The following is a 115343-nucleotide window of genomic DNA, read 5'->3' as shown; positions in this document are numbered from 1 at the left end:
CCATTGGTATTGTTGGAGCATTGATTCTCGGCCAAGCTGCAGTAGAAGCTAATATCATTAGCCCGATTATTGTTATTGTATCTGCTTTATCTGGACTAACTTCTTTTGCTATCTCTGATGTAAGTCTTAACTATACGGTACGAATTACACGTTTTATGTTTATCATAGCAGCTGGTTTTATGGGAATGTTGACACTAATGGGGGCACTTCTATTGTGGATCATGTATGCTGCTTCATTAAAATCCTTTGGGGTGCCTTATCTATCGCCCGTGGCACCAACCTTTAGATCTCCTAAAGACACAATTTTTCGCAAAGCCATTCGGAATGAACACTTCCGTCCTGGTCAGCTACGGCCAAAAGATATGAGAAAGAAATAAAGTAGGTGTAAGGAATGAAACAAACAGATACATTAAAAACTGGAGAAATGTTTGCGATTCTGTCTATTCTGATTGCTACAAGAGCATCAGATTCAACGGCTAGTCTATTTACGCAAAAAACCCAAAATGCTTTTTGGTATGTACCATTTATTTCTCTGCTTGTTATTCTACCATCACTTTTCTTATTATTTTATTTATTAAAAAAATACCAGGATAAACATTTAATTGAAATGATGGAAACAGTTCTCGGGGGCTGGGGAAGTAAAATTATTGGCTTACTTATTTTTATTAGTGCTTTTTTATTAATGGGATTAGGTAATGAGAGTTATGTCTCTCAAATCAAAATATTATATTTTCCTGAAGCGCCTGGAATAACAATAGCGTTAATCTTTTTCATCGTAGTTTATTTTTCTGCTAAAAAAGGGTGGAAAGTTATTGGGTTCGTATCAAAAGTATTACTCCCATTTTTCTTACTCTCTTCGGTTGTTTTAATTGCTTTAATTTCTAATGATATCGTTGTTGATCGGATATTCCCATTTTTCGGAACTGGAATGCAAGATGTATTGTGGGAGGGTGTACGAAAAGGGTCGCTTTTTTACGAAGTTTTCCTTGTTACCATTGCCTATACTTCTTTTGAGAAAACAACTTATTTTCGTAAAGGTGTTATTATCGGATTGCTATTTTCCATTACTCAATTGATTACTTTCTTTTTTATTTATGCTACTACATATGATTATAACTCAATTGAAAAAATGTCTTTTCCATTTCATGATCTTACCCAATATGTAAACATCGGTAGTTTTATAACGAATATTGAAACATTCTTTATGGTTTTTTGGATTCTAGCGAGTTTTATTCGCTTCACCATTTACCTTTACATCATTACCTGGATATTTGCTAGTCTTTTTCATATTAAATATATCGAAAGTTTGCTGTTACCTATTGGTTTCTTCAATTTAATTATTAGTATTATACCAGAGAACGTAATTATGAATGAACTGGTATTTCGAGATGCTTTATTAAATTATACTACGCCATTACTCATTAGCTTTCCGGTTCTGTTATGGATCGTTGCTCTAGCGAAAGGAGATTTGAAGAAACAATGACATACAAGAAATTGATGGTTCTTTTCCTTTTCACCTTACCTTTGTTAACCAGTTGTTATGACAAAATAGAGCTAGAACAACAATCCTATGTTGTTGCACTTGGTATTGATAAAGGAGAGGATAAGGGGAGTTATACGTTTTCCTTTCAAATTGCTAACCCTGAAGTTGGGTCAACGATGGCTACTGCTGGTTCTAGTGAAGAACCGAAAGAGACAGTTAGTATTTTAGGCAGCGATATTATTACGGCAACCAGTTTAGCTAACTCATTTGTTACCAAAAAAATTATGTTAGACCATATGAAAATCATTGTCGTATCCGAAGAAGTAGCTAGATCAGAAGGTTTTATCCGCGTAATTCAATCTGCATCACGTATCCCACAAATCAGAGGAAGCGTTCAGATTGTTGTTAGTAAAGAACGCGCTTCCCAATTTTTAAAAAAAAACAAGCCAACCATGGAAACTCGACCACATAAGTATTTTCAATATATGTTACAACGAGCACAACAAACCGGGATAATACCTGACGCGGATATCCACCGTTTTTTTCAAATTACGGAAGGGGATGCTGATTTATTTTTAGCCATTTATGCCACCACAATGAAGGAAGAAAATAAAACAAACACAAAAAAAGACCACGATTATCTAGCGGGGGAAATCCCAAAACAAGGAGGAAATCCCACGCAATTCATGGGCTCTGCCGTTTTTAAAGAGGGCATGATGATCGACACACTTACCGGCGAAGATACGAGGTTATGCAATATATTGGACAAAACGGTCGACATGGATGAGTTGTTCGTAAGTTTTCCAGATCCTATTAAACCAACCTACCAAGTCGGCTTTAATTATGCTCAATCTTCCGAGCCAAAGGTGAATATTAATTATGATAATAAAGCTAATCACGCTTCCATTGATGTTGTCGTTCCATTTGAATTGGAAATAATCGCTATTCCTAGTATGGTTGATTATGCTTTAAACCAAGATGAACAAAATCAACTTATTCAGAAATTTGAACAAACCATTGAGGCTAAAACCAATCAATTAATTACCAAGTCCCAAGAAACCTATGGATCTGACCCATTCTACTGGTCCTTATATATTAGAAAGTTTTTTAAAGATGTACCAGCTTATGAAAAAGGGGATTGGAATAAAAAAATTTTTCCCAATGCTGCTATACATGTTGATTATCAATTAAAACGATTAACATTTGGGAAAATGATCAACGACTCTAAGATTGAAGAGGTGAGGGACTAGTATGTACTTATCGATCATCATTCTTTTATCACTTTATGTGGCTGGGCACTGTTATTTGTACGGGCGACATGAATGGAGAGCAAACGAAAACAAACAAGGGGGGATTGCGATAATGTGCTTGATCCCTTTTATCCTTCTCTCTCCATTTATCTATTATTTTTTTGGTTAGCAGGAGAAAATATCGTGTTACAATGCGATAAGCACATGCTTCAGATGCCTTGATTTATCAGGAAAAAAATACTCCAAACAAGGGCACCACATCCTAATAGTAATAATCAAAGCTCACTAATAATAGATTTCTTCTTTCTTGTTTTTATGGGTTTTTAGCAAAGTTAAAGCTATTACTACTTAAATTACATACCTTCTTACACTGTTAAAAGGGTTTAAGAGATAAAAAAAGTCTAATTCCCGAACGTTAGCAAGGAATTAGACAAGTGATTATCACCCAATTACACTGATTACTGAAACATTCTTTTCATGAATCGTATCTTTGTATCATAAAATAAAAAGCCGTTATGCTTGAAAAGTAATTAACTTACTAAACAAGGCTATGTGGAAGAATGTCGTATTCGATTGACTAAACCATCTCTAGCTCTTATGCGACATTATAACCGTAACAAATTGTTTCCAAATGGATAGAAGTTCGTCTTCATCTTCATGCAGAACACAATGTACGAGAAAACCTATAATTATGATGTCACACATATAAAGCCATTCTATATCGACTTGAAACATTTTCTGCAGTTCCCTTGAAACAGTATTTTCTTCAATAATTTGCTTTCGCATTGCTTGAAACTGCTTTTTATAGTTTTCATCTTGGAAGCATTTTGATATCCATAAAAACATGATTGCATGTGCTGATGACTTTTTCTTTGATGTTTTAATTAGATAATGTCCAAATTGATTGATATTTTCTTCAAATGACTGTTCCTTACAGTAAGAAAACTCTACAAGGCTATGATTTAAGGTATATAAAAATGTTTCTTTCATCAAGTCGTCAATATTGGAAAAGTAGTAATAAAAGGAGCCTTTACTACTTTGCGCCTGTTTAATCACCTTATTAATCGTTAGTTTTTCCAGGCCGTAATCCATAATTAGATCGATGGTTGCTTGTATGAGGTTTCGCTTTGTTTGACTACTCTTCATTCTTTTCCCTCTTGTTCAGTAACACTTTCAAAATAGGACTTTAAATCCATCTTACCATGAGGTTCAGCAACAACATCATGCGTCATCATATAAAAGAAAAATAGGAATAAATTATATTGCTTTTTATTGATCATTCTCAAAAATGGGAAGCTAAATTTAACTAGCCACTCAGGAACTGTAGTGACTTTTTCTTTTTTACTTACTACTTTTAAAGCTAATTCAGCTATCTCATAATAAGTGTAAACATTCGGTCCTCCAACCTTAATGGTGGAATTTTCTTTACCAAATGCAGAAACACATACATTAGCTAGGTCAGCTCCGTGAATGGGGTTCATTTTATTCAAACCTTTCCCAAGTAGAAAAACTCTTCCCTTTCTAGCCATGGCTAAAAATTCAGTCATGTCAGAGTAATACCCTGTTGGATTAATTATAATATGCGGAATAGAACTATGCTTCAGTTCATTGGTAAAGCTCTGCTTTGCTTTAATCAAAGTAGACGGACATCGCTCAGCTCCATGGACATTAATATACATAAAGCGTTGAACTTTACTTCGTTCTGCTTCTCTTAACAAATTAAGATTCCCTTTAAAATCTACATCCATGAAAGTTAAATTATCCTTTTGTTTTGTTATCCCTACTGAAGAAAAAACGAAATCAACATCTGAGCATACATCTTGAATTGTTTCTGGTCTAGTAACCTCTCCGACCACAACTTCATCAACAAAATCATAGACAGAAGGAGAAGCATAGGGGCCTTCTTGATTTAACTTATTTTTTGATCTCACCAACACTTTTACATAATATCCTTTTTGTTTTAATGCTTTTACAACATATCGTCCTAGATAACCAGTAGCACCCGCAACTAATACTCTTTCCATTACTTATCCACTCCATTCTACAGACTATTTGGTCTAATATTATTGTAGACCAAATAGTCTAAAAAAACAATCATAAATCTTATTTTTATTATGTATTGTGGAAACTAAGAGGCAACTTCCCTTTGCATTGCTCCTTTTTTATAAGTTGGCGTAGTTAGCAAGTGTTTTGTCGCCATTTGCTAGTTACAAAGCATTGTTGAAACGTTACTATTAAATTATGTAGTTAGCAAAGAAAGATGCGCTTAAACCACTAATGTAAATAGATAAAGGAGGACGATTGGTATGGCGTTCTATACCTCTAATCGTATAAAAGTTCCTGCAGGATTTTGGACAGGATTACGTCAATTGGGAATATTTCCTCACGAGGTAGTTCGAAAAGCAAAATTGCCTATTTCTATTGTTTCTGATCCCGTTGTCACCACATCTCAATATTTTGCAATCTGGCAAGCTTATTCGGAGCTCATGGATGACACTGCCAAGGGAATTATCAAGCTTGCGACATCTTTTGAAACAGACCACTTCCCTCCGACTGTCTTAGCTACTTACCACGCTCGTGACTATCGTGATGCTTTAAATCGAATGGTCAAGTACAAAAAACTATGTCCACCTGAAAGCTTACATATTACTGAGGAAGATGAACATTGTACAATTGAAATAAAAACAGTACATAGCGATCAACCCGGTCTGTCCATATTAATTGGCATTACGTTGGCATTTCTTCTTGAATTGGGACGTCGAGGGACAGGCCAACCTTTGACAGCAGAGTTAGTTGAATTTTCTTCCCATTCCTTTGGGGATCTGGAGATACTTGAAGATTACTTCGGCTGTCGAATTCAAGCCGGTACAAACTGTAATAGATTAACGTTACACCGAGCAGATCTGGATCGTCCCTTTTTCTCGTATAATGCAGAATTACTAGAGATACTGACTCCCCTACTGGAACAGTCATTGAATGAGCAACCACGCAGCTCTTCCCTTACGGAAACGGTCAAGTGCATTATGAAACTTAACTTAGCAGGAGGTCGGCCTGACATTCATACTATAGCAAGCGAGTTAGGGGTAAGCGATCGTACCTTACAGCGGAGACTTACTGAAGAGGAAACAAGCTTCAAGCATTTATTAGGAAAAGTTCGACATGAGCAGGCAAGAGAATACCTTGCAGACCCGTCACTACATATTAAAGAGGTCGCCTTTTTGGTTGGATATGAAGACCAAAATTCATTTTTCCGCGCCTTTCACATTTGGGAAGGTGCTACCCCTTTAAAATGGCGTAGGGAACATCTCGGTACAAAATTGATAAATTGACTAGTTCACTTTTCAATCCTGTATGATCAGCAGGATGATGTGAATAGAACTAAAAAAAGGAATATATCTCAAAATAAAAGGAGCAATGTATGATGGATATGGAATTAAAAAATAAAACAGCTTTAGTCACTGGTTCAACAAAAGGGATTGGTAAAGCAATTGCAATGGAACTTGCAAAAGAGGGTGTTCATGTTTTAATTAATGGACGAAATGACGAAAAGGTAGAAAACACCGTAAATGAAATTAAGTTAAAGTTCCCTGATAGTTTTCCTGAAAATGCTACTGCCGATATTGTAAATAGTCAACAAAGGGAAGCATTATTAATAAAACATCCACAAATTGATATTTTAGTTAACAATATGGGGATTTATGAAATGATGAAGTATGAGGACATTGAAGATGAAATATGGGAAAAGTATATTCGTACTAATGTTCTTGCCGCAAATGGACTATCTAAATTTTACTTACCTAAAATGTTAAAAAATAATTTTGGTCGAATTATCTTTATTGCGAGTGAAGAAGCAGTTATGCCATCGGGACAAATGCCTCAATATTGTATGACAAAATCAATGCTATTATCATTGTCAAAAAGCCTATCTAAATTAACAATAGGAAAAGAAGTTACAGTCAATACCGTCTTGCCGGGACCAACACTCTCTGAAAATGTCCATCAAATTATTGAAGGAATGTATCCGAACGAAGATATGACTTTTTCCGCAAAGGAGAAAGACTTTATGATTAAAAATCTACCTCAATCTGAAATTCAACGATTTATCAAGCCAGATGAAATAGGTAGATTAACGACCTTTTTATGTAGCCCTTATGCTTCCGCTTTTAAAGGTTCTCCCATTCGCATGGATGGCGGCATGGTACCAACTATTTTCTAGTACTTTTTCCCTTACTCACCTCACAAGGTGAGTAAGGTTTTTTAATGGTTTTGAATTCAAGGGTTTGCAATCGGTTTGCAGTTTTGGATTTTTAACATAATCACCATTTTTAACCACGTCTATAAACCTTGTTATACCAACGTTTTATTAGATGGCCCCAGCAGGATTCGAACCTGCGACGCATGGTTTAGGAAACCAACGCTCTATCCCCTGAGCTATGGAGCCAGAATAGCAAATTAAGATTCTTTATAATTAAACTATTTTTTATTATACAAGAGGCTGGTGGATTTTTCAAAATAAGAGGCAAAAGACATGGAATTGTCAAATGATAACATTAATTACATACACTAATTCTCTGTCTATTAAGTCAAAATATGATAGAATATGGATTGGCTTCATTTACTTTTACGAAACCAATTACTAGTTAGCTAATCATTAATTAGAGGATACAATTGTTGCCACATGTTTTATTGGAGGGGAATCATATGCAGCATACACCGTTTATCGCCGTAGAAGGGCCTATTGGTGTTGGAAAAACATCGCTATCAAAAAAAATAGCGGCACATTTTGATGTCGATTTGTTACAAGAAATTGTAGAAGAAAATCCATTCTTAGGGAAGTTTTATGATAATATTGAAGAATGGAGTTTCCAAACGGAAATGTTCTTTTTATGCAATCGGTTTAAACAATTAGAAGATATTGAGAAATATTACTTGGCAAAGGGAAAGCCTGTAGTGGCTGATTACCATATTTCAAAGAATATGATTTTTGCAAAGCGTACCTTAAAGCCTGGTCAATTTAAAAAATACGAACAAATTTATCATATATTAACGAACGATATGCCGAAGCCAAATATGATGATTTATTTAGATGCAAGTTTGGATACATTATTGCATCGCATTTCCTTGCGTGGAAGAGATGTAGAAAAAAACATTAAAGCTTCTTATTTGCAGCAATTAAAACAAGACTATCAAACGTTCATGGAACAGTTTGAAGCACAACACCCAGATATACCGGTGATTCGGATTGATGGCGATAACGTAGATTTTATCAAACACCAAGATGATTTAAATACAATTATTACCCTTGTGGAGCAGCAATTACAAAAAGGAGCTATGAAATAATGAATTTACGAGAAAAATACCAGATTCCTCACGATAGTGTCATCACCATTGCTGGTACAGTAGGTGTAGGAAAGTCAACAATGACAAACGCGTTAGCGAATGCTTTGAATTTTCGTACGTCACTAGAAAAAGTCGATACCAACCCTTATTTAGATAAATTTTATGCTGATTTCGAACGATGGAGTTTTCATTTGCAAATCTATTTCTTAGCGGAACGTTTTAAAGAGCAAAAGCGTATTTTTGAATACGGTGGCGGTTTTATTCAAGATCGTTCGATTTATGAAGATACAGGGATTTTTGCTAAAATGCATTACGACAAAGGGAACATGACACCTACAGACTATGACACATATAGCAGTTTATTTGAATCAATGGTCATGACGCCATATTTCCCACACCCTGACTTATTAATCTATTTAGAAGGTTCGTTTGATGATGTGATTAGTCGTATTAAACAACGTGGGCGTCCAATGGAACAGCAAACACCACTAAGTTATTGGAAAGAGATGCATGAACGTTATGAGCACTGGATTAATAGCTTCAATGCCTGTCCAATTTTGCGAATCAATATTGCAGACTATGATATTGTACATGATCAAAGTTCAGTAGAATCGGTGCTAGAAAAAGTAGGCCATTTCATTCAACAGTCTCGTAAATGGCAAGTAAGACAGTAGACAGCAACAAAATTAAACTACCCCTCATTGTGTTAATCAACTGTAACACAATGAGGGGTATTATTATGCTTTCCCTAATTCTTCTGAACGCTTAATTGCTGCTTCAATGGCTGCTTCGATTGTTTCTGGTAAGTGATGATCGTATAACGCTTCGACCGCACGCTGCGTCACGCCATTAGGACTTGTAATATTCTTACGTAATTGCGTTGGGGTCTCTTCTGTTTGCTGAAGCATCTCAGCTACCCCAAGAATCGTCTGGTAAATGAGTTCCTTCGCTTTCGTTGCTTCTAACCCTTTTTTTGCTGCTACTTCTTGCATTGCTTCAACCATATAATAAAAGTAAGCCGGTCCACTCCCAGATAAAGCGGTCACCACGTGCATGTCATCTTCTTCAACAACTGTCACTGTTCCAACCGTTTCAAATAGTTTTTTAGTCTGTTCCAGTTGCTGTTCGGTTACATATTCCCCAACAGTTATCGCAGTTGCACCATAACCAATGGTTGACGATGTATTAGGCATCGTACGGATAATCGGAACATTCATCGTCAATGTATCATGAAAAACGGTAATCGGTGTTCCTGCGAGTACGGAAATCAACACTTGTGATCCGGTTAGATGGGGCCTTACTTCCGCTAAAGCGGTTTGGATATCTTTGGGTTTCATCGCAAAAACAACCGCATCTGCATCCGTTACTGCTTGTTCAATTGATTGCGTTGTTTGCACTTGATAATTGCTTGCTAAAGCTTGTAATCGTGCTTGGTTTGATTTATTCGTCACTACAATTTGTTCAGGTTTTACGATGTTAGCTTTTACAATTCCAGCAATTAATGCCTCTGCCATAGCACCTGCGCCTAGAAAAACTATTTTTTCAAACATGCCGATTCCTCCAAATATACGTTTGTTCTATTATAATAAAAAAATCCTATACTGTCGCCCCCGTTGCACAGATAGGATACTATTTTCTTTAGATTTTATTTAATGTTCCATCATTATAAACATACGTTGCTTTTGCTGGTAAAAACACCGCTTGCTCGGGATTATTTGGGATAACTAGCTCTGGATAATGACTATGCCAAGGAACCAACAATCTTGGTTGTATTGCATCAATAAGTGCTAAGATATCGGATTGAGTTGCATGTCCAGACACATTGACGGATTGATAGATCAAACCAAGCTGTTCTAATAAGCCCAATAGTGCGTGATAATTTAGATCGAAAGCACCCAATGGTATACCATTTGAATGGAAATAGAGTGCCCCTTGCACTTCCAAATCCAATAAATCAGTAATTCGGTCAAAGCTATTTTGTACAAAATACGTCGCAGGTGCTTTGTTTATTTGAGTTGCATTCACAATGGGATAGCGATCCATTAAATCTTGTTCCCATACAGTCAATGTTTCTCGGCTTGGTACAAGAATTGCAAATTGCTTATCACTAGCAAATCGATCTGCTAAATGAGCAGTTGCAAGTTCAAAAACAACGGTTCGTTTCGTACGATTCCCTACATCAATCATGTGCTCAATTCGATCTAAATTTCGGTGATATATATTGAAGACTGCTAAGCGGTCATGTGCGTTTAATTTTTCAGCTATAAAAGACGCGATTTCTTTTTCGGACTGAACTCTTGTTTGATCAGCAGTCGATTCTTCTTCTGTATGCGGACGGAATGATGTACCTTCCAATAGCAGCAAATCAATCGTATAATCTTGCATCGCTTTTATTAATGTTTGATTATATTCTGGATGCTGTCCATGCATGCGAATATCACCAGAATATAAAACCGTTAAGTCAGGTGTTTCTACAAGCATTGCCATGGACCCATATGCATCATGATCGGTTTGAAATGGCGTTACTTTGATGGCACCTATATGTAGCGGTTCTTGATAATTAATCCCCGTGTAGTCTCTTTGTTTCGTTAGTCCTTCTCCGATTTTTTCTAATTGGTGAAAGTAGGCTTTGCTCTCTTTAGATAGATAGACTGGAATTTGTGGAGCAATCGTATCCATGGCACCAATATGATCTAAATGTAGGTGTGAAATAAAAACGGCTGTATTTAGCTCTGTCTCCTCAAAAGCTTTAAGCGGCTCAAATGCATACACTCCTGCTTGAATATCTTCTTGTTGATAAATGCCATCGATCATCGGAATAGCATTTAATTGCAATTGATCACTAACATATTTACTTGCTCGTTGTTTTGTCTGGATAATCGTTGTGCTAGGATCGTATACCAAGCCAAAATCAAAGATCACGCGATCGTTACCATATTTTATTTCAGCTATATTTCCCCCTATCGTACGAAGCCCACCCCAGAATGTTATCGTTGTTTGATTCATTTTTGTCCCTCCTGCTAGTTAAACTATTCTAATAGAAAAAGGCAGGGAGACCCTGCCTCACTCTAATGGCGTTTATTGTTGAAGTTCCTCATTCGCTTGTTCTTGTGCATCGGACAGACCTTCTTCTACTGTCTTTTCATCTAGTAAAATCTTGTCTAACTCTTCCAGTACGATATTACGTACAGCATCTCCACCTTGTACACGAGCAATAAAGAACCCGGTATCAAACTGTTTTGGACCTGCTTCATAAGCTGGATTTTCTTCTACATATGCTTGGTAATCTTCTGTTTCTTGTGCAGAGTAACGAACTGGTAAGTAACCAGATTGCATTGCCCAATCTGCACTTACTTCAGGACTTGTTAGGTATTTCATAAATTGCCAAGCTGCTTCTTGTTCTGCTGTTTCGGCTTGATTGAACATCACAATGTCATTACCAGCAAATGTAGTAGCTGCTTCACCGTCTAATGTTGGCATCGTTGTTGCAGACCATTCAATATTTCCTTCAGCTGCTGAAGCTACGTGCGGAATTCCAGCGGAAGAACCGATGTACATTGCCACATCCCCACGTCCAAATGGATTAGACATATAATTATCTTCTCCAGCAGTGCGTGCAATACCTTCATCAATCATATCTTTAATCATAGTCATTGCTTGCACACCTTCTTTAGAACCAAATTTAGCTTCATGGGTTTCTTTATCAATGTAAGTACCGCCCATTTGTTTTAGGATTGCTTGGAATTCAGATTCATATGAATTCTCAAAGCCCATTCCTACTATCCCGTCACCCGTTACTGTTTCTGCAATATTTCGTACATCTTCCCATGTTTTTGGTGCTTCTAATCCATTCTCTTCTAACATTGTTGTGTTATAAAAAAGGATTCGGGTACTTTTACTAAAAGGTAAGCTATAGTAAGTGCCATCCCATTGGCTTGATTGCTTGAACACATCTACATAATCATTTAATTCCTCATCAGATAGACCAATTTCACTATCTTCAATAAAATCATTTAATGGTGCAACAAAATCATTCGCAATATATTCGGGAATAACATTTGTTACTGCTTGTGATAATGTTGGTAAATTTCCTGCTTTAGCAGCAGCCATCACTTTTTGTTCTAAGTCATCATAACTACCTTGGTTAACTGGTTTTACTGTAATGTTTTCGTGTTCGCTATTGAAATCTTCCACAAACCCGTTGATTGCTTCTTCATGCGGCCCACTCATTGCATGCCAGAATTCAATTTCTACTGGCTCAGCCGTTTCTTCTGATGAAGTATCTTCTGTAGTTGCATCTGATTCAGCATCTGCAGATGTTTCTTTACTATTATCTGTGTTGTTTCCTCCACAAGCTACAAGTAAGAATAAAAAGAATAAACCTGCTAAACTTAGCAATAGATTTTTTTTCATGAAATATTTCCCCCTCGGTTAAATGATTAATTTGGATTTGGAATAACAATTGGCTAGCAAACGACCTACCTTTTGTTTCGCACCACCTCCTAAAATAGCTGATTACTAACCTTTCAATCCAGACCTTGCGACACCAGCAATAATATATTTCTGCATAATAAAGAACAGTATTAACATTGGTACAACGACCATTGTCGAAGCTGCCATCAGTAATTCATATTTAATACCAGCTTCTGTTGTAAAGGCAGATAACCCAACAGGTAATGTTCGTAGTTCTTGTGAATTGGTGACAATTAATGGCCACAAGAATGCATTCCAACTATTAATAATTTTTAATAATGCAACTGTTATTAATGCTGGTTTAGCTAAGGGGACCATAACATACCACAAGAAACGAAACTCACTACAGCCATCCACTTTAGCTGCAAAGGATAGTTCTTTTGGGACCCCTAAGAAAAATTGACGCAATAAGAAAATGGCAAATACGCTTGCTGTCCAAGGAACGATTAATGCTTGATAGGTATCAATCCATCCTAAATTGGACAAAGTAACAAAGTTTGGAATCAACAATACTTCTCCAGGGACCATCATTGTTCCTAATAACACAGCGAAAATAATATTTTTTCCAAAAAAATTAATTCGAGAAAAAGCATACGCTGCTAAAATCGTTGTAACTAATTCTCCAATTGTACTGATAACAGTAACAATTAAACTATTCACAAAGTAACGATCAAATGGTGCTACAGCTAAAGCTTCGGTAAAATTATCCCAATTCAGTTCAGAAGGAATCCAAACGGGCGGCATTGCCATTACTTCGTTTGGTGCTTTTAAGGATGTACTAAGCATCCAAACAAAAGGCAATAACATAAATACTGCACCAATAGCGAGTAAGATATAAATAGTTGATTTAGATAGTGCGGAACGCATCGAATTCCTCCTTATTGATAGTGAACAAATTTTCTCCCGATAATTAATTGAATGATCGTAAATAAGAAGACGATGATAAATAACACAAAGGCAGCTGCAGATGCTAACCCAAATTCCCACTCTTCATAGAATTTTTGATAAACATAATACACAACGGTTAATGCACTGTTGGCCGGACCTGGTTTCCCGTTAAATAAGGCAAATATTTCATCAAACACTTTAAAAGCATTAATGATCGAGATAATTGACACGAAAAACATCGTTGGTGATAACAATGGCAATGTCACACTCTTGAAGCGATGCCAAGCGGAAGCTCCATCAACCTTTGCAGCTAAATAATATTGTTCATTCACACTTTGTAAACCCGCTAAGAAAATGATGATGTTAAAGCCTAACCCTTTCCAGATGCTCAAAATGATTAAAGCGGGCATTGCAAATGTCGGATCAGTAAGCCAATCAATTGGATCAACTCCAAACCAACCGAGGAAATAATTCAATAAACCATAGTCAGAATGGAAGATCCAACTCCAAACAATCGCTACGGCAACGACCGATGTTACAAAAGGTAAAAAATAAATGGTACGAAACAAACCAGAAAATTTTATTTTACTATTAAGTAATATCGCAATTGCTAAGGATAAGATGATAGATATTGGAACAACACCAATCACAAAGATCACGGTATTTTGTAGAGCTTGAATAAAATTGGGATCTTGGAATAGCTCAATAAAATTACTAAATCCACGTTCATTGATAATGTTCTTAAAAAAATCATAATTCGTGTAGAAGCTCATTAAGAAAGACTTAACAATCGGATAGATATTAAACGTAACAAGGATTAACAGCGCTGGTAACAAGTATAGAAGAGCTTTAAGCGTGCTTTTCCAAGTTGGCTTGAGCATCATTGTCATTTCCTCCTCTGAGTCGTTCACCTGTTTTCGGATCAAAATAATGTACCTCTTGTGGTTCAATCGCTAAGCTGCATCGATCTCCCACTCGAAGTCGACTTTTTGGATCGACTAATGCTCGAACAGTCACGTCACCTAGTTGCAAGCGAATCAACGTATCTCTTCCGATGGTCTCCATATGAATGATTTCGCCAGAGAATAACCCCTCTTCTTCAGGTACAGTGTATAAATCTTCTGGTCGTAAGCCCATTTGGAACGCTTCATGGGTTTGCCATTTCATACTTGGTAATTCCAATGTCTGACTAGAACCTTGAATCACATAGGTATTGTTTTCAGTTTTATGTAATGTTAAGAAATTAATTGGAGGATTACCAAGAAAGCTGGCAGCAAAAATGTTTTCTGGTTTTCGATACATTTGCTGTGGTGCATTCTCTTGTTGTAACACCCCATTATTCATAAGCATGACACGATCAGAAATACTTAATGCTTCTTCTTGGTCATGCGTCACAAATACGGCGGTGATACCAACCTCTTGTTGTATCCTTCTAATTTCTTCGCGCATTTCGAGACGTAATCTTGCATCTAAATTAGACAAAGGTTCATCTAGTAATAATAGTTTTGGTTTTTTGACGAGTGCACGAGCAATTGCCACTCGTTGTTGCTGCCCACCTGATAGCTGGGCAGGCTTACGATCAAGCAAGTGATCAATTTGAACAAGTTTCGCCATTTCCATCACTTGTTGGATTGCTTCTTTTTTTGGTACCTTTTGCATTTTTAGTGGGAACATAATATTTTTTAATACGGAAAGATGCGGATATAAAGCATAGTTTTGAAAAACCATGCCAATTCCTCTTTTTTCAGCATCCATTGTTGTTACCTTTTCATCACCAAAATATATATCACCAGCTGTTGGTTTATATAAGCCAGACAAAAGCATTAAAGTCGTACTTTTACCACAACCGCTAGGTCCCAATAAAGAAACGAGTTCTCCGTCCTTAATTGTTGTTGTAATGCTATCAACAGCAGTAGTATCGTTAAACTGCATGGTTAATTGATCTAAATGTACATCCATCTTGTTTCCTCCCCATCACACTGCTTGTCTTACAAATGCTATGCTAACAAATGAATGTAAAAAGAGAATGAAAGTACTGTAAATATTTAGTTTACAATATTTACTTTTTGTAAATGACATGGTATGTTATAATCTTGCGTAAATTACGGAAATTGATAGGTACAGATGAGGAAATGCGTGGGTTTTCTAAACAAAAAAACAGGAATCACTACCAATAGGTAATGATTCCTGTTGTTTCATTTATTATTTCATCATTTTTTATGTATAAGAATGGCGGAGGAGGAGGGATTCGAACCCCCGCGGGCCGTGAAGCCCCTGTCGGTTTTCAAGACCGATCCCTTCAGCCGGACTTGGGTACTCCTCCAAAACTGACGACAAAATTTATAATATCAGCTATTCTTATATATGTCAATAATATTTACGAATTTATTTAATTTCTGTTTTCCCACCCATGTATGGCTGTAATACTTCAGGAATTTGAATACTACCATCCGCTTGTTGATAGTTCTCCATGATCGCAGCAACGGTACGCCCAATCGCTAACCCAGATCCGTTCAATGTATGAACAAATTCTGGTTTTGCTTTTTCTTCACGACGGAAACGAATACCTGCTCGACGTGCTTGAAAGTCTTCAAAATTAGAACAAGAAGAGATCTCACGATACGTATCATTGCTTGGCATCCAAACTTCAATATCGTATTTTTTCGCTGCGGTAAAGCCTAAGTCAGCCGTACACATACTCATCACACGATAAGGTAATTTCAATAATTGTAATACTTTTTCTGCATGTCCTGTTAGTTCTTCTAATACCTCGTAAGAATCTTCTGGTTTAACAAATTGCACTAACTCTACTTTATTAAATTGGTGTTGGCGAATTAATCCACGTGTATCACGACCAGCAGATCCTGCCTCAGAACGGAAAGATGCACTAAATGCAACAAATTTTTGTGGTAGATTATTAGCTGTTAAAATATCATCACGATAATAATTCGTTACTGGTACTTCAGCTGTTGGAACTAAGAAATACTCCCAATCTTGAATCTTAAACGCATCTTCTTCAAATTTAGGTAATTGACCAGTTCCTGTCATACTTGTGCGATTCACCATATATGGTGGTAGTAATTCTTGATAGTCGTGTTCATCGGCATGAAGATCCATCATAAAGTTAAGTAAAGCGCGTTCTAATCTTGCTCCTAAACCTTTATAAAATACAAAACGGCTTCCTGTTACTTTTGCTGCTCGTTCAAAATCCAAAATATCTAAATTCGTCGCTAGATCCCAATGTGCTTGCTGCGCAAATGCAGGCGCTGTTACTTCTCCCCAGCTACGAACCTCTACATTGTCCTCCTCCGTTTCACCAATTGGAGTAGATTCATGTGGAATGTTTGGGATAGAGAGAAGTAGTGTTTCTAATCTTTCCTCTACTTCTTTTAATTCGGTATCAATGGTTTTAATTTGATCACCGACTTCTCGCATTTCACGAATCATATCATCGGCATCTTTCTTTTCTTTTTTCAAGGCAGCTATTTCTTTTGACACTTCATTTCGTTTCGCTTTTAATTCTTCCGTTTCAGCGATTAATTGACGTCTGCGTTGGTCAAGTTCACCAAACGCATCTAAATCAGATAGGTCTTCGCCTCGATACTTTAACTTTTCTTTTACTTCGTCAAAATTATTACGTAAACGTTTGATATCTAACATAAGTTTATGCCTCCATTTTTTTCTGGTTCTCTGTCAAATGTGGTGGTGCAATTTTTACTCCATCATCTCTTTTATTACACTTACATTATTCATCATACTTGTACCTGAACCGCAGGGGAAATATACGCGCTTTCCTCGGGCACGGCACTTGGTAAAGAAAATCACTTAACCAAGTGGATCTTCGGACGCGTGGGACTGCGATTACTCGTCCCATCGAAAACATTTGCTATTCCCGTAGGAGTCTCGCATATGTCCTCTGCTAAGGTACTTTTATAATAAGATGTTTCTTATCTCTTGACACCCCAGTATCTTCTTTTTCAATCGCTCAAAACGCTTAATGCCCTAAGATATGCATTTCGTCACTTTTATTGTGTTGTTCACACCCTCAATATATCCATTATTAAAGAGAGGGGTTGCGTGTATTTTTTTCTTCGAGGGAAGCTTTGAGAAATCAAGGGATACCACCACATTTAGTATAGAGCCTTTTTTCTTTTCACGTGAAACAAACAAAAAACCCCCGCCCCTAAACAACATTAGGGACGAGAGTTTTTCCCGCGATACCACCCTGATTGAAAAAAGGCACAGCCTTTCTTCCAGCTTCATTATTCGATAACGGCTTATGACGGTAAACCGGGTATGTTTTCAGCCACATACCACTCCAGGATGGATTCACAGTGTTCTTTCACTGATTCGCACCGACCATCAGCTCTCTTCGGAAAGAAATATCTGTTACTAGTTCCCTTCAATGCTTTATTTGTTCATCTCACAACTTATTTTGTACTATCATAACGAAAACTATCTTAAGATGCAAGATGTTTTTGTGATTCTTCAACCATTTTAACAAAATATGCTGTTAACCTGTAATCATCGGTTAACTCAGGATGAAACGCACTACATAAGTAATGTCCTTCCCGAGCTGCAACGATTCTGTCTTGATCGGTTGCTAATACTTCTACATTCGGACCTACTTCTACAATATAGGGAGCTCGAATAAATACTGCTTCAAAGTCATCGGCAATGTCTTTGATTGGTAATATAGCCTCGAACGATTCACGTTGTCTACCAAATGCATTTCGTTCGACTTTGATATCCATTAGCCCTAAATGTGCAGCTGGCTGGCCAACGATTTCTTTCGCTAACAAGATCAAACCAGCGCAAGTCCCAAAAATCGGTTTTCCTGCTTGACCAAATTGTTGTAAAGGTTCTAAGAAGCCATATTGATTGATTAAACGACGCATAGTGGTACTTTCACCACCCGGTAAGATAAGCCCGTCTATTTCTGCTAACTGCTCTTTCTTTTTCACAACGATAGCTTCTCCTTGTGCTGCTTCAATCGAGCGAACATGCTCCCTTACTGCACCTTGTAAGCCTAACACGCCTATTTTCACCATAACATATCCCTTCCTTACTTCAGCTTACCAACCACGGTCTTGCATGCGTTGTTCAGGTGCAATTGTACTAATTTCGATTCCTTTCATTGCTGTACCAATTCCTTTGGATACTTTCGCAATTAATTCATAATCGTCATAATGTGTTGTTGCTTCCACGATCGCTTTTGCAAATTTAGCTGGTTCATCTGATTTAAAAATACCTGAACCAACAAAAACCCCATCTGCACCTAGTTGCATCATTAAGGCGGCATCAGCTGGTGTTGCTACACCCCCAGCAGCAAAGTTAACGACAGGTAAACGACCGTTTTCTTTAATAGCTACGAGCACGTGATAAGGTGCGCCTAATTCTTTTGCGTACGTCATGATCTCATCCTCTGACATGCCTATCAATTTACGCACCTGTCCGTTTACTTCACGCATATGTCGTACTGCTTCGACTATATTACCTGTTCCAGGCTCTCCTTTGGTACGCAACATAGACGCACCTTCGCCAATCCGACGAGCCGCTTCGCCTAAATCACGGCAACCACAAACAAACGGAATCGTGTAGTCTTTTTTATTTAAATGATATACTTCATCGGCCGGAGTTAATACCTCACTTTCATCAATATAATCAACACCCATTGATTCTAATACACGAGCTTCTACTATATGTCCAATCCGCGCTTTTGCCATCACTGGAATCGATACCGCGTTCATTACTTCTTCCACGATGGTCGGATCTGCCATTCGAGCTACGCCACCAGCGGCACGAATATCAGAAGGTACACGCTCTAAAGCCATAACAGCTACGGCTCCCGCTTCTTCGGCAATCTTGGCCTGTTCTGCGTTAACGACGTCCATAATGACGCCACCTTTTTGCATCTCTGCCATGCCCCGTTTAACTCTATCTGTCCCTACATTTGCCATGAAATTCATCCCCCTATTTATGTTTAACACGTTTATTATGCAACATTGTATACCATTCGTGTGCCAACGTGCAAGTTAATCGCTACCAAACTGGTCGGAATAAGCGATTTTTAAAAAAAGGAATTGCCCAGAAGACAATTCCTTTTACGTTATGATATTAAGAGAACCAGCCGACCACGGTATCTTTTACACTTGTAAAGATATTACCAAAAAAGTCGCCAATCGCTCCAAGTGCTAGCATAAACCAATTTGATTTTTCTACTGCAGTAGTAGCGACTAAGTCAACCGATTGTTTTTGACCATCTCCAGTAATGTAACCATTAGCTTTGGAGCCAGTATAAATCAATTCCATTGTTCCAACAACTTGTCCTTTTTCAACTGGAGCAATAAGATTACCATCTTCATCTAATAAATCTTCGTTCAAACGGTAGTTCACACTGTATGCTTCTTCTTCTCCATTTTTCACTGTAGCAGTAATCGCATTTTTACTTTCTACTTCGACAGTATCTTCTTTTCCTTTGGATACATTTAACGTTGATTCATCTTCTATTTGATAGCCAGCTGGATACAGTTCTTGTTTAGAGAACTGATTAAAACCGTAATCCATTAATTTCTTTGTTTGTTCAAAACGTGCACCGATGCTATCTGTTTTCATTACAACAGAAATTAACCGACGACCATCTCGTTCAGCTGTTCCGGTAAAGGTATAGCCCGCTGCATCCGTATGTCCTGTTTTCAGTCCGTCAATGCCCTCGTAATAGTACTGTGCGAAGTTATCGTTGTTCCAAGGTAACATCCAATTCCAGTTTTGGGTCGTGCGTCCATCTAGTTCGTCTGTTAGCTGACTAGAATATTCCAATGATTCTGGATAATCATTTACTAAATGATATGCTAATAATGCTGCAGCACGTGCAGAAAGTAAATTGTCTGCATTCGGATCTGTTCCTGCAGGATGATCTTCACCTAAGTCACTATTTGATAAACCTGTCGTATTAACAAATTCATATTCTTTCATACCTAGCTCTTCGGCTTTTTGATTCATCATTTTAACGAATTCGCCTTCGCTACCAGCAATTAATTCTGCTAAAGCAATACTTGCTGCATTATCAGAGTTTATTGCCATCGCTTCATACAAATCTTTGACTGTATATTGCTTGTCCTGACGCAATCCAATTCCAGATGATGAACTATCACCAGAAATACGGTAAGCATAATTACTAATACCTGTTTCGGTTTCCCAAGTAATCGTTTCATTTTTAATTGCTTCCATCGTAAGGTATTCCGTCATCATTTTAGTCATACTTGCAGGTGGCAATTTTATATCAGCATTTTTAGCAAAAAGAATTTGCCCTGTTTCTCCATCAATTAATATCGCTGATTCAGCCTTTAAATCAAGATCAGCTGCTGCAACTTGCAAAGGCGAGAAACCGATGGAAGTCAGGAAAATGACAAAAGCAAATACAAAATACACGGATGTCTTTATTCTACGTTTCAACCTTCTATACCTCCAAATTTTTAATACATACAAAATATTTTATCATATCCTATCGAAAAGTGGAATGTACTTTTGTACCAGAATGGCATGAGAAGATTATGTGAAGTTTAAAACGATTAAATCCTTGCATTTCATTATTTTACACAAAAAAATCCGGGCCATCTTGAAGGGAGGGCCGGATCATTTTTTAATATACTAATTAGATGATTATAACGAATAATTGGGTGATTCTTTGGTAATTTGAACATCATGTGGGTGTGATTCTCTTAAACCAGCACCTGTCATACGAATAAATTTAGCGTCATTGCGCAATGCTTCTAAATCTTGGGTACCGCAGTAACCCATACCAGAACGAAGTCCACCAAGTAGTTGATGTACAGTATCAGCTAATGGTCCTTTGTATGCAACTCTACCTTCTATTCCTTCGGGCACTAATTTTTTTGCATCCTCAGTATCTTGGAAATATCGGTCTTTGGAACCTGATTTCATTGAAGCTACTGATCCCATACCACGATAAACTTTATAACGACGACCTTGGAAGATTTCAGTTTCCCCTGGACTTTCCGTTACCCCTGCAAATAAGCTTCCCAACATCACGACATGAGCGCCTGCTGCTAGTGCTTTAGCAATGTCTCCAGAGTATTTAATTCCACCATCTGCAATAATAGGAATATTGTACTTGTTTGCTTCTGTTGCACAGTCATTAATTGCTGTAATTTGTGGAACACCTACTCCTGCCACAACACGTGTCGTACAGATAGAACCAGGTCCAATTCCAACTTTAATGATAGTTGCTCCCGCTTCAATTAATTCCTTGGTAGCTTCTGGTGTCGCTACATTACCGGCAATAATATCTAAATCAGGATAGGTTTCACGTACTCTTTTCACTGATTCAATTACACCTTGCGAATGACCATGTGCCGTATCGATTACAAGTACATCCACACCAGCTTCCACTAGTTTTTCAATTCGAGTCATGGCATCAGCTGTCACCCCAACGGCTGCGCCAGCTAGTAAACGGCCATGCTTATCTTTTGCAGCATTCGGGAACTCAATGACTTTCTCAATATCCTTAATAGTGATTAAACCTTTTAGTACACCATTATCATCAATTAATGGTAATTTTTCAATACGATGTTTTTGTAAAATATGACTTGCTTCATTCAACGTTGTTCCAACAGGCGCTGTAACTAAATTCTCTGTGGTCATCACATCAGAAATTTTAATGGAATAATCCTCAATAAAACGAAGATCACGATTGGTCAATATTCCCACCAACACTTGATCTTCTTGGTTATTGACGATAGGAACACCAGAAATTCTAAATTTACCCATTAGATGTTCCGCATCAAACACTTGATTATCAGGTAATAAAAAGAATGGATTGGTAATAACACCACTTTCGGAACGTTTAACCCGATCTACTTGCTCAGCTTGGTCTTCAATGGACATATTTTTATGAATGATCCCAATACCGCCTTGGCGCGCCATAGCAATGGCCATTTCAGCTTCTGTGACCGTATCCATTCCGGCGCTAAGTAATGGAATATTTAATGTAATTTTTTCAGATAATTTTACTTTTGTTGACACATCACGTGGTAAAACTTCTGACTTGGCTGGCATTAATAATACATCATCAAATGTTAAGCCTTCCTTCGCAAACTTGTCCTCTCTCATTTTACACAATTCCCTCCCTAAGTTATTTATGATTTCATAATGTTTGCTTTGCTGGATAAACTATTACAAGTTGAAAGCAAGCTATTTTTTCTTATTGTTATTTACAATAAGCCATAGCCACATGATTTTCAACCTTTTTATATATTCTATTTATTAATTTCTATTATCCTTACTAATAAATGAGGAAGACACATGATGCATCATTCACATCTACTATTTAGTTATTTACAATCACAAGATCATGCGCGTGGTTTTTTGCAAAAATGTTACCAAAACCAACAAATTATAGATGATAAACGATGGAGTTATCAAAATAGTGAACGATTTTTTTATTATATAAAACACGGATTACTTTATTATGAAACAGGTAATCAATCACCAATGGTAATCAAGCCCTTGCTTTATTATTATGGGATGATTCATCTAATCAAAGCTTGTCTGTTAACCAAAATACCAACGTATCCATCTAGTACGGCTTTGTTAGCTCATGGTTTATCCACACGCAAACAAAAGAAACAACAATATCAATTACTTCAAGATGAAGTGAAGATTCAACAAAAAGGGCTATTTCCCTATTTTTCTGCCAAGTTATTTACTAGCACACCGTTCACTAATAATAAAATAACAATTGACCGCTTGTTAAAATCTATTCCAGAACTTGATCATTTATTTATTTTTTCTGGAAAACAGCCTAATTTTATTTTTGTTAGCGAGCTAGCTAATTCTAAGTTGGTATTCCCTAATGATATTCTGGATAGCTACCATATCACACAACAACAGTTCATCAAAAAATTAGCTTCCTATGTACAGGTAGTAGAAGTAACTAATCACGATGATCAATTCACTTGTGCGTTAAAACAACCTATTTCTGCTGTCGAGTCTAATCCATTTTATTTTGATGAGCAATTAGATAAAGTTTATTTTCCTTTGAAGCGAGAGATCCCGTTTCATACCCATGAGATAATGCATCACTTTATGTTGCTTTATCATTTCAGTATGCTTGCACGCTATGAATCTGAATGGTGGGGGGACTTGATGCATACCCAGCAATCTGGCGACTATGCGATTGTAAAGGAGTTTTTAACCATCACAGCAACAAAAGTACCTAGCTATCTTGAATATTATTTAAACATGGTTCAACAAACGTTAAGGATAGGGGATTAATAAGAAATGAACATAAAAAAAACATAGTCAAAATACGATCTTCTCTGCTATACAAAGTGAACAACGTATTTTGATTATGCTGTTGATTTGTTAAGACAGCACGTCTTCAATAGATATATCTTTGGTTATTTTTAATGATAACAGTTCGTTACTCGTTTCCATACGAATAATCGGCCGTGTTGGAGCGGTTAGTTCGATATGAACAATTTCACCAATAGCTTGATTAGAAAGCCTTACTTTTGTGCCTAGAGGTAGGGCAGCCATGGACCGAATGAATTTTTTCAATATTTGTTGATCAAACTTTTGAAACTTATCTTGTTCCATTTGTTCCAATGTAGCAAATGGAGATAATCGCTTACGATAATCTCGTACAGAAGTCATCGCATGATAGGTGTCACATATGGCAATTATTTTAGCATACTTATGAATTTTATCATCTTTTACCCCTAACGGATATCCAGTCCCGTCTAATCGTTCATGATGTTGTAGGATAGCTAATTTTGCACCATGTGATAAGGAAGGAGTCTTTTCAATATAACGATAAGAGTAAGTTGGATGTTTCTTAATTTCGTTAAAATCTGCTTCTGTTAACATACCTTCTTTATAAATAATAGAAGGGTGAACTTTTGCCATGCCGCTTTCTGCAAGGAATGCGGCAATTCCTATCTGAAGCCATTCTTTTTTTATACCCATTTTTTTTGCTAACATCGTCGATAGAATACTTGTTGCTACACTATGATGGTAGAAGTAGTCTTCTTGATCAACATGCTTATATAAAGCTAACAAAGCAAGACCAAATTCATCAATTCGCTCCAATAAAGGAACAATTAATGTTCGAACCTCCTGCATGTCAACAGGTGAACCACTTTGCCAACGTTGAAACATATGCTTATAATTTGAAACAGTTTCTTCATAATGATCCCATAAGGATAATGACTCTACACGACTGGTGTTAGCTTGCTTACCATTATAGTCTTGTCTTACCTTCGGGTGATATGGTTCGCCAGTAGCTAATTTTTCAGCTACTTCCACTTTGTCAACGAAAAATTTCTGCAAAAATTCAATATGTAATTCATTGAGCACGGTATCTTTTTGTATAATCGCTCGATTTGTTCTACCCATTACATCATCAACTATTATACATTGAGGAATAAGCTGTGTAGGATGAACTTCCACTTCGTATCACTACCTTTCTATCGATGCATTATAGCTTAATCAAACATCAGTCATTTTTAGTAATAAGAATGGTTCCTTTCATTACGTAAGGAACCATTCGTTTGTCTGCTGTTATCTATTCTTCTGGTTGATCGGTTTCTTCAAGTTGCTCTGCTTCTAATATTTCTTCTTCTTGCTCGGTTTCAATTCTAGCTACAGTGGCTACTTTTTCATTTTCTTGCAAGCGAATGAGTCGTACACCTTGCGTATTTCTTCCCGTAACTGAAATTCCTTCCACAGGCATTCGTATTAAGACACCTGCTTCGGTAATAATCATCACATCTTCTTCACCAGTGACTGCTTTAACTGCGACAACATTACCTGTTTTATCAGTTATATTACATGTCGAAATCCCTTTACCACCACGATTAGTAATTCGGTATTCTGTTGCTGGAGTTTGCTTACCATAACCATTTTCCGTTACATTCAAGACGTGCACACCATCATCGATTATTTCCATTGAAACAACCTCATCATCTTCACGTAAAGAGATTCCTTTCACACCAGCTGCGGTTCTCCCCATCGAGCGAATTTGTTCCTCTTCAAACCGAATTAAAGAACCTTTCTTCGTACCGATCATGATATGCTTCGTTCCATCCGTTAGACGAACAGATATTAGTTCATCATCTTCTCTTAGATTGAGCGCGATTAAACCGCCTTTTCGGATATTAGCAAATTGAGAAAGTGAGGTTCGTTTAGAGACACCATCTTTTGTGGTAAAGAATAAGTACCAATCTTCCTCAAATTCATGTACTGTAATCACAGCATTGATCCATTCATCTTTATCAATCTCTAATAAATTAATAATCGGTATACCCTTTGCTGTTCGGCCAAACTCAGGAACTTCATAACCTTTGGCACGATAGACTTTCCCTTTATTACTGAAAAATAGTACCGTATCATGGGTAGAAGTGGACACGAGATGTTCAACAAAGTCATCTTCATTGGTATCCATTCCTTGAATGCCTCGACCACCTCGGCGTTGGGTACGATACGTCGAAGAAGGCAATCGTTTAATATATCCTTGATGCGTTAAGGTGATAACAATATTCTCTTCTGGAATTAAATCTTCATCTTCAAAGAAGTCTGTACCACCAACAACAATCTCTGTTCGACGAGTATCGTTAAACTTTTCTTTGATTTGCAGCAGCTCTTCACGAATAATCTCAAGTAATTTTTCATCATCCGCTAAAATTGCTTTTAACTCTGCAATTAATTTAATAAGTTCTTGATATTCCTCTTCAATCTTATCGCGTTCTAGACCAGTTAGACGTTGCAAACGCATATCTAAAATGGCTTGAGCTTGTTTTTCTGATAACTCATAGTTTTCCATTAAACCATTTCGTGCAATATCTGCTGTGGCTGATTCACGGATAAGCGTTATAATTTCATCGATATGATCAAGGGCAATACGAAGCCCTTCTAAAATATGCGCGCGCGCTTCTGCTTTACGTAACTCATATTCCGTACGGCGTTTAATAATTTCTTTTTGGTGCTCTAAATAGTGAGATAGTGCTTGTTTTAAATTAAGTACTTTCGGTTGACCATCTACTAGAGCAAGCATATTAATACCAAAAGATGTTTGTAAGGCAGTCAATTTATACAAGTTATTCAATAAGACGTTTGGATTTACGTCACGTCTTAATTCAATTACCATACGCATACCGTTACGGTCTGATTCATCTCTTAAGTCAGTAATTCCCTCAATCTTCTTATCTCGGGCAAGCTCAGCGATTTTTTCAATTAACTTGGCTTTATTCACTTGATAAGGTAATTCTGAAACAATAATAGTCGATTTTCCATTTGCTTTTTCTTCAATTTCCGCTTTTGCTCGAATGGTAATCGAACCTTTTCCTGTTTCGTAAGCTTTTCTTATACCACTTCGTCCTAAAATCATACCCCCAGTTGGAAAGTCAGGGCCATGTACGTAATTTTCCATTAATTCTTCAATCGAAATATCAGGATCTTTACTTACGGCTAATACCGCATCAATAGTCTCACCTAATTGATGCGGGGGGATATTCGTTGCCATACCAACAGCAATACCAGATGCACCATTTACCAATAAATTTGGAAAACGTGATGGTAACACGCTTGGTTCGCGTTCTGAACCATCATAATTATCCATATAATCAATGGTATCTTTATTAATATCACGAAGTATTTCCATTGATATCTTGGACATACGAGCTTCGGTATAACGCATGGCTGCTGCTGGGTCACCGTCTACTGAACCAAAGTTTCCGTGCCCATCAACAAGCATATAACGATAGCTGAAATCTTGCGCCATTCTTACCATCGCTTCATAAACAGCAGAATCACCGTGTGGGTGATACTTACCAATTACATCACCGACAATACGAGCCGATTTTTTGTATGCTTTATCTGCGTGCATGCCCAAATCATTCATAGCATAAAGGATACGACGATGTACCGGCTTCATACCATCTCTAACATCTGGTAATGCTCGTGAAACAATTACACTCATTGCGTAGTCTAAAAATGACGTACGCATTTCTTTTCCTATATTTACTTCTTGTACCTGTGGACGTTGATTATCCACCATATGACTACCTCCTATCCTACTGAGGACATTGCTTCCATGCTTTCATCATCTATTGCTTTATCTTTCTCAGACGCTAAGAATTTGGAGAATGATTAGCAGAGGTCAAACCTCCACTATCAAATTCTCATTTTATACATCAAGGTTTTTAACATAAATCGCGTTATCTTGGATAAAGTTACGACGTGGCTCGACCTTATCCCCCATTAACATGTCAAATACTTGATCCGCTTCAATCGCATCTTCTAAGTTTACTTGTAATAGTGTTCGATTTTCTGGATCCATTGTGGTTTCCCAAAGTTGGGTAGCATTCATTTCACCAAGCCCTTTATAACGTTGCAAGCCTGGTTTTGGTTGTTTTGGCAACTCACTAATAATTCGTTCCATTTCTTTATCATTGTATGCATAGTAAGCTGCTTTTCCTTGCTGTACTTTATAAAGTGGTGGTTGTGCAATGTAAATGTAACCATAATCAATTAATGGACGCATATACCGGTAGAAAAAGGTTAATAATAATGTCCGAATATGAGCGCCATCAACGTCCGCATCGGTCATAATTACTACTTTATGATAGCGTGCTTTGGATATATCAAAGTCTTCGCCAATCCCAGTACCTAGTGCTGTAATAATTGAACGAATTTCATTGTTTGATAGAATTTTATCTAAACGCGCTTTCTCTACATTAAGAATTTTACCTCGCAATGGTAAAATTGCTTGAAAATGTCGACTTCGTCCTTGTTTTGCTGAACCACCTGCAGAGTCACCCTCCACAATATAAAGCTCACTTTTGGAAGCATCACGAGAAGAACAATCTGCTAATTTACCTGGTAGATTCGAAACTTCCAATGCACCTTTACGTCTCGTCAATTCACGTGCTTTTTTCGCTGCCATTCGTGCCCGAGAAGCCATCAATCCTTTTTCGACAACAATTCGAGCCGTATCAGGATTTTCAAATAAGAATTTAGAAAAAAGCTCACTAAATGCGGCGTCTGTAATCGTTCGTGCTTCGCTATTTCCTAGTTTTGTTTTCGTTTGTCCTTCAAACTGTGGATCAGGATGTTTGATTGAAATAATTGCTGTTAGTCCTTCACGTACATCATCACCGGTTAGGTTTGGATCATTTTCTTTGAATAGATTATTCTTTCTTGCGTAATCATTAATAACACGCGTTAACCCAGTTTTAAATCCTGATTCATGGGTACCACCTTCATACGTGTGAATATTGTTAGCAAAGGAATAGATGTTACTAGCAAAGCCATCATTATATTGTAGCGCTACTTCAACATTAATGCCTGCTTCTTCTTTTTCTGCATAGAATGGTTCATGGAGTACCTCTCTAGAACGATTAAGATGCTCTACATAAGAACTAATTCCACCTTCGTAGTGAAAGGTTTCTTGCTCGCCACCTTCGCGTTTATCCTCAATCGAGATAGATAATCCTTTGTTTAAGAATGCTAGTTCACGTATACGTTGAGACAAGATATCATAACTATACGTTGTTGTTTCAGAAAAAATCTCTGGATCTGGTGTGAAATGCGTTCTTGTTCCGGTTATGTCCGTTGTACCAATGACTTGTATTTCCTCTTTTAGCTTTCCTCGTTCAAACGTTAAATAATATATGTTGCCGTCGCGATGTACATATACCTCTAAAGAAGTAGATAAAGCATTTACCACCGACGCTCCTACGCCATGAAGACCACCTGATACTTTGTAACCTCCACCACCGAATTTACCCCCAGCATGCAGTACAGTCATAATTACCTCAACAGCAGGACGTCCTGTTTTTTCTTGTATCCCAACAGGAATCCCTCTACCATTATCTGTTACTGAGATACTATTGTCTTCTTCTATAACAACTTGGATGTGATCACAGTAACCTGCTAATGCTTCATCAATACTGTTATCAACGATCTCCCAGACTAAGTGGTGTAACCCTTTTTCATTGGTTGAGCCAATGTACATGCCAGGACGTTTTCGAACCGCTTCTAATCCTTCTAATACCTGTATCTGATTTTCATCATAAACTTGTTCCATTGATGCCTTTTCTTCCATTGTCAATTCGATCACCTACACTTCTATCTGAAAATAAACCTATCGTTTATTTTCTTGATTTTCATTCTTTGGATTCATTTATGCATGATCATAGCGTTGCTTATTTACTTACGTATCTTCAAACGTTTCTTCACTACTATAGTCATCTAGTTTACTAATCGTAGCGATCATATTTGCACGTTTTTTTAACGTCAAAACAGCTAAGGGGCTATAATAGATTCTATCAGTTGTAATAACAACAGATTTCGTTTCTTCTTGATGGAGATCTAATACATTATTAGCTTGACGTTGGTTGGCTATCATCTCATCATTAATGGTTGATGAAGATACAAAAGCATAATCAATAATACTAACGACTTCTTCCGAACGAATAACATTGTCTCCTCCAATATGAATAAACAATCTTTATCCCCCTCATAATACAGTTGGTTAATAAAATTTCAAGACTGAATGATAGAACCATTATCTACATGAAAAAGCTCAGCCTGACGAATGGTATCATGCTGAATATCACTAATACTTGTTGTTGAAACAAAGGTTTGTACCTTACCTTGGATCGTATGTAATAAATGAGATTGACGATAATGGTCTAGTTCACTTAAGACGTCATCTAATAAAAGGACGGGGTACTCATTTACTTCACTATGAATCAACTCAATTTCAGCTAATTTCAACGATAAGGCTGTTGTACGTTGTTGTCCTTGTGAACCATAAATTTGGACATCTTTATTGTTAACATAAAACGTAAGATCATCACGATGCGGACCGATCAATGTGCTCCCTCGATCAACTTCTTTTTCTATGATTTCCCGAAAACTATTGTGATACTTATCTTTTATTTTCTCCTTATCTTCCGTATCTGATACCTCAGCTGTTGCTGAATAACGAATTTCCAAGGTTTCTTTATCTCTGCTGATGCCATGATGAATGGGACGTGCCCACTGTCGTAAGAGATCTAGAAATAAAAAGCGCTTTTCCACAATGAAACTAGCATGTTCAACAAGTTGCTCGGTTAATACTTCTAGCATCGTTCGATCGGTTGTTTTTCGTCGTTGTAAATCTTTTAAAAGATGATTACGTTGTTTTAATATTTTTTGATATTGACCTAAATGATAAATATAAATGGGTTGGATTTGGCCAATTTCCATATCGATAAAACGTCTTCTTACCTGAGGACTTCCTTTTACTAAATTTAAATCCTCAGGGGCAAACATGACGACATTTAAAGCTCCAATATAATCGCTTAAACGTCGTTGCTCTAAATGATTTAACTTTGCCTTTTTTCCTTTATTGGAGAATTGGATTTCTAATGGAAAGCTTTGTTTACGTTTATAGAGCTTCCCTTCTATTTTAGCATAGTTTTCGTTCCATTGGATAAGTTCTTTGTCACGAGGCGTGCGATACGATTTGGAGAAAGCTAATACATAGATGGCTTCCATTAAATTTGTCTTCCCTTGGGCGTTTTCACCAATAATTACATTTACTTTATCGTCAAACGAGACAGATAAATCTTGATAATTGCGATAATTCGTAAGCGATAATTTCTGAATATGCATCATTAATCCCTTTCTAACCGATCACAGTAATTACTTTGTTTCTTGCGCAATTTCAAATATGCCGACTTCTGGAATTTCAACCACATCGCCTGTATATAATTTTCTACCTCGGCGTTGATCTTGTTCTCCGTTAATAAAAACATCACAGTCCGCTAAAAAAGGTTTAACCATTCCACCGCTTTCTACGATATTCGCAAGTTTGAGCAATTGCCCAAGTTGAATATAATCTGATTGTATAAAAATGGTTTCTTTATTCACGTAATTCCTCCTGACTAAAGCTAATAGTTACTTATCCAACTATAACTGGAAATATATTTTTTTGGTAAGCAAACCGTTCATTAGGATGACTTTCTTTTATTTTACTAAAAATTTTATAAGAAGTAAAAGCTTCGAGAATAATCCTTGTGGATATGTTGGGTGTTAGGTTGAAAAAAGGAGTTGTTTTACGACAACTCCTTTTTCCTAGGGGCATAAATGACTTAATACGTTCGAACCGGTAAGATTAACTGTAAAATATAATTATTGTCCATCGGGCGAATAATAAATGGTCGCATAGCGCCTGTGAATTCAATTTTTACTTGCTCTTCTTCAATAATTCGTAAAGCATCAATCATGTATTTAGCACTAAAAGAGATTTTTAAATCTTCTCCTTCTTTTCCAACAGTGGATAATCCTTCAACTACTTCACCAACTTCAGGTGTGTTACTTGTTATTTCTAATTGATTATTTTCTTTTGTTTGCAATTTCACCACATTGTTTCGATTTTCTTTTGCTAATAAAGAAGCACGATCAATCGCTTGTAACAATTCTTTTGTTTTCGCATACACAATCGTTTTACTTTGATCAGGAATTAATCTGGATGTTTCTGGATAATTCCCATCTAATAATCGTGATAGAAAATACAGATGATTGGTTTGGAAAAGAATTTGATTCTCAGTAACACTAATCGATATTTTTTCTTCAGAGTCTTCTAGGATTTTGTTTAATTCACTTAAACTCTTTCCGGGTATAACAACACTTGTGAAGTTAATTTGGTCACTAGTCGCTTCCATTGGTAATTTTCTTGATGCAAGACGGTGACTATCTGTAGCAACGAAATGTAAAAAATCATCTTCCAGTTTCATATTAACACCAGTTAATATGGGTCTTGTTTCTACTGTGGATACAGCAAAGACAGTTTGCTTGATTAAATCTTTTAACACATCACTTTTAATTTCGAAACTATTTTCTGTGTGTAATACTGGTAATTGTGGATACTCTACGGTATCTTGTCCATTTAAATGAAATTCTGCTCCACCAGACCGAATGGTTACTTGATCATTTTCATCTGTCATAATTTCAACCGTTTTTAACGGTAGTTTACGGATAATATCAGGAAAATATTTTGCTTGAACTACTACACTACCTGCTTCGATTTCCTCGACATGTACTATGCCATCTTCTTCTTTGGGTATAAAGGATTCAATTGAGATATCTGAATCACTACCAGTTAATTTAATGCCAGCTGTTGTAGCTTCAATTTTAATTCCAGAAAGAATTGGAATGGTAACTCGAGCTGAAATAGCGCGCATCACATGTTGGATACTCTCCATTAATTGATCACGTTGAATAATAAAACGCATAAATAAAATCCTCCTAAAGGAAGTAATATATATTAATTATTTTTAATAAAATTCGTAGTAATAGTAATAGGGCCTGTGATTATGTGGATAAGTGAAGTGAAAGACACAGAGCCCCACTTATACACATGTGCATAACGTGTTGACAAACCTGCACCCTTTATCCACGTTATACACATGTGTACCAACCGTGCTTACAATATTTTTAATTTCGATTAAGACATAATTGCAAAAAAATATGCTTACACTGATTTCAATTTTTCTTTAATCTCATCAATATCTTGTGTAAGTAATTCATCTTGAGTGAGCATTTTAGAAATTTTCTCATGTGCATGGATTACGGTTGTATGATCTCTGCCGCCAAATTCTTCTCCAATTTTGGGTAAGGAATAATCGGTTAATTCTCTAGATAAATACATAGCAATTTGGCGTGGAAAAGCTACCGATTTAGTACGTTTTTTGGCAGCAAATTCTTCGAGTTTAATATTGTATTTCTCCGCAATCACTTCTTGGATTGAGGCAATTGTAATCACTTTAGGTCGTGAATTAGGAATAATATCTTTTAATGCCTCAGCTGCTAGAGAAGCATCAATATCTTTGTTTATTAAAGAGGAGTAAGCAACGACACGAATAAGTGCACCCTCAAGCTCCCGTATATTGGTGTCAATTTGATTGGCAATATAAAGCATAACTTCGTTCGGAATATCTAAGCCTTCCGCTTTTGCTTTTTTACGTAAAATCGCAATCCGTGTTTCTAAATCAGGAGGGGTTATGTCAGTAATTAATCCCCACTCGAATCTAGAACGCAAGCGATCTTCTAAGGTGGGTATTTCTTTAGGCGGTCGATCACTTGAAATAATAATTTGTTTGCTTTCTTCATGCAATGTATTAAATGTGTGAAAAAATTCTTCTTGCGTTTGTTCTTTTCCAGCTAAGAATTGAATATCATCAATCAGTAAGACATCGATACTTCGATACTTGTTACGGAAATTCTCTGCTGTATTATCACGAATCGAATTAATAAATTCATTTGTGAATTTTTCAGAAGTCAAATAAACAACTTTAGCAGCAGGATTGTGATCCAACACATAATGGCCAATCGCATGCATTAAATGGGTCTTTCCGAGTCCAACCCCACCATAAATGAACAACGGATTATAAGCCTTTGCAGGGGCTTCAGCAACTGCTAATGAGGCCGCATGTGCAAACCGGTTACCGGAACCAATAACAAATGTATTAAATGTATATTTATCATTCAACATTGTTTTTGTTGATCCATTTGTGTCCGTCGGTTTTATTGCCGGTATCTTTTTTGTGGGTGGATTCTCTTCTAATGGGTTTTCGGTTTCTGGAATCACAAATTTAGTTTGTAATTTTGCGCCGGTTACCTCAAATAAAGCATCAGAAATCAACTGTGTGTATCTACTTTCCAGCCAATCTCTGGCAAATTCATTTGGAGCCGATACAATTAATGTGTCTTCTGTAATACTTTCTGCGCTTGTGTTTTTAAGCCATGTGTCATAACTAGGTTTACTTACTTTCTCTTTAATTTTAGTTAGTGTACTTGTCCAAAGTTCTTCGATGTTTTCCATATGTGATTCACCCCTTTCTAGCCACAACATAGCTTGAATGAATTAGCGAGGATAAAGTTCATTCGTTCGTAATTATAGAAATAAAAAACCTCTCGCAATCTGCTCATTTTAGTAAGAGATCGAAAGGTAACGATAATAACAACCTTGTGGATAGTTATTATGCACAAGGACGAGGGTATAAACAAGTTATGAAAATTACCCACAACATTGTGTATAAATGAATAAACAACCGTGTGAACAAATGTCCACACGTTATCCACAGACTGTGGATACTTTGTTTTCCGACTACTTTTTTTCACATGTAAAAACATAAATATGATATCAAATAAATGCGGATAAAGCAAGGGTATTTCGACAGTTATCCACACAACCTACACCTTGTAGATATTTTTTATCCACAACACTAGATTTTGTGTGTAATTTGTAGATAATTGTTGTGGATTGATTAAATAACGAAAAAAATGTTGCACAAGGGTTGTGGATAAGAGAAAAAGCACGTGTTTAGGCGAATGAAATCAAATAATAGAGAAGGAGAGAAGCATTCAATGAAAAAATGAATGTGTATAAAATCGAAGTCGCAAAAAACAATTACGAAATGATTTTTATAGATAGAGAAGAAAGTGTAGAAGGAAAAATGGATGAGAAGAAAAAAAAAGAGCCCAAAAGGCTCAATTATGTAGAAGTGATTCATTGGATAAAAATAAATGTCAATATTGAATGATAAAGAAAATTTCGTCTATGCAAGAACAACAGCTGTAACGATAGAAGCTAAACTCGTCAACACCAATAATCCATGTACAATCTTGTTACTAGAGTCTTTTTTATAAAATAAATAGACAACGCCAAAAAATAACAGGGTAGATACCACAACAAATGAAGCACCTGTAAGTAAGTATTTTGAGTCATAGTAGCCTAGATGGGTTAGAAAATGAAATAGCCAAGATCCTAGATAAATGAAACCAAAGAGATAAAAGATTTTTTTTAATGACAAAACGGTTCACCCCTATGTATAATTTCAGTAATTTACTATACTATAACATATGATAGTATAATATATGTATCTATTTTATTGTTGTCTCTTTTAGGGTTGGCTGTTGACAGAAGATAGCATTGTTCCGTATAATGTGTTAGACTGTCTTTTTATGATAAAAATTAGATAAATTCCTCAGGGAGGTGTTGTATAAATGAAACGCACATTTCAACCAAATACACGTAAACGTAAAAAAGTACACGGTTTCCGTTCTCGTATGAGTACGAAAAATGGACGTAAAGTAATTGCTCGTCGTCGTAAAAAAGGAAGAAAAGTATTATCTGCATAGGCCACTGAGATGATGTCAGTGGTCTTTTTTCCAATTTGGACAACCTTTGTATCACAAGAATGTATGCATTATACTATTCTTGTGATACTACATTAATGTTTTGATTGGAAAAGGCATGTAAATGGAGGTAACATTCCATGAAAAAAATGTATCGTATAAAAAAAAATGAAGAATTCCAACATGTTTTTAAAAAAGGGAAGTCGTTTGCAAATCGACAACTGGTAATATATTTTGTTAGAAATAATCAATACAATCATTTTCGCATTGGTTTATCAGTAAGTAAAAAAATAGGTAATGCTGTGGTGAGAAATCGTATCAAACGTTACTTGCGTCAGACTTTCTTAGAATTGAAAGAAGAGATTGATCCTGCGTTTGATATGGTAATTATCGCACGTATACCGACTAAAGATATGGAATATCACGGGATCAAAAAGAGTTTAATGCATGTTCTGTCGAAAACAGAATTATTAAAACGCTATCAAAAAACAAAATAACCTTGATCTATTATAGTGATACCTATTTACCTTAGCTTATTTTTTTTGTATGATTATGATGTTTCCGTATAGGATAAATAAACGATTAAAAATAATTTACATATTTGTAATAGTGTGGTGAAGGAGGAAGATCATGCGAAAGAAGGTCTTGTTAGTTGCGACCTTAATTGGCTTATTAGTGCTACTCTCTGCCTGTGGTAACATGGATGTAGATATTACGAGTGAAAGTGAAGGATTTTGGGATTCATATTTTGTCTTTCCGTTATCCTGGGTAATTATTCAAGTAGCAAATTTTTTCAACGGTAGTTTTGGTTTATCGATTGTGGTAGTCACCATTATCATTCGCTTGTTCTTGTTGCCTTTGAATATTAAACAACTAAAAAGTTCAAAAGCAATGCAAGATATTCAACCAGAATTGCAAAAAGTGCGAGAAAAATATAGTTCAAAAGATGCACAAACACAGCAAAAGTTACAACAAGAAACAATGGAATTATTCCAAAAAAATGGCGTAAATCCGATGGCAGGATGTTTGCCAATTTTTGTGCAAATGCCTATTTTAATTGCATTTTACCATGCGATTATGCGGACACCACATTTAGATGATGGTAGCTTCTTGTGGTTCCAATTAAGTGAGCCAGATCCATTCTATATTCTACCGATTGTTGCAGCAGGAGCAACGTTTTTACAACAGAAACTAATGATGAGTGGAACAAATCCAACACAAAATGCGGCAATGCCACAAATGACAATGATGTTGTATATGATGCCAATCATGATTGGTGTGATGGCGATCTTCTTCCCATCAGCACTTGCGTTATACTGGGTAGTAGGTAACGTGTTTATGGTTTTACAAACGTTACTTATTCGTAAGCCGATGATGAATAAGGAATCAACTGCGGGAGGAAATAAATAGTGAAACAACTAACTGCTTCTGGACAAACAGTCGAGGATGCGGTCCAATCAGCACTCAAGCAGTTAAACATCACAGAGGACCAAGTCAATGTAGAAATTATTGATGAGGGTAAAAAAGGACTTTTAGGTTTATTCGGATCAAAACCAGCAGTCGTAAAAGTAACGGTTCAACCGAATCCGATTGAGCAAGCAGAAACTTATTTAAACGAGATAATGACTAATTTTACAGATAAACCGATTTTGGTTGAACACACGATCAACGGAAAAAATGTAATCTTTGATTTAAGTGGAGAAAATATTGCGATGGTCATTGGAAAACGCGGGCAAACGTTAAATGCATTACAATATTTAACCCAACTTTTTATTCATCGAGTGACAACGGAAAGATACCAAGTAACTGTTGATGCAGAAGGTTATCGTAGTCGAAGAGAACAAACTTTAGAGCAACTTGCTGTACGATTAGCTGATAAGGCTTTGAAAACAAACAAACATGTGGCACTAGAGCCGATGCCATCATTTGAACGTAAAATTATTCATAACGTGTTGCAAAGTGAAGCAAATGTGCATACGTATTCCGACGGTGTAGATCCAAATCGTTATGTCGTGATTAAACCAGTAAAAAAATAAACAGTATTAAAAATAAGAGACCTATTCATCGCTGAATGGGTCTCTTATTTTATGTAAATGGTATGTGTGTAGGGTCATAAATTGAAAAATAATCTGTTAAAATAAGCAGAAAGCTATACCGAAACAGCACAGGTTCTGTTAATTTTAGTCTTATTTTCAAAAAAAGTGCGGGTTATACACAAGTGGAAAACCATTACATTTGAGCACTTGTGGATAAGTTTTGGTTCATCGTTAGGATTTAGTTATACACCTGTGGATAATAAAACTGAAATGCTTTTCAAATGATGTTATTATGTGATATTCTAGTAAGTTGATGACAAGTATTATAAATAAACGATCTGGTTATGAATAAATAGGAAGCTAGAAAAGAAAGTGGAGGTGAAGCGGGTGGATAAAGATACAATTGCAGCAATATCGACGCCATTAGGTGAAGGAGCAATTGCCATAGTACGATTAAGTGGAGAAGAAGCGATTGGTTTTGCTAATGGCATCTTTCAAGGAAAAGATTTAGCTACAGTCGATTCCCATACGATTCATTATGGCAAAATTGTTGATCCAAGTTCAGAACAAGTGGTGGAAGAAGTGATGGTAAGTGTCATGCGAGGGCCAAAAACATTTACGAGAGAAGATGTGGTAGAAATAAATTGTCATGGTGGATTAGCCTCAGTAAACCGCCTATTAGAGCTAGCGTTACAAATGGGAGCACGTTTGGCAGAGCCTGGTGAGTTCACCAAACGTGCATTTTTAAATGGACGAATTGATTTATCACAAGCAGAAGCAGTAATGGATCTAATTCGTGCTAAAACAGATAAAGCAATGGATGTAGCAATTAAGCAGTTAGATGGTAAATTATCAAAACTAATTCAGCGATTACGTCAGGAGCTTATTGAAACTGTTGCCCATGTAGAAGTAAATATAGATTATCCAGAGTATGATGATGTAGAAGAGATGTCGCATCACATGATGCTTGAAAAAACGGAACAAGTACATGTTGAGATTGAGCGTCTATTACAAATGGCAAAGCAAGGAAAAATATTACGTGAAGGTATTTCTACGGCAATTATTGGCCGCCCGAATGTCGGGAAATCGTCGCTAATGAATGCTTTAGTCCACGAAAATAAAGCCATTGTTACAGATGTTCCAGGAACGACACGCGATGTAATAGAGGAATATGTCAATGTAAGAGGGGTACCACTTCGTCTTGTAGATACTGCTGGTATTCGAGATACGGAAGATATAGTTGAGAAGATTGGTGTAGAACGTTCCCGACAAGTATTGAAAGAAGCAGATTTAATTTTACTTGTTCTTAATAACAACGAAGAAATAACCAAAGAAGATGAACAGTTATTTACGTTGGTGCAGGATCTTGAATTTATTGTATTAGTTAATAAAACAGATTTACCACAAAAATTAGACTTGGACAAAGTAAAGGCATTGGCAGGTGAACATCCTGTGGTGTCGACAGCGCTAATAGAAGAACAGGGAATTGATCAATTAGAGCAAGCAATTGCAAATACGTTTTTTGCAGGTGAAATAGAAGCTAATGATTTAACGTATGTTTCTAATGTTCGTCATATTCAATTGTTGAAGCAATCATTAATCGCATTAGAAGATGCGATGCAAGGGATGCGAGATGGTATGCCGATTGATTTAGTGCAAATTGATGTCACACGAACATGGCAACTACTTGGAGAAATCGTTGGTGATACAGTGCAAGATAGTTTGATTGATCAGTTGTTCTCCCAGTTCTGTCTAGGAAAATAAAATGACACAGGTAGCTACGAAGGAAAGTAAACAAATAAAGGAGAATGAAAATGACTTATGATGCGGGACATTTTGATGTAATCGTTATTGGTGCCGGTCATGCTGGTGTGGAAGCTGCAAATGCAGCGGCTAAGCGTGGAGCCAAAACATTAATGCTTACCTTAAATTTAGATATGATTGCTTTTATGCCGTGTAACCCATCGATTGGCGGACCAGCGAAAGGTGTGGTTGTCCGCGAGGTTGATGCATTAGGTGGTTTGATGGGGAAAGTGATTGATCAAACGTATATTCAAATGCGGATGCTTAACACAGGGAAAGGTCCTGCTGTTCGCGCTTTACGTGCACAAGCAGATAAACCTTTATATATTCAAGCCATGAAACAATATCTAGAGAATGTTGAAAATTTAACATTACGCCAAGGAATGGTAGAACGATTAATTGTGGAAGATGGTGAGTGTAAAGGTGTTATTACGGAAACAAAAGCGGCTTATTATGCAAAATCCATTATCATTACAACCGGAACTTTTATGCGTGGACGTGTCATTATTGGAGATTTATCCTATGAGAGTGGCCCAAATAATCAACGTGCCTCGGTGAAATTATCCGAGCACCTTGAAGAATTAGGCTTTGACTTAGTACGTTTTAAAACAGGAACACCCCCACGTGTCAATAGCCATACAGTGGACTATTCCAAAACCGAAATTCAGCCAGGGGATGAGAATCCAAGCCACTTTTCTTATGAAACTGTCGATGCAATTGTAGATCAAATACCTTGTTGGTTAACTTATACCAATGAACAGACGCACCAAATCATTGATGATAATTTAGGATTATCAGCTATGTATTCTGGTATGATTAAAGGAACAGGACCTCGTTATTGTCCATCGATTGAAGATAAAGTTGTTCGGTTCCATGATAAACCTCGGCACCAAATTTTCTTAGAACCAGAAGGACGTAACACCGAAGAAGTTTATGTCCAAGGTTTATCAACCTCATTACCTGAATATGTACAACGTGACATGCTTCGCTCCATTCCAGGTTTAGAAGAGGCAGAAATCATGCGTGCGGGTTATGCGATTGAATACGATGCTGTAGTACCAACACAATTATGGCCTACTTTAGAAGTGAAGAACATCCCTGGCTTATTTACAGCTGGTCAACTTAATGGTACTTCTGGTTATGAAGAAGCGGCTGGACAAGGGATTATGGCAGGAATTAACGCAGCTGCTCGAGCACTAGAGAAAGAATCGTTAATTTTAGATCGTTCCCAAGCTTATATTGGTGTATTAATTGATGACCTTGTGACAAAAGGTACGAATGAGCCATATCGCTTGTTGACGTCACGAGCGGAATACCGCTTATTGTTACGCCATGATAATGCCGATATGCGTCTAACAGCAATCGGCTATCAATTAGGATTAATCTCGGAGGAACGTTACGATCGTTTTGTTGAAAAACAAGAACAAGTGGACGTAGAGAAAAAACGGTTAGCTAAAGTAACGATCAAACCTTCAGAAGCTTTAACAACCGCCATGCAAGATATTGGTGCAACACCATTAAAAGAGCCAACGAAAGCACTTGATCTAATGAAACGCCCAGAAATTAATTATGCGTTTATTGAAACATTAGTGGAACCAACCGACTTGTCTGAAGCCGTCAAAGAACAAGTCGAAATACAAATTAAATATCAAGGATATATAGAAAAATCCAATCAACAAGTTGATCGTATGAAAAAAATGGAAAGTAAATTGATTCCTTCAAATATTGATTATGATGCAATTGGTGGGATTGCGACCGAAGCAAAAGAAAAATTGAAAAAAGTGCGTCCGTTGTCAGTAGGGCAGGCTTCACGAATATCAGGCGTAAACCCAGCAGATGTATCTATTTTACTTGTTTATATTGAACAAGGTAATATTGCAAAAGTCGATTAACCCTGCAGTAATTAGAAAGGAATGTTAGTCATGAATGTCGATACGTTTGTAACTGAGTTAAGTAAAAAAGGAATCAATCTATCTGAAAAACAGAAGCAACAGTTTGAAACATATTTTCATACCTTAGTGGAATGGAATAATAAAATGAATCTAACGGCGATCACAGATAAAGAAGAGGTCTATTTAAAACATTTTTATGATTCCATTAGTGCTGCCTTTTATTTTGATTTTTCATCCGACCTGCGGATTTGTGATGTTGGTGCGGGAGCTGGTTTTCCTAGCATTCCTTTAAAAATCTGTTTTCCGCATTTACAAGTGACGATTGTTGATTCCTTGCAAAAAAGAATTACCTTTTTAAATCAATTAGCAACGGATTTACACCTTACTGGAGTGGCTTTTTATCATGATCGCGCGGAATTATTTGGTAAAAACCAGCAATTCAGACATTCCTTTGACGTTGTGATGGCTCGTGCAGTGGCAAGAACGGCTGTGTTAAGCGAGTTATGTCTACCATTGTGTAAAACTGGCGGTTCTTTTATTGCTATGAAAGGACCTAACGCAAAAGCGGAGATAGCAGATGCTACCAATGGTATTGAATTACTAGGGGGAGAAGTTAACGCTATGCACACGTTCGAACTACCAGAAGCTAGTGGTGAAAGAAATATTATTGTCTTTAACAAAGTAAGAAAAACGTCGAAAAAGTATCCAAGAAAACCGGGTGTCCCGAATAGAACTCCTTTACAGTAAGGTGTGATTAACTCATATGGCTAGTTGGTTGGGATACGTTTACTTAGCAATGGTGCAACAGTAGACCAAAAACTCTACTGTTGCAACTTGTGAGTAAATAAAGTCTCTTTTTAACATCCATCTATTTTTTTACTAATTGTTACAGAAGTCATACAATTTTAAAACATTATATGATAAAATAAAACATAGGTTAACGTCGTGGATAAGAAACAACTACTTATCTGATGGAGAAAACTAAAATGTTTCACGTGAAACATTTTAGACCAATTACTTCATTTATAAAATTCTATGAGCCGACTTAAAAGCGTAAAACAAAGGGGTTACATAGGGAAGAGAATAAGGTGGTGTCTATTGTATGTTGCACCCATTTGGCCGTATTTTTGGTATAGGTGACAAGCAAGAATTGGAAGATGAGTATGTTCCAGATGAAGTGATTCAGATTCCAGTGAACGAAATTGCACCGAACCGTTATCAACCACGTTCCATTTTTAAACAAGAAAAAATTGAAGAATTGGCGCAAACGATCCATACCCATGGAATGATTCAACCAATTGTTGTTCGAAAAATGGAGCCTGATGACGAAGGAAGAAAATTTGAGATAATTGCTGGTGAGAGAAGATGGCGTGCTGTAACTTCTTTGGAGTGGGAAACAGTGCCAGTAATTATTCGAGAAATGAATGAGGCTGAAACAGCATCTGTCGCATTGATTGAAAACTTGCAACGAGAAGAATTAACCGTGATTGAAGAAGCGAAGGCGTATGGTCGGTTATTAGAGTTGCATGGTTTAACCCAAGAAGCTTTGGCGCAACGTCTTGGTAAGAGCCAATCAACGATAGCCAATAAAATGCGATTGCTAAAGCTTCCTGAATCTGTACAAATAGCTATTTTAGAAAAGAAAATAACCGAACGCCATGCTCGGGCTTTAATTGTTATTAAAGATCCAGAAAAACAAGAAAAAGTTTTACAGGAAATCATTGATAAGCAATTAAATGTCAAACAAACAGAAGATCGCATTGAAAAATTATTAAACCAAACACCTAAAAAGAAAAAGCCGACATTAAAAGGTGTTAATAAAGATATGCGAATTGCTATGAATACGATAAAACAATCGCTAAATATGGTTAGTGACACAGGTATAGATTTAGAAACAGATGAGCAGGATTACGATGATTATTATCAAATTACAATAAAAATACAGAAGAAAAAATAGTACACTTACAAAGTCCCTTCATCATGATTGGGATTTTCTTTTTGACTTATAGGCTATCTGTTAATAAGAATTTTTGCGAAAAATAGTGTCGGGTTTAGCTCAATTTATCTAACATAACATTTGAATAGTTATACTTCAATTCTAGTAATATAGTGAAATGGCATGATATTTTGCTTAAAACTATTATTTTCAATGTTTATTTGTCAAAAAAATGATAGAATAGAATTTATAGAGTTTGAACTAGGTAGGTGACAGCATGGGAAAAGTAATCGCCGTAGCAAATCAAAAAGGCGGTGTAGGAAAGACGACTTCAGCAGTTAACTTGAGTGCATGTTTAGCATATATGAACCATAAAGTTCTTTTAGTTGATATTGATCCACAAGGTAATGCAACGAGTGGTTCAGGAATTAATAAAGCAGACATGGATCAGTGTGTCTATAATGTATTAGTAGAGGACTTAGAAGCTGAAAAAGTATGTGTTCCTACAAGTGTAGAAAATTTAGATGTAATACCCGCAACGATCCAACTTGCTGGGGCGGAGATTGAACTTGTCCCAACAATTTCAAGAGAGGTGCGGTTGAAGAAAGCATTGGAACCTATCATGGACAGATATGATTATGTGATTATTGATTGCCCGCCATCCTTAGGACTATTAACACTTAATGCCTTAACTGCTTCTGATAGTGTGCTGATTCCAGTACAATGCGAATATTATGCATTAGAAGGGTTAAGTCAATTATTAAACACTATTCGTTTGGTTCAGAAGCATCTCAACAAACAACTGACCATTGAAGGTGTGCTGTTAACCATGCTTGATGCGAGAACAAACTTAGGTTTGCAAGTAATAGATGAAGTGAAGAAATATTTCCAAGATAAAGTGTATCAATCCGTCGTACCAAGAAATGTGCGGTTAGGTGAAGCACCAAGTCATGGGCAACCAATCATTATATATGATCCAAAATCTAGAGGTGCAGAAGTCTATCTTGATTTAGCAAAGGAAGTGATCGCAAATGGCGAGAGGGTTAGGGAAAGGAATTAATGTTTTTTTTCCAGAGATAGAATCGAAGGAAGATGAGGCCATTCAACAATTACCTGTCCAATCATGTCGGCCAAATCCATATCAACCTCGTAAAACATTTCAAGCAGATGCGATTGAGGAATTAAAAGAATCCATACTTGAACACGGAATTCTCCAACCAATCATTGTACGCGAGAGCATTAAAGGATATGAAATTGTTGCTGGTGAGCGACGGTTTAGGGCTGCAAAAGAAGCAGGGTTAGAAAAAATACCAGCCATTGTGAAAGAGTTAACCGATCAAAAAATGATGGAACTAGCATTGCTAGAAAATTTACAACGCGAAAACTTGACCCCTGTTGAAGAAGCACAAGCCTATGCCAATCTAATGAAAGAATTCAATATTACCCAAGGTGAACTTTCTGAACGATTAGGGAAAAGTAGACCACATATTGCGAATTTAGTTCGATTGTTGGGATTACCGGCGCCAGTGATTGCATTGATTAATAATGGTGAGCTGTCTATGGGGCATGGTAGAGCGTTGTTAGGTTTGAAGGACCAAGATAAAGTACCAGCAGTCGTCGATAAAATAAAAAAAGAAAAACTTAATGTTCGTCAGCTTGAACAGTTGATTACACGATTAAATGAGAAGACACCGATACAAAAGAAAAAGCAACCAAAGAAAGATGTTTTTCTTGCAGAGCGAGAGAATTTGTTGCGTGATCATTTAGGAACTGGAGTAAAAATTCACAAAGGTAAACGAAAAGGAAAAATAGAAATTGAATTCTTTTCTGATGATGACCTTGATCGAATACTTGAATTATTTCAGTAATACGCTAGTCTGACAGCTAGGTAAACCAGCTGTCAGACTTTTTTCTATCTAATTAGATGTTTCACGTGAAACATTGATTAAAACAGGGGGGAGCAAAGGTGGTATTAACAGGAACATTGGTCAATGGTTTAGCTATTATACTTGGAACGACAATAGGGTTATTTTTCACAAACATTCCTGATAGGTTTAAAGAAACAATTTTAAAGGGGATCGGAATTTCAATCATAATTATTGGTCTACAAATGGCCTTACAGGTTAATCATGTCGTTATTCTTTTATTAAGTATTATCGTTGGTGCTGTTATTGGTGAAATGCTTAAAATTGAACATTACTTAAATAAATTAGGTGAATGGGTCGGTACGTTTATAAGTACTAACAAATCTGATTCTAGAATATCTCAAGGGTTTATCACAGCAACGCTGATCTTTGTTGTTGGTGCAATGGCTATCGTTGGTGCATTAGACGGTGGTCTTCGCGGTGATCATCAAGTGTTGTTCACTAAATCGATTCTCGACGGTTTTACTGCAATGGTGTTAGCAACCACATTGGGATTTGGTGTTATGCTTTCTGTCATTCCTGTAGTTATTTATCAAGGAAGTATTGCTTTATTAGCTACTACAATACAGCGAATTATTCCAGATGCTTTTCTAGAAGTATTTATTACGGAAATGACTGCTGTAGGTGGTGTTTTAATTGTTGCTATTGGCTTAAAAATGCTAGATATTATCCAAATAAGGTTGGCCAATTTATTACCATCTTTAGTGGTGGTTGGATGCTTATTAGCCATATATCAACAATTTAGTTAAGCTTTTATTCGCTTATTAGAAGGATATATCAGTCTGCGATGCAAGTAATGCAACGCCTGAGCTAACGTCTCAGCCATTCCCATTACTATATGTAAACGAGTGCTTTGCAACACCATATAATCCATATAACCACTAATATTGACAACACCATTCAAGCACACATTACCAATCGGTGGAAGATCTTTTTTTAATGCAGCACCAGGTTGTAATGAACCTTTCTTTGCAATAATCGACCCTATAGAGGTCTGTCTTCCTAAACAGGCATCAACTGCAATGATGAACGGATCAGCAAAATGTGTTTGAATGGTTTCTACTGTTGCAACTAAATTCTTAGCATGAACCGGATTTTCTAATGTGCCATAAACATGAAAGTGTTCATGTCGCCGCTTATGTAACAAGCTACCCGTCAATGGCCCCAGTGAATCGCCAGTTGATCGATCCGTTCCGATACACACAACGACAAATTCTTTCGGCTCATTAGGCAACCAATCATATAGTGTATCAGCTATTTTTTTAGTAACAAATGTAGCGTCATAGTCAAATCGCTGTTCGTTTGTTTGAGGAGTTAGTGTTTTTAGATTCATAGCTTCGCCTCCAATAACATATTTTTATTAGTATACGAGAAAAAACAAAAATCTATACATTGTTAATAAAAATGGGAGTGGCAAGCCATGATAAAATCAAGTTTTAAATGGATGTTCTTAATTGTTGGTACAATGATCGGTGCAGGATATGCCTCCGGGAGGGAATTGTGGCAATTTTTTGGTCCAGAAAGTGGACTAGCTATTGTGCTATTTGCAATTCTATTTTCTATTTGTTGTTATACGATTTTGCTAATTAGCTATCAGTATAAAACAACGGATTATTTTCCGGTGCTAAAGATTTTAGTAGGAAAACGAATTGCACCGTTGTATGACATCATGATAATCGTCTATTTATTTACCACTACGATTATCATGTTAGCGGGAAGTGGAGTAACCATGGAGGCATTTCAACTGCCATATTGGTGGGGGGTTGTTTTTATTGCCATACCTGTTGTGGTGGTATTTATTTGGGATATTGATGGTGTATTATCAATAAATAGTATTATTTTACCGTTGTTAATTGTCGGGCTGCTTAGTGTACTTATATCATTTATTGTACAGCAAGATTTATCATTAATAGGTGATATACAAAAGCAAAGCAATTGGATCGCGGCTTTTCCATTTACCGCATTAAATATTCTACCTTTAGTAGCAATACTAGGTGCAGTTGGGGAGCAGATTGAATCGAGAAAAGAAGTATTAGTTGCTAGTATTGGAAGTGGCTTGATTTTAGGCGGTATATCACTTCTTTATAACAATAGCTTAGTTCAAATTGCAAATGATATTATAGTCTATGAAATCCCGCTTTTTGCAATTTTAAAGCACTATCCTTATAGTATGTTCCTTTTTATTTCCGTATTATTGTGGTTTGCCATTTTCACGACGGCAGTGTCTGGAACATTAGGCTTAATTACGCGTGTGAAGCATAGAATTAATTTGCCATTTTGGATGATTGCACTTATGTTAATTGGCTGTATGATCCCATTAACCACATTTGGTTTTTCTGCACTAATTGAATACTTATATCCGCTGTATGGATTTTTAAATCTGTATATTTTATCAAGTTTGCTATTATACCCATTCTTAAATCGATACAAATCTAAATGAACATGGTAAAATATAAACAGATGATAGACTAGGTATCGACAGCTTTATCATAAGGAGGGAGCAAAGCATGGACAAGCAATATCAATTGAATGACATTGTACAAATGAAAAAACCCCATCCTTGCGGCGAAAATCGTTGGAAAATCATACGGATGGGCATGGATATACGAATTAAATGTGAAGGCTGTGGCCACAGTGTTCTGATCCCACGTAAAAAATTTCAAAGTAAACTAAAGAAAATTTTAGTGAAAGCAGAAGAACATGAAATAGATTAAAAGTGGCGTGTTTCACGTGAAACAATAGATATTTATTTTTATTTTTTATAGAGTTTAAGTGAGAATAAAAATACTTTTTGGCAGTATAACAAGCAAAAATAGATTAAAGAATTAGTATGATTTCATACATTTGGGCACTTGCCAAGTAAATTAACGATAACTATAATTGGAATGACTGAAACGTTCATATGAGCGGTATATCCTTAAGGAGTGGAAGTTTTTATGGCTTTAACAGCAGGAATCGTTGGCTTACCCAACGTCGGAAAATCAACATTATTTAATGCAATTACACAAGCAGGAGCGGAATCAGCAAATTATCCATTTTGTACAATTGACCCAAACGTTGGCATTGTTGAAGTACCAGATACACGTTTAGAAAAACTAACGGAATTAGTAAGACCGAAAAAAACAATTCCAACTGCATTTGAATTCACTGATATTGCAGGGATTGTAAAAGGCGCTAGTAAAGGGGAAGGACTAGGTAATCAATTTCTCTCTCACATTCGTCAAGTAGATGCGATTTGTCATGTGGTACGTTGTTTTGAGGATGAAAATATCACACATGTTTCCGGTACAGTTGACCCCATTGACGATATTGAAGTAATCAATTTAGAGCTTATTCTAGCAGACCTAGAAACAGTAATAAAACGAATTCAACGCGTCGAAAAAATGGCTAGACAAAAAGATAAAGAAGCGGTAGCTGAATTTGATGTATTATCTAAGTTAAAAGATGCACTGGAAGCTGACAAACCAGCACGATCGGTAGAATTTACAGATGATCAACAAAAGATTGTAAAAGGCCTTCATTTATTAACAAGTAAACCAGTTCTTTATGTTGCAAATGTAGGTGAAGATGAGTTACTTGAAGCGGATAATAATCAAAATGTACAAAAAGTAAGAGAGTTCGCGAAAACAGAAGGTGCAGAGGTTATTGTTATTAGTGCGAAAGTAGAATCTGAAATTGCTGAACTAGAAGGTGAAGAAAAAGCAGAATTCTTAGAAGAGCTAGGTATTGAAGAGTCAGGTTTAGATCAATTGATTAAAGCTACTTATCAATTACTTGGACTAGCTACTTACTTCACTGCAGGTGAGCAGGAAGTTCGTGCATGGACGTTTACCAAAGGTATTAAAGCACCACAGGCAGCTGGGATTATTCATACTGATTTTGAACGAGGATTTATTCGTGCAGAAACGGTTTCTTATGATGACCTTGTTGAAGCAGGTTCCATGAATGGAGCAAAAGAAAAAGGTAATGTTCGATTAGAAGGAAAAGAATATTTGGTGAAAGACGGCGATGTAATGCATTTCCGATTTAACGTATAAGCGTAAGCCTGGATCATTATAAAGTAAATAAGCATGTGCAATAATATATTTTTGATTCGACCTTGCATGATTACGCATTATTTGGTATAATACTTGATTGTGAGTAATGAATAATTATTACTCCTTGCTTATTTCAAAAAGAAATAGGCCGTGAGACCAAAAGGAGGTGCAAACGGATGAGAAAATATGAAATCATGTACATCATCCGCCCAAACATGGAGGAAGAAGCGCAAAATGCAGTAATTGAGCGTTTCAACAATATCCTTACTGACAATGGTGCGGAAATTGAAAAAGTTGAAGAAAAAGGCAAGAAACGTCTTGCTTATGAAATCAATGATTTTCGTGATGGTTACTATGTAGTGATTAATTTCAAAGGCGATGAAAACGCAATTAATGAATTTGATCGTTTAGCGAAGTTCTCTGACGATATTATTCGTCATATGGCAGTTCGTGAAGACGACCAATAAGGAGGGATTCAGATGTTAAATCGTGTCGTACTTGTCGGCAGGTTAACGAAGGATCCAGACTTACGCTATACTGCAAATGGTACTGCAGTAGCTAATTTCACCTTAGCCGTTAATCGACCGTTTTCCAATCAGCAAGGCGATCGGGAAGCAGACTTTATTAACTGTGTTGTTTGGCGTCGTCCCGCAGAAAACTTAGCAAACTTTATGAATAAAGGTAGCTTAGTCGGTGTGGATGGTCGCATTCAAACACGAAATTTCGAAGGGCAAGATGGAAAGCGTGTCTTTGTAACAGAAGTTGTTGCAGACTCTGTACAATTCCTAGAAACAAAAGGTGGCTCAGGTTCCGGTTCATCAAGAGGTGGACAAGGATCAAATGATTATAATTCAAATTATAATCAAAACCAGTCATCGAATCAGAACCAATCTAATGAATCGAATCCATTTGAAAACAATGGAGAACCGATTGATATATCAGATGATGATTTACCATTCTAAATAAAAATAAAGGAGGACTTTCAAATGGCAGCTCGTCGTGGACGTTCAAAGCGTCGTAAGGTGTGTTATTTCACAGCGAACGGTATTACACACATCGACTACAAAGATGTTGATTTGTTAAGAAAATTTGTTTCAGAACGTGGAAAAATTCTTCCTCGTCGTGTAACAGGTACTTCTGCAAAATGGCAACGTAAATTAACAAGAGCAATTAAACGCGCTCGTCAAATGGCTTTATTGCCATATGTTAGTGAGTAATTTATGTAGTAAAAGTTCCGACCATCACTAAGATGGTCGGAACTTTTTTTGTATGCCGGGCATGTGCACAGACTTTAGGGTTAGAGTCCCGAACTGAGAAGCCAATGGCTGTCCCCCACCTTATTTCCGCAAAAATAATCCATCATTATTCATATACCAATCTAATAGAATTAAGGAAAAAGTAGTTAGAAAGTAAATTTCTTGATGTGGTAAAATATAAACTAGACTAAAAAACGAGGGGAGACACATGAAAAAGAATATATTGTTAATCATTGTCCTACTTATCTCCGCTTTATTTATAGGGGCATGCCAGCAGGATTCTAATACACAAGAAAACGTTAAAAATGATGGAAAGGTAAACAGTTCTGTAAAAGAAGATGAAGGAATTGAAGAAACAGAAGAAGAACGGTTAAAAAGACAGGAAAGCGGATTGAATCTCTACGGAGAAGGGGTAAAAGATAAAGATTATGGAATAACCCTCCAAACTGCATATTCGGAAACAAACATTTTTCGGGAATCAAAGACAGATAAACCTTTTGCTGTTAATGCTGTTGTAAAGGTAGCCAATGCAACAGATCAACAGGTGAATGCATCGAATATAGGTTTTACATTAACTAGTGAAAATAGTTCTAATTCGTACACTGGAGAACTTTTCTCTTCTATGAATCCTTCAGATTTAGAGCTGAATCCAGAAGAAAGTGTATATCTTCAAGTAACCTTTGAAGTAGATGCAATAGAACCAGCTTATATGTTTTCTGTAGGCGTTTTTAATAATCCAAATTGGGAAGAGGTAAAATGGAAAGTGGAGGATTTAGAAGAACCTAATTAAAGAAGCCTCATAATTAAAAAGCACTCTCTAGATGCCCTCAATCTGGCTCTTTTTTGGGGTACTACATTCAAAACGATCAAAACAGAATTCATCAGAGAGGCTCATTTTACTGACCAACAAGCACTTGACCTAGCCCTTCTTGATTATATTTATTGGTTCAATCACATTCGAATTCACGGATCATTAGACTATTTAACACTGACTGAATGCAAGTTAAGCAACCTTTAAAAATTTGTCCGATTTAGTGTTGACATACCATCTATTTACGCATTGTTATTCATTAATAATAGATCAGGCGTGGGGAGCTATTTACATGATTTTAACACTTATACTTTGCGTTTAATTGAAATTTAGATAAACAGACACTACACATAGAAGTAAGTAAATCTATTGGTAATATGTTAAAAGTCTAATATATTATGTTTTTTTAGTGAAAATATTATAAACTTCTTAAAAATTAAGTATATGTTAACTATTCTTATGCTCGTATTGTAAGAGGTGGTTAAAATTATTAAACTTTATATAAAGGAATTGAAACCAATCATAAGGGTAACCGTAATTGTTACAGCAATATATCTAGCAACCTGTGGATTGTCATTTTTAATTGCAGTTGAACAGCTTTGTTAAATCCTATATACAATTGGTTCTGATTTTGGTGCTTTTCTACATAATTTTTATAGCTAATAATTTTGATTTTGGAGTAGGGCTTACAGGGTACATGTTATTCGCATCGATTATGGGGATAGCTTCCGTAGTACTGTACAAATTAATAAAATCGTTTAATTTGTACCTATTCTGTCTCACACTCTATGGAACATGTATGCAATAATTGGTTTATTGCTTTACTTATCTTAATGACACTGAATAACATTGACAAAAACATTGCAAGTAGCAAACGCAAGGTGAAGTCCTAGATATATCCAGGGTATTCAGGTCACAAATCGTGTATAATTATTGGTACGCAAATCTATGATTAGCACCATTCTATATAATTAGTTTTATTAATAAAGAATTCGCTGGAGCTGGTGATTACAAATGTTAAGGAAATTGCATTATGTTACAATACTATTATTTATTATCTTTGGACTGATAAGTTTATATTTTTGGATACCATGGTGGCAGCATGTTGATAAAGCGATTGGATTATTTGTTTATTGTTTTATGTCAGTGCCTGTTTTGAAATTCAATCTGCGGGACAAATCAGCCTTGAAAGAAAAGATTGCTGTTTTAGTTTTGGTTTGGGTTAGTTTATTATGTATTACTGCTGGTGCAGCTATTTGGTTATAAGTTTACTAGATACTTATCTTGTTTTATTAAAAACTCCTTGATAATTCAATTATTAAGGAGTTTTTTGTATAGGTAATTTATTCGGTGCACCAATAGAAATAAAGATAATCTAATGTTGAAAAATTCACACATTTTCGGAATAAAGTATTGACATATTTTTAAATCGTGCTATGATATATGAAAATTCAAAATTATTTGTCAATAAAAATACTGAGAAGAAGATATGTTGATTAATTGTTATTCTTAAGAGAGCTGATGGGTGGTGTGAATCAGCGAATAAACGAATCAATTCCACTTCAGAGTAGGTAGGTTGAACTGCATTTGCACAGTAGGTCTACACGTGATGCACGTTACGCATCATCCAATGAAGGCTGTGTACGCACAGTGAAATTAGGGTGGTACCGCGGATGTTCCAACTTTTCGCCCCTTACGTAATCGTAGAGGGTGGAAAGTTTTTTAATGCATTCTTTTAAGTTGCAATGCAATTAAAATAGAGATACATGTATTCGGGAAGTCGTATCTATAATAAGTAAAAAACAGGGGGAAAGAGCATGACCTATCGTGTATTGATTAGTGATCCATTAAGTGAAGATGGTATTTATCCATTACGAGAAGCAGAAAAAATCGAAGTAGATATGATAACAGATTTAACAGCAGCGCAATTACAAGAAAAAATAGTAGACTATGATGCATTACTTGTACGTAGTCAAACAAAAGTAACACGAGAAATTATTGCAAATGGAAAAAGGCTGAAAATTATTGGTCGAGCAGGTGTTGGGGTTGATAACATTGATCTAGACGCTGCTACAGCGCATGGTGTCATTGTCGTCAATGCCCCTGATGGGAACACCAATTCAGCCGCAGAACATACCATGGCAATGCTGATGGCGTTAGCACGGAAGATTCCCCAAGCATATCATGCGTTATTACAAAAGAAATGGGATAGAAAGTCACATGTGGGTGTGGAATTAAAAGGGAAAACGTTAGGAGTGATTGGGATGGGGCGTATTGGCCGCGAGGTGGCCTTAAGAGCAAAAGGGCAACGTATGAAGGTCATGGCTTATGATCCATTTTTAACAGACGATAAAGCTGAACAATTAGGTGTTTCACGTGGAACAGTAGAAGAAGTTGTTCAAGTTGCAGATTTTATAACGGTTCATACGCCATTACTGAAAGAAACGAAGCACTTAATTAATACAGAAGCATTTACCAAAATGAAAGACGGCGTCCAGCTTATCAATTGTGCACGAGGTGGTATTATTGATGAAGAGGCATTGTATGAAGCAATTGTTTCTGGAAAAGTTGCAGGAGCTGCACTAGATGTTTTTGAGGAGGAACCGGCAACAGATCATAAACTGTTAGAATTGCCTCAAGTAATTGCTACACCTCACCTTGGTGCAAGTACGGTAGAAGCACAAGAAAATGTCGCGATAGATGTTAGTCATGATGTTGTGCGTTTATTGACTGGTGATTTGGTTAAAAACCCAGTAAATATGCCGTCCGTACCGAAAGATCTAATGAATAAAATTGAACCTTATTTTTATTTAGCCGAGAAGCTTGGGTTATTTTTAACCAATGTAACGGATGATGTGATTGAAGAAATAACTATTTACTATGCTGGTGAATTATATGAGGTAGAAGTAGCGCCACTGACAAGAAACACGATTAAAGGGATGCTGAAGCGTCATTTTGGTGACCATATTAATGACGTCAATGCGGCTTATTTAGCGGAGCAACGTGGGATTGTCATTAATGAACAAAAAACAAGTACGACAAGAGGTTTTACGAATTTAATTACGGTCGAAGTAAAGACCAAATCAGGTAGCAAAACCGTGGCAGGTACATTACTTAATGGCCTAGGCGCACGAGTGGTAAGAGTAAATAATTATAGTGTTGATTTTAAACCCCAAGGGAATGTGTTATTTATTCATCATAAAGACCAACCTGGCGCAATCGGAAAAGTCGGTAGCGTATTAGCGGAACAGGCGATTAACATTGCAACCATGCAAGTAGGTCGTGCGGATGTTGGTGGAGATGCCATTATGTTATTACGAGTGGATAAAGCAGTAAATGAAGCGGATGTTGCTGTGCTGACAGCTCTACCGGATATTTATGGTGTGACAGCGATGAATTTGTAGGGGGAGTGTCAAAAAGAAGAATATAATATAAAACAGTTTTGACTTGAAAAAGAAGCTGGGACAAAAGTGAATGAAGAGCCCTGATAAACGAACGATGGATAACTTTTTTATCTATCGTTCGTTTTTAGTTAGAAAACATAACTAAGTAACTGGAAATATACGAGACTCTAGTGTGAGAAGCACGAGTGTATTTCCAGTTGCGATGGTTAAGTTCTCATCAATCATTCGTGTACTGTAGTTAAAAATTAGCTTTGTTCCAGCCTCTTTATTTATGTTTAAACAAAATCGGTTAAGTATCATATATAGGTTATCTAATGTAATGTGTCATGTATAATGTACATAAGGATGTTAGAAGGGTAGGTTTACCATGCATCAAGTCAAGGCATTTTATTCGGGTAAAGGATAAGCGAGGTGCATATCAATTACAAGAAGTTTAGAGAATGAGCCTTTTTTGGAGTACTATTAGGGTATTCGCTTTTAATCGTTATCTTTGCTACAGGGAAGCTTATAACACATTTGTGAGCCATTTTTCTTCTAAATACAATCTATATTAATGCAAAAAACTATTAAGGGGTAAGGGATATGATGATAAGAATATGTAAAGATGAAGATATTGATAACTTAATTGATATTTGGTACAACGGTTCATTACAAGCGCACCATTTTATTAATTCGAGTTATTGGAAATCTAAAATAACAGAAATGAAAGAAATTTACATTCCAATGTCAGAAACCCACGTTATAATTAGTCAAAACAAAATTATTGGCTTTATTTCGATGGTAGACAATTATTTAGCGGCGCTTTTTATTGACAAAGCTAATCAAAAAAAGGGGGCTGGGCAAGCATTATTAAACTATGAAAAAAAACGGAGAGATATAATGGAGTTGAAAGTTTATAAGGATAATGCACCTGCAGTACGTTTTTATAAAAAAAACGGTTTTGTCATAACACAAGTAGTAACAGACGAAGAAACGAATAAACAAGAATACGTAATGGAATGGACTAAAAATTAAATGCAATAAATTGGTGCAACCGAGACATAGAACGAAGTAAAAGGTGAGGCTGGTATTTATTAAAGTAGACTTAACAAATAGCAACCTCATCTCAATATTTTATCAATATACTTCGTTTATTAAGTAACTTGTGACTTCTCACTTAATTTTGCTCTCTCTTGCCGATAAATTATCTGTAAACGCATAAAGAATCCAATGGCAGCACCGGTTAAACCTAACGAGATGCCGATCCAAAACCCTGCTGGACCGAGTGAAGAGAATTTTGCTAATAAATAACCAGATGGGATGCCGATAATCCAATAAGAGACAAACGCAATATAAAATGGTAATGTCACATCTTTATATCCACGCAATACGCCTTGTAAACTCGCTTGTGCAGCATCTGAAAGTTGATATAATATAGCAATAATAAACAATTGTCCAGCCACTTGAACAACAGCAGGGTCATTGGTATACAAGTAAGCGATCGGCTCTTTAAAAAAGAACATAAATACAGATCCCAGTGCAAGGAAGCCAATGGCACTTAATACCCCAATCAGTGAATAGTGTTTCGCATTGTCCAGACGTTTTCCACCGACAGAAAAGCCAACAACAATCGTAATCGCCATTGATAGACTAAGCGGAACCATAAATAATAATGTAGTAAAACTAATTACGATTTGGTTCGCTGCAATAACACTAGTGGTAAACATAATACCTATGAGTAATGTCACCACAGAAAAAATACTTGCTTCAAAGAAAATCGATAAGCCAATTGGAATCCCAATCGATAATTGCTCTTTCCATGCTTTAAAAGATGGTTTCACCCAGGCCACAAATAGGTGATAATCTCTTACAATTTGAACTTTAAAGGTTAGAATAGTACTAGCAATTAAAATAATCCAAAACGTCATTCCAGTTGCATAGCCCGCACCGATTCCACCTAGTTTTGGGAGACCGAAATGACCAAAGATTAAAGTATAATTTAACAGGACATTAAATGGAACCGCTAGAACCGTAATAATCATTGACACTCTAGTATAGCCCTGCCCATCAAAGAAATTACGAATAACATTAGATAAAAATAAAGGAATAATGCCAAGTGATAAACCGATTAAATAATGAAAAGCAATGTGTTGTACACTAGGGTCTAAATCCATGATGGCTAAGATTGGACGAAGCACGATGGCACCAATTGCAATAATGGCAATACCGAGCACGATAGCCAAATAAAAAGCTTGTGTTACTTTGTAATGAATTTTGTGCCGCTCATTGGCACCAACTAATTGAGCAATAATCGGCGTAATGGCTAGCATGATACCATTCATTCCAGTGAAAATCGGTGCCCATAAACTAGAACCAATGGAAACGCCGGCTAGATCATCTGTCCCGACCCTTCCAGACATCATTGTATCGACAAAATTCATGGCAGATAAACTAATTTGAGTAATCATAATCGGCCATAATATTTTTAGGAATAAGCGAATTTTTTCTTGAAGTGTGTCTGCATGAAACATGCCATTCCCCCCCTCTATCTCTAAGGTTGTTGCGTTTGATTGGTGATGCCTAGCCAGAATACTTGCCAAGCAGCATGTAGCTTACGATTGGTGCGCGCTTCGCCCCCATAAACTAGCTCCACACTAATCGAATCTAACAAAGATGAAAAAGCAAGCGTAGCTATCTTTGGATCTTGTGTTATTTCTTGCTGATCATAGGCATGTATAAAACGTTGTAGATAATACGTGTCGACTTGATCAATGTAATCTAATTGGTAACGAACCACTTCTTCATACAAATGACTCGGTGGAAAAAAAGTCGTACGCAACCAGAATTTCAAGCGATATTCATGGTGAAACCGATAAATAAAATCCTCTAACGCATGCCATAGATAACGCGCTAGCGGTTGATGGAAATGTTCAGTTAAATAGGCTTGATCAAGTTCTAATTCACGATCAAAGGTTTCTTTTAAGACTTGGAGAAAAATATCATCTTTCCCTTTAAAATGTGCATAGATTGATTGTTTTTTAATCCCTACTTGATCAGCAAGCATGGCAAGCGATGTGCCCTCATAGCCATGGGTCGCAAATAAGTCAAGCGCTGCATCTTTAATCATTTGATAGGACATGCTTTCCCTCCCTTACGAACGTTCGTTCATTTATCCATCATAGCAAAGCGGATTTTTGATGGCAACTATTTTTATTTAAATTTGTCCTAAACAAAAAAGTATCTATTTTGTTGTTCATGCAATCAAAACAGATACGAGGTGATATTATTTTTATAATGGTGAGCAAACTTAACCATGGTGGAAGATACGTACAATTTCTTCAAAGGTCGTCAGATACACAATGTTACCCTCTTTCGCTTGCAGTAGTTATATTTTATATGATTAATTAAACATACAGTACACCACGAAAGCCTCTAGAAGCGTAATACGATTCAGCGCCATTATGATAAACAAATACTTGCTCAAAGCGATAATCGCAAAAGAGCGCACCACCAAGCCCGCGGATAGCGGATGGTGTTTTAATCCAGCTTGACGTTTTGGTATCAAATGATTCTAAAATTTGCAAATAGCGATACTGCTCTTCTGTTAAGATGTCAATGTCCATGGCATTAGCCATATCAATGGCGCTAGTTGCAGGCTTATGTTTTTTTCTTGATTCTAACGCAGCATGATCATAGCAAACACTTCTTCGACCTTTAGGACTTTCTTTGGAACAGTCACAAAAAATGTAAGCTGATGTTCCGTTATCATAACCGATAACATCAGGCTCTCCTGCCGTTCGTTCCATTTCATATAACGACCATAACTTCTCCATATTATTAGTTAATTTTGCTTGTATCGCGTTCCAGTCCATTCCTTCATGGCGATGCATATTCTTATAAAAGCGTTCTTCTAATTGGCTGATTAATATTTCCATTTGTTCTGAGGATAATGCTTTTTCCGTCATCGTTCTACCTCCTATATTGCTTAATAATTGTCTTGTTGTGTTAAGGAAGCAGCTAATGGTTCTAGTTGACTTAGATGTTGAATTTGATACGTTGGTTTAACAGTTGTTTGCTCCTTGTTCTCTCGATTAATCCAAACATTTTTAATCCCTGCTTGATTGGCCCCTAAAATATCTGTCATAAGATTATCTCCTACCATCAATGCTTCCTCTTTTTTTACATCAGCTAGCATCAGTGCATGGGCAAAAATGCTTGGATCGGGTTTCCCTTTGCCAAATGCCCCAGAAATAATAATATGATCAAAGTAATTGCGCAGTTCCGGTGTTAAGGTTAATTTTTGTTCTTGTAGAGATGGAGCGCCATTGGTCAACAATAATAGCTGATAGTTTGGTTGTAATGCTGCTAAAACTGCAAATGTCTCCTCGTAAACAAACGGATTCTCCACTCTTTCTTGTACAAAGCGATCAGCTAGCGCATTTGCAAAATGAACATCATTGATTCCAGCTTTTTTAAGTCCTTGTTCCCAAGCTTGTTTTCGGTATGTCGGCACCAGCTGATACATTTTCTTAAAATCGTCTGTGTCATCATCAAATGTGCCCCATAAACCTTCAAACGGGTTAATACCGATCATTTTGGTGAAACCGTATGTTTCATAAGAAGCGTATAGCTCGCGAGCGGCGTCACGTACATATTTTTCTAATTGTTCGGCATAAATACCGTATTTTTCTTCTGCAAGCTTGCATGTCTGTAAGAAGGCAGTAGCTATACTTTTCTTATCCCAAAGTAATGTATCATCTAAATCAAAAATTATTGTTTTAATCAACCCGTCCACTCCCTTTACGTTATTTTTAACTATTTTAACAGGACGTAACGGGTTGCGCTAATACAATTTGATACTAAACAGAAGCAAATTACTTCTGTTTGTCTTACAATAGAGATAGCATTGTATAAAAAGGAGTGCGCACAATGAACAAGTGGATAGGAAAAAATATATACATACGAGCCTTACAAAAAGAAGATGCCCAAGCTTTATTAGAGATCAATATAGAAAACAGAGAGATCTTTGATCGTTATTCCCCTGTTAATCGAAGCGATGATGATTTCACATTAGAAAATCATGAAAAACAGATCCAAGAAGGAGAAGACAGCTGGGATGGAGATAAAGGATATAACTTTGGTATTTTTATAAACGAAAGTAACAAACTAGTAGGAACGGTATCGCTGTTCCTTATCGAACGAGGAACCGCAGAGAAATGTATGGTTGGTTATGGGTTGGATCATCGTTATAGTGGAAATGGCTATATGACTGAAGCAGTTAAACTTGTGACAGCCTTTGCTTTTGAGGATAAAGCTTTTCACCGTATTGAGGCTGGAGTGATGCCAAGAAATACAGCTTCCATTCGAGTGCTCGAGAGTTGTGGCTTTTATCGAGAAGGTACGTTAAGAGACCAATTGAAAATTAATGGGAAATTTGAGGATCATCACATTTATTCGCTGCTAGCAACAGATTGATCGTGTTGTATGTAAGCGAATATCATTTGTCATTTATTTGACTTATCGTTTATACTTAAAGGTGAAAAATAAAATATATCGTCCCAAAAAAGAAGAGGAAAAGCTAGTAATTACGCACAGCACATAGTAGCTGTGCTTTTTCTAAGCTAGAAAGCAGTAGAGGTGTCAATGTATGCAGGATAAGCAAAAATTAAAAGCAGCAATAACTACTGGGTTAATTTATGTTTTATTACTAGCGGTTACCATTTTGATTCCAGCCAGCGAATGGATTACGTTATTTTTATTACCTATTCCATTTGTTTCTTATACGAGTCGATATGGGTTGCGAGATTCTCTGTCCTTGGGTGGACTAGTACTAGTCATAGCTGTATTACTTACTTTATTTGTGTTTGTTGTAACGCTTCCTTTCACGTTGTTGGCCGTTCTAACAGGCACGCTAATTGGCTATTCGATCCATCATAAGCGTCATGCCTATGAAACGTGGGCGTTAGGAACAGTGGGGGTAAGTATCGGACTAGTTACATTGTTTGTACTCATTCAGGGAATTAGTCAAGTAGATTTGATTGCTGAATATGAAACGATGGTGGAAGAATCGATTAAAACAAGCCAAGCGATTATGGGATCAACAGGAGTATCAGTATCCCAAGAAGATTTGAATACGCTTAGAGATCAGTTTCTTCAATTTATTAAACTGTTACCTACTTTATTAATTGCAGCGGCTATCGGAATTGCTTTTGTCACGCAATGGTTAAGTTATAAATGGCTGAATTGGCGGGGTAATCGAAACTTAGCTTTTCCGCCTTTTCGTACGTTTAAACTACCAAAAAGTGTAATTTGGATTTTTCTTATAGCCATTGTATGTAGCTGGTTTTCTGATCCAACAAGTGCATTTGCTACTGGGGTATTGAATGTAACAAATATCATCGGAATACTACTAACGTTACAAGGGGTTTCTTTTCTTTTCTTCTATTTTTATCAAAAAAGGATCTCTAAAGCTGTACCAATTTTAATTGTTATATTTGGTATTATTTTTCTGCCAGTAGGTCTTTATATGACAAGAATCTTAGGTATAATTGATGTAGGAATGGATTTGAGAGAAAGAATGAAACAAACAAAGTGAGCTCATATCTGGGCGTAGGAGCTGAAAAATGATGCCAGATTTATTTAAGAAGCCAACTTTAAGTGTTCATTTATGGATTATTTACGCTATATCTTTTCTGTTATTAGGGTTTATTTGGTTCTTCCAATGGATGCTAGGGCTCGTTATGACGATTGCAATAGTGGCTTCGCTATATTATAGTGTTCGATCAGAAAAATACATTATTAATGAAACTGAAGAATATATTACGACGCTTTCCCATCGCGTAAAAAAAGTTGGTGAGGAAGCCTTACTAGAGATGCCAATCGGTATTGTCTTATTCAGTGAAGACTATCAGATTGAATGGACGAATCCTTATATGAATAAATACACAGATGATGAGGATACCTTTGTTGGTAAATCATTAAATAACCTTTCGCCAGACTTAATTAATCGAGTCAAAGAAGCGAAAGAAGATATTTGGATGCAGTTAGGTGAAGTCGAATTTCAAGTTATGGTCAAAAAAGACGAGCGATTGTTGTACTTTTTTGATCGTACAAAACAAACCGAAATTCAGAACCTGTATCATAACGAACAAACCGTATTGGGTATTATCTTTTTAGACAATTATGAAGAGATTACACAGGCAATGGATGATGCGTCTCGGAGTCAGATCAATTCAAAAGTAACATCAACTTTAAATGATTGGTCAAATCAGTATGGAATTTATTTAAAACGAATCTCACAAGAGCGCTTTCTTGCTGTCATGAACCAACAAATTTTAGATCAGTTAGAAAAAGCTAAGTTTGAGATTTTAGATGAAGTAAGAGAATTAATTTCAGATAATAAAAATGTACCATTAACGTTAAGTATTGGTGTCGGTTTAGGTGGATTGTCACTTCCTGACCTTGGAGGGTTAGCACAATCAAGTGTGGACCTTGCCCTAGGACGAGGTGGTGACCAAGTAGTTATTAAAGATGAAGCAGGTAAAGTGCGTTTTTATGGTGGTAAAACGAATCCGATGGAAAAACGTACAAGAGTAAGAGCACGTGTGATTTCCCACGCATTAAAAGAATTAGTACAAGAAAGCGATCAAGTATTAGTTATGGGACACAAATCACCAGATATGGATTCGGTAGGAGCTGCTATTGGGATACAAAAAATTGCTCAGGCAAATGGTGTAGAAGGTTTCATTGTACTGGATGAAGATGATATTGACACTGGGGTGCAACGTTTAATGGATGAAATTAAAGACGATGAGGTATTGTGGTCAAACTTTATTTCACCAACTGAAGCGCATGATTTAGTAACGAAGAACACCTTGTTAGTCGTAGTCGATACGCATAAACCATCACTTGTTGCAGATGAAAAATTATTAAGCAAAACCGAATATGTAGTTGTAATTGATCATCACCGCCGTGGGGAGGAATTTATTGATCATCCAACGTTAGTTTACATGGAGCCATACGCTTCATCTACCGCAGAACTAGTAACCGAATTATTAGAATATCAACCCAACAACTTGCGCTTAAGCATGTTAGAATCTACAGCATTGTTAGCAGGTATAATTGTTGATACAAAAAGCTTCACCCTCAGAACGGGTTCAAGAACATTTGATGCAGCTTCTTATTTACGCTCGAAAGGGGCAGACACGATTCTTGTCCAGCGCTTTATGAAAGAAGATTTGGATGTCTATATAAAACGAAGTCATCTCATTGAGAATACAACAGTGTATCGTGATCGTATCGCCATTGCGATTGGTGATGAGGGGCAAACATTTGGACCAGTAATTATTGCCCAAGCAGCAGACACGCTGTTAACGATGAGCGGTATTGTTGCATCCTTTGTCATTTCGGAACGGAATGATGGGCGTATCGGAATTAGTGCTCGCTCCTTAGGTGATGTAAATGTCCAGTTAATTATGGAAAGTATGAATGGCGGCGGTCATTTAACGAACGCTGCAACGCAATTGGATGATGCCTCGCTCGAGGATGCGGCTGAGCAGCTGAAAGCAATCATAGATGAGCAAATTGAAGGAGGAGAATAGGGCATGAAAGTAATTTTTCAAAAAGATGTTAAAGGTAAAGGCAAAAAAGGCGAAGTTAAAAATGTATCTGATGGTTATGCAAGAAACTATTTATTAAAAAATAATTTGGCGGTTGAAGCAACTGCTGGAAATATGAAAGCACTAGAAGCAAAGAAAAATAAAGAACAAGAACTAGAGCAAGAAGAGATTGATGAAGCAAAACAATTAAAAGAACAACTAGCTAATATGGAAGTACAATTGAAAACGAAGTCAGGTAAAGGTGGCAAGTTATTTGGCTCTATCACCAGCAAGCAAATTGCTGACGAGTTGAAAAAAAGTCACAATATTAAAATGGATAAACGTAAGATTGAATTAGATAATCCAATCCGTTCGCTAGGATATACCAATGTTCCTGTGAAACTTCATCCTGAGGTAACAGGTACAATTAAAGTACATGTAACAGAAGAATAAAAAGAAACTATAGGGTGGTAAGAGCTACCTTTAACGAGAACTACATGTTATAGGAAATAATTAGGCAGGAAGATAAACCTGCCTCCTTTTTCGTTAACAAAGAAAAATGCATAAGGGGAGATACGTATGAGTGAAGCCTGGGAAGAACAACGAACACCGCCACATAACATTGAAGCCGAGCAAGCTGTACTAGGTGCGATCTTTTTAGAACCAGATGCAATGTCTACTGCTTCTGAATTCTTGCTACCAGCTGATTTTTATCGTGCAAGTCATCAACGTATTTTCCAAGTTATGATGCAATTAAATGATAAAGGCGAGCCGATCGACTTAGTAACAGTAACAACGACATTATCGAATGTAAAACAATTAGATGATGTCGGTGGAGTTTCGTACTTAAGTGACTTAGCTAATGCCGTACCAACAGCTGCTAATATTAGTTATTATACAAAAATTGTAGAAGAAAAAGCGTTATTGCGTCGCTTAATTCGAACAGCAACGGATATTGTTTCCGAGAGTTTTTCCAAAGAAGATGACGTAGAAGAAGTATTAAGCGAAGCTGAAAAAAATATTCTTGAAGTGTCCAACCGTCAAAATAGCGGTGCGTTTAAAAATATTAAAGACGTTCTAATTGAAGTATACGATAATATTGAACAGCTCCATCAAAATGATGCTGAAGTAACGGGCATTCCAACTGGCTTTCGTGATTTAGATCAAATTACTTCAGGGTTTCAACGCAATGATTTAATTATTGTTGCAGCTCGTCCTTCCGTTGGTAAGACAGCTTTTGCCTTAAATATTGCGCAAAATGTTGCAATAAAAACGGATGAGAATGTGGCGATATTTAGTTTAGAGATGGGGGCTGAACAGCTCGTTAATCGTATGCTTTGTGCGGAAGGAAATATTGATGCACAGCGCTTGCGAACGGGTCATTTAGAAGCAGAAGACTGGGGTAAGTTAACCATGGCAATGGGTAGCTTGTCTAATGCTGGTATTTATATTGATGATACACCGGGAATCCGGGTTAATGAAATTCGCTCAAAATGTCGACGTTTGAAACAAGAGCATGGCTTAGGCATGATTTTAATTGACTATTTGCAATTAATCCAAGGTAGTGCCAATTCACGTGAAAACCGCCAGCAAGAGGTATCTGAAATCTCACGTTCTTTAAAAGGACTCGCACGAGAATTAAACGTACCGCTAATTGCGTTATCACAGCTATCTCGTGGGGTAGAATCAAGACAAGATAAACGTCCAATGATGTCCGATTTGCGTGAATCAGGAAGTATTGAGCAGGATGCCGATATTGTTGGATTTTTGTATCGAGATGACTATTATGACCAAGAATCTGAGAAACAAAATATTATAGAAATTATCTTAGCTAAGCAGCGTAATGGTCCTGTAGGTACAGTTGAACTGGCTTTTGTGAAAGAGTACAATAAATTTGTTGATTTGGATCACCGTTACCAAGAATCTGATATTCCACCAGTTGGAGTTGGTGGATGACGTAATTTTCAATCCAACGCAGATAAATTATTTGTCTTAAACCAAGTGTATGTCACTTAAAGGAGTGATGCATTTGGTTTATTTTTTGTTTTAGTCATGGAATAATACCAATACAATGCTTTTATACGAAAGAAAGTGGTTCCTTTGTTCAAGCAACCTCGTGTATAGACTATGGGAGTCAATTACACGGCAAAAATACACGCACGGGGCATAGAATGATAGAAAAAAATAGTAGAAAATCAAATTTGCGCTTTAAAATAAACAAAATTTTATGCAAGAGAACGCTCGTATCAGAGAAAGTAAAGCTAAGGTGTCAGCTACTAGTGTAGTAGTTGAATCGAACAGCAGTAACGACTTCCAGAAAAAAATATTGGTGTCATATTAATCTTAAGTGTTGTTATCATTGCAGTCGCAACTTACTTCATATTTTTAAGAAGAAAAAGAATATAGTATAAAATGAAAATTGGTAATAGTCTACCTTATATACTACTACCGATTTTTTATTTTTAAATAAAGATAGAAACGTATATGTCTTTTATAAAACAGCGATTAAAAGCGAACAAAAATAATAAAAAAACGAAAAACGTTCGTGTTGTTAATTGACACTGTTCTGACTAATTGGTACACTTATCTTTGGTATTTCATGTGAAAAAACGTATAAAATAAGCTGAATAAATCAGAATTGATTAAGTTAAGCGGAGGTAACTAATATGTCATCAGTAGTAGTGGTAGGAACGCAATGGGGCGATGAAGGAAAAGGCAAGATTACCGATTTCTTATCGCAAAATGCAGAAGTAGTGGCGCGATATCAAGGTGGAAATAACGCTGGTCATACGATTAAATTTGATGGTGTAACGTATAAGCTACATTTAATTCCATCAGGGATCTTTTTTCAAGAAAAAACGAGTGTATTAGGAAATGGAATGGTGATTGATCCAAAAGCAATGGTTGAGGAATTACAATACTTACATGACAAAGGTGTAACGACGGAAAATCTTCGTATTAGTAATCGCGCGCATGTCATTTTACCATACCATATTAAATTAGATTTGTTGCAAGAAGAAGATAAAGGGATTCACAAGATTGGTACGACGAAAAAAGGAATTGGACCTGCATACATGGATAAAGCCGCTAGAACCGGTATCCGTATTGCCGATCTATTGGATAAAGAAGTATTTCGTGAAAAATTAGTACAAAACTTGGCTGAAAAGAATCGTTTGTTTACCAAAGTGTACGAAACCGAAGAAATTCAAGTCGAAGATATTTTAAAAGACTATTATGAATATGGTCGACAAATTGCTAAGTATGTAACAGATACTTCCGTTGTGTTAAATGATGCGTTGGATCAAGGCCGTCGCGTGCTATTCGAAGGGGCGCAAGGAGTCATGCTTGATATTGACCAAGGAACTTATCCGTTTGTGACATCTTCAAACCCAATTGCTGGTGGTGTAACCATTGGGTCTGGTGTTGGGCCATCCAAGATTGATCATGTTGTCGGTGTATCTAAGGCATATACGACCCGGGTTGGGGATGGGCCGTTCCCTACCGAATTACAGGATGAAATTGGTGATAAAATTCGAGACGTCGGCAATGAATACGGCACCACAACTGGTCGTCCGCGACGTGTTGGTTGGTTTGACAGTGTTGTCGTACGCCATGCTCGCCGTGTCAGCGGAATTACGGATTTGTCACTCAACTCAATTGATGTTTTAACTGGAATTGAAACATTAAAAATTTGCGTAGCTTATAAGTACAAAGGTGAAATCATGGAAGAATTTCCAGCTAGCCTTAAAGTACTTGCTGAATGTGAGCCTGTTTATGAGGAATTACCTGGATGGACAGAAGATATTACTGCTGTTAAAACCTTACATGAACTTCCGGAAAATGCGAGGCATTATATCGAACGAATTTCCCAGTTAACACAGATTCCGTTATCGGTTTTCTCGGTAGGACCAGATCGTACGCAAACGAATCAAGTACGTAGTGTTTATAGCTAATTTATTTGTTGGTACTATTAAGGAAAAAAGTTAATTAAATAAAAACTATTTCTGTAAAGGAAGCAAGATGATCGTACAGAAATAGTTTTTTTATATGCAATGATGGGATAAAAATAACTAAATTTTTGCGATTAGAGGAGTTATATGGCAAAAATAATACAGTTTTATTACATTCTTTTTAAAAAGGTTTAAATCATATGTCGTTCTATGGTAGCCTATAGAAGGCTTAAAATTACTAGACTTACTAGAAATAGATAGTTGTAGGAGGAACTGGAACGATGACAGGGAAAGAGTCAAGGAATAACTACGAGAAAGCTAGAAAGATAGATTTATTGAAAAAGACGGCGATTACATCACTAATTGGTATTGGTTTAACTTTTAATGTTGCCTATGCTAATGAAGATGCTTCATTAGAAACCGTTTATCATGTATATGTAGATGGAGAGCATATTGGCACGATTGATAACAAAGAACCTATAACATCTTACATTGATGAGCAAATCGCAGCAAAAGAAAAGGAAAACGACGCATACTCCTATGCAGCTAAACAAGATATTTCATATGTTCCAGAACGTGTCTTTCATCCAAATACGAAAAACAAAGAAGTATTACAAACATTAGAAGATGAACTAACGCTTGAGGTAGAAGCCTACCAAATGAAAATTGGTGATAATGCAGTTGGTTCATTTAAAGATAAAGCAACAGCTGAACAAGCGCTTCGTCAGTATAAAGCAAAATATGTAGATGAAGAAGTGCTTGAGCAATTAGAACAGCTATCATCTGAAGAACAAGACAATGAAAATGATTCCAATAAAAAAGATTTACAAGTTGGTGATTCTGCAACGTTAGATGTAACTCTATCTAAAGAGGTTACTTACCATGAGAACAAGGTACCAGAAGATAAAGTATTAACTGCAGATGAAGGCGAAGAAGTATTAGAAAAAGGCGCATTAGAAGATAAAGTACATGAGGTACAAGAAGGCGAAGTATTGGGTTCTATTGCATCAAAGTACAATTTAGACATGGCCCAATTACTAGAACTAAATCCTTCAATTGAAGAGGATACCGTGTTACAAATTGGCCAAGAACTTCATGTAACTGCTTATGCACCATTCGTTAATGTAATTGTTAAAAAGGAAGAGGTTGTGGAAGAAGAAATCGCTTATGAAAAAGAAGTACAAGAGTCAGAGGACATGTATAAGGGCGATTCAAAAGTAACGCAAGAAGGAGCAGATGGTACAAAAGAAGTACACTATTCCTTAGAGCTTGTGAATGGACAAGTGAAAGAAAAAGAAGTCTTATCAGAAAAAGTAACGAAAGAACCAGTTAAAGAAATCGTTGTTAAAGGTACGAAAGTTGTTCCTTCCAGAGGTTCTGGTGATATGGCTTGGCCTGCTGTAGGTGGTTATATCTCTAGTGACATGGGATCTCGGTGGGGTTCTTATCATAAAGGAATTGATATTGCTGGTCCAAGTAATCGTGCAATTCTTGCAGCAGATAATGGAACAGTCGTATCTGCAGGATATACGAACGGCGGATATGGTAATAAAATTGTCATTAACCACAATAATGGCTACCAAACCACTTATGCCCACTTAGCATCAATTAGTGTCAGTGTTGGTCAAACGGTTACCAAGGGTTCAGAAATCGGCGTGATGGGAGACACAGGTCGTTCTACAGGCATACATTTACACTTTGAAGTGCACAAAAATGGTGAACTAGTTAACCCAGAAGATTTACTATAACTTAACGAAACAGTTATATAGAAAGACCCTTGCTGCTAACGATGCAACAAGGGTCTTACGCATATATTGGATAATAGGATAAGACAATTTTAGTAAAGTACGATAAAATGTAGATAATGTATGCTAAAGGAGGCTACAACCAATGAGTCAAAAAATATTAGTTGTCGATGATGAAAAGCCAATTGCAGATATATTGAAATTTAATTTAGAAAAAGAAGGATACGAAGTGGTATGTGCCTATGATGGGGATGAAGCCATTCGGTTAACAGATCAAGAAAATCCAGACTTACTTTTATTAGATATTATGTTGCCGAACCGTGATGGAAATGAAGTGTGTCGGGAAGTGCGAAAAAATCACAATATGCCGATTATTATGTTAACAGCAAAAGATTCCGAAATCGATAAAGTATTAGGTTTAGAATTGGGTGCTGATGATTATGTTACTAAACCATTTAGTAATCGAGAAGTGATTGCTCGGGTGAAAGCTAACTTGCGAAGGCAAGTACATATGCCTGCGGATACCAAAGCGAATAAAGATATACAGATTGGATCACTGGTCATTCATCCAGATGCCTATACCGTAACGCGGGAAGGTAATTATGTTGAATTAACACACCGAGAATTTGAATTGTTACATTATCTAGCTCGCCATATTGGGCAAGTAATGACTCGAGAGCATTTATTAGAGACGGTTTGGGGTTACGATTATTATGGCGATGTCCGTACCGTAGACGTAACCGTAAGACGTTTACGAGAGAAAATTGAAGATAATCCTAGTAGCCCACTTTGGATCGTGACAAGAAGAGGTGTAGGGTATTATTTACGTAATCCTGAACAGGAGTAGTAAGCATGAAAAAGTTTAAGTTCACACAGTCGATTCAATTTAAATTGATTTTAATTATGATTCTATTATTGATGCTAGCCATTCAAATGATTGGTGGTTATTTTGCAGGTCGATTACAAGACGATTTGGAATCTAATTTTAGTTCCAGTGTCAATGAGCGATTGAAAGTTTTACGCTATAACTTAAAGGAAGCACTGATGGAAGAACGACCAGAAGATGAAGATGGTAACGAGCTTCGGCAGGAAGTACAAGACATTGTAAATATTTATGGAAGAAGTGACTCGTATTCAAAATTACAAGTAATTGATCGCCAGTATCGGATTATTGGTGCAGATACAGAAAGAGATAGAGGAAAAATCATTACCGAAGCAAGTAAATTTATTCGTAATGCTATTTTGTATGAGGAAGATACGGAAACGATACAAAGAGATAGTCGTACAGGTGAAAGACGCTTAATACGAGTGGTGCCGATTTCGAATAATGATGAGCGGTTAGGCGTGATTCGATTAGAAGCATCGATGGAAGAAGTGTATGATCAACTGAACCGAATTAGTAATATTTTCATTAATAGTACTTTAATCACGATTCTTGCTTCTGCTGTTATAGGTATTCTGGTGGCACGTTCGATCACTAAGCCAATTACCGAAATGCGAAGACAAGCCATGATTATGGCTCAAGGGGATTTTTCTCAAAAGGTAAATGTCTATGGCAATGACGAAATTGGTCAGCTAGCTACTACTTTTAACGACATGAGTGATAAAATCAGGCAAGCGAATCATACAACCGAAGAAGAACGACGAAAATTAAGTTCGGTTTTATCCAATATGTCAGATGGGGTGATCGCGACGAATGATCGAAGTGAAGTAACATTGATGAACGAACCAGCATCTTATTTGATTGGAAAATCATTTGAAGAAGTAAAAGGTCAATTGATCGTAGATGTTTTACAATTAGAGGAGAGAACGGTTGATTTATTAGAGTTTCAAGACGGTGGTTCGATTACCATTGATTTTAGTGATGAGGAACAATTTTTCTTAATTAAAGCTAATTTTTCTTTAGTACAAGATGAAAATGAACAGTTCTCTGGGTTAATCACCGTAATTAGTGACGTAACCGAACAAGAAAAAGTTGAAAAAGAACGTCGTGAATTTGTATCCAATGTGTCTCATGAGCTTCGAACACCACTCACCACCATGCGCAGTTATTTAGAAGCATTAACGGAAGGTGCTTGGGAAGATAAGGATATTGCGCCGCAATTTTTAGATGTGACCCAAAAAGAGACTGAACGAATGATTCGTCTAGTCAATGATTTGTTACAATTATCGAAAATGGATCATAAAGAACAATCCATGCAAAAAGAACGTGTCAATGCTATTCCGTTTTTCCATAATATTTTAGACCGATATGAAATAAATAAGGAAAATTCGATCATGATTGAGCGTTACATTCCAAAAGATAGCATTTTTGTTTGGATGGATAAGGATAAAATCATTCAAGTCATTGATAATATCATATCAAATGCGATTAAGTATTCACCAAATAATGGTGCTATCACATTTCGGATCTTAAAAGAAAAACAACGAATTAAAATAACGGTTACCGATCAAGGTCCTGGTATTGCTCGTGAAAAACTAGAAAAAGTATTTGATCGATTCTACCGAGCAGATAAAGCACGCTCCAGAGAACTTGGTGGTACCGGCTTAGGCTTAGCGATTGCTAAAGAAATCATTACAGCGCATCATGGCCAGATATGGGCAGATAGTGAAGAAGGAAAAGGGACAACCATTCTCTTTACCTTGCCATTGGTTAACCGAAAGCGGGGTGGTAATCGATGAGTTTTGAAAAATGGAAGACGCTGATACTATCCATTCTTGTTAGTTTAAGCTTATTATTGACGCTAGCGATTTGGAACTACCAACCAAACTTCGCACCTGCAAATAGTGATCAGGCAATCGAGGCACAGTTGAATGGACAAACCCAGACCAAAAAACAAACCATCTTTCCCACGCAGATCATCTATCACTTAAATAATGGTGATCCATTAGGTCTAGTCGATAAACAAGAGGAAAAATCGTTGTATGAACAGATGCAAAACTGGTCGATTTTTGATTTTACTACAACTGATATCGATTATGAGGAACATTTGGAAAATAATCAAAATAAATTAGAAGTTATTTTTCCAACCGAGTTACCCAACAATCTGCTTACAGACTTGTTTACGGTAGAAGATGAATTTATCCCTGAGGGGAACTTTAATCGGATGCTAATTAGTTTAGAAGAAAACAATAGTCAAGAAGAGAATATTCAGATATTATTTGCTAAGGGTCAAACAGGAACGGCAATTCAAGCTAATATCCAAAATTATGGTGAAGTCGTAACCTTTTTACAAAATTACGAGGAGCAACATGAGATGGTTAGCTATGAGATGATGAAGAATAGTGAAGATATGAACATGTATCTTCCGAGAGAAGTCAATCTATCTTCGTATTTGTACTCCTATCAGGAATTAGAAGTACAGCGTTTTATTGACTTTCTATTTAAAAATCCTTCTGCAGTTAAGCGATTTTACATTGATGATGGTTCATTGACCTATAGCGATGGTATTAGGGAATTGAAAACCACAGGAAACCGTGTCAATTTTGCCAATCCGGTTAATGCCTCCAGTGATGAAGGCAAAACATTGAATGATTACGATTTGTTAGATCAAGTGCACAATGATTTCATGAATTCGCACTTAGGTTTTACTGCAACCGACCCATTTCATTATGTTTTAACTGATTTATCGAATACACCAACGATGAACATGGTGCGGTACACGTTGAAATTTCAAGGTTATCCTGTTTATGAAAATCAAACACTTACAACAATATCAGTAGAGTGGCATAATCAAGCAGTGTATAAATACACACATCCACAAATTAAACTATCTGATAGTCGTGGTCCAAAACAATCTGCTACTGATTTGTTCAAAACTTCTACAGTAGTGTCTGCTTTAAAGAATGGTAGCAACTATGAAAATAATTTAATCTACGACGTAGCAATTGGATATAAAGTAGAAGAACAGAGCGGAGACCAGGTGTTTAAACTCACGCCGACATGGTATGTAAAAGGAAGCAATGGCTGGTCAGAGTTTCGTTTACCAGAAGAGATGGCAGGAGGAGATAATAATGCAATGGGGACAAATTAAATTATTATTTATTGTCTGCTTTCTTATCCTTGATATTTTTTTGGTGCAACAACTTTTTGCTAAACAAAATGAAAATCTTACGGAACAAGTAAATACATCAAAAGAAGAAGAATTGACTTCTAATGTACAGGGATTAGAAGAGAATGTAACAAACGAAACGGTAGAAGCTCCACTGATTAATGCAAAGAACAAGCTCTTTGTTGAAAATGAGATTGATAGTCTTGAAAAATTACCGAATCAACAAGGGATGATTGTCGATGATTATTTAGTCCTTGGCCGATTTGATAACCCGATAGCGATTAATATGGAAGATGCAGAATCTTACCAAGAAACATTAGGTAGTCTGGTTTTAAACAGTCAATCATACGTTTATTGGGGGGAAGATGCAGAGACGAATACATTGATCTTTTTTCAAACCATGGAAAATCCAATCTTCTATAATAAAAACGCCTTATTGCTTATCCAATTAAACAATAAAGGTGAAATGATCCAATATGCGCAGACAATGCTGCAACGAGAAGAAGATGAGCAAGAAGAACCTAAAACATTGAATACACAAATGAATGCCGTATCTTCTCTATATCACAAAGAAGATCTCATTCTACCTGGAGATGAAGTGACCAATGTGCAGTTAGGTTATTACAACCTAATTTCATTATCAAACGGCGAACAAATATTAAATCCAACGTGGAACGTAGAAGTAAATGATTCTACTGATTATTTTGTCAATGCAATAGAAGGCCATAACTATCCACAAAATGACGACTTTATAGCGACCACTTATCAAGCATTTTTGCAAGATCTACAAACGACTGAGAACAAGGTTGAATTTTTTCAAGCGGAAGAAAATGATGAGCAAACAACGTTATTTGAAACAATTAAACAGCGGTTGATAAACACCGTGGAGGCAACAATTGGAGTGGAGGAAAAATGACAGTGCGTTTTTCAGTATTAGCATCAGGTAGTACAGGCAATGCCTTTTATATAGGAACAGAAAAAGAGAATATTTTAGTAGACGCTGGTTTAAGCGGCAAACAAATTGATCGATTATTAACAGAAGCGCAAATTGATCCAAATAGTCTTTCAAGAATATTGGTTACACACGAACATAGTGATCACATTAAAGGATTAGGGATCGTTGCCAGGAAGTATAATTTACCAATATATGCGAATGAAAAGACATGGAAGGCAATGCAACACGCGCTTGGCAAACTAAGCCTTGATCAAAAATTTGTATTTAACATGGAAGAAACGAAAACATTTCACGATATAGATGTGACATCTTTTGGGGTATCCCATGACGCTGCCGAGCCAATGTTCTATACTTTTCAACATAATAATAAAAAGGTTGCTTTAGTCACCGATTTAGGTTATGTTTCGGAACGAATTAAGAAAACAGTAGAGAATGCAGATGCGCTAATTTTTGAGGCTAATCATGATGTGTCCATGTTGCAGATGGGGCGTTACCCATGGAATGTCAAACGTCGTATTCTTGGCGATACGGGCCACGTGTCCAATGATGATTGTGCCTTAGCCTTAACGGATATTATTGGAGACAAGACGAAACGGATTTATCTAGCCCATTTAAGCAAAGACAATAACATGAAAGCATTAGCGAGAATGTCGGTGGCCAATCATCTAAGTGAGCAAGGTTTTCCACTTGGTCAAGGCCTTGATTTATATGATACTGACCCAAATAACCCAACTTCAATGTATGAATTGGTTTAAAAAATAACTTATTGAGACACACTAACGTTAACGAAGTACATGTAGAGAGGAAGCGTTAGTGTGTCTTTTGATGTTCAGGACGAAAATAATCGCACCAAAACTACCGAACGTCATAAACGAGCTTGGCTTGTCCCAACGATGCTCGGTATTATGCTCGGTGCAGTTGTGGTTGCGGCTATTTTACCTAGTTTAATTCGTAATGGAATATTACCTTATCAGATTGTCTTACCAGAAGCTGCTTATCAAGGGAACAAGGCAGGCGATACGAATATGTCGTCTTTATTGCAGCCGATTAGTGTAGATATCTCTACCCAACTTACTGATATTATTGATGATGTCGCACCTGCAGTGGTAGGTGTAGAAAATGTACCAGCTACGTCGATCTTTTCAGATGAAACGCCGAATCAATCAGCAACAGGCTCAGGCGTTATCTATAAAGTGAATAATGAGAAAGCATATATTGTAACCAATCATCATGTCGTAGATGGGGCTGCAGATATTGAAGTTATCTTAGCTGATGATCGCAGACTTACAGCAACGTTATTGGGAAGTGATCTGTTTATGGACTTAGCTGTGTTAGAGGTGGAGGCATCCAACATTGACCATGTTATGACCTTAGGTGATTCTGAACAGGTTAAAGTTGGTGAACCGGCGATAGCCATTGGTAATCCCCTAGGCTTAGACTTGTCCGGTTCTGTTACACAAGGGATTATTAGTGGGAAACAACGCGCGATTCCGCAAGACTTTAATCAAGACGGCAGAGCTGATTGGCAAGCAGAAGTCATTCAGACAGATGCAGCCATTAATCCTGGCAACAGTGGTGGGGCATTAGTTAATATGCAAGGTCAATTAATTGGTATTAATTCAATGAAAATAGCTCAATCTGCGGTAGAGGGGATTGGCTTTGCCATACCAATTGATGTAGCGATGCCAGTTGTGGATCAATTAGAGAAGCATGGCAGTGTGTCACGTGCCTTTTTAGGGGTGGAAGCTTATTCGCTTGAAGATGTAGCACAAGCAGAGTGGGAACGCAGTCTACACTTGCCCCAAGAAGTAACTGGTGGTATTTATCTACAAAGCGTTGAACCAATGTCACCAGCTTCGAGTGCTGGTTTGGAAGTATATGATGTTATTACAGCGTTAGATGGTAAGCCAATTATGAATATTATTGATTTGCGCAAGCACTTGTATCAGCAAAAACAACCAGGAGATAAAATGGTATTAACACTTTATCGTGACGGGAAAAAGCAAGAAGTAACAGTAGAATTAAGTGAACAGCAACCATAAAAAACGAGTGGATTATCCCGCTCGTTTTTCACTATATTTTTTGTGATGAGAAAACATAAACTTATCAACATGTGCATAGATTTGAAATAACGGATAAAAACAGTTGTATATAGTGAATCAGTGGATAAGTAGGTTTAGTTATACACAGCCTGTGTATAAACTTGAGGATAACTCTCTATATTTAGTAGGGAACAACTGGTCGGATACAAAATAGCAAAAACAAGAATGTAAGTTCGTATGTTATTCGTGGAAAACTTGTGTATAACCTGTTAAAACATGTGAATAAGGTAGGTTTTTATTAAAATGTGCATAACTATGTGGATATCTGATTGTTGTTGAATAGTATCAAATCTTCGTATATTTTCTATTCAATGCTATGATAAGATAGAGGAAAAAGGATAGAGGAGTTTATTAACATGTACCAACAACCAATTTTTTTGCAACCAGTTTTCCAAGAACGAATTTGGGGTGGACAAAAACTTCAAACAGAATTTCATTATGACATACCATATCAACATACTGGTGAGGCATGGGTGATTTCCGCTCACCCAAATGGTCCTAGTGTCATCAAAAATGGTCCGTTAGCTGGTAAAACATTAAAAGATGCTTGGGAAGCATATGGAGAATTGTTTCATAAAGCTGTTGATAATGACGAAGCTTATCCATTATTGGTAAAAATATTAGACGCGGCGAATGACCTTTCTGTTCAAGTGCATCCAGATGATACCTATGCACGTGAGGCGGAAAATCAGCCGTATGGGAAGACCGAATGCTGGTATGTGCTATCAGCGGATGAAGGTGCAGAAATTATCTTTGGTCATCATGCAAAAACGAAAGAAGAGTTACAAACTATGGTTGCGGATGGAAAATGGGATACATTGTTACGCCGGGTCCCTGTAAAAGCTGGTGACTTTGTTTATGTGCCTAGTGGTACCATCCATGCAATTGGTAAAGGAATTGTTATTTTAGAAACACAACAGAGTTCCGATATTACGTATCGAGTGTATGATTATGACCGTACCGATGCAGCAGGCAATAAGCGCGAACTACATTTGGCTGCTGCGGTGGAAGTAACAACTGTGCCGCATCAAACACCAAACTATAATCAAGTCGAAACAAAAGAAGACGGACTTACTGCCAGACAATTAGTATCAGAAAAATATTTTACCGTGTATCACTGGCAACTAGATGGAGAGACAGAACAAGTACGCCAAGCAGATTTTCTTCAAATCAGTGTAATTACAGGAGAAGCGACAGTAACCATTGACGGACAAACATTTGCTGTAGTAAAAGGCGATCACTTTATTATTCCTGCCACCGTTGATCGTTTTGGTTTCACTGGTACAGCTGAGTGCATCGTTTCTTATCCATCCTAACTTTTTATATCAAGAAGTAAATTATGCCTATCCAAGCAAAAAATAAGTGGATAGGCATAATTAGTGTTAATTATAAACTTGTATTAACGTATTATATTCCTGCTCCAACATACTCATTTCATACAAACTCCAATATTCATTGTCCACAAGACAGGTATCACGTAAGACACCTTCTACTTTTAAGCCGACATTTTTGTAACAGGAAATGGCGGCTTGATTAAAGTCAAATACACCTAAGCTAATTCGGTGTAAGTGTAATGTCTCGAACCCAATCTGTAATAAAGCCTGAATTATCTGACGGCCAAATCCTTTTCCGCGCATCGAGGATTCCCCGATTAATATTTTACTAATTCGAGCGCTTTTGTGCTGATAATCAATTTTGTTTAAAGCGCAAAACCCGATTACTTGATTTGAAGCTTCATCAATCACTTTATAAATTAACTTGGTAGCATTTGCTTTATTACTCTCTTGCATATACCTCTCAATTTGTGCTTTTGTCAATGGATATGTAAATTCTTTACCAGACCACTGCATCAAAAAAGCAGCAGATGTATCAGCATTCCAAGCTACCAATTGTTCGATATCTGCTTCGGTAAAATAAGTTAAGCGAATCATGTAGTAGTTATCTCCCTTTATATAAAAAAATGAATCGAGGCTGGGGCAAAACAAAATTAGAAGAAGCCGAACAATGTGAAAGAAGCATAGCCAACATACATAGACTCCTGCGGGAAAAGCAAACGTGTTCGATGGGGCGAGTAATCGCACTCCCATGAGTCGAAGATCTACTGTGTGAAGTGGGTAGAAGTTATACTAAAACCGTCACGTCCTGTGTGCCCGAGGAAAGCGAAGTATTTGCCAAAGCGTTATATTTTCACACGTTAATGTTCGGATTTTTCCTGTTCATTTACTCTTTTGTCCTAGCCTCGATTCGCGAAATAGGTTAAATTAATAACCGACTTCAACAGCTGCATTGACAATATACATGAGATCACTCGTATCAGCTTGTTCTTCTAAAAGAATGCCACTGGATGTTGCCATGCCACCATCAACCACTTCAACGGTAACGGTTCCATAAGGAATCTCTTTTTTTATTGCTGCGTGATCAAGGAGATCTTTATCCGCAGGTACTGCCAATTTCACATTTACTTTCATGTTGTCTAATGACTTTTCAGGTAGATATTCTTTTAAGCCAGGCATTGAGTTATAATGAATTGCATTTTCAACTGCGCGAACAGCTGCTTTTGTTACATTTTGTCCATGCGTGTCAATGCCAACTCCTGTTTCTACAAAAATGATGCGATTCATCATCATTCCTCCTATAAATGTTTATTTTTTGTGATTACTACTCCTATTATACATGTGTTCCTTAAATGGAACGATTAAACGTATAACTAAAAAAATTAGAGAATAATTGTCTTATTTCCCGGGAAATGAAGTTTGATTGTGGTCCCATTCCCGTCGTAAAATCCCCATTTTTATCGCATCATAATAAGTTTTATTCACTTCACGTGCATCTCTAATTCGAGCTTCTTCGATCATGCCAACTTTCTCAGCTACGCGTATCATTCGATTATTTCCCGACCAAGTGGAAATACCCAAACGGTGAATATTGCTTGATTCAAATAGAAAATCGATCCATAATTGAAACGCTTCTGAACCATATCCGCCATGCCAATATGTTGAATCATAAATGACAATGCCAGTTTCTAACCAATTTGTATGTTTATCTACCCAATAAAAAGCTACCGTTCCAATCACAACGCCATCAACATCAATGACTAATGCATCGGGTAGATGGAGAAAAGGATCAATAGAACTCGCCCACATTTCATGATACGCTTCTTTTGTTAAAAAGGTTTCTGGAATGTATGGACCATTCCATTGTTTGGAAAGCTGTTCCTTCTCTTCGAATTTCCAATAATATAATGTATCAATATCTGCTAGTGTTGCTTCTCTAAGAATTACTTTTTTTCCCTTACAGGTAATCATTGCTTTCCTCCTCGTATAATATGTTTAAGAGCTCTTCTTAGAGAAATTTCCAGTTGGATTCGCATCCTCCTTGAATGCTCTCTTCACATTTCGTGAAATGCATAGATAAATTTATGATAATGAGAAAGTCATTGCTTCCTTATTCACACCCATTTTTGTTTTTGCTTCACCCGTGGGTGGGGAAGCGTGACACTATATTGCTAAGAATGAATACCTTTTGTAGAGTTTTGATTACTAGATCCCACCTTAGGAGGTGATGGCTATGTCTCAATTGCTTGTCGGTTTAGACGTGACTATGAAGTCTCATCATGTCCATCATGAGAGAAGATGGTACTTCGCTTGTTTCACTCATGTTTAGTCTCTATTGAATACATTGCTTTCTTTGTATTATAGCATTCAGGTTACTGGTGTAAAAGCAACCTAACGCAAGCAAGAGTCTACTCATTTTGTTCAATTACATTTTCTGAAAGTCCTTTCTATTTCTGCATAGAATAATTAATCATCGAAACAAGGGTGTTTTTGAGAAAAGCTACTTTATAACACTTGATTTTGCAATTATTTTACATTTCCACCATTTACAAATTTAGTTCTCTGTTGTAAAATATAACCAAGAGCTCTTGAAGTACGAAACTTATATATATATAAGAATTTGTTCAATATCAATTGATATTTACAACTACAGACTAGACTTCTTAGTTAAAATATTTAACCTAGGAGGAAAGTGAAAATGTTTAAAAAATCAATTGTAACGCTCATTTCCACAGCTATAGTGGCAGTTTTCTTAGTCTCAAATGTCTCTGCGTCTGAGGTGGGAGTAGATTCTTCGAAAATTTCACCTAAACAAGAAGTGAACGCAACAAGTAACCTTGCAGTAGAGGGAAGATCATTTACGCCAACATCTGGACCAATAACTATTCTAGATCGTCGACTCTTCACCTTGTCGCACACTGGTTATGATGCTTTCTCAAGATCTTTTACACTTCAACCTGAAGACGGTGAAGATTTAAATATTTGGGTTAAAAATAATCATAGGTCCAAGACTGTGTATTTCCGCGTAGAACGAACTGATAATGGACAAGACTTTGGAGATAGAAAATTGGGTCCTGGAGATCAACTCACTCGTACATTTGATATGAAGAATGGTAATGGATTGCAAGGAACATGGCGTGTATACGTATATACAAAAGATGGACACAATATGGATATTGATGTATCTGCTCGGCAGTACTAGTCTGACGGATTGTTGATTTAATCACACCACTGTTATTTATTCAACCACAAAAGCCATCACTTTCATAGGAAGTGATGGCTTTTGCTTTAAAATGTCCTATAGGATCTGCTATCTCAAATAGAAATTATCCATTTTTGACAAAGGAAGAAATAGTGTTGTTTTTCTGTGAAATTATTTTGTTTTTTCTAGTTTTATAAAATGGACTGTATTTCGCTTATTTCCTTACCAGTCCAATAACCTAATTTTTCTATGAATTTATCTTTAGTTGTTATTTTTTAATTTCCGTACTTTTCGCAATTAACGATAATAAGAAGTATTTTTCGTTCGATATCAGCAAGCACATTACTATCCTCCGATGTTATACAGTACTTCTTCACTATACTAATTATTCCAATATGAGACTATTCAGTAAACTACACTTTATAATCTAAAATTCTAGTTTATTGCAATTGATTAATTTTATATTCTACCTTAAACTATTGGTATCAATAGTTTACTAACTTAATGGCGGAAGCACACACCCCATAATGGAAGGGGGTGGTGCTAATGACAGTCTTCGAAACATTAACCTTAATGATTTCTTTCGCAACTTTGATTGTTGTAGTACTGTCTTTTCATCAAAAAAAATAATCCGCCATTGAGTTGACTGCTCGGCGGATTACGTCTGCGCTTCCCCTTTAAGGGAGTATTTTATTGATAGCTTACTGTCAGTGTTACCAGCACTGGCAGTATTTTTAGTATCACCTTTCGGTAACTTAGTTATACTTGTAGTACCGTATTTATATTTAGTTTAGCTTATTAATTAGCTAAATGCAACGATTTTGTTATTCATGTCAACATCTTTGATCTAAAGATCCAACTTATTAACACTTCTCTCTCGTTGTAACAATTGATTATATCTGGTTAGTTCTTGTTCTTCGTAATTAGCTAAAAAATTAGCAAACGGATCATAATTTCCTGAAACTTCAGCTATATCTAATACCCGATAGTATTCGGATCTGTGTTCTTTCTCGATAATGATTGGTAAGTAACCCGACTTGAATAGTTCCAAATTCATTAACAACCGAGCAGTACGTCCGTTTCCGTCAATAAAAGGGTGAATGTTTACAAATTTGCTATGAAGAACAGCTGCCTTCTCCACTGGATGCATCGTATTTTCTTGTTGATATCACTCCATTAGTCGACTCATTTCCTGTGGAACACTCAAGAAAGGAGGTGGCGTATGGCTGGCGCCACTAATTATAGCGTTATCATTACGATAAACACCCGCATTACTATTATCAATTCCGTACAATATAATTCCATGAAGGTATTTTATTGAGCGTTCCGTTATAGGCTCTTTCTTTTTAACGATTTCTTCGCTTAACAATATAGCTTGTTTATGATTGATAGCTTCTAAATGCTCTTGCATTGATTTACCTGAAATCGTTACACCCTCTTCAAGAATCGCTTTTGTTTCATATACTGTTAATGTATTTCCCTCAATTGCATTGGAGTGATAAGTATTTTTTATTAAATAATCTTCTTGCAAGCTTTTGACTAGTTGTTTAGATAACGGTCTTCTTTTATTATTATTTTTCTTTAGCTCTGTTAATTTTCCGAAATCAATCTGAGCGCTCATTAGAAATCATCTACCTCTAAAATATTTCTATATAACGGCCATTTTTAAGTTCCCCTAGCTATCGTATACGTGTCGGCGTATTGAACAAGCGTTATTGGTCGCTCTCCTTCTTCAATCGATGCTTCATTCACATCTAATATGACAAAAGCATTAAAGGGAATTTTGCGTTCAATTACTACATCTTCTATTTTTCTTATCAACTTCGCGCTTTCCGACTGTATATCTTCTTGGTAAGAAAGAAGTAATTTTTCTTCTTGTTCTTCTGTCCAACCTTTGATATAACCAAAGCAATAAGCACTTGTGTCCACGCTAAAGTTTTTAAGTGTAATATAAGCCATGATCTCTGCTTGTACTTCTTTAGTATTTTGATCTATTGATTTATATTTTCCTGTGTCACTATGAAAAATAGAATGAGCGTATTCGTGAATTAAAGTCTTGAATTGATTCGTAAGATCAGGGTGTGAATTAGCATTTTGTGTTCCAACGACGAATAGTAACCATTACTTGGGTCTTTGTAATCCTGGTTTACCACTACAGGAAGTTCGTTAGTTATTTTATTAACCATGGGCATATAGAGTTTTTCAGCAAATTCACTTTCTTTTACGTTTTTAGTAACAATCGGATTTAAAGGTAAAGGAACACCGTTTGGGTCATTTACATTAAATACGTTAGTCATTCGGTAACCTTTGACTACATTTCGCTCTACTTCTTTTTTTGTTTTCTCACCAATCTCTTTTTCCTTTTTCTTGATTGGAGCAAATATCTTAATCTCCTCTGCTCCCTTGTTTACTGGTCTACCAAATTTGTTCCACGTTTTCATACCAGAAACAAGTCCTGCTGTTAGCACTAGCGAAAGAGAAGTCGGGTTGAACTTGTAAACCATTTCTAGCTTGGATTAGTTGCCCCTGTTGAGATACAGTATGCACACGAAAGTTTTTTTTGCTTTGTCACCGGATATTCTGTCAAAGAAAGCACTTCAAACGAGCCAGCAAAATCAAGCACTTCTACTTCATCGAACAATAAAATACCAACTTCCTATGTACGCATTACTTAACCAATTCATTTTCACTTGATAATTTTAAAATTCTTGGAAACAGTAATATTGCACTTATAAAGAAGATAATTAATAAAACCAAGTTTAGGAATGAAGGAACATCAACTAGTAAATTAATTACGAACAAAATAGGGAAAAACAAGTACAATAGATAAGTATTACGTCGAGACTTTTTGGTTTGGTACTGTTTTTCTCCGCAATACGGACAAGTAACACCGTCATATGTATTCATTGTAAATGATGTTTTCAATGTTTGCATCCATTTCCAGCGAGTGCCACAGTGTTGACAGTGAGGCATAAGAAACCCTCCTTTTTATCATTTTTATAGTGAAGCGATTGATTGTATCGCTTCTTTCGGGGCAAAAGAGTCAATTGTTATTTAGTACTTTTTTGAATACATAACTTACACGGTCATATGCCATTTTTTGCTCATAAAACCGATGTGCATCTGTCCGCTGTAGACCAGATGACAATGCAACTGCTTCATACCCATGCGCTAGCGCCCAGTTTTCTACATAGCGAAGCAATGTTTCACCTAGACCGTGTGAACGCATGGAGGCTGTCGTAACCAGATCATTGACCCAAACAAACCGACCATAGTATAAGGTGATCATCGGTTTGAAACCAACGGCAGCAACAATTTTGTTTTGATAATATAGTGCAGCTAAGTGGTACTGATCTTTTCCTTGTGCCTCTTTTACTAATGCTACGTAAGTTTCTTCATCTAGATGGCCACGAAGCTCACTCATAACAGTAAATGCGTCACGAATCGCTCGTTCCGATGTTAGTAATGAGATGCTTATTTTTGTTTGATCCATAGATTCACTCCTCGTAGATTGCGTTACGTTATTACTTCTAATGGTATCATATATTGGTTGGTTGTTATGTGGTAAATTAGTAGTTTTTTCATGGGAATTTACGTTATTAGCAGGTGTGTAAGTTATTATCGGCGCTCAAGGCTCGATCATCGGCGTTCGAGGTCGGATCATCAGCGTTCACGGCCATACGCTATATACCAGTTGCCCACCACAAAACAAAAAAATCACACAAAACGATTTTTGTTTTGTGTGATATTCGCTACTATTTCGTATACAATTATTTTCCTGCTATCATCAAACCAAATTGCGCTAATAAGGCACTTGCCGCATACGTACCGATAAATACAAACACAGCGACAATCGCGATCTTCCATGATGTTTTACGTAAATCGACAAGGCGATCAGCAACCGAGATGCCCGCAAATGTTAGAATCGGTGTGGTGATGGATAGAAAGTCAACAGCGCTAATAGCCGTAATAAAGAAATCAAATACCAAACACATAATTAATGATGTAATGGATACCCATCCAAGAATTGGGAAGTTTTTTAATACACGAATGTTTGTTTTCTCTAGTAATTTAGAAATACCGATTCCAATCATAGAGAATAACCAAAGACTAGCCAATCCAGCAATTGTCATGGCATTGACCGGCGTACTATCTGGGTTCTTTAGTAATTTAAATTCTTGCGTGAATAGAATTAAGGCAACACTAAGCAATAGAACTAATGCGTATTTGACATACTGGTTTAATCCTTTCTCCATTATCGATCACCTCTCACTATCACTTTGTACATGAACTGTTGCAGTGGTGCTGCTAGGAAGATCATTGTAAAGGTTCCTAAGAAGCTAGTTAATAACTGACTTGCTGCTGCATAAGAAAGAATTGTATTCTCCATTTCTGGCAATCTCGCAACTAAAGTAGAAGATGCACCGGTCATCATACTACTTGATCCTACACCAGCTGCCATCGCTAATGCTTCTGGGCGGAAACCAAGGTCAAGCAAGATTGGAGCGAAAATACTAAAGAATAGCGCGCCGAATAACGTACCTATAATATATAAAGACAAGACACCGCGCCCCTCTTTTGATTCAAGGGTATATTTCTCCGAGATATACGCTAACTCCCCTTCGCGACCAATACCGAGTGTCGCCCCAATTGCTTCACGACGAAGGCCAAGCCAAAGTGCAATCGGCAGCCCAATTAAAACGGTACCTAAGTTACCAAGTTCTTGAATAACAAATACCCAGCCAACATGTAGAATTTCCTTAAGTTCTGGTGCCACATCCGCACCGTAACGCGCCATTAATGGAAGCATAATGAAGATAAGATACTTACTTGCAAATCCCACATTCTCTTTACTATAGATTTTTTTCATAAAACCAAAACGTAAGAACTTCATCCCTAAAACCATAGTAATCAGAATGGCAAAAACTAGCGGTAGTAAACTAATTGTAATCGATCCAATGGAAATCGTTTGAAAACCAATCCATTCCGCCGCAGAAATGACAAGCAAAGCGAACACTAATAAATAGACAAAATTTCGTTTCATTGTCGCATCCCCCTAGACATATTTTTATTTTGTTTCTGTGATGGAAGCAATCAACTGTAAGTAGTCTTGATAGCTTCGTCGGTAGATTTTTTCTTGATCAAGATTTCCACTCATTTCGTTCAAAACATCTACTAAAAATGCTGGAAACACACAATAAATATATTCTGGATCAACATCGATAAAATCATCACCGTGAATCGTGCCGGTGAACCCACTATAACCAATTTGAATACATGGCATCATATAAGACAAGTCACCAATGTCACCTGCAGCACTGATTGGATTGTTGTTCATCATCGCGTCGATCGAGTCATTTTTGTCAAAAGCACGAGCAACAAAGGTCGAAAGATAACGGTCTTGCTTAAATGGGAGATACCCCATTTGTGTATCAATCGCAACCTCTCCCATTAATGCATGCGCAGAACCTTTAGCTGCTGCATCCAGACGATCTCCTACTTCTTTCATATAATCCACTGATTGGGTACGAAGGTCAGAGCCAACGGTAATATGGTTCGGAATCACATTGGTCGACATATCAGCATTCATCACAATTGGATTAATTCGCACTTGGTGTTTTTCATCTAATTGCTGACGCGATAAACCGATCGCAGTATTAAATAAGGTAGAAATGTTATAGGCGTTAACAGACGAAAATGGATCCAAGCCGGCATGTGTTGCTTTGCCTTTGAAATGATATTTTTTATATAAAAATCCTGCGAGATCACTGTTAATTTCGATGGTTCGTTGATCGAATTCTCCACCAATTGCATGGACACAAATACCAAGGTCAATATCATCAAAAACGCCTAACCGCATCGCTTCTGGTTTTCCACCATAATGGGTAATCGATCCTTGCTTGCGTAATTTCTCTCGGTAAGGAAGATCTAAATATTCTTCAGCTGGAACAAAAATAAATGTTAGTTGAAAATCGAATGCTTCGTATGCTTTCGTTTCAAATAATTGTTGATATAAGGCAAGCGCAATCGCTACCTGTGTATAGTGACCGCAATTATGTGCTGCTCCATTTTCGGAATCGGCACGAAAATGTGAGGGTGCATAAACCGCATCTAGCTCTGCAATAAATGCGATATGTAAGTCTTTTTTCTCCGATCCTAATGTTGTGCGAAAGCCTGTGGTACTAAAATCAGTCCATTCAATATTCGGATTTACTTGTTGTAAATAATCAAGCACACGTGCTTTTGTTTTTTTTTCTTTATAGCCTAGCTCTGGGTTAGCATAAATCTGGTCTGCTAGCTGTTTAATGGCATCATACTGTTTTGAAAAATCCATAAGCCCCTCCTTATAGTTTGTTTCGAATCATGTAATCAATAGTAATAGTTATATCACTTTACGACAAAAAACGTCAATAATTTTTCGAACTTTTTTTAAAAAAATAGTTTTAATGTTCGTGTTTTATAGAAAAAACGCTTGCTTTTATGATTATAGTTGGAATTAAAGGTGCTGATTAGTAATGTTGAAGAAAAAAATAAGGTTATAACATATCGCAAGAAGCTCATGCATTTTGCTATAATATGAAAAGATAATAATTAACAGATAAGAAAGGGCGATAGATATGAAACGGGTAGCTGTGTATTGTGGTTCCAGTAAGGGAAAAGATCCAGTTTATATGACAGAAGCACGGCGATTAGGTAACTTGTTAGCTGAAGCGGGAATAGAACTTGTATACGGCGGATCTTCAGTTGGTTGTATGGGTGCAGTGGCAGACGGTATGTTAGAAGCAGGTGGTAAGGTGATCGGTGTCATTCCAGAAAAATTAAATGATGTAGAAATTGCCCATGAAAAACTGACGGAGCTTCATGTCGTCAAAACAATGCACGAACGAAAAGCGATGATGGCAGAATTAGCAGATGGATTTATTGCTTTTCCTGGTGGCACAGGCACATTAGAAGAATGGTTTGAAGTGTTTACATGGGCACAGATTGGTTACCATCAAAAGCCATGTGCATTGCTCAATATCAATAACTACTATGCGCCAATCATGACATTGTTTGATCATATGATTGAACAAGGCTTTGTGAAACAAGGTTATAAGGACTTAATTGTAATGGAAAATGAAGCAGAAGTATTGATTGAAAAACTGATGAATTATGAAGGCGTGTATATTTCGAAGTGGTAAAACGGTAGCGACGTGCCAGCAATATTACTGAGAAATAGATCTTCTTGGGAACTTATTTAATTCTCAAGTATAAACCATGCTAGTTCATACAAAGGTAAAAATAAGGCTATTAAGACCGTTATTTTTACCTTTTGTTTTGTATTTTTTGTGTTTTGAAAAGAAAAAATAAGAAGCTACTACTGCGACTAAAAGTAATGAGAAAATGGCAGATTTGAGGAAGCATTCCATAGAGATGTCTGTTTCGTTAGGTATGTATTTCAAGAAGTTAGTTTATTCCTCATGTATAGCTAGGCACGGATGTTCACCAAAATTATTCATGTTGCGCCTTCACTTGTTTGATCCATGCGACAAAACTTGTTACAAATAAAAGAGACATAAATATACCAAACACGTATTGCTGGACATAAAAGTTAAGAATCGCTACAACGAAACATAAAAGTAGAGAAAGCAATAGATGAAATTTACACATTACGATCACTCCGCATTCTTTCTATGATCAATGCCCCGAAAAGCAATCCTAAAATAAATTACTAGAATAAGAAGGACAGCTAATGCAATAATATTGATTATTGTTGCAGTCGATTCACTATGTATGAATAAATCACCAATAAATGGCACGGCAATTAATAGTAATAAGAAAAGATACAATTTTTTATTCATAAAGTACCCTCCATATGCTAATTTTACAATTAATAACATATTAACACACATTTTCCACAAAATGAACCTCCATTTATTCTAGAAGATAGCGTTAGTGTATCTTCCAATTGGAAAGTATATAAATAAGAATTAAAAAATGTTGTTTAGTCGTCTATACCAGTAAGTGAATAGTTAACCGTTATTTAAATAATGAATAGCTTAAATAAAGGATTTTACATTTCATCTGGTATAGACAACTATATTTTAAAATGTTATATTAATACTAGGCAAAACAAAAAGAGAGTGTGGTGGAAAAATGCAACAACTCATCTTAAAAAATGCAATCATTTATTCTGATACAGAAGTGATTAAAAATGGTTATATAAAAGTAAAAGAGACGCAAATTAGTAAAGTTGGTACCGTGGATGAACTTGATGAAGTAGTGGAACCTAACATTAAAGTAATCGACTTATCCGATGCGCATAAAGTTATTCCAGGTATGATCGATATCCATATACATGGCGTGAATGGTGCTGATACCATGGATGCAACGAACGATGCACTAGAAACGATGGCTACGGCTTTACCAAAAGAAGGTACTACGAGCTTTCTTGCTACGACGATGACGCAAAGTACGACAGCAATTGAAGCTGCACTAGCAAATGTGGCGGAATATCATACACACGGACCACGTGATAGACAAGCAGAAATTATCGGGATTCATTTGGAAGGCCCGTTTGTTAATCCAAAAAGAGCTGGTGCACAGCCAGTTCAACATATGTTAGAGCCAAATGTAGAGCTCATGCAGCATTGGCAACGTATCGCCAAGAATATGATTCGGTTAGTAACATTAGCGCCGGAACAAAAAGGAGCAGAAGTGTTAATCCAATACCTGAAGCAACAAGGCATTATTGCGTCAATGGGGCATACGGATGCGACTTTTGAGCAAGCGGAAGCTGCGATTGCTACTGGTGTATCCCATGTTACGCACTTGTATAACCAGATGCGTGGGTTTCATCACCGTGAACCAGGTGTAGTTGGAGCAGCTTTAGTAAAGGACGAATTAATGGTGGAGTTGATTGCTGATGGGATTCATTCGACTAAAGAAGCAGTCCAACTAGCCCTTCGTCAAAAAACGGCAGAACGCTTAGTGTTAATTACCGATGCAATTCGAGCAAAATGTTTAAAAAATGGCGCCTATGACTTAGGTGGTCAGCAAGTGACAGTAAATGATCGGAAAGCAACTTTAGCAGACGGTACGCTTGCAGGTAGTACGTTAAAAATGAATAATGCTTTTCAAAATATACTAGCATTTACCAATTGTTCAATAGAAGAAGCGGTTAAAATGACAGCCAGCAATCCCGCACAAGAATTAGGTTTATTTAATCGAAAAGGAAGTCTAACAACCGGTAAAGATGCTGATATGGTGGTATTGAATGATGCAAATGAAGTTGTAATGACGATATGTAGAGGCGAGATTGCTTATGAGAAAGGACGGAATGGCTAAATGAAACTAATCCAAGTAGAAGATTATCAAGATATGGGGAAAAAAGCAGCAGAAATCATCCTAGATCGGGTACGTAACACAGAAAATATCGTGCTTGGTTTAGCGACAGGCGGAACTCCTATTTCCACTTACGAAAATATCGTACAAGACCATCAAACAAACGGTACATCTTATCAGCATGTAACCTCCTTTAATTTGGATGAGTATATTGGGGTAAGGCCAGATCACCCAAATAGTTATCATACTTTTATGTACAAGCATTTGTTTCATCATATAAACATTCCGCAAGAAAAAATATTTTTACCAAATGGAATGGCAGAGCAACAGCAAGAGTGTCGCGATTACGAACAAAGGATTCGCGAACATGGTGGTATTGATTTGCAAGTGCTTGGGATTGGTGAAAATGGTCACATTGGTTTTAATGAGCCTGGAACAGCTTTTGACTCCACGACACATGTGGTAGATTTAGCAGAATCAACTCGACAAGCAAATGCCAGATTTTTTGAATCAATGGAGGATGTGCCAAAACAAGCCATTACGATGGGGATTGGTTCTATTCTACGCAGTAAAGAAATTTTACTATTAATAGCTGGTGAAGCAAAAAGTAAAGCATTAGCACAGCTTTTAGACAAACAAGTGGATGAGCAATTTCCAGCTTCTGCTCTTCACCATCATGCAAATGTGACGGTTATTGCAGATAAAGCGGCATTGCAACACACAAATGTCAACACACCATTAACGTTTTAATGTCGCAAAGAGGGGGAGTTAGTAGGTATGATTGATAAACAGTCACCCATTCCGATTTATCACCAATTAGAAGAGAAGATCAAACAATTGATCGAAACAGGCGAATTGAATCCAGGCGACATACTGCCATCTGAAAGGGAGTATGCCGAACAATTTCAAATTAGTCGCATGACCGTACGCCAAGCGATAAATAATTTGGTGAATGAGCGCTTCCTATATCGCATCAAGGGGAAAGGCACATTTGTCATGGAACATAAAATGGAACAACCGCTACGTGAATTAACTAGTTTCACAGAAGATATGAAAGCAAGAGGATTACAGCCGAGTAATAGATTAATTCATTTTGAAATTTTGCCTGCTTCTGCCGAACTCGCCGAGAAACTTGGGATTAAGGAGCATGGGCCAGTCTACGAAATCAAGCGAATTCGTTTAGCAGAAGACATTCCGATGGCTTTAGAGCGAACATATATCTCAGCCAATCTTGTCCCGGGGTTAACCGAGGATATTGTAAAAGATTCTTTATATGCCTATGTTGAACGTGTACTTCAACTAAAAATTAAAGGTGGCACGCAAATGATCGAGGCGTCTATTTCCAATGAAGAAGAGAGAGGCTATTTAGAAATAGAAGAAGCCGATCCGATTTTGTTAATGCAACGGATCTCGCTATTGGAAGATGGCAGACCATTTGAAGTGGTAAAGTCGTCCTATCGTGCCGATCGATATAAATTTATCATCGATCTCCAACGGTAATGCTAGAGACTCAATGGGGTGTTTACATGCAAAAAAACGTAACAGAAGCAACGAATCAAAATAGTTTAACACTTGATGAAATGTCATCACTAGAAATTGTACAAACCATGAATCAAGAAGATCATGCAATTGATCCTGGTGTGAAACAAGCGTTACCAGCCATAGCGGCTGCAATTGATTTGATCGTTAAAAAGTGGCATCATGGTGCGCGTGTGTTTGTAATAGGTGCAGGTACAAGTGGGCGGCTAGGGGTGTTAGATGCAGCGGAATTGGGACCGACTTTTTCTGTGAAGGAAGATCGCTGGATTGGGTTAATTGCTGGTGGTAAAGAAGCGATGTGGAAACCACTAGAGCAACATGAAGATAGCGGAATAGATGTGGTGACGGAGTTGAAGTCTTATGAATTAAACCAAGCCGATGTGCTTATTGGCTTGAGTGCTAGCGGATCTACTCCCTATGTCTTATCAGCGCTCCAATTCGGGAGAAAAATAGGCGCAGTAACCATTTCCATTAGCTGCAACCCTGAAACCGATGCCTCAGCCGTTAGTGATATCCCAATCGAAGTAGTGGTTGGTGCTGAAGTTATCCGTGGTTCGACAAGACTAAAAGCAGGTACGGCGCAAAAAATGGTGCTCAATATGCTTTCTACTGGCACCATGGTGCGGTTAGGTAAAGTATTTCAGAATCAAATGGTCGATGTTCAACCGATCAATCAAAAACTAGTGCAACGAGCGGTAGACACATTAATGGATCTGACAGCAATGACAGAACCAGAAGCCCGAAAGCTATATCAGCAGTGTGGGCAAGAGTTGAAAGTCGCCATTTTAGTAGCAATGACAGATACGGATATCGAAAAAGCACAGGCATATCTGAAGCAATCGGATGGACACTTGAAGCAAGCAATGAACCGATTGATGTGATGGGGGTCATCGTGACTAACATAAATAATATAACGTTTAAATGAATCTCAAAGGTTGATTATCTTTGAGATTTTTTAATGTGAGGTGACACTATTTATCTACCATCGTTGCATGCACATAGATTGCTAACAATACATAGCCTAATGCAACGATTGACAGTGCAAGTCCGATACCGGCTTCTTCGGAACTATCTGAAAATAGAAAAGATAAAATAACCAATACAATACCTACAAGAAGATTATATACACCAACAATCCTAGCTAGCTTCTCGTTATCACGCACGCGTCGTTGATTAAATCCACTTAACAACCACGTTAGTTTCTCAATACCTACTAAATAGGCTAAAAGAATAAGAACGAAACCAATAAACATTAGACCGATATGAACCAAGAGTGTCCCTCCTTTTATATCCATCATAACCTAATAGGTAGCAAAGCATCAAAGTTAACTAGTGATTACTCACTAACATTATTTTTTTGCAACCTCTACTCAAAAAATTTATTCGCTTATTGTTTCAGGGCATTACCAGGATAATTTTATCAATTTTTTGTTTTTTATAGATATTAATGGAATTATAAGGTAAAATAGTAACTATTGTTAGAATAATAGAAATGAGCGATAATACATGATTTATACCAACAACATTATTCGAATGTTTACACATATGGAAGAACAATTAGATCAACTGAAGCAAGCAGAAACCGTCAAAGGAATGTGGAAACGAAATGTTATTTTAATCCTTGCGACCATGATTATTTACGCTGGTATGGCTTATCTTGGATTAGGAACAAATTTAATTTCAGAGCATCTAACAGAAACATCAACATCCGAATTAGAAGTGCAAAAATTGTGGTTTTTGCTAGGTCGCAGCCTTTATGGATGCCTTTTTGCAATACTTGTGTTGTTTACTCCAAGTTTATTCTACTTTCTATTAACCGATACGATATACAGAAAATTAGTAGTTATGCAACAGGTAGTTCTTATCGTTATTTTACTAGAACGTGTAATATGGATAATTCAATCACTATTATGTGGTCTCGATTGGTATGTGTCCCTTATGTCGTTCGGTATTATTGCGTCGTATATATTCGAGAAAAACTGGCTTATCTATTTTTTTGGTGCAATCTCAATCTTTCAACTATGGACTATTTGGTTTCAGACAAAATACTTAATTCGCACAACAAACATAAAAAAATATGTTGTTTGGATGCTGGTGTTGACGTTACATCTAGTAGGATGGGCATTAGCAGCTGCTGTAGCATCGATTGATACAATCTTAATAGGCGGGTGGTTTAACTAATGCGAAAAAGAATGCTTATTGTCGCTATTGTATTGTTTGTTGGTATTAATATTGTGCTAGTTTTCATGGATGACAAAAATACAATTAATCGAATTGCTTTTGTTACAAATTGGACAACAGCAACCGAGGCTGACATGTCAGAAAAATTACATAAACCAGGTGTAATAACTTCCAAAGAGGAAAATTATGTATATTTTGATCAACAATTAGGATCGTTTCAAACATACCTTGTCGAAGAAGGACAAGAAGTAACCGCAGGAGACCCTATTTTTACTTATCACTTAAATGGTCAAGCAAATGCACAGACTACACTGGAGAATGAGATTGATCGATTGATGGCAGAAGTTAACGGGATTGAAGAAGCTATTGCTAATATGAAACGTTATCGAGTAGAAAATCCAGAAACAACTATTTCCACATTCAAGGTGGCAGACGAGACGCATGAGATTGAAATTCCGGGTAATCCTGGCGAAGCAGCGTTATTTAAGGAACAGTACGTCATAGAAAAAGAAAAAGAACTTACACAAACAAACGCACAAATAACGAGTCTAGAAAACCAATTAGCAGATTTAGAAAATAGACAAACGTCCATTACCGTTACAAGTCCTTATGATGGTAGAGTAAAAGCACGTGCCGCATCGTTAGATAATCCAGTCATGACGATAGAGAGTACCGATTTGCAAGTAACAGGTGAGCTAACAGAAGAAGAAACTACATATGTTAAGCGAGGAATGAAAGTAGAGGTAGCTTTAGACAAAACAGATGCCGTTTTAACCGGTGACGTTAATCAAATTAGTAAAACTCCAAATGAAGTGGAATTAGAGAAAGAAAGTTTCTACCCTTTTACGGCATCTATTGCAGAAGGGGAAGACTTACTACCAGGTTATCACTCTGAAATTGCCATTACATTAAAAGAAGCACTTGGTGCAACAGTTTTGCCAAAAGCGGATATTTTCGAAGAATCTGTCTGGAAGTTGCAAGGTGATGGAACAATGAATTATTTGCCTATTAAGCAGGGCCTCGAGATGGATGGAAAAATAGAGCTCACAAGTGGATTAGCGTCCGGAGAATTTGTAGCTGAAAAACCACTTGTTAGCTACCGGGATGATGCTTCATTTTTGACTAGTTTTCAACCAGAGGAATTAACATGGAATAAACTTGCTAGTAATCAATCGGAATGGAAGAAATATTTAACGATGGGGATTTTGTCTAGGTAAATAGCGTCTTAAAATATCAATCTAGGCACAAGGTATTGTTTTAAAAATCAGAATAATAGTAAAATAGTGAGTTTTCTATCAATTAAATTGACAATCCATTACAATTATAATATTATTTTAACAAGTTTTGGATTTAATGTAAAAAGTTAATGGAAGGAGGCAAGAGAATTTTTAACGACTGATAGTAAAAAATTCAAAGTAATAGGGGGAGGTCCTATCGTGGCGATGTTTAAGAAGAGTTTTGTAGCTGTTCTCGTTATTATACTAGTATTCTCTAATTTGAATCTAGTATCTGCTAATGAAAACCAAACCAAAAAATCGGTTATCTCGAAGCTCGAACAAATTAACAAATTGAGAAAATCAAAAACAACTAGTCTGGAAAAACCAACAGATAAAGCTACGTTCGAAGCAAGCGAGGAAGTAAGAATTATTGTTGAAGTAGAGGGTAAAACTCCTTTAGAACATGCAAATGAACAGGGCGTTCTGTACAAAGAATTATCAGAATCTACAAAAAATTCCTTCCGCAACCAAATTACCTCTCAACAGAATGCTGTAAAAGATGCAATCTCATCAAAAAGGATAGCTGTTAACTACCAAAATAATTTCAAGACATCATTTAATGGATTTAGTGGGCTCGTCAAGTTTGGCGATATTAAAAAAATTGAATCTACAAAAGGTGTTAAACAAGTTTATTTAGCCAATGAGTATAATAGACCAAAGATTACACCTGATATGGATAAGAGTCACCAATTTATTGGATCAGAACAAACGTGGAAAGTAGATGGTTATAAAGGAGAAGGGATGGTTGTTGCTGTCCTAGATACTGGTGTGGATCCAGACCATCAAGATTTTGTGTTAAGTGAAGATACCGAAGAAGCACTAACAACAGATGGAGTGAAAGCACTTATCGCAGAAAATAGTTTGAAGGGTAAGTTTTTTACGGAGAAAGTACCATTTGGCTATAACTATTACGATCACAATGATACCATTCTTGATCTTGGCCCGGGAGCGTCAGAGCACGGAATGCACGTTGCTGGTACAGCAGTAGCGAACGGTAAAATAAAAGGAGTTGCTCCAGAAGCACAAGTACTTGGTATGAAAGTGTTTAGTAATGATCCTAATTATCCGTCAACGTGGTCGGACGTGTACTTAGCAGCAATTGATGAGTCTATCATGTTAGGTGCGGATGTGCTGAATATGAGTCTGGGTTCAACCGCGTCTTTCTATGAAGCTAATAGCCCAGAAGACATAGCAATTACTAGAGCAGTTGAAAATGGCATTGTAGCAGCGATTTCTGCTGGTAACTCTGGCCATGTTGGGTATGGATGGGATAACCCTTTCTATCAAAATCCGGATATCGGTGTCGTTGGTGCACCTGGTTTAAATACTGATTCAATTCAAGTTGCAGCTTCTGGCAATGAAGCCTATCTATACGAACATAAATTTTCCGTACCAGGTGAAGATTTTGAAGCTAGTGGTTATGGTGCAGATGATTGGACAAGCCTTGCAGAATTAAAAGGTTTAGAAGTGGTTAGTTTAAGCAAATTAAATGATGGCGCTACGGTGTACGGCGATACTTCTGATTACGAAGGTGTAGATGTAGAAGGTAAAGTCGTTCTCGTTAGTCGTGGAGAACTATCTTTTAATGCTAAAACAGAAAATGCTGCGGCAGCGGGCGCTGTTGGTATTATTGTTTATAATAATAATCCAAGTGCTACATTCTATAAAGATCAAGGTGGATGGAGCATCCCCTTTGCTATGATTCATCAAAAAGAAGGGTTAGCATTAGAGAAATTGTTCGCTGAGGGGCCTCTTTCATTAAAAGTTGAAAAGTTAAGTGAAAAAGAAAGTCCGGAAATGGGTAGGTTGACAGACTTTTCTTCTTGGGGAACAACGCCAAGCTTAGAACTTAAACCGGAAATTACCGCTCCTGGTGGCAATATTTATTCCACCTTACAAGATAATAGCTATGGTAGTATGAGTGGTACGTCGATGGCTTCCCCACACGTAGCTGGTGGTTCGGCTTTAGTACAACAATACTTAGAATCTGATGAGCGGTTTGCAAACTTATCAGCAGAAGCGCGTTCCCGTTTGGCAAAAGCACTATTAATGAATACTGCCGAAGTAATTGTCGATTTACAAGAACAACCATTTTCACCACGACGCCAAGGTGCTGGTATGATGCAATTACATGATGCTGTAACTACGCCACTTGTGGTTGTTGATCAACAAACGGATGAAGCTAAAGTAGAATTAAAAGACTTTACTTCTAAAACATTTACATTAAATCTTACTGCGGAAAATATAACAGATAAGGCCGTCTCTTATGAAGTGGATACGAGTGTATTAACCGACACATTACAAAAGAGTTCAACGGTCGATTACAATGCACTGATAGCAGGGGATATGGAAGATGCAGTAGTAAATGCACCTAAAACAATTGAAGTACCAGCTGGTAAGTCAATAGATTTTACGGTCACTGTAGATATTTCAAATGCTAAAATCCCTGGTATCGATAAGAGTGGAAATGCAACAACTTTTGAATTACAAAAAGATATCTTTGTTGAAGGGTTTGTAACGTTAACAGATACTTCTGGTGAAGCTGCTCCATTATCCGTACCATATACAGGTTTTTATGGTGAATGGGATAACCCACAAGTAGTCGATGGATTTGCAGATTTAGACGAACCTGCATATTATGATTTGTCTTCTAGCGGCTTTACAAATATGCTTTATGGTGAATCAGGTAATTTCACAGCCTCAGTATCAAAAGATGACAATACATTCTATCCTATTTCTCCAAATGGAGATGGTTATTTCGATGACATCTATCCATTACCAGCATTTTTGCGTAATGCAACGGAAATGCAATTTAATATTTTAGATGCCAATGACAAGCAGTTGCGTACGGTGTTAAAACAATATGATGTACGTAAGACCTATTACGATGCAGGAAATGGTTCTAACTACAGCTTTAATGCCGATCGAAGCTGGGATGGGACAAATGATAAGCGGGTAGTAAAAGACGGTCTGTATTATTATGAAATTAAATCAAAAATCGATTACAAAGATGCTGATTGGCAATCAAAGAAAATTCCTGTCTACTTAGATACAACTGCCCCATCTGTAGAAGCAACTTATGACGCAGAGGCACAAAAGCTTAGTATGGAAGGCAAGGATAGCGGAACAGGCCTTGCAACTTACTATGTCTTTGTCGACGGTACGCTAGTTAATTCCTACGATGCATCTGAATCATCGGTTGATTTAACAGGAAAAGTAAATGATGATTCCATCATTGAAGTAGCTGCCGAAGACAATGCCGCAAACCTTGGTTACAGTACGGTTGCGGTTAATGATACCGAACGTCCAGTCGTTTTTATCGATGAGGAGGCGCCAGAACCTTATGGTGTATACGCTTCTAACGAGGTTCGTGTTTCAGGTTACGTAGAAGAAAATGGGATGTTAGACAGTATTACGGTTAATGGCGAATCAATCGATTTCACAACTACGGAAGATGGGACGTATGCATTTGAGACGACCGTTACTTTTGAAAAAGACGACAAGTACGAGATACAGGTAACAGCGACTGATGTAAGTGGCAATGAATACGGGGTCTCACGTAAAGTGTTTATTGACACAACCAGTCCTAAGATAAGTGTCGATATACCTGAGTTTGTTGACCATGATGTTAAAGAGCTTACTGTTCCATTTACATTGGAAGATAATTATCACGCTATATCGTTGACAGTAGGTGATGATCACGTTTTTGAAGAACCTTTCTCAAGTCCGGTAAGCATCATGGAACCATACAAAGAAACTGTAGAACATACAATCTCACTTGAATCAGGAAATAACACCTTTGTGGCAAAAGTCGAGGACTTTGCTGGTAATACAGTAGAAAAGGAATTCAGTGTTTATCGCAACGAAACAGAAGGACGGGTTGATCGCCTTGCTGGAGCAGATCGTTATGAAACCTCGGCAGCAATTAGTCAATCTGGTTGGAAGTCGTCTGACGTAGTAGTACTCGCACGTGGAGACGACTATGTCGATGCCTTACTTGCGACACCCCTTGCGAAGAAATATGATGCGCCATTATTATTAACGGAAAAAGATGTGCTAACCGAAGCTACCAAAGCAGAAATCGAGCGACTTGGTGCTAAGCAGGTGTATGTAATTGGTGGGGAGCCTTCCATTAAAGCCGGTGTTGTTAACACGCTCACGGACCTTGACTTAGAAGTAACAAGACTAGCTGGTAATGACAGATATGAAACAGCTGCCGTTATCGCGAATGAAGTGGCTCCAGATGGCGCTAACGAAGCGGTAATTATTAATAGTGATGACTTTCCTGACGCTTTATCCGTGGCATCCTATGCAGCTGCGCAAGAGATGCCCATCCTATTAACTAGAAAATATGTTGTGCCAAGGGCTACAAAGAATGCTTTATATGACTTAGATGTCAATAAAACATTAGTTATAGGTGGAAAATCTGTCATTTCGAATTTCGCAACATCTGCTCTGCCAAAATCAAAACGCTTATCTGGCGGAAATCGCTATGAAACATCAGTTGAAATTGCAAAACACTTTGATGTATCAACAGATAAGTATTTTGTTGCAACAGGCAAATCCTTTGCAGATGCCCTATCTGGCGCAGCACTAGCAGCAAAAAAAGGAACCGGTATCCTGTTAGTGGAAGACGAGGTGACTTCTGAAACAGCTGATTTCTTAACAAGCAAAGGGATTGAATTAATCACTGTGCTTGGCGGAAAAGACATCGTTAGTGAAGATGTGGTTACGCAACTAAATGATATTTTAAGTAATGACTAACACGATATTATAAAAAAGAAGAGAGACTAAGACATAATTAATTGTCAAACCCAACAAATGAATAATTGAGGATAGGGTAAACCAGTGCAACTGGAAATATAATTGCGTGCTGTGGGTACGGGCTCAGTTAACTTGGTAAATAAATTCGCTTTACCAAGTGGATCTTCTGCTCGTGGGACTGCGATTACTCGTCCCATCAAGAACCTTTGGGACTGCGATTACTCGTCCCATCAAGAACCTTTGCTGTGGCCACTAGAGCTTCGTATATTTCCAGTTGTGCTTTATTATTCTTCTTTACAATAAAACGAGTGATAGATCTCATTAAAGGTCTATCATTCGTTTTATTTACGTACCGGCCTCTTATTTTATTAAAAGAAGATGAATTTTAAGATGTAGTCTTTTTCCTTATCGATAAGGAAAAAATATGAATTTAAAAGAAAGCGTTTTCCATTTAAAGTATAAGTAAGCAATTAAATAATATAAAGAAACTTTTTAAAAACAGGAATGTTTAGAAGAAGAGAGGGATAATCATGAGCGTTGAAGAAATTAGTTTTGAAATCATATTACATGGTGGAAATGCTCGAACTTTATCGACAGAAGCGATACAGGAAGCAAAATCCGGGAATTTTGATTTAGCTGAACAAAAGCTTAAAGAAGCGAATGAAGAAATGACGAAAGCACACCGTCCACAAACCGATCTTATTCAAGGGGAAATGCGGGGAGAGACAACAGAGATTCGATTATTACTGATTCATGCGCAAGACCATTTAATGAACGCTATGACCGTATTTGATTTAGCCCAAGAATTAATTGATATACACAAGAAAATTAGCTTAAAGGAAACCAATCACTAAAACCTATACACAGACTGAATGAAGGAGTGATCATGACATGTTACATGAGAAACATAAACCATTCCCGCAAGACTTTTTATGGGGAGCAGCATCAGCTGCGTACCAAATTGAAGGTGCTTGGAATGTGGATGGTAAAGGAAAGTCTAATTGGGATCAATTCGTTCGAATCCCTGGTAAAACATTTAAAGGAACAACCGGTGATGTGGCTGTTGATCATTACCACCGCTATAAAGAAGATGTTGCCTTAATGGCTGAAATGGGGATGAAGACCTATCGCTTCTCTATTGCATGGACGCGCATTTTCCCCAACGGAAAAGGAGAAGTAAATCAAAAAGGTATTGATTTCTACAATCAACTAATTGACGAATTGATCAAATACAATATTGAACCAATCGTTACTATTTATCATTGGGATTTACCGCAAGCATTACAAGAGGAATATGGCGGTTGGGAATCTAGGCAGATTGTTGAAGATTTTAAAAATTATAGTATTACGCTGTTCCAGGCATTTGGTGATCGTGTGAAATATTGGGTATCACTAAATGAGCAAAATATTTTTACTAGATTAGGCTATCAAACAGCTCTCCATCCACCTGGGGTAAAAGATGATAAATTGTATTACCAAGTGAACCACCATGCGAGCCTTGCAAATGCTGCTGCCATTAAAGCATTTCGTATGTATGTTCCAGATGGAAAAATTGGCCCTAGTTTTGCATACTCACCAGCCTATGCCGCAACAGCTAAGCCAGAAGATGTGTTGGCAGCTGAAAATGCGGAAGAATTGACCAACCATTGGTGGATGGATGTCTATGCGTGGGGAGAATATCCAAAAGCCACTTGGAATTATTTAGAAAGGGAAGGAATTGCTCCACAAATAGAGGAAGGTGATCTTGCGTTACTAAAAGAAGGCAAGCCGGACTTCATGGGGGTGAATTATTATCAAACGACCACGTATGAAAAAAATCCATTAGATGGTGCAACTCTGGAAGCAAATTTTAATACAACTGGAAAGAAAGGAACGATGGAAGACTCAGGTATACCCGGGTTATATAAAACAGTTAGCAATGACAATTTAGAAAGAACCAACTGGGATTGGAACATTGACCCACAAGGGTTACGGATCGGTCTTCGAAGAATTACCAACCGCTACAAGCTACCTGTTTTAATTAGTGAAAATGGGCTTGGAGAGTATGATCAAGTGGAAGCAGATGGTACGATTCAAGATGATTATCGTATTGAATATTTACACACCCATCTAGTAGCAATTCAAGATGCAATTACAGATGGTGTAGCTGTCATTGGTTATTGTGTGTGGTCATTTACTGATCTCCTTAGCTGGTTAAATGGATTCCAGAAGCGTTATGGTTTTGTCTATGTGAACCAACATGAAGAAGGGGAACATGACTTACGTCGCATAAAAAAGAAAAGCTTTTATTGGTATAAGGAAGTTATTGAAAGTAATGGAGAGAAACTTTAACTAAGTAATTCATCATATTAACGGGAGGAATGTAACATGCAAAAAGTATTAATTATTTGTGCAGGAGGCATGTCATCATCTTTGATGGCAAAAAAAACAACAGCATTTTTAAAAGATAAGGGACACGATATTCTAGTAGATGCAACTTCTGCTACAGAAGGAAGTAACATGATTGAATCAAGTGATTTTAATTTATTTTTAATTAGTCCACAAACAAAAATGCATTATAAAAAATTTAAAGAGGCTGGTGATCGAGTCGGTAAACACGTCGCAAATATTCCACCGCAAGCTTACGTTCCAATTCCTATGGGGGTAGAGAAACTTGGTAATGTCATTTTAGAAGAACTTCCAAAGGAATAATAATTAGTTAAAACCGTTTTTATACAGCTGCTTCACCATCCTACACTTCTTGTAGGAGATGAAGCACAAAATGAACAAATGAGGGATTTGCATATGAAGAACAATGAAATGGCGCAAATAGAACAAAATCGAAAAAATTTAAGTATCAAAACGATGTACTTTAATCGATATTTACTTGTCCGATATGTTTCCGCCTTATTCTTTTTCACAAATTTATATTGGTTCATGGCTTTGTTAATGAGTGATTCACGGCTATATTTCATCCCATTATCATTACTTGTTGTATTGGTGATTAGTACATCAGAACAGGTAAAAATGTATAGTAAACACGCAAACATTGCGAAAAAAACAAAGTACTGCTTTAGAATCTTACTGGCTACAAATGCAGTGTTACTAATACCGATGTTCTTTACTTCAGCTTTTACTGCATTATTTCCCTTTTTTCTCTATCAAGGGAAATCTATCTTACTAATTTCAGCGATTTTAATTGCTGGAATGGCATTAAGTTTATGGATGCTTCATCGCCTAAATAAAATTGAACTAAATGAAGATAAGCATTTTAAACGAATGAAACATTATGAAGAGGCGATTAATTAATTATTAAAGAAAAGGGGTATTATGATGGAAACAGAAAACAATAAAGTATTCGCATTATTGGAAAAGTATCTGATGGGCCCTATGGGTAAAATTGCTTCCTTTCGAGTCGTTCGTGCAATCATGGCAGCAGGGATGGCTTCGATACCATTTGTAATTGTTGGTTCGATGTTTCTGGTATTTAATGTGTTGCCGCAAACATTTACGTTTTTAGAAGGTTTTTATAATGCTACATTTTTTCGAATAAGTGATTTATATATGTTAGCAAATAAAGCAACGATGGGCATACTCGCGCTATATTTTGGCTTAGTGATTGGTTATGAATATACGAAGATTTATGCCGAAGAAGAATCGTTAAATTTAAATCCATTAAATGGTGCACTACTTTCCCTGCTTGCATTTTTCATTACGATTCCGCAATTGGTATTAGAAGATGGTACCATGTCATTAGTTGAACAATCGGGTGAAGATGGTAACGCAATTGTATTTGGATGGGAAATAGTTGGTGATGGTGTAAGTCGTCTAGGAGCAACAGGAATATTTACCGCAATTCTTATGGCCATTGTGGCTGTACAATTATATCGACTTTGTGTGAAACGAAATTGGGTTATAAAAATGCCTGAAGCAGTACCTGAAGGTGTATCTAGATCGTTCACAGCATTAATTCCAGCATTCTTTGTTGCTATTGTAGTATTAGTTATTAATGGCGCGCTCATTGCATTAGGTACAGATATTTTTAAAATGATAGCGGTTCCTTTTGGGTTTGTTGTTAACTTAGCGAATAGCTGGCTTGGTATTTTAGTTATCTTCTTCCTCGTCCACGCTCTTTGGATTGTGGGAATACATGGTGCGACTATTGTGTTTGGGTTTTTAACACCTATCGTGTTAGCGAACATGCAATCTAATATTGCTGGAGCAACGATTCCATTTGCAGGTGAATTTAACAATTCCTTTGTTATCGTTGGTGGTTCTGGTAGTACCTTAGGGTTAGTATTCTTTATTGCCTTCTTAGCTAAGTCATCACAATTAAAAGTTTTAGGAAAGGCAGCGCTTGCTCCTAGTCTCTTTAATATTAATGAACCGTTAATCTTTGGTTTGCCAATTGTTTATAACCCATTTTTGGCGATACCGTTCTTTTTAGCACCAATGGTAACAGCCTCTATCGCTTATTGGGCGATTAAGCTTCAACTAGTCGAGCCAATAATTGCCCAAATGCCTTGGCCGACACCAATCGGTGCAGGTGCCTTTATTAGTACGGGGGGCGACCTAATGGCAGTTGTTCTTGCAGTGATTTGTACTGCTGTAGCATTCCTCATTTGGCTACCGTTTATTAAGATGTACGATAGTAAACTAGTAAAACAAGAACAAGGCGGAGAATCGATTATTTAATTGGAGTGTAAAAGTGAGATAGAGTTTGCGATAGGAGGACGCATCGGTGTCCTTCTATTGCTATTGTAGTGAAGGAAAGTGTCGTGCTATTATCATTTTCTTAAGTAATTCCTATTACCTTCTCATATAATTATTAAAGCAAATACGTATGGAAATTAATAAGCTAGTTTATTAAATAAAAAAATTGTCTGAATTTGTTGTTATGTGTTTGGAAATAATTTATAGTTAAGAAAAAAGTAAAATACTAGCTTTCTTTTGGAAAAGAAAGGGAGTGATAACGATACTAACTAGTAGAATGAAAGTAATATTAAAAGAATTAATGGCGACAAGTGCTCCATTAACGAGTAATAAATTAGCAGATCGAATACAAGTAACTTCACGAACAATTCGAAATGATATAAAGGCACTAAACGAAGTGTTATTCAAAAGTGGCGGATTTATTAAATCTACCAGAGGAAAAGGGTATCAGTTAGAAGTAAGCGACAATAGTAGATTTAAAGATTTTTTACAAAACATGTCTGAGAAGTCACTTTCTAATGACACACCTGCTTCTCCTGAAGAGCGTGTGATTTTTATTCTTAGAAAGCTCCTTTTAGCAAATGGTTATATTAAATTGGATGACATTGCAGATGAATTATATATAAGTAAGTCCACATTGAATCATTATGATTTAATTGAGATAAAGCAAATACTCAAACGGTTTAAACTGACGTTGGAAAGTAAGCCACATTATGGCATAAAGGTAATAGGCGATGAAATGCAAGTAAGGTTTTGTATCTCCGAGTACGTATTTAATCGCACAAAAGTTCCTATTGAAACGCATCATAGTGACGACATTCTTCCAAAAGAAGAAATAGATAAAATTTATACGATTATTTTACAAGAAGTAAAAGCAAATAAAATCGAGATGTCCGATGTTGCATTAAATAATTTAAGTATTCATTTTGCTATTGCTTGTAAGCGAATCACTAGTGAAAAATATGTTCTGCTTGCACAAGAAGAGGTGGAAGAAATCTATCACCTTATGGAGTATCAAGTGGCGAAACAAATTGTCGCAAAAATCGAAGCAGCTTTACACGTATCTTTTCCAGAATCAGAAATAGCCTATATCGCGATTCATTTACTAGGAACGAAAAAAATAGCAAAGATAAACATTCCTCCACAAGAGTTTGATGCATTTGTTGACCATGATGTAAGAGAAGCAATAAAAGAGATCATCTTCAAGGTTGATGAACGTTTAAAATTACAGTTAGTAGAAGATCACGAACTATTTATTGCTTTGGGACTACATTTACAACCGGCCGTAAACCGACTCCGATATGGCATGAATCTAAGGAATCCAATGCTTGATGAGATAAAAGCTAAATATCCGTTGGCATTTGAAGCAGCAGTATTAGCAAGTAAAGTATTGCAAGAAAGATTAGCGATTACCATCGATGAAGATGAAATTGGTTATATAGCATTGCATATTGGTTTAGCAATTTTTAGAAAAAAGATGGAACAAGGTGTTAAGCGTTGCATTATTGTTTGCGCAACTGGTTCGGGAAGTGCGATGTTACTCAAATATCGATTGCAATCCAAATATCCTAATCAACTACAAGTAGTGGACACGATTGATTACTATCGATTTAATGAAGTATCGCTAGCACAGATTGATTTTATTATTACGACGATTCCTATCGAAACCAAACTACCTATCCCTGTTCTCTATGTGAATACGATATTAGGATCAGAGGATTTGCAGCATATCGGTCATTATCTCCAGAGCATCAATAAGAATAAAAGAGGATTTTTAAAAGAGGATTTAATCTTTCTTCATAAAGATCTGCAAACAAAAGAAGCCGTTATACAGTACTTATCAGAGAAATTAGTGACAGCTGGCTATGTCACTGCATCATTTTGTCACTCTGTTTTGGAAAGAGAACGATTATCTACTACTAGCTTTGGAAATATGGTTGCTGTTCCGCATCCATTAGAACCTTTCAGTCCTGAAACATTCTGGACCATTTGTACGTTGAAAAAACCAATTGATTGGGAAGGAAATCGTGTGCAATTTGTGTGTTTATTAAGCATTGGAGAAGATAAGAAAACAGACCTAAATCATATGTATGAACATTTAATTGATATTATTGAAGATGAACAAAAAGTAAAACAACTCATTCAATGTGAAGATAACGGTCAATTTATTGAAATGATAAACGGGATGTTATAGAAGAAACAAGGTTCCACTATGAGTACGAAAGTGGGACCTTGTTTCTTTCTATCTTGCTACAGTCACTCGTTGTTAAGATTATCTGTTCCTACTCCGTCTTGTACGGCTTCTTCATCCAGCTCCTCATGTAAAGGTATAAAATCTAGAATTTCTTTTGTTTCAAAACTGTCGATTAATCGGTCGATCCAATCGTAGTAATGAAGCCAATTTCTTAGTTTCGTAAGATCCGTTTGGGCTTTTTGACGATCTTCATTAGATGTATCGGGGTTGTCACATAGTGCTTGCAATTCTGTAATAGCTTGCTTCGTTGCTTTGGCATTCATATTAATAGCTGGTCGCCATTTGAAGAGGAAATAGTCAAAAAATCGTTGATAAGGCTCATCATTAATGACATATAAATCTTTCCTAACCCCTTTGCGCCAAACCTTTTCTACCATATTTAAATCAAGCAATGTTCGCACCGCAATGCTCATACTTGTTTTACTCATGCCAAGCTCGTCTTTCATCTCATCTAAAGTAAGCGGTTTCTCGGTAAAGGCAAGTAGGCTGTATAAACGGCTGGCAGAGGGTGTAATCCCATATAAATTCATATTATGCGAGACTGCTTCAATCACTTTGCTTCTAGCACGATCAATTACATCATTTGTTCTCAATTAGGTCACATCCTGTATGTGAAGGTTATTCTATACGTTATAGATTACATGGTAATAAAAAAAATGTAAAGGTTAGGAAAATCAACTAAAACAAAGCATAAGTGTATATAGTCCCTTATTAATCATCTAATTTATACGAAACAAATTATATGAACAATAAACATTGAATATCTCAATTAATGGAATTATCATAATGAATGATAATAAAGAAAGTTAGTAAGATCTGTAAAATGGCTTTTAAACGAGCAGAACGTTCATTAACAATGGAGAATTTGAAAAATGATAAAAGCCGCTTCTTGTCCGAGGGTGAAAGAAGCGGCTTTTCTATTGTAAATTCGTAAAATAGCAGCGTGAGGTATATTTACTTTTTATTGATTAAGTGATCGATTAAACAGCAGTTGCACTAATTTCGACATCAATGTTTCCGCGTGTTGCATTTGAGTAAGGGCACACTTGATGTGCAGCTTTTACTAATTCTACTGCTTCGTCTTGTGATACACCTGAGATTTCCGCATGAAGTTTTGCTGATAGACCAAATCCACCTTCTACTTGGCCGATACTAATTTCTGCGGTCACTTTAGATGAGATATTTTTCTTTGCTTGACCTGCCACCATTTGTAGGGCACTGTCAAAGCAAGCAGCATAACCAGCAGAGAATAATTGTTCCGGATTGGTTGTACCTGCATCTTCCGTTCCACCAAGTCCTTTAGGCATAGATAAATTTAGATTCAAATTTCCATCTGACGATTGAACCGTTCCTTTACGTCCACCTTCAGCAGTTGATTTTGCAGTATAAAGCGCGTTTACCATATAAAACCCTCCAATAATTTTTGGTTAATTAAATTGTTTACAATTGAATTGTACACAATTTAATTGATGAAGTCAAACAAATTATTTTTTGCTATAATGATCCCAGGAGTGATAAACAATGACAGATCAAATGATAAAATTAGAAGATCAAATATGCTTTGCTTTATATGCAACAACACGCGAAATGACCAAACGTTATCGTCCATTATTAGAAGAACTAAATATCACCTATCCACAATACTTGGTTTTATTAGTGCTGTGGGAACAAGACGGTATCACGGTCAAAGAATTAGGTAGTCGACTATACCTCGACTCTGGAACATTAACGCCAATGTTGAAGCGGATGGCAGACAATGACTTAATTGAACGTAAACGTTCAGCAGAGGACGAACGAAAAGTAGTCGTAACTTTAACAGAAACAGGAAAAAAAGCAAAAGAAGATGCCGCATGCATCCCAGCCCGCCTTCTGGAAAATGTCGACGCCGAACCAGCCGAAGTGGAAAAATTAAAAGATACCTTAATGAAAATGCTAAAATCTTTACATGAATTAAATGAAAAAGGCGAGTAAGTATTAGACGAGTTGTGTTGGAGGTTGACCGGATGAATATTACAATTATTAGTGTGGGAAAACTAAAAGAAAAATATTTAAAACAAGGCTTTGAAGAATACGTCAAACGTTTGGGTAGCTATGCGACAATCAACTTAGTAGAAGTCCCAGACGAAAAAGCACCAGAAAATCTAAGTGATGCACAAATGACAGAAGTAATGAACAAAGAAGGCGAGCGAATCTTAGCCAAAATTAACCCAGATAGCTACGTAATCACCTTAGAAATTCAAGGCAAACAGCTCACCTCTGAAGGACTAGCTCAGAAAATGGATGAACTAGCCATCCACGGGAAAAGCAAGATTGCGTTTGTAATTGGTGGCTCGCTAGGCTTGAGTGAAGCGGTGCGAAAGCGCAGTGATTTTGCCTTATCCTTTTCGAAAATGACCTTGCCGCACCAGCTGATGCGGTTAGTGTTGGTGGAGCAGATTTATCGAGGATTTCGGATTAATCGAGGGGAACCGTATCACAAATAGTGGTAAAACAAAGGCTGGAAATTTTGATTAGTAAGGGGTGGCTAGATAAATTGTAAATTACAATAAAGGGGGATATTGCATAGAGCCCCTTTATTGATTATGATGTCTTTTGGTCGTTAATTGCTATCTTTGATATAAAATGTGCCAATTATTGAATTTTTCGAGTAACACGATGGCACCGAATAAGTATAGAAACAGAAAGGTAATTATTATATCTAATACCCAATTATCTATATTTCTTAGGATCTTATGTTGTTAATTAAACTAGTTATATTTTTAATTGTCGCAAAATGCATTCCTTCATGATATAGACAAAAACTAATTAACTCTCCTACTGATCTTAATTCAAGGCCAGTAGATGTAGTATATGGTTGCTCAATTTTTTCATCCATTCGACCATATAATAAAGAATCAACCTTACTTATTTGTTTATTTAATAAATGAATCAATTCATCCTTTTTTGGAGTATTCATATGCCATTCTTTAGGTGAAGTTCCGGGAGCAAATAGTTTATCAAAATTCTCTGGAAGTCTTGAATTTTCACCAATGAGTTGGAAACAAAATTTATCCATTACAGTGTACATGTGTCCTAAATTCCATTTAATATTATTATTTAGCCCCAAAGGTATAATTTCTAAGTTACTTTCGTTTATATCTTTAATGTAATTAATTGTGCTCTTTCGCGCAAAATGTAATTGATTTATTGGATAACTATTCATTAAATAACTTCCCTCCCTTTATTTTTATTGTGCCTTAATAGTTTTGGTTTGCAAATAGACATTATCATTTTCCATAAAAAATGTAATTACTGCACCGATTGCTAATATTAAGCCACCCATTCCAAATGCATAAGAGTAATCCCCACTTACTGTTCGAAGGTACCCACCAAGGAATACACCTAATGCAGCAAATATTTGATGAAGAAGCCAACTAAACCCTAAAATACTTCCCATTGCATTTTTACCAAATCGATCACCAATAATCCCCGTTACTAGTGGAATGATTGGCATTGATGAAACCCCATAAATAATTGAAAATACATATAACTGCCATATTCCCGGTGATATTGCCAGCCAAATAAATGCTATCAGGCGAATAATATAAAGAATAATCAATAATTTTTTCTTTCCAAAATTACGAGTTAATTGTCCAGTTACAAACATTGAAACTGCACTCGCGAGAGCAGCAATACCCAGTAATTTCCCCCCTGAAGTATCCCCTCCCAAATCAACTGCGAAATTTGGAAGATGCATGGTTACTAAGTATAGTGTAAAACCACAAGAAGCAAATCCTAGGCTTGCGATCCAGAACTGACCACTTCTTAATGCCTCTGACAATTTTGCATTTTGAGGTGGTGAAAATATTGCCTTAGAATCTCCATCAGGCAATTGACCAACATCTTCTGGATTATTTTTAACTGTAAATAAAACTAAAGGCACAACAACAATCACAATAATCATTCCAAGTACCACAAATGCAGAGCGGAAACCAGTGTTGGCAATTAGATAACCAGTTAAAGGTAGTAGTAAAAGTTGACCAATGTTCATTCCCATTGAACTTCTGGAAAGCATTTTAGCCCGTTTCTTCACAAACCATCTCGAAACTAATACTGAGTTGGCCATAGAACCACAGCCTGCAAAACCAATTGCTGTAAAAACGCCATAATAAATAAAGAATTGCCACACTTCAGTGATTGTTGCGGATAGCAAAAATGCAATTCCCATTAACGCTGCACTACTGGCGATTACGCACTTAGGACCAAATTTATCAATCAATTTCCCCATAATTGGTTGGAAAATTCCCCAAGTTATCATATTGAGAGACACTGCTAAACTAAGGGTTGTTAAGTCCCATCCGTAGGTGATATTCAGTGGCGCAAAAAACTGCCCTGCTGTCAAGTTTAGGCCAAATGCTCCCATAAGTGTGATAAATGTAATCAGAATAACTCGATTCCCCATAAAAGAATGTTGCATAAAATCTCCTCCTATAAATTTATTAACCATTAAATTATGGTTTTAATGGTTAATACGATATACAATTATAATTAACCTGTCAAGTGTGTTACAATAGGTTAATATAAAAATGTTTTAGAAATGAGGGATTATAATGATTAGGGAAAGTAACTTCCCACTAATTTCTGGTTATATATCTTTGGATTTGGTAAATACAGAAGTAGTTCGGAATGGAACCCGGTATGATTTGTTGACAAAATCAGAAGATGTAATTAATTGGGTGAATACTTTACTAGAGGAGAATATTCTTCAAACAAAACAAATTTCAGAAAATGTAGAAGAGTGGGCTAGTCAGGTCTTACCAACCTTAAGAGAGATCCGCTCATTTTTACGTAAAGGATATGAAAGTTTAGCCGATGGAGAAGATCTTTCTGAAGGATGGATTAATTATTTAGAAACAGTTATCGAAAAGGCACCTTTCACTTATAAGGTAGAAAATAAAGAGTTAATACCTGTTCCCATTGGACAACCATCTAATGTTTTAATTTCACTAGTAGCATTGGATGCCATTAAACTTTATACAAGGAATAAATTATCTTCTATACATCGTTGTGCGAATCCTAGTTGCGTTTTATTGTTTATCGATACTCGCGGAAGGCGAAAATGGTGTTCAATGAAAATATGCGGAAATCGTGAAAAAGTTACCCGCTTTCAAAGGCGACAAAAGCAAGAATGAATTAACTATTTTAAAAGAAAACGTAAGATTAATATAATTGGGGGACTTACTTAAAGGGATATTAAAGGAAATGCTTATAATGAATTACAAATTTATCTGAACATATCTGTGGCTCAAGTAGCTAGAGAAATGGATGTTAATGAAAATACTTTATATAACTGGATTAAGAAATATGGCCAAGAACCAGCGGTAAAGTCTGTTCAAACATTCTCTACTGCTGAAGCTGAATTGAGAGCACTTCGAAAGGAAATACGTGATCTCAAGGAGGAGAATGACATCTTAAAAAAGGCGATGCACTACTTCGCGAAAGCCCCTCGGTAAAGTATGAATTCATTTATAAAAATCGCTCCCAATTCCGAGTGGAGAAGATGTGCAATGTTTTGGGAGTTTCCAAGCATGGATACTTTAAATGGTTAAATCGGCCTAAAAGTGAAAGACAAAAGAAACATGAAAAACTCTCACAAGAGATAGTAAAGACTCACCTTGAATTCAAACAACGTTATGGCAGTGTTAAAATTGCGAAAACACTAAAAAAGCGCGGTATGAACGTAAGTGATCGTACAGTCTCTCGGATTATGACAAAGAATCAATGGAAGTCTTGTACAGTCAAGAAATACAAAGCTACGACTAATTCTAAGCATCATCATCCAGTAAGTGAAAATGTCTTAAATCGACAGTTTAAAGCGAGTAAACCTAACGAGTTCTGGGTTCCAGATATTACTTACATTCCAACAAATGAGGGCTGGTTGTATTTGGCGACCTTAATGGATTTGTATTCTTGCAAGATAGTAGGATGGGCTATGGGTAAAAATATGACCAAAGAATTAGTTATCTCAGCGTTAAAGATGGCATACAAACGCCAAAAACCTGGAAAAGGATTGGTTCATCATTCAGATCGTGGTGTTCAATACGCCTCTTGTGAATATCAGAATCTATTAAAAAAGTACAATATGATTGGCAGCATGAGTAGGAAAGGAAACTGTTATGACAACGCTTGTATTGCGTCCTTTGACGGAATTTTAAAGCGTGAGCTGGTTTATCAACTAAAGTATAAAACAAGAGAAGAAGCAATTTGAATACATTGAGTTCTTTTACAATTCAAAGCGAATTCATTCGACATTAAGTTATTACACACCGAATGAATTTGAATAAATGTACAGAAAAATCGCTGCTTGATTTCTCCTTCATAAAAAAGTTTAAATCTCTATAAATTTAAATTTTTTTTATGAAGGCCACCAAGCGAAGCGTGGTAGAAATCTGTGTCTATTTTCTTGACGTAGTATCAGAACTTGAAATGAAGAAAATATATTAAATTTCGTGAAGAAGCATTGCAATCTACAAACTAAATCTAACGTTGGCCATATACTTGGTCAGCGTTTTTTATATATTTTTATTTATAATATTTTATACCGAATATATATTAAAGTCGATTCTTATAAAGAGGATTTTTCGTTCGGTAGAAGATGATAACGGGCTAATTGGTTAGTTTTGTTCAATAATTTGACATAATGAAACAACTTATATATAAATTTTTATATATAAGTTGACGCTTTTTTTATGTAGATGTATAATTTAGGCAATGAAACACATGTGAATAAAAGCACAAGGGTAAATTATTCCTTTTTTGTAGTACTTACCCTAACTTTATTTAACTACTCAGAAAGGAGCACAGTAATTGAATATTCAGTGGTTTATTGATGCTCGTAAAGCTCGCGGGTTAACACAAAGTGAACTTGCAGACGGCATTTGTACGCAAGCAACACTTAGCCGGTTTGAAAATAATGGTCAATTACCGAATTTAAAAATATTAATTAAGCTTTGCAATAGAATAAATTTGCCACTTAGCGAGTTATTTCCAATAGTAGGTGTGCGCTATTCTGAAGTAGTTGAAAAAATGAATAAAGCTGAATTCTATTTAATCACAAGTAAATATGAAGAAGCGTATCAGCTAATCAATAGTATCGATATTGAAACAATTGAAGACGAACATGTATCATTTCGTTATTACTATTTAAATGGATTTATTATGATTTTCCGGCAACAGCCGATTATGGATATACTTTTTACCTTTGATCAAGTTCTACTAGAAGAAGAAACGAAGGACTCTTTAATCTTTCGGTTACTGGCTTATACTGGAATTGGTATGGTGTACGCCCGAGAAAATGACTTGTCTAAAGCTGAATTTTACTTTAACAAAGTACTTGAGAAGATTTATAATTATCCAGTTCAAAATATGGAGGGGACATGGCGGGTACTAAATATTGTATTTCAATGCGGGGTGTTTTACTCAACTATTGAGGAGCTTGAAATAAGTGATGCGCTCTTAAACTACGCTGTTACTATTTGTTCTGATAACCATGTTACGTATTATTTAGCGCGTGCTGCAATTCAACTTGCCAAAAACGCTATTTTAAAAAAGGAATCGAAAGATAAGATCTTAGAGTTAATTTATGATGCTCGTGCTTACTCAAAAGTGAACCGAAATGAAATTGCACTTGCTGAACTTATCGATCTTGAGCAATCTGTTCTTCTTGACATGTAGATTTTTGAAAAAGGAGGGTTTATATGCCTCGGTCAGAAACATCCGTTCATATGATGGGAACAATTATCGATCTTATGATTGACAGCGGTGAGAGTAAGCAGCTTATAAACCAGGTAATAGATGATTTAAAAGTTTATGATAAACGGTTTAGTGCAAATCAGTTACAATCTGAATTAATGGCGGTTAATCAGCAGGCAGGTATTACACCCATTTCTGTTCACCCAGAATTGTATCATCTAATTAAAATAGGAAAATTGCACAGTACTGCTGAAAACAGCTTTTTAAATATTGCTCTTGGACCATTAATTAAGATATGGCATATCGGCTTTAACGATGCAAGGAAGCCTACAGACTATCAAATAAACACTGTTCTGAAATTAACAGATCCAAATCAAATACAATTACATGATGAAAATAGGACCGTTTTTTTACCACAAAAGGGCATGGAAATTGATTTAGGAGCTTTAGCAAAAGGCTTTATCGCCGATCAAGTTATCCAAAAGTTAAGACAACATAAAGTAAAGACAGCCTATATTAATTTAGGCGGAAACTTTCTTTCAACTGGTTTATCATCAACGCGTAAATCAGGTGAATATCGTATCGGTATTCAAGATCCAAAAAAAGAACGACATCACTACTTACTTGCAGTCGATACTTTAAATCAATCTGTTGTTACATCTGGTGTTTACGAACGTAAGCTAAAACACGATAGTAAAAGTTTTCATCATATTTTTGATCCCAAAACGGGTTACCCTATCAAAACGGATGTTACTAGTTTAACTATTGTTTCATCTGCTTCGATTGATGGTGAAATCTGGACAACGCGCCTTTTTGGGTATCCCGCTAAAGAGATAGTCTCAATTGTGAATACTTTAACAAATATTGAATCGATAGTTATCACAAACGATTCTAATATATATATATCAAAAGGATTAAAAGG

Annotated in this window: 110 protein-coding genes, 2 tRNA genes, 4 pseudogenes and 2 other annotated features (2 of these 118 running past the window's edge); of the genes and pseudogenes, 68 read left to right on the top strand and 48 right to left on the bottom strand. The window is 36.7% G+C overall.

Going from position 1 to position 115343, the window contains the following annotated elements:
- The 3 genes in view from DES48_RS07575 to DES48_RS07565 are tightly spaced (at most 14 nt apart) and all read left to right on the top strand, a layout consistent with a single transcriptional unit that may run on beyond the window.
- Positions 1-377: the end of a spore germination protein gene (locus tag DES48_RS07575; RefSeq protein ID WP_113868171.1), read on the top strand. Its footprint begins 1105 nt before the window's first position; only the last 377 of its 1482 coding nucleotides appear in the window; the start codon falls outside the window, past its left edge; the stop codon is at positions 375-377.
- Positions 378-391: 14 nt separating this feature from the next.
- Positions 392-1483, top strand: a complete 1092-nt coding sequence (locus DES48_RS07570; RefSeq protein WP_113868169.1) for a GerAB/ArcD/ProY family transporter — start codon at positions 392-394, stop codon at positions 1481-1483.
- Entirely contained in the window at positions 1480-2733 is a 1254-nt protein-coding gene (locus DES48_RS07565; protein WP_113868168.1) for a Ger(x)C family spore germination protein, read from the top strand. Before DES48_RS07570 ends, DES48_RS07565 begins: the two co-directional genes overlap by 4 nt.
- A 588-nt stretch (positions 2734-3321) precedes the next feature.
- Here the strand turns inward: DES48_RS07565 and DES48_RS07560 are convergent.
- Positions 3322-3879 (bottom strand): TetR/AcrR family transcriptional regulator, encoded by a 558-nt coding sequence (locus tag DES48_RS07560; protein WP_113868166.1) that lies wholly within the window; start codon positions 3877-3879, stop codon positions 3322-3324.
- A complete protein-coding gene (locus DES48_RS07555) occupies positions 3876-4757 on the bottom strand; it encodes an SDR family oxidoreductase (protein ID WP_113868164.1) in 882 nt (293 codons plus the stop codon). The genes DES48_RS07560 and DES48_RS07555 overlap by 4 nt, the downstream gene beginning before the upstream one ends.
- A gap of 282 nt (positions 4758-5039) precedes the next feature.
- Here DES48_RS07555 and DES48_RS07550 point away from each other — a divergent pair, with 282 nt between their 5' ends.
- Both DES48_RS07550 and DES48_RS07545 read left to right on the top strand, forming a co-directional pair.
- Entirely contained in the window at positions 5040-6062 is a 1023-nt protein-coding gene (locus DES48_RS07550; RefSeq protein ID WP_113868162.1) for a helix-turn-helix domain-containing protein, read from the top strand.
- A 92-nt stretch (positions 6063-6154) separates the two neighbouring features.
- On the top strand, positions 6155-6949 hold the full coding sequence (locus DES48_RS07545; RefSeq protein WP_113868160.1) for an SDR family NAD(P)-dependent oxidoreductase: 795 nt from the start codon (positions 6155-6157) through the stop codon (positions 6947-6949).
- 152 nt (positions 6950-7101) lie between these two features.
- Here DES48_RS07545 and DES48_RS07540 read toward each other — a convergent pair.
- A tRNA-Arg gene (locus DES48_RS07540) sits at positions 7102-7174 on the bottom strand.
- Positions 7175-7434: 260 nt separating this feature from the next.
- Here DES48_RS07540 and DES48_RS07535 point away from each other — a divergent pair.
- Positions 7435-8073 carry a deoxynucleoside kinase gene (locus DES48_RS07535; RefSeq protein WP_113868158.1) on the top strand — a complete coding sequence of 213 codons (639 nt, stop codon included), beginning with the start codon at positions 7435-7437 and terminating at the stop codon, positions 8071-8073.
- A complete protein-coding gene (locus DES48_RS07530; protein ID WP_079710044.1) occupies positions 8073-8747 on the top strand; it encodes a deoxynucleoside kinase in 675 nt (224 codons plus the stop codon). Before DES48_RS07535 ends, DES48_RS07530 begins: the two co-directional genes overlap by 1 nt.
- Positions 8748-8810: 63 nt before the next feature.
- On the opposite strand, the gene proC is transcribed toward DES48_RS07530, so the two are convergent.
- From proC to guaB, 12 genes are all read right to left on the bottom strand, one after another.
- On the bottom strand, positions 8811-9623 hold the full coding sequence (gene proC, locus DES48_RS07525) for a pyrroline-5-carboxylate reductase (protein ID WP_113868155.1): 813 nt from the start codon (positions 9621-9623) through the stop codon (positions 8811-8813).
- Positions 9624-9711: 88 nt separating this feature from the next.
- Positions 9712-11079, bottom strand: coding sequence for an MBL fold metallo-hydrolase (locus tag DES48_RS07520; protein WP_113868153.1), 1368 nt, complete (start codon positions 11077-11079; stop codon positions 9712-9714).
- Positions 11080-11151: 72 nt separating this feature from the next.
- On the bottom strand, positions 11152-12486 hold the full coding sequence (locus DES48_RS07515; protein WP_113868151.1) for an ABC transporter substrate-binding protein: 1335 nt from the start codon (positions 12484-12486) through the stop codon (positions 11152-11154).
- Between the two features lie 105 nt (positions 12487-12591).
- On the bottom strand, positions 12592-13413 hold the full coding sequence (locus DES48_RS07510) for a carbohydrate ABC transporter permease (RefSeq protein ID WP_113868149.1): 822 nt from the start codon (positions 13411-13413) through the stop codon (positions 12592-12594).
- A gap of 11 nt (positions 13414-13424) precedes the next feature.
- Positions 13425-14318 carry a carbohydrate ABC transporter permease gene (locus DES48_RS07505; protein WP_113868147.1) on the bottom strand — a complete coding sequence of 298 codons (894 nt, stop codon included), beginning with the start codon at positions 14316-14318 and terminating at the stop codon, positions 13425-13427.
- A complete protein-coding gene (locus tag DES48_RS07500) occupies positions 14284-15393 on the bottom strand; it encodes an ABC transporter ATP-binding protein (RefSeq protein ID WP_113868145.1) in 1110 nt (369 codons plus the stop codon). The genes DES48_RS07505 and DES48_RS07500 overlap by 35 nt, the downstream gene beginning before the upstream one ends.
- 271 nt (positions 15394-15664) lie before the next feature.
- Positions 15665-15757, bottom strand: a tRNA-Ser gene (locus DES48_RS07495).
- A 62-nt stretch (positions 15758-15819) separates the two neighbouring features.
- Positions 15820-17094 carry a serine--tRNA ligase gene (gene serS, locus DES48_RS07490; protein ID WP_113868143.1) on the bottom strand — a complete coding sequence of 425 codons (1275 nt, stop codon included), beginning with the start codon at positions 17092-17094 and terminating at the stop codon, positions 15820-15822.
- A gap of 532 nt (positions 17095-17626) precedes the next feature.
- Positions 17627-17849 (bottom strand) — a binding site (T-box leader).
- A gap of 45 nt (positions 17850-17894) precedes the next feature.
- Positions 17895-18485, bottom strand: coding sequence for a pyridoxal 5'-phosphate synthase glutaminase subunit PdxT (gene pdxT / locus DES48_RS07480; RefSeq protein WP_113868138.1), 591 nt, complete (start codon positions 18483-18485; stop codon positions 17895-17897).
- 24 nt (positions 18486-18509) lie between these two features.
- Positions 18510-19394: a pyridoxal 5'-phosphate synthase lyase subunit PdxS gene (gene pdxS, locus DES48_RS07475; protein ID WP_113868136.1), complete on the bottom strand. Its 885-nt coding sequence runs from the start codon at positions 19392-19394 to the stop codon at positions 18510-18512.
- A 157-nt stretch (positions 19395-19551) separates the two neighbouring features.
- The gene (locus DES48_RS07470) at positions 19552-20889 is read right to left on the bottom strand and encodes a D-alanyl-D-alanine carboxypeptidase family protein (RefSeq protein WP_113868134.1); all 1338 of its coding nucleotides are present in this window, start codon (positions 20887-20889) and stop codon (positions 19552-19554) included.
- Between the two features lie 207 nt (positions 20890-21096).
- A complete protein-coding gene (gene guaB, locus DES48_RS07465) occupies positions 21097-22566 on the bottom strand; it encodes an IMP dehydrogenase (RefSeq protein WP_079710055.1) in 1470 nt (489 codons plus the stop codon).
- A 192-nt stretch (positions 22567-22758) separates the two neighbouring features.
- Here guaB and DES48_RS07460 point away from each other — a divergent pair, with 192 nt between their 5' ends.
- On the top strand, positions 22759-23730 hold the full coding sequence (locus tag DES48_RS07460; protein WP_113868132.1) for a YaaC family protein: 972 nt from the start codon (positions 22759-22761) through the stop codon (positions 23728-23730).
- 90 nt (positions 23731-23820) lie between these two features.
- Here DES48_RS07460 and DES48_RS07455 read toward each other — a convergent pair whose 3' ends face one another.
- The 9 genes from DES48_RS07455 to DES48_RS07415 form a co-directional block, all read right to left on the bottom strand.
- Positions 23821-24852 carry an HD-GYP domain-containing protein gene (locus DES48_RS07455; protein WP_147232391.1) on the bottom strand — a complete coding sequence of 344 codons (1032 nt, stop codon included), beginning with the start codon at positions 24850-24852 and terminating at the stop codon, positions 23821-23823.
- 169 nt (positions 24853-25021) lie between these two features.
- Positions 25022-27511 carry a DNA gyrase subunit A gene (gyrA, locus tag DES48_RS07450; RefSeq protein ID WP_079710058.1) on the bottom strand — a complete coding sequence of 830 codons (2490 nt, stop codon included), beginning with the start codon at positions 27509-27511 and terminating at the stop codon, positions 25022-25024.
- A 129-nt stretch (positions 27512-27640) separates the two neighbouring features.
- Positions 27641-29542 carry a DNA topoisomerase (ATP-hydrolyzing) subunit B gene (gene gyrB / locus DES48_RS07445; protein WP_370622745.1) on the bottom strand — a complete coding sequence of 634 codons (1902 nt, stop codon included), beginning with the start codon at positions 29540-29542 and terminating at the stop codon, positions 27641-27643.
- A 126-nt stretch (positions 29543-29668) separates the two neighbouring features.
- Positions 29669-29962 (bottom strand): extracellular matrix regulator RemB, encoded by a 294-nt coding sequence (gene remB / locus DES48_RS07440; protein ID WP_113868126.1) that lies wholly within the window; start codon positions 29960-29962, stop codon positions 29669-29671.
- Positions 29963-30000: 38 nt separating this feature from the next.
- Complete coding sequence (recF, locus tag DES48_RS07435; RefSeq protein ID WP_079710061.1) at positions 30001-31116, bottom strand: DNA replication/repair protein RecF; 1116 nt, start codon at positions 31114-31116, stop codon at positions 30001-30003.
- Between the two features lie 30 nt (positions 31117-31146).
- Positions 31147-31374 (bottom strand): S4 domain-containing protein YaaA, encoded by a 228-nt coding sequence (gene yaaA, locus DES48_RS07430; RefSeq protein WP_079710062.1) that lies wholly within the window; start codon positions 31372-31374, stop codon positions 31147-31149.
- A 221-nt stretch (positions 31375-31595) separates the two neighbouring features.
- A complete protein-coding gene (dnaN, locus tag DES48_RS07425) occupies positions 31596-32738 on the bottom strand; it encodes a DNA polymerase III subunit beta (protein WP_113868124.1) in 1143 nt (380 codons plus the stop codon).
- A 239-nt stretch (positions 32739-32977) separates the two neighbouring features.
- The gene (gene dnaA / locus DES48_RS07420) at positions 32978-34327 is read right to left on the bottom strand and encodes a chromosomal replication initiator protein DnaA (RefSeq protein WP_079710064.1); all 1350 of its coding nucleotides are present in this window, start codon (positions 34325-34327) and stop codon (positions 32978-32980) included.
- Between the two features lie 736 nt (positions 34328-35063).
- Positions 35064-35318 (bottom strand): hypothetical protein, encoded by a 255-nt coding sequence (locus DES48_RS07415; protein ID WP_113868122.1) that lies wholly within the window; start codon positions 35316-35318, stop codon positions 35064-35066.
- Between the two features lie 193 nt (positions 35319-35511).
- On the opposite strand from DES48_RS07415, the gene rpmH reads away from it, so the two are divergent.
- The 11 genes from rpmH to DES48_RS07360 all read left to right on the top strand — a co-directional run bounded on the left by rpmH (position 35512) and on the right by DES48_RS07360 (position 45984).
- The gene (gene rpmH / locus DES48_RS07410) at positions 35512-35646 is read left to right on the top strand and encodes a 50S ribosomal protein L34 (RefSeq protein ID WP_079710066.1); all 135 of its coding nucleotides are present in this window, start codon (positions 35512-35514) and stop codon (positions 35644-35646) included.
- 137 nt (positions 35647-35783) lie between these two features.
- Positions 35784-36140 carry a ribonuclease P protein component gene (rnpA, locus tag DES48_RS07405; protein ID WP_079710067.1) on the top strand — a complete coding sequence of 119 codons (357 nt, stop codon included), beginning with the start codon at positions 35784-35786 and terminating at the stop codon, positions 36138-36140.
- Positions 36141-36273: 133 nt separating this feature from the next.
- Complete coding sequence (gene spoIIIJ / locus DES48_RS07400) at positions 36274-37053, top strand: YidC family membrane integrase SpoIIIJ (protein ID WP_113868119.1); 780 nt, start codon at positions 36274-36276, stop codon at positions 37051-37053.
- Entirely contained in the window at positions 37053-37679 is a 627-nt protein-coding gene (gene jag / locus DES48_RS07395; RefSeq protein WP_113868117.1) for an RNA-binding cell elongation regulator Jag/EloR, read from the top strand. Before spoIIIJ ends, jag begins: the two co-directional genes overlap by 1 nt.
- 387 nt (positions 37680-38066) lie before the next feature.
- Positions 38067-39443 carry a tRNA uridine-5-carboxymethylaminomethyl(34) synthesis GTPase MnmE gene (mnmE, locus tag DES48_RS07390; RefSeq protein WP_113868115.1) on the top strand — a complete coding sequence of 459 codons (1377 nt, stop codon included), beginning with the start codon at positions 38067-38069 and terminating at the stop codon, positions 39441-39443.
- Positions 39444-39493: 50 nt separating this feature from the next.
- On the top strand, positions 39494-41374 hold the full coding sequence (gene mnmG / locus DES48_RS07385; RefSeq protein WP_113868113.1) for a tRNA uridine-5-carboxymethylaminomethyl(34) synthesis enzyme MnmG: 1881 nt from the start codon (positions 39494-39496) through the stop codon (positions 41372-41374).
- Positions 41375-41404: 30 nt separating this feature from the next.
- Positions 41405-42121, top strand: a complete 717-nt coding sequence (rsmG, locus tag DES48_RS07380) for a 16S rRNA (guanine(527)-N(7))-methyltransferase RsmG (protein WP_113868111.1) — start codon at positions 41405-41407, stop codon at positions 42119-42121.
- Between the two features lie 355 nt (positions 42122-42476).
- Positions 42477-43331: a nucleoid occlusion protein gene (noc, locus tag DES48_RS07375; protein ID WP_113868109.1), complete on the top strand. Its 855-nt coding sequence runs from the start codon at positions 42477-42479 to the stop codon at positions 43329-43331.
- A gap of 256 nt (positions 43332-43587) precedes the next feature.
- Positions 43588-44370, top strand: coding sequence for a ParA family protein (locus DES48_RS07370; RefSeq protein ID WP_079710074.1), 783 nt, complete (start codon positions 43588-43590; stop codon positions 44368-44370).
- The gene (locus tag DES48_RS07365; RefSeq protein ID WP_113868107.1) at positions 44342-45178 is read left to right on the top strand and encodes a ParB/RepB/Spo0J family partition protein; all 837 of its coding nucleotides are present in this window, start codon (positions 44342-44344) and stop codon (positions 45176-45178) included. The genes DES48_RS07370 and DES48_RS07365 overlap by 29 nt, the downstream gene beginning before the upstream one ends.
- A gap of 98 nt (positions 45179-45276) precedes the next feature.
- A complete protein-coding gene (locus DES48_RS07360; RefSeq protein WP_113868105.1) occupies positions 45277-45984 on the top strand; it encodes a DUF554 domain-containing protein in 708 nt (235 codons plus the stop codon).
- Here DES48_RS07360 and yyaC read toward each other — a convergent pair.
- The gene (yyaC, locus tag DES48_RS07355; protein WP_079710077.1) at positions 45981-46568 is read right to left on the bottom strand and encodes a spore protease YyaC; all 588 of its coding nucleotides are present in this window, start codon (positions 46566-46568) and stop codon (positions 45981-45983) included. The two genes, DES48_RS07360 and yyaC, sit on opposite strands and share 4 nt — an antisense overlap.
- Before the next feature lie 87 nt (positions 46569-46655).
- Here yyaC and DES48_RS07350 point away from each other — a divergent pair, with 87 nt between their 5' ends.
- The 11 genes and pseudogenes from DES48_RS07350 (at position 46656) to DES48_RS07300 (ending at position 55757) form a co-directional block, all read left to right on the top strand.
- Complete coding sequence (locus tag DES48_RS07350; RefSeq protein WP_113868103.1) at positions 46656-47675, top strand: YkvI family membrane protein; 1020 nt, start codon at positions 46656-46658, stop codon at positions 47673-47675.
- Positions 47676-47742: 67 nt separating this feature from the next.
- Positions 47743-47949: a DUF951 domain-containing protein gene (locus tag DES48_RS07345; protein ID WP_079710079.1), complete on the top strand. Its 207-nt coding sequence runs from the start codon at positions 47743-47745 to the stop codon at positions 47947-47949.
- A 222-nt stretch (positions 47950-48171) separates the two neighbouring features.
- A complete protein-coding gene (gene ychF / locus DES48_RS07340) occupies positions 48172-49272 on the top strand; it encodes a redox-regulated ATPase YchF (protein ID WP_113868101.1) in 1101 nt (366 codons plus the stop codon).
- A 176-nt stretch (positions 49273-49448) separates the two neighbouring features.
- Positions 49449-49739 (top strand): 30S ribosomal protein S6, encoded by a 291-nt coding sequence (gene rpsF, locus DES48_RS07335; protein WP_079710081.1) that lies wholly within the window; start codon positions 49449-49451, stop codon positions 49737-49739.
- A gap of 12 nt (positions 49740-49751) precedes the next feature.
- Positions 49752-50234, top strand: coding sequence for a single-stranded DNA-binding protein (gene ssb / locus DES48_RS07330; RefSeq protein WP_079710082.1), 483 nt, complete (start codon positions 49752-49754; stop codon positions 50232-50234).
- Positions 50235-50258: 24 nt separating this feature from the next.
- Positions 50259-50489, top strand: a complete 231-nt coding sequence (rpsR, locus tag DES48_RS07325; RefSeq protein WP_079710098.1) for a 30S ribosomal protein S18 — start codon at positions 50259-50261, stop codon at positions 50487-50489.
- A 247-nt stretch (positions 50490-50736) separates the two neighbouring features.
- Positions 50737-51318, top strand: a complete 582-nt coding sequence (locus tag DES48_RS07320) for a hypothetical protein (protein ID WP_079710100.1) — start codon at positions 50737-50739, stop codon at positions 51316-51318.
- A 63-nt stretch (positions 51319-51381) separates the two neighbouring features.
- A pseudogene (locus tag DES48_RS07315) lies at positions 51382-51546 on the top strand (IS3 family transposase); the annotation flags it as partial.
- 807 nt (positions 51547-52353) lie between these two features.
- Positions 52354-52605, top strand: a complete 252-nt coding sequence (locus tag DES48_RS07310) for a hypothetical protein (protein WP_079710102.1) — start codon at positions 52354-52356, stop codon at positions 52603-52605.
- A gap of 203 nt (positions 52606-52808) precedes the next feature.
- Positions 52809-53036 (top strand) — a binding site (T-box leader).
- Positions 53037-53156: 120 nt separating this feature from the next.
- Entirely contained in the window at positions 53157-54743 is a 1587-nt protein-coding gene (gene serA / locus DES48_RS07305; protein WP_113868099.1) for a phosphoglycerate dehydrogenase, read from the top strand.
- Positions 54744-55325: 582 nt separating this feature from the next.
- Complete coding sequence (locus DES48_RS07300; RefSeq protein ID WP_245911329.1) at positions 55326-55757, top strand: N-acetyltransferase; 432 nt, start codon at positions 55326-55328, stop codon at positions 55755-55757.
- A 119-nt stretch (positions 55758-55876) separates the two neighbouring features.
- Here the strand turns inward: DES48_RS07300 and DES48_RS07295 are convergent, their stop codons facing one another.
- The 4 genes from DES48_RS07295 to DES48_RS07280 form a co-directional block, all read right to left on the bottom strand.
- On the bottom strand, positions 55877-57253 hold the full coding sequence (locus DES48_RS07295) for an MATE family efflux transporter (protein ID WP_113868097.1): 1377 nt from the start codon (positions 57251-57253) through the stop codon (positions 55877-55879).
- A 20-nt stretch (positions 57254-57273) separates the two neighbouring features.
- Entirely contained in the window at positions 57274-57861 is a 588-nt protein-coding gene (locus tag DES48_RS07290; RefSeq protein WP_113868095.1) for a TetR/AcrR family transcriptional regulator, read from the bottom strand.
- A 265-nt stretch (positions 57862-58126) separates the two neighbouring features.
- Positions 58127-58687 (bottom strand): DUF4256 domain-containing protein, encoded by a 561-nt coding sequence (locus tag DES48_RS07285; protein WP_113868093.1) that lies wholly within the window; start codon positions 58685-58687, stop codon positions 58127-58129.
- 20 nt (positions 58688-58707) lie between these two features.
- Positions 58708-59508, bottom strand: coding sequence for an HAD family hydrolase (locus DES48_RS07280; protein ID WP_113868091.1), 801 nt, complete (start codon positions 59506-59508; stop codon positions 58708-58710).
- A 143-nt stretch (positions 59509-59651) separates the two neighbouring features.
- On the opposite strand from DES48_RS07280, the gene DES48_RS07275 reads away from it, so the two are divergent.
- The 14 genes from DES48_RS07275 (at position 59652) to manA (ending at position 77439) form a co-directional block, all read left to right on the top strand.
- Complete coding sequence (locus tag DES48_RS07275; protein WP_113868089.1) at positions 59652-60197, top strand: GNAT family N-acetyltransferase; 546 nt, start codon at positions 59652-59654, stop codon at positions 60195-60197.
- 172 nt (positions 60198-60369) lie between these two features.
- The gene (locus tag DES48_RS07270; protein WP_113868088.1) at positions 60370-61317 is read left to right on the top strand and encodes a YybS family protein; all 948 of its coding nucleotides are present in this window, start codon (positions 60370-60372) and stop codon (positions 61315-61317) included.
- Between the two features lie 31 nt (positions 61318-61348).
- Complete coding sequence (locus DES48_RS07265; protein WP_079710978.1) at positions 61349-63322, top strand: DHH family phosphoesterase; 1974 nt, start codon at positions 61349-61351, stop codon at positions 63320-63322.
- A 3-nt stretch (positions 63323-63325) separates the two neighbouring features.
- On the top strand, positions 63326-63772 hold the full coding sequence (gene rplI, locus DES48_RS07260; protein ID WP_079710114.1) for a 50S ribosomal protein L9: 447 nt from the start codon (positions 63326-63328) through the stop codon (positions 63770-63772).
- 126 nt (positions 63773-63898) lie between these two features.
- On the top strand, positions 63899-65275 hold the full coding sequence (dnaB, locus tag DES48_RS07255) for a replicative DNA helicase (RefSeq protein ID WP_079710116.1): 1377 nt from the start codon (positions 63899-63901) through the stop codon (positions 65273-65275).
- A gap of 710 nt (positions 65276-65985) precedes the next feature.
- Positions 65986-67272, top strand: coding sequence for an adenylosuccinate synthase (locus tag DES48_RS07250; protein ID WP_113868086.1), 1287 nt, complete (start codon positions 65986-65988; stop codon positions 67270-67272).
- Between the two features lie 278 nt (positions 67273-67550).
- Positions 67551-69017 (top strand): M23 family metallopeptidase, encoded by a 1467-nt coding sequence (locus DES48_RS07245; protein WP_113868084.1) that lies wholly within the window; start codon positions 67551-67553, stop codon positions 69015-69017.
- A 142-nt stretch (positions 69018-69159) separates the two neighbouring features.
- A complete protein-coding gene (gene yycF, locus DES48_RS07240; RefSeq protein WP_113868082.1) occupies positions 69160-69861 on the top strand; it encodes a response regulator YycF in 702 nt (233 codons plus the stop codon).
- A gap of 5 nt (positions 69862-69866) precedes the next feature.
- Positions 69867-71696 (top strand): cell wall metabolism sensor histidine kinase WalK, encoded by a 1830-nt coding sequence (gene walK, locus DES48_RS07235; RefSeq protein WP_113868080.1) that lies wholly within the window; start codon positions 69867-69869, stop codon positions 71694-71696.
- Positions 71693-73048, top strand: a complete 1356-nt coding sequence (locus tag DES48_RS07230; protein ID WP_113868078.1) for a YycH family regulatory protein — start codon at positions 71693-71695, stop codon at positions 73046-73048. The genes walK and DES48_RS07230 overlap by 4 nt, the downstream gene beginning before the upstream one ends.
- The gene (locus tag DES48_RS07225; protein WP_170126181.1) at positions 73029-73982 is read left to right on the top strand and encodes a two-component system regulatory protein YycI; all 954 of its coding nucleotides are present in this window, start codon (positions 73029-73031) and stop codon (positions 73980-73982) included. The genes DES48_RS07230 and DES48_RS07225 overlap by 20 nt, the downstream gene beginning before the upstream one ends.
- Positions 73979-74776 (top strand): MBL fold metallo-hydrolase, encoded by a 798-nt coding sequence (locus tag DES48_RS07220; RefSeq protein ID WP_079710127.1) that lies wholly within the window; start codon positions 73979-73981, stop codon positions 74774-74776. Before DES48_RS07225 ends, DES48_RS07220 begins: the two co-directional genes overlap by 4 nt.
- Positions 74777-74836: 60 nt before the next feature.
- On the top strand, positions 74837-76063 hold the full coding sequence (locus DES48_RS07215; RefSeq protein WP_245911328.1) for a S1C family serine protease: 1227 nt from the start codon (positions 74837-74839) through the stop codon (positions 76061-76063).
- 416 nt (positions 76064-76479) lie between these two features.
- Positions 76480-77439 carry a mannose-6-phosphate isomerase, class I gene (manA, locus tag DES48_RS07210; protein WP_113868074.1) on the top strand — a complete coding sequence of 320 codons (960 nt, stop codon included), beginning with the start codon at positions 76480-76482 and terminating at the stop codon, positions 77437-77439.
- Between the two features lie 66 nt (positions 77440-77505).
- Here the strand turns inward: manA and DES48_RS07205 are convergent, their stop codons facing one another.
- From DES48_RS07205 to DES48_RS07195, 3 genes are all read right to left on the bottom strand, one after another.
- Entirely contained in the window at positions 77506-78054 is a 549-nt protein-coding gene (locus DES48_RS07205; RefSeq protein ID WP_113868072.1) for a GNAT family N-acetyltransferase, read from the bottom strand.
- A gap of 330 nt (positions 78055-78384) precedes the next feature.
- The gene (locus DES48_RS07200; protein WP_113868071.1) at positions 78385-78744 is read right to left on the bottom strand and encodes a Lin0512 family protein; all 360 of its coding nucleotides are present in this window, start codon (positions 78742-78744) and stop codon (positions 78385-78387) included.
- Between the two features lie 111 nt (positions 78745-78855).
- Positions 78856-79428 carry a GNAT family N-acetyltransferase gene (locus DES48_RS07195; RefSeq protein ID WP_113868069.1) on the bottom strand — a complete coding sequence of 191 codons (573 nt, stop codon included), beginning with the start codon at positions 79426-79428 and terminating at the stop codon, positions 78856-78858.
- A gap of 727 nt (positions 79429-80155) precedes the next feature.
- Here DES48_RS07195 and DES48_RS07190 point away from each other — a divergent pair.
- Positions 80156-80659 carry a hypothetical protein gene (locus DES48_RS07190; protein ID WP_079710134.1) on the top strand — a complete coding sequence of 168 codons (504 nt, stop codon included), beginning with the start codon at positions 80156-80158 and terminating at the stop codon, positions 80657-80659.
- A gap of 546 nt (positions 80660-81205) precedes the next feature.
- The gene (locus DES48_RS16595) at positions 81206-81289 is read left to right on the top strand and encodes a putative holin-like toxin (RefSeq protein WP_370622746.1); all 84 of its coding nucleotides are present in this window, start codon (positions 81206-81208) and stop codon (positions 81287-81289) included.
- Positions 81290-81506: 217 nt separating this feature from the next.
- On the opposite strand, the gene DES48_RS16085 is transcribed toward DES48_RS16595, so the two are convergent.
- From DES48_RS16085 to DES48_RS07145, 10 genes and pseudogenes are all read right to left on the bottom strand, one after another.
- Positions 81507-81809 (bottom strand): Fic family protein, encoded by a 303-nt coding sequence (locus DES48_RS16085; protein WP_281269229.1) that lies wholly within the window; start codon positions 81807-81809, stop codon positions 81507-81509.
- Positions 81810-81827: 18 nt separating this feature from the next.
- A complete protein-coding gene (locus tag DES48_RS16080; protein ID WP_211318474.1) occupies positions 81828-82280 on the bottom strand; it encodes a Fic family protein in 453 nt (150 codons plus the stop codon).
- A 44-nt stretch (positions 82281-82324) separates the two neighbouring features.
- On the bottom strand, positions 82325-82618 hold the full coding sequence (locus DES48_RS07180) for a hypothetical protein (protein WP_113868067.1): 294 nt from the start codon (positions 82616-82618) through the stop codon (positions 82325-82327).
- Between the two features lie 89 nt (positions 82619-82707).
- Positions 82708-83100, bottom strand: a complete 393-nt coding sequence (locus DES48_RS07175) for a hypothetical protein (RefSeq protein WP_113868064.1) — start codon at positions 83098-83100, stop codon at positions 82708-82710.
- Positions 83101-83134: 34 nt separating this feature from the next.
- A pseudogene (locus tag DES48_RS16160) lies at positions 83135-83306 on the bottom strand (DJ-1/PfpI family protein); the annotation flags it as partial.
- 20 nt (positions 83307-83326) lie between these two features.
- Complete coding sequence (locus DES48_RS07165; protein ID WP_113868062.1) at positions 83327-83632, bottom strand: TIGR04104 family putative zinc finger protein; 306 nt, start codon at positions 83630-83632, stop codon at positions 83327-83329.
- A gap of 70 nt (positions 83633-83702) precedes the next feature.
- On the bottom strand, positions 83703-84152 hold the full coding sequence (locus tag DES48_RS07160) for a GNAT family N-acetyltransferase (RefSeq protein WP_113868060.1): 450 nt from the start codon (positions 84150-84152) through the stop codon (positions 83703-83705).
- A 277-nt stretch (positions 84153-84429) separates the two neighbouring features.
- On the bottom strand, positions 84430-84915 hold the full coding sequence (locus DES48_RS07155) for a hypothetical protein (RefSeq protein WP_113868058.1): 486 nt from the start codon (positions 84913-84915) through the stop codon (positions 84430-84432).
- On the bottom strand, positions 84915-85703 hold the full coding sequence (locus tag DES48_RS07150; protein ID WP_113868056.1) for a DUF3100 domain-containing protein: 789 nt from the start codon (positions 85701-85703) through the stop codon (positions 84915-84917). Before DES48_RS07150 ends, DES48_RS07155 begins: the two co-directional genes overlap by 1 nt.
- A 24-nt stretch (positions 85704-85727) precedes the next feature.
- On the bottom strand, positions 85728-86993 hold the full coding sequence (locus DES48_RS07145; RefSeq protein ID WP_113868054.1) for a M20/M25/M40 family metallo-hydrolase: 1266 nt from the start codon (positions 86991-86993) through the stop codon (positions 85728-85730).
- A gap of 283 nt (positions 86994-87276) precedes the next feature.
- Between DES48_RS07145 and DES48_RS07140 the strand changes: the two genes are divergently transcribed.
- The gene (locus DES48_RS07140) at positions 87277-87840 is read left to right on the top strand and encodes an LOG family protein (RefSeq protein WP_079710151.1); all 564 of its coding nucleotides are present in this window, start codon (positions 87277-87279) and stop codon (positions 87838-87840) included.
- A 474-nt stretch (positions 87841-88314) separates the two neighbouring features.
- Here the strand turns inward: DES48_RS07140 and DES48_RS07135 are convergent, their stop codons facing one another.
- Positions 88315-88500, bottom strand: a complete 186-nt coding sequence (locus DES48_RS07135; RefSeq protein ID WP_147232390.1) for a hypothetical protein — start codon at positions 88498-88500, stop codon at positions 88315-88317.
- 295 nt (positions 88501-88795) lie between these two features.
- On the opposite strand from DES48_RS07135, the gene nagA reads away from it, so the two are divergent.
- The 4 genes from nagA to murQ are packed head-to-tail and all read left to right on the top strand — an operon-like array spanning position 88796 to position 92403.
- Positions 88796-89986, top strand: a complete 1191-nt coding sequence (gene nagA / locus DES48_RS07130) for an N-acetylglucosamine-6-phosphate deacetylase (protein ID WP_113868050.1) — start codon at positions 88796-88798, stop codon at positions 89984-89986.
- Positions 89987-90733: a glucosamine-6-phosphate deaminase gene (gene nagB, locus DES48_RS07125; protein WP_113868048.1), complete on the top strand. Its 747-nt coding sequence runs from the start codon at positions 89987-89989 to the stop codon at positions 90731-90733.
- A 27-nt stretch (positions 90734-90760) separates the two neighbouring features.
- Entirely contained in the window at positions 90761-91483 is a 723-nt protein-coding gene (locus DES48_RS07120; protein ID WP_079710155.1) for a GntR family transcriptional regulator, read from the top strand.
- Positions 91484-91509: 26 nt separating this feature from the next.
- A complete protein-coding gene (murQ, locus tag DES48_RS07115; RefSeq protein ID WP_113868046.1) occupies positions 91510-92403 on the top strand; it encodes an N-acetylmuramic acid 6-phosphate etherase in 894 nt (297 codons plus the stop codon).
- Between the two features lie 90 nt (positions 92404-92493).
- Here the strand turns inward: murQ and DES48_RS07110 are convergent, their stop codons facing one another.
- Complete coding sequence (locus tag DES48_RS07110; RefSeq protein WP_245911327.1) at positions 92494-92793, bottom strand: DUF3784 domain-containing protein; 300 nt, start codon at positions 92791-92793, stop codon at positions 92494-92496.
- 235 nt (positions 92794-93028) lie between these two features.
- Here DES48_RS07110 and DES48_RS07105 point away from each other — a divergent pair, with 235 nt between their 5' ends.
- The 9 genes from DES48_RS07105 (at position 93029) to DES48_RS07065 (ending at position 106630) form a co-directional block, all read left to right on the top strand.
- Positions 93029-93703 (top strand): hypothetical protein, encoded by a 675-nt coding sequence (locus tag DES48_RS07105; RefSeq protein ID WP_113868042.1) that lies wholly within the window; start codon positions 93029-93031, stop codon positions 93701-93703.
- Positions 93703-94920, top strand: coding sequence for an efflux RND transporter periplasmic adaptor subunit (locus DES48_RS07100; RefSeq protein WP_113868040.1), 1218 nt, complete (start codon positions 93703-93705; stop codon positions 94918-94920). Before DES48_RS07105 ends, DES48_RS07100 begins: the two co-directional genes overlap by 1 nt.
- A 225-nt stretch (positions 94921-95145) precedes the next feature.
- Complete coding sequence (locus DES48_RS07095; RefSeq protein ID WP_113868203.1) at positions 95146-99744, top strand: cell wall-binding repeat-containing protein; 4599 nt, start codon at positions 95146-95148, stop codon at positions 99742-99744.
- A 530-nt stretch (positions 99745-100274) separates the two neighbouring features.
- The gene (locus DES48_RS07090; protein ID WP_179123915.1) at positions 100275-100598 is read left to right on the top strand and encodes a PTS lactose/cellobiose transporter subunit IIA; all 324 of its coding nucleotides are present in this window, start codon (positions 100275-100277) and stop codon (positions 100596-100598) included.
- 37 nt (positions 100599-100635) lie between these two features.
- On the top strand, positions 100636-102075 hold the full coding sequence (locus DES48_RS07085; protein WP_113868038.1) for a glycoside hydrolase family 1 protein: 1440 nt from the start codon (positions 100636-100638) through the stop codon (positions 102073-102075).
- A 36-nt stretch (positions 102076-102111) separates the two neighbouring features.
- Entirely contained in the window at positions 102112-102435 is a 324-nt protein-coding gene (locus DES48_RS07080; RefSeq protein WP_079710166.1) for a PTS cellobiose transporter subunit IIB, read from the top strand.
- Between the two features lie 93 nt (positions 102436-102528).
- Complete coding sequence (locus tag DES48_RS07075; RefSeq protein ID WP_079710168.1) at positions 102529-103032, top strand: hypothetical protein; 504 nt, start codon at positions 102529-102531, stop codon at positions 103030-103032.
- A gap of 21 nt (positions 103033-103053) precedes the next feature.
- Positions 103054-104418, top strand: a complete 1365-nt coding sequence (gene celB / locus DES48_RS07070; protein ID WP_245911326.1) for a PTS cellobiose transporter subunit IIC — start codon at positions 103054-103056, stop codon at positions 104416-104418.
- A 295-nt stretch (positions 104419-104713) separates the two neighbouring features.
- Entirely contained in the window at positions 104714-106630 is a 1917-nt protein-coding gene (locus DES48_RS07065) for a BglG family transcription antiterminator (protein WP_113868036.1), read from the top strand.
- 62 nt (positions 106631-106692) lie between these two features.
- Here the strand turns inward: DES48_RS07065 and DES48_RS07060 are convergent, their stop codons facing one another.
- Both DES48_RS07060 and DES48_RS07055 read right to left on the bottom strand, forming a co-directional pair.
- A complete protein-coding gene (locus DES48_RS07060; RefSeq protein ID WP_113868034.1) occupies positions 106693-107283 on the bottom strand; it encodes a GbsR/MarR family transcriptional regulator in 591 nt (196 codons plus the stop codon).
- Positions 107284-107670: 387 nt separating this feature from the next.
- Positions 107671-108093 carry an organic hydroperoxide resistance protein gene (locus DES48_RS07055; RefSeq protein WP_113868032.1) on the bottom strand — a complete coding sequence of 141 codons (423 nt, stop codon included), beginning with the start codon at positions 108091-108093 and terminating at the stop codon, positions 107671-107673.
- 118 nt (positions 108094-108211) lie between these two features.
- On the opposite strand from DES48_RS07055, the gene DES48_RS07050 reads away from it, so the two are divergent.
- Positions 108212-108661: a MarR family winged helix-turn-helix transcriptional regulator gene (locus DES48_RS07050; protein WP_113868030.1), complete on the top strand. Its 450-nt coding sequence runs from the start codon at positions 108212-108214 to the stop codon at positions 108659-108661.
- 32 nt (positions 108662-108693) lie between these two features.
- A complete protein-coding gene (gene rlmH / locus DES48_RS07045) occupies positions 108694-109173 on the top strand; it encodes a 23S rRNA (pseudouridine(1915)-N(3))-methyltransferase RlmH (protein WP_113868028.1) in 480 nt (159 codons plus the stop codon).
- Positions 109174-109412: 239 nt separating this feature from the next.
- On the opposite strand, the gene DES48_RS07040 is transcribed toward rlmH, so the two are convergent.
- Complete coding sequence (locus DES48_RS07040) at positions 109413-109892, bottom strand: DinB family protein (RefSeq protein ID WP_113868026.1); 480 nt, start codon at positions 109890-109892, stop codon at positions 109413-109415.
- 24 nt (positions 109893-109916) lie between these two features.
- Positions 109917-111146: an MFS transporter gene (locus DES48_RS07035; RefSeq protein ID WP_113868024.1), complete on the bottom strand. Its 1230-nt coding sequence runs from the start codon at positions 111144-111146 to the stop codon at positions 109917-109919.
- Between the two features lie 133 nt (positions 111147-111279).
- On the opposite strand from DES48_RS07035, the gene DES48_RS07030 reads away from it, so the two are divergent.
- The 6 genes and pseudogenes from DES48_RS07030 to DES48_RS07005 form a co-directional block, all read left to right on the top strand.
- Positions 111280-111861 (top strand): CGNR zinc finger domain-containing protein, encoded by a 582-nt coding sequence (locus DES48_RS07030; protein ID WP_113868022.1) that lies wholly within the window; start codon positions 111280-111282, stop codon positions 111859-111861.
- A gap of 108 nt (positions 111862-111969) precedes the next feature.
- A pseudogene (locus DES48_RS16590) lies at positions 111970-112074 on the top strand (transposase); the annotation flags it as partial.
- 36 nt (positions 112075-112110) lie between these two features.
- A pseudogene (locus tag DES48_RS07020) lies at positions 112111-112937 on the top strand (IS3 family transposase); the annotation flags it as partial.
- On the top strand, positions 112912-113013 hold the full coding sequence (locus tag DES48_RS16585; RefSeq protein WP_113868201.1) for an IS3 family transposase: 102 nt from the start codon (positions 112912-112914) through the stop codon (positions 113011-113013). The pseudogene DES48_RS07020 and the gene DES48_RS16585, both read left to right, overlap by 26 nt.
- Before the next feature lie 523 nt (positions 113014-113536).
- The gene (locus tag DES48_RS07010; RefSeq protein WP_113868016.1) at positions 113537-114403 is read left to right on the top strand and encodes a helix-turn-helix domain-containing protein; all 867 of its coding nucleotides are present in this window, start codon (positions 113537-113539) and stop codon (positions 114401-114403) included.
- A gap of 23 nt (positions 114404-114426) precedes the next feature.
- Positions 114427-115343 carry the 5' portion of an FAD:protein FMN transferase gene (locus DES48_RS07005; protein ID WP_113868014.1) on the top strand. Its footprint extends 43 nt past the window's final position, so 917 of the gene's 960 nt are visible here — the first part of the coding sequence; it begins with the start codon at positions 114427-114429; the stop codon falls past the right edge of the window.

The organism is Paraliobacillus ryukyuensis (genome assembly GCF_003315295.1).
Taxonomy (GTDB): Bacteria; Bacillota; Bacilli; order Bacillales; family Amphibacillaceae; genus Paraliobacillus; species Paraliobacillus ryukyuensis.
Note: the sequence above shows the minus strand (reverse complement) of the source record. Positions and strands in the feature narration are given on the sequence as shown.

Excerpts from the sequence above, each read along its gene's own strand:
- DES48_RS16085 (WP_281269229.1), bottom strand. The coding sequence starts at position 81,809 with ATGCATCCAGTGGAGAAGGCAGCTGTTCTTCATAGCAAATTTGTAAAC.
- DES48_RS07530 (WP_079710044.1), top strand. The coding sequence starts at position 8,073 with ATGAATTTACGAGAAAAATACCAGATTCCTCACGATAGTGTCATCACC.
- DES48_RS07160 (WP_113868060.1), bottom strand. The coding sequence starts at position 84,152 with ATGGATCAAACAAAAATAAGCATCTCATTACTAACATCGGAACGAGCG.
- DES48_RS07320 (WP_079710100.1), top strand. The coding sequence starts at position 50,737 with ATGAAAAAGAATATATTGTTAATCATTGTCCTACTTATCTCCGCTTTA.
- rpsR (WP_079710098.1), top strand. The coding sequence starts at position 50,259 with ATGGCAGCTCGTCGTGGACGTTCAAAGCGTCGTAAGGTGTGTTATTTC.
- DES48_RS07065 (WP_113868036.1), top strand. The coding sequence starts at position 104,714 with ATGAAAGTAATATTAAAAGAATTAATGGCGACAAGTGCTCCATTAACG.
- DES48_RS07220 (WP_079710127.1), top strand. The coding sequence starts at position 73,979 with ATGACAGTGCGTTTTTCAGTATTAGCATCAGGTAGTACAGGCAATGCC.
- rpmH (WP_079710066.1), top strand. The coding sequence starts at position 35,512 with ATGAAACGCACATTTCAACCAAATACACGTAAACGTAAAAAAGTACAC.
- DES48_RS07570 (WP_113868169.1), top strand. The coding sequence starts at position 392 with ATGAAACAAACAGATACATTAAAAACTGGAGAAATGTTTGCGATTCTG.
- DES48_RS07365 (WP_113868107.1), top strand. The coding sequence starts at position 44,342 with ATGGCGAGAGGGTTAGGGAAAGGAATTAATGTTTTTTTTCCAGAGATA.
- rnpA (WP_079710067.1), top strand. The coding sequence starts at position 35,784 with ATGAAAAAAATGTATCGTATAAAAAAAAATGAAGAATTCCAACATGTT.
- DES48_RS07080 (WP_079710166.1), top strand. The coding sequence starts at position 102,112 with ATGCAAAAAGTATTAATTATTTGTGCAGGAGGCATGTCATCATCTTTG.
- guaB (WP_079710055.1), bottom strand. The coding sequence starts at position 22,566 with ATGAGAGAGGACAAGTTTGCGAAGGAAGGCTTAACATTTGATGATGTA.
- DES48_RS07515 (WP_113868151.1), bottom strand. The coding sequence starts at position 12,486 with ATGAAAAAAAATCTATTGCTAAGTTTAGCAGGTTTATTCTTTTTATTC.
- DES48_RS07350 (WP_113868103.1), top strand. The coding sequence starts at position 46,656 with ATGATAAAATCAAGTTTTAAATGGATGTTCTTAATTGTTGGTACAATG.
- DES48_RS07095 (WP_113868203.1), top strand. The coding sequence starts at position 95,146 with ATGTTTAAGAAGAGTTTTGTAGCTGTTCTCGTTATTATACTAGTATTC.
- DES48_RS07345 (WP_079710079.1), top strand. The coding sequence starts at position 47,743 with ATGGACAAGCAATATCAATTGAATGACATTGTACAAATGAAAAAACCC.
- dnaB (WP_079710116.1), top strand. The coding sequence starts at position 63,899 with ATGAGTGAAGCCTGGGAAGAACAACGAACACCGCCACATAACATTGAA.
- pdxS (WP_113868136.1), bottom strand. The coding sequence starts at position 19,394 with ATGGCAAATGTAGGGACAGATAGAGTTAAACGGGGCATGGCAGAGATG.
- ssb (WP_079710082.1), top strand. The coding sequence starts at position 49,752 with ATGTTAAATCGTGTCGTACTTGTCGGCAGGTTAACGAAGGATCCAGAC.
- DES48_RS07135 (WP_147232390.1), bottom strand. The coding sequence starts at position 88,500 with ATGAATAAAAAATTGTATCTTTTCTTATTACTATTAATTGCCGTGCCA.
- DES48_RS07245 (WP_113868084.1), top strand. The coding sequence starts at position 67,551 with ATGACAGGGAAAGAGTCAAGGAATAACTACGAGAAAGCTAGAAAGATA.
- DES48_RS07175 (WP_113868064.1), bottom strand. The coding sequence starts at position 83,100 with ATGAAAACGTGGAACAAATTTGGTAGACCAGTAAACAAGGGAGCAGAG.
- DES48_RS07225 (WP_170126181.1), top strand. The coding sequence starts at position 73,029 with ATGCAATGGGGACAAATTAAATTATTATTTATTGTCTGCTTTCTTATC.
- dnaN (WP_113868124.1), bottom strand. The coding sequence starts at position 32,738 with ATGCGTTTTATTATTCAACGTGATCAATTAATGGAGAGTATCCAACAT.
- manA (WP_113868074.1), top strand. The coding sequence starts at position 76,480 with ATGTACCAACAACCAATTTTTTTGCAACCAGTTTTCCAAGAACGAATT.
- DES48_RS07550 (WP_113868162.1), top strand. The coding sequence starts at position 5,040 with ATGGCGTTCTATACCTCTAATCGTATAAAAGTTCCTGCAGGATTTTGG.
- DES48_RS07285 (WP_113868093.1), bottom strand. The coding sequence starts at position 58,687 with ATGACGGAAAAAGCATTATCCTCAGAACAAATGGAAATATTAATCAGC.
- spoIIIJ (WP_113868119.1), top strand. The coding sequence starts at position 36,274 with ATGCGAAAGAAGGTCTTGTTAGTTGCGACCTTAATTGGCTTATTAGTG.
- DES48_RS07560 (WP_113868166.1), bottom strand. The coding sequence starts at position 3,879 with ATGAAGAGTAGTCAAACAAAGCGAAACCTCATACAAGCAACCATCGAT.
- rsmG (WP_113868111.1), top strand. The coding sequence starts at position 41,405 with ATGAATGTCGATACGTTTGTAACTGAGTTAAGTAAAAAAGGAATCAAT.
- DES48_RS07520 (WP_113868153.1), bottom strand. The coding sequence starts at position 11,079 with ATGAATCAAACAACGATAACATTCTGGGGTGGGCTTCGTACGATAGGG.
- DES48_RS07565 (WP_113868168.1), top strand. The coding sequence starts at position 1,480 with ATGACATACAAGAAATTGATGGTTCTTTTCCTTTTCACCTTACCTTTG.
- DES48_RS16080 (WP_211318474.1), bottom strand. The coding sequence starts at position 82,280 with ATGAGCGCTCAGATTGATTTCGGAAAATTAACAGAGCTAAAGAAAAAT.
- DES48_RS07085 (WP_113868038.1), top strand. The coding sequence starts at position 100,636 with ATGTTACATGAGAAACATAAACCATTCCCGCAAGACTTTTTATGGGGA.
- gyrA (WP_079710058.1), bottom strand. The coding sequence starts at position 27,511 with ATGGTGGATAATCAACGTCCACAGGTACAAGAAGTAAATATAGGAAAA.
- pdxT (WP_113868138.1), bottom strand. The coding sequence starts at position 18,485 with ATGGTGAAAATAGGCGTGTTAGGCTTACAAGGTGCAGTAAGGGAGCAT.
- DES48_RS07510 (WP_113868149.1), bottom strand. The coding sequence starts at position 13,413 with ATGCGTTCCGCACTATCTAAATCAACTATTTATATCTTACTCGCTATT.
- DES48_RS07265 (WP_079710978.1), top strand. The coding sequence starts at position 61,349 with ATGCCAGATTTATTTAAGAAGCCAACTTTAAGTGTTCATTTATGGATT.
- murQ (WP_113868046.1), top strand. The coding sequence starts at position 91,510 with ATGCAAAAAAACGTAACAGAAGCAACGAATCAAAATAGTTTAACACTT.
- DES48_RS07205 (WP_113868072.1), bottom strand. The coding sequence starts at position 78,054 with ATGATTCGCTTAACTTATTTTACCGAAGCAGATATCGAACAATTGGTA.
- serS (WP_113868143.1), bottom strand. The coding sequence starts at position 17,094 with ATGTTAGATATCAAACGTTTACGTAATAATTTTGACGAAGTAAAAGAA.
- DES48_RS07075 (WP_079710168.1), top strand. The coding sequence starts at position 102,529 with ATGAAGAACAATGAAATGGCGCAAATAGAACAAAATCGAAAAAATTTA.
- DES48_RS07295 (WP_113868097.1), bottom strand. The coding sequence starts at position 57,253 with ATGTTTCATGCAGACACACTTCAAGAAAAAATTCGCTTATTCCTAAAA.
- DES48_RS07100 (WP_113868040.1), top strand. The coding sequence starts at position 93,703 with ATGCGAAAAAGAATGCTTATTGTCGCTATTGTATTGTTTGTTGGTATT.
- DES48_RS07290 (WP_113868095.1), bottom strand. The coding sequence starts at position 57,861 with ATGTCCTATCAAATGATTAAAGATGCAGCGCTTGACTTATTTGCGACC.
- DES48_RS07310 (WP_079710102.1), top strand. The coding sequence starts at position 52,354 with ATGTTAAGGAAATTGCATTATGTTACAATACTATTATTTATTATCTTT.
- rplI (WP_079710114.1), top strand. The coding sequence starts at position 63,326 with ATGAAAGTAATTTTTCAAAAAGATGTTAAAGGTAAAGGCAAAAAAGGC.
- DES48_RS07535 (WP_113868158.1), top strand. The coding sequence starts at position 7,435 with ATGCAGCATACACCGTTTATCGCCGTAGAAGGGCCTATTGGTGTTGGA.
- proC (WP_113868155.1), bottom strand. The coding sequence starts at position 9,623 with ATGTTTGAAAAAATAGTTTTTCTAGGCGCAGGTGCTATGGCAGAGGCA.
- celB (WP_245911326.1), top strand. The coding sequence starts at position 103,054 with ATGATGGAAACAGAAAACAATAAAGTATTCGCATTATTGGAAAAGTAT.
- DES48_RS07035 (WP_113868024.1), bottom strand. The coding sequence starts at position 111,146 with ATGCAACATTCTTTTATGGGGAATCGAGTTATTCTGATTACATTTATC.
- rpsF (WP_079710081.1), top strand. The coding sequence starts at position 49,449 with ATGAGAAAATATGAAATCATGTACATCATCCGCCCAAACATGGAGGAA.
- DES48_RS07150 (WP_113868056.1), bottom strand. The coding sequence starts at position 85,703 with ATGAAACGAAATTTTGTCTATTTATTAGTGTTCGCTTTGCTTGTCATT.
- DES48_RS07200 (WP_113868071.1), bottom strand. The coding sequence starts at position 78,744 with ATGAATCGCATCATTTTTGTAGAAACAGGAGTTGGCATTGACACGCAT.
- DES48_RS07055 (WP_113868032.1), bottom strand. The coding sequence starts at position 108,093 with ATGGTAAACGCGCTTTATACTGCAAAATCAACTGCTGAAGGTGGACGT.
- DES48_RS07555 (WP_113868164.1), bottom strand. The coding sequence starts at position 4,757 with ATGGAAAGAGTATTAGTTGCGGGTGCTACTGGTTATCTAGGACGATAT.
- DES48_RS07050 (WP_113868030.1), top strand. The coding sequence starts at position 108,212 with ATGACAGATCAAATGATAAAATTAGAAGATCAAATATGCTTTGCTTTA.
- DES48_RS07165 (WP_113868062.1), bottom strand. The coding sequence starts at position 83,632 with ATGCCTCACTGTCAACACTGTGGCACTCGCTGGAAATGGATGCAAACA.
- gyrB (WP_370622745.1), bottom strand. The coding sequence starts at position 29,542 with ATGGAACAAGTTTATGATGAAAATCAGATACAGGTATTAGAAGGATTA.
- DES48_RS07300 (WP_245911329.1), top strand. The coding sequence starts at position 55,326 with ATGATGATAAGAATATGTAAAGATGAAGATATTGATAACTTAATTGAT.
- dnaA (WP_079710064.1), bottom strand. The coding sequence starts at position 34,327 with ATGGAAAACATCGAAGAACTTTGGACAAGTACACTAACTAAAATTAAA.
- DES48_RS07090 (WP_179123915.1), top strand. The coding sequence starts at position 100,275 with ATGAGCGTTGAAGAAATTAGTTTTGAAATCATATTACATGGTGGAAAT.
- DES48_RS07230 (WP_113868078.1), top strand. The coding sequence starts at position 71,693 with ATGAGTTTTGAAAAATGGAAGACGCTGATACTATCCATTCTTGTTAGT.
- DES48_RS07500 (WP_113868145.1), bottom strand. The coding sequence starts at position 15,393 with ATGGATGTACATTTAGATCAATTAACCATGCAGTTTAACGATACTACT.
- yycF (WP_113868082.1), top strand. The coding sequence starts at position 69,160 with ATGAGTCAAAAAATATTAGTTGTCGATGATGAAAAGCCAATTGCAGAT.
- DES48_RS07180 (WP_113868067.1), bottom strand. The coding sequence starts at position 82,618 with ATGGCTTATATTACACTTAAAAACTTTAGCGTGGACACAAGTGCTTAT.
- mnmG (WP_113868113.1), top strand. The coding sequence starts at position 39,494 with ATGACTTATGATGCGGGACATTTTGATGTAATCGTTATTGGTGCCGGT.
- DES48_RS07545 (WP_113868160.1), top strand. The coding sequence starts at position 6,155 with ATGGATATGGAATTAAAAAATAAAACAGCTTTAGTCACTGGTTCAACA.
- DES48_RS07040 (WP_113868026.1), bottom strand. The coding sequence starts at position 109,892 with ATGAATAGTTATCCAATAAATCAATTACATTTTGCGCGAAAGAGCACA.
- DES48_RS07250 (WP_113868086.1), top strand. The coding sequence starts at position 65,986 with ATGTCATCAGTAGTAGTGGTAGGAACGCAATGGGGCGATGAAGGAAAA.
- DES48_RS07195 (WP_113868069.1), bottom strand. The coding sequence starts at position 79,428 with ATGATTACCTGTAAGGGAAAAAAAGTAATTCTTAGAGAAGCAACACTA.
- DES48_RS07275 (WP_113868089.1), top strand. The coding sequence starts at position 59,652 with ATGAACAAGTGGATAGGAAAAAATATATACATACGAGCCTTACAAAAA.
- DES48_RS07145 (WP_113868054.1), bottom strand. The coding sequence starts at position 86,993 with ATGGATTTTTCAAAACAGTATGATGCCATTAAACAGCTAGCAGACCAG.
- recF (WP_079710061.1), bottom strand. The coding sequence starts at position 31,116 with ATGCATATTCAGAAATTATCGCTTACGAATTATCGCAATTATCAAGAT.
- nagA (WP_113868050.1), top strand. The coding sequence starts at position 88,796 with ATGCAACAACTCATCTTAAAAAATGCAATCATTTATTCTGATACAGAA.
- ychF (WP_113868101.1), top strand. The coding sequence starts at position 48,172 with ATGGCTTTAACAGCAGGAATCGTTGGCTTACCCAACGTCGGAAAATCA.
- DES48_RS07455 (WP_147232391.1), bottom strand. The coding sequence starts at position 24,852 with ATGGGTAGAACAAATCGAGCGATTATACAAAAAGATACCGTGCTCAAT.
- rlmH (WP_113868028.1), top strand. The coding sequence starts at position 108,694 with ATGAATATTACAATTATTAGTGTGGGAAAACTAAAAGAAAAATATTTA.
- DES48_RS07370 (WP_079710074.1), top strand. The coding sequence starts at position 43,588 with ATGGGAAAAGTAATCGCCGTAGCAAATCAAAAAGGCGGTGTAGGAAAG.
- serA (WP_113868099.1), top strand. The coding sequence starts at position 53,157 with ATGACCTATCGTGTATTGATTAGTGATCCATTAAGTGAAGATGGTATT.
- DES48_RS07190 (WP_079710134.1), top strand. The coding sequence starts at position 80,156 with ATGTTTAAAAAATCAATTGTAACGCTCATTTCCACAGCTATAGTGGCA.
- DES48_RS07120 (WP_079710155.1), top strand. The coding sequence starts at position 90,761 with ATGATTGATAAACAGTCACCCATTCCGATTTATCACCAATTAGAAGAG.
- DES48_RS07030 (WP_113868022.1), top strand. The coding sequence starts at position 111,280 with ATGATTAGGGAAAGTAACTTCCCACTAATTTCTGGTTATATATCTTTG.
- DES48_RS07105 (WP_113868042.1), top strand. The coding sequence starts at position 93,029 with ATGATTTATACCAACAACATTATTCGAATGTTTACACATATGGAAGAA.
- DES48_RS07140 (WP_079710151.1), top strand. The coding sequence starts at position 87,277 with ATGAAACGGGTAGCTGTGTATTGTGGTTCCAGTAAGGGAAAAGATCCA.
- DES48_RS07155 (WP_113868058.1), bottom strand. The coding sequence starts at position 84,915 with ATGGAGAAAGGATTAAACCAGTATGTCAAATACGCATTAGTTCTATTG.
- yyaC (WP_079710077.1), bottom strand. The coding sequence starts at position 46,568 with ATGAATCTAAAAACACTAACTCCTCAAACAAACGAACAGCGATTTGAC.
- noc (WP_113868109.1), top strand. The coding sequence starts at position 42,477 with ATGTTGCACCCATTTGGCCGTATTTTTGGTATAGGTGACAAGCAAGAA.
- DES48_RS07505 (WP_113868147.1), bottom strand. The coding sequence starts at position 14,318 with ATGATGCTCAAGCCAACTTGGAAAAGCACGCTTAAAGCTCTTCTATAC.
- nagB (WP_113868048.1), top strand. The coding sequence starts at position 89,987 with ATGAAACTAATCCAAGTAGAAGATTATCAAGATATGGGGAAAAAAGCA.
- DES48_RS07270 (WP_113868088.1), top strand. The coding sequence starts at position 60,370 with ATGCAGGATAAGCAAAAATTAAAAGCAGCAATAACTACTGGGTTAATT.
- DES48_RS16595 (WP_370622746.1), top strand. The coding sequence starts at position 81,206 with ATGACAGTCTTCGAAACATTAACCTTAATGATTTCTTTCGCAACTTTG.
- walK (WP_113868080.1), top strand. The coding sequence starts at position 69,867 with ATGAAAAAGTTTAAGTTCACACAGTCGATTCAATTTAAATTGATTTTA.
- DES48_RS07460 (WP_113868132.1), top strand. The coding sequence starts at position 22,759 with ATGATGCATCATTCACATCTACTATTTAGTTATTTACAATCACAAGAT.